We start from the raw sequence: 83,962 nt of genomic DNA, 5'->3' as shown, positions 1-83,962 counted from the left end.
CCGGAAGCTAAGCCCTCCAGCGCCGATGGTACTGCACTCGTGAGGGTGTGGGAGAGTAGGACGCCGCCGGACAATCTTTCAGAAAGGGCCACCCCTAGCGCGGGGTGGCCCTTTCTGCATGCCCCGATAACGTTGGTTGATCGGCTCGGTGTTCCGGAATGTTGGGGTGTTCGGGGACGGTGGATGCACCGGGTTCCCTGACACCGAGTCGATCAACCCGGCCCAGACGGCCGGTAGTGCGTCGGGCGCCGGTAACGGGCAGGTTCCAGGCGGACGCCGGGCGGGACGGCCGGCGGGTGGGCCAACCAGGCGGCGGGTGGGCCGGCTAGGCGGCGGGGCTCGGTGGGGCAGCTCAGTCTCGGGTCTGCATGCCGTTGCGGAGGTTGCGCAGGAGGCCGCCGGCGTCGCTGACCGACCGACCCGGGAACATCGCCATCACCACGCTGCCGTGGTCGGCCCAGCCGCACACCGCGAAGTCGCCACCCTCGCCACTGGTGCTGCCACACTTCAGCACGCCACCGAGGTCACCCGCGGGCACCTCGCGCAGACCGCTCACCGCGCCGGTCTCGTCGGACATGAGGCGGAAGAGGCTGTCCAAGTCCCGTTCCGGCTGCCAGAGCAGGGTGGTGCCGCCGAAGATGAGGACCGAACGCTTGTCGTCGGCCGGGTCGCGGTAGACCGTGCCGAAGCTGCGGTCCAGTTCGATGTTCGCCGCCAGGCCGCTGCGCAGGTAGTCGGCGGTGCTCTTCGCCCGCTCGCTGTCGTCGCGGGTCAGACCCGCCACCTGATCGGGCGAGGTCAGTTGGGTGTCCTTCTGCTGCGCCACCCGCCACCCAGCGACGCCGAGCACCCCGGCACCGGCCAGGCCGACCACCAGCGCGGCCGTCCAAGCGATCTTGCGTCGGCGGGACCAGCCGCCGGACCGCTCGTCGGGGTCGCCTCCGGAGTCCCGGGTGCTCAACTGGATCGGCTCTTCGGTCAGCTCGACCGGCTCGCGACCGCCGTCGAGCGACCGCTCGGTGAGATGTGCGTCGGACATAGCCGACACCGTACGCGAACGGCAGGTGGCGCACGTCAGGTCTGCGGAAGCCCTCCGTAGACTTGTCCGGTGACCGAGAGACTGGATGCCCGACGCCCCGACGCCCCGACCCTTGCCGGCCAGTATCAGCCCGGTGAGGTAGAGCAGCGACGGTACGAGCAGTGGGTAGCCGGCGGGCACTTCCGGGCCTCCGCCGACAGCGACAAGCCTCCCTTCACCATCGTCATCCCTCCGCCGAACGTCACCGGCTCACTGCACATGGGCCACGCGTTCGAGCACACCCTGATGGACGCGCTGACCCGGCGTAAGCGGATGCAGGGCTTCGAGGCGCTGTGGCTGCCCGGCATGGACCACGCCGGCATCGCCACCCAGAACCTGGTCGAGCGTCAGCTCGCCGCCGAGGGTCTTTCCCGACACGATCTCGGCCGGGAAAAGTTCGTCGAGCGGGTCTGGCAGTGGAAGGCCGAGTCCGGTGGGGCCATCCTCGGCCAGATGCGCCGTCTCGGCGACTCGGTCGACTGGGACCGCGAGCGCTTCACGATGGACGCGGGGTTGACCCGCGCCGTCCAGACGATCTTCAAGAAGCTCTTCGACGACGGCCTCATCTACCGGGCCAACCGGATCATCAACTGGTGTCCGCGCTGCCTCACCGCGCTCTCCGACATCGAGGTCGAGCACACCGACGACGACGGTGAGCTGATCTCGATCCGCTACAGCGACGAGGTCGTGGTGGCCACCACCCGGGCCGAGACGATGCTCGGCGACACCGCGGTGGCGGTGCACCCGGACGACGAGCGCTACCAGCACCTGATCGGCACCGAGGTCGAGCTGCCGCTGACCGGCCGCCGGATCCCGATCGTCGCCGACGCGCACGTCGACCCGTCCTTCGGCACCGGCATGGTCAAGGTGACGCCGGCGCACGACCCGAACGACTTCGAGATCGGCCAGCGGCACGACCTGCCCGCGCTGACCGTGATGGACGAGCGCGGGGTGATCACCGTGCCCGGCCCGTTCGAGGGGCTGGACCGGTTCGAGGCCCGGCCGGCGATCGTGGCCGCGCTGCGGGAGCAGGGCCTGATCGTCGCCGAGAAGCGCCCGTACGTGCACGCGGTCGGGCACTGCTCGCGGTGCAAGACCACCGTCGAGCCGCGGCTGTCGCTGCAGTGGTTCGTCAACACCGCCCCGCTGGCCCAGGCCGCCGGTGACGCGGTGCGCGACGGCCGGGTCCGCATCGAGCCGGCCGAGTTGGCCAAGCGCTACTTCGCCTGGGTCGACAACATGCATGACTGGTGCATCTCCCGCCAGCTGTGGTGGGGGCACCGCATCCCGGTCTGGTACGGCCCGGAGGGTGAGATCGTCTGCGTCGGCCCCGACGAGGCACCGCCGACCGGCGAGGGCTGGCACCAGGACGAGGACGTCCTGGACACCTGGTTCTCCAGCGGCCTGTGGCCGTTCTCCACCCTCGGCTGGCCCGAGCAGACTCCGGACCTGGCGAAGTTCTACCCGACCAGCGTGCTGGTCACCGGGTACGACATCCTGTTCTTCTGGGTCGCCCGGATGATGATGTTCGGTCTCTACGCGATGGACGGCCGGCCGCCGTTCGACGTGGTCGCGCTGCACGGCATGGTGCGCGACCAGTTCGGCAAGAAGATGTCGAAGTCGTTCGGCAACGTGGTCGACCCGCTGGACTGGATCGACCGGTACGGCGCCGACGCCACCCGGTTCACCCTGGCGCGGGGCGCGAACCCCGGGCAGGACGTCCCGGTCAGCGAGGAGTGGTGCCAGGGCTCGCGCAACTTCTGCAACAAGCTCTGGAACGCCACCCGCTTCGCCCTGATGAACGGCGCGCACACCACGGGCGACCTGCCCGCGGCCGAGCAGCTCTCCACCGTCGACCGGTGGATTCTGTCCCGGCTGGCGCACGTCACCGCCGAGGTCGACGAGCAGTTCGAGGCGTACGAGTTCGCCAAGGTGTGCGACCTGCTGTACCACTTCGCCTGGGACGACGTCTGCGACTGGTACGTCGAGCTGAGCAAGCCGGTGCTCGCCGAGGGCGGTGAGCGGGCGGAGGGCAGCCGGCGGGTGCTCGGGCACGTGCTCGACCAGCTGCTGCGGCTGCTGCACCCGGTCATCCCGTTCGTCACCGAGGAGTTGTGGCTCGCGCTGACCGGCGGCGAGACGGTGCAGGCCGCCGCCTGGCCGGTGGCCGACCGGTCGCTGGTCGACGACGCCGCCGAGGCCGAGCTGGTCGGGGTGCAGCGGGTGGTCACCGAGATCCGCCGGTTCCGTTCCGATCAGGGGCTGCGTCCGACGCAGCGGGTGGCCGCCCGCCTGGACGGGCTGGCCGGCGCGGGCATCGCGGCCCACGAGCCGCTGATCCGTTCGCTGGTCCGCCTGGATCCGGCCGGTGACGACTTCCAGGCCAGTGCCACGCTGGCCATGCCCGGCGCGGTCGGTGTCGCGTTGGACACCCGGGGGTCGATCGACGTGGCCGCCGAGCGGGCCCGGCTCACGAAGGACCGCGCGGCCGCCGAGAAGGAGGTCGCGCAGGCCCGGGCGAAGCTCGACAACCCTGCCTTCATCGGCAAGGCCCCCGAGCCGGTGGTCGCGAAGATCCGCGACCGGCTCGCCACCGCCGAGGCCGACCTGGTCCGGATCGACGCTGCTCTGGAGACACTGCCCTCGTGACCGACCGTACCGATTTCGCCGCCGTCGAGGCGGAGCTGAACGCCCGTGGTTTCACCCGCATGGTCTTCGAGCTGGACCGGATCGAGTCCCTGCTCGACCTGCTCGGCAGCCCACAGCGGGCGTACCCCGCGATCCACCTCACCGGCACCAACGGCAAGACCTCCACCGCGCGGATGATCGACTCGCTGCTGCGTGCGTTCGGGCTGCACACCGGCCGGTACACCAGCCCGCACCTGGAGACCGTCCGAGAGCGGATCAGCCTGGACGGGGAGCCGGTCAGCGAGGAACGGTTCACCGCGGTCTACCAGGAGATCAAACCGCTGGCCGAGCTGGTCGACGCGCGGTCGGCCGAGCCGCTGACCTACTTCGACATGACCACCGCGCTGGCGTTCGCCACGTTCGCCGACGCCCCGGTCGACATCGCGGTGGTCGAGGTCGGCCTCGGCGGCGCCGAGGACGCCACCAACGTCATCCAGGCCGGGGTCTGTGTGATCACCCCGATCGGGCTGGACCACACCGAGTGGCTCGGCGACACCCTCCAGGACATCGCTCTGGCCAAGGCCGGCATCATCCACCCGGGCGCCACCGTGATCGCCGCGGCGCAGGAGGAGGAGGCCGCGCGTCCCCTTCTCGAACGCTGCGCCGAGGTCGGGGCCACCATCGCCCGGGAGGGCGCCGAGTTCGGCGTGCTGGGTCGGGCGGTCGCGGTCGGCGGTCAAGTGCTCAGCCTTCAAGGGCTGGGTGGCGTGTACGACGACGTGTTCATTCCACTGCACGGCGCCCACCAGGCGCAGAACGCGGCGGTGGCGCTCGCCGCCGTGGAGGCGTTCCTCGGTGCCGGGGCTCGACGTCAGCTCGACATCGAGGCGGTTCGGGAGGGCTTCGCCTCGGCCAGCTCCCCGGGTCGGCTGGAGCGGGTCCGCAACGCCCCGACCGTCCTGCTGGACGGTGCGCACAACCCGCACGGCATGAAGGCCACCGTCACCGCGCTCCAGGAGGAGTTCGCGTTCAGCAAGCTGGTGGCCGTGATCGGCGTTCTCGCCGACAAGGATGCGGAAAGCCTGCTGGAGCTGCTGGAGCCGGTGGTCGACCACGTGGTGGTGACCCGCAACAGCTCGCCACGGGCGATGCCGACGCAGGAACTCGCCGCGCTGGCCGCCGAGATCTTCGGCGAGGAGCGGGTGGATTCGGCCGAGGAGATGCCGGACGCCATCGAGCTGGCGGTGGCGCTGGCCGAGGAGGACGTCCCAGGCGAGCTCAGCGGGGTCGGCGTGCTGGTCACGGGCTCAGTGGTGACGGTCGCCGACGCGCGCAGGCTGTTGAAGCGATGACCAGTCCGGAGCGGGACCCGCACACCACCGAGGACCCGACCGGTCCGACGGTCGAGCCGCCGCTGGGGGAGCAGCCCACGGCCGGACAGCCGCGGCGTTCCGGGTTGCGCAACCCGGAGCGGGCGGTACGCGGCCTCGGTGCGGGCACGCTCAGCCTGGAGGCGCTGGTGCTGCTGTTGGCGATCCAGCCGATCCGGGTGGTCGGCGGTGACCTCGGCGGCGCCGCGATCGGTGCGGTGGTGGCACTGGCGGTGGCCGCCGTCGTCCTCGCCGGCATGATGCGCCGCTCCTGGGCCTGGCACGCCGGCACCGTGCTTCAGGGCCTGCTGTTGCTGGGTGGTCTGCTGCACTGGTCGCTGCTCGGGCTGGGCATCATCTTCGCCCTGGTCTGGGCGTACGCGTTGCACGTGCGCCGCGTCATCCTGGGCTGACGCCGGACCCGATCGCCGGCACCGGGAGGTGGGAGCGGGCCGGGTCAGGCGTCGGCGCGTTCGCGCCACTGGGTGAGCGCGACGCCGTGGCCGTCCGGGTCGCGGAAGGCCGCCGCCCACACCTCCAGCTTGGTGCCCCGGTTGACCACCCGGGGCGCGTACGTGAAGCGGACGCCCGACTCGCGCAACCGCTCGTACGCCGCCTCGATGTCGTTCACCTCGAGGTTGACGTGCACCAGCCGGCGGCTGATGGGCGCGGCCCCGGTCACCTCACGCAGAACGAGCCGGGTCGTTCCGGAGGCGAGGACGGCGTTGTGGGCGCCCTGGTCCACCTCGCTGAAGCCGAGCATGTCGCGGTAGAAGCCGAGCGACCGGGACAGGTCGGTGACCAGCAGGGTGAGGCCCACGCCGCTGATCGGCCCGGCCGGATCCGCAGCCGAGCCGGCGTCGAATCCGAAGATCGCCTCGTCCAGCTCCTCGTCGGTCACGGTCTCGCGTGCCGCGCCGGCCGGGGCGGGATCGTCCAGCGGGAGGTCGAGTGGGTCCAGCGGGTCGGCCGCGCCGGGACCGGAGCGCTGCGCGGGCGGTGGGTCGAAGCGTGGCGCGCTGAGTGGGTCGGAGCGCTGCGCGCTGGGCACGTCGACGGGGTCGTCGGCGGGCCGGGCAGCGGCCGCAGGCTCCTCCGGCCGGTCGGGCCGGTCCGCGTCGGGCTCGTCGAAGCGCTCCTCGGCGGGCGGGCGTGGTGCCGGGGTGGCCCGGCGGGGCAGCCCACCGGACTGCGGTTCGACGACGACGCCCTCCAACACCACCGGGCCACCCGGGCTCTGGTGCATCACCACGGGTTCGCGCTCCTCGGGCAGCACGCCCGGGTCGTCACGCCGCAGGTCGCTGCGCACCGGGTCGGCGCGCAGCGGGTCACCGACCGGGTCCCGGAACGGATCGCCGACCGGGTCCCGGAAGTCGTCCCGGAAGTCTTCGTCCGGCGCGCGGTCGGCCCACGGTGGCGCGTCCTGCTGAATCAGCAGTTCGTCCACCGCGTCCGCGTCGGCGAACTCCGGCGGCAGGTCGGCGACGGCGGCGGCGGTCTCGGCGTGGGTCGGCACCTCGTCCCAGAGGACCTTCACGTGCCGCTGGTCGTCCAGGGCGACCCGGATCGGCAGGGTCTGGCCCAGCGACGGCCACTTGGAGACCGGCACCCGCGGCTCGATGATCTTCTTGGATCGCGGTGGCAGACCGGGAGCGTCGATCACCAGTTGCAGCTCGCAGCGGCCGAACGCGTACTGGGTGGGTGGTTCGGAGGCGCTGTGCACGTGCCCGACACCGACGACCCACGTGCGACCACCGCCGCGCACGGTCGCCAGCGCGATCGCCAGCACCAGCAGGGCGACCCCGAGAGCCACGATGGCCCAACTGGTCATGCCCAGCCCGAACAGGACGACGAACGTGGCCACGGTGCCGAGCACCGTGCCGATCAGCTTGCGTACCGGCGCGATGGGTCGGTTCCCGCCATTCGCCACAGTGGACCTCCCGGGGGTCAGGGCCAGGCTAGGCCGGATCGGCCACCGGGGGAAAGACCGGCCGCCGCGCCGGCGCCGGGACCGGGTCGCTAGGCTGACCGTACCGATCCCAAGCGTTCCGCGCGTACAGGAGGAACCCAGCGTGTCCAGCAACAGCCCGGATGAGCGCAGCCTCGTTCTGATCAAGCCCGACGCGGTCCGCCGCGGCCTGGTCGGCGAGGTCCTCTCCCGCTTCGAGCGCAAGGGGCTGCGGATCGACGCGATGGTGCACCGGACGATGGACGCCGCGCTCGCCGACGCGCACTACGCCGAGCACGTCGACAAGGCGTTCTACCCACCGCTGAAGGACTTCATGACCGGCGGTCCGCTGGTCGCCCTGGTGCTCTCCGGCGATCAGGTCATCGACGTGGTCCGTGGGCTGGTCGGCGCCACCGACGGGCGCAAGGCCGCCGCCGGCACCATCCGGGGTGACCTGTCGCTGTCCAACCGGGAGAACCTGGTGCACGCCTCGGACTCGACGGACAGCGCCAAGCGCGAGATCGCGCTCTGGTTCCCCGAGCTGGGCTGACCCGCACCGGCCGGGGCCGACCGACGCGCCCGGGTTCAGCCGATCGCCGGCACCTTCGCCGGATTGCCGACCACGTAGATCCCGGTGATCCGTCCGTCGGCTGCGGCGATGGTCAGCGTGTACCGGCTGCCGTTCGCGCGGGTGACCAGCACCGCGGGTTCCCCGTTGAGCTCGATCGGATCCATGGTCACCTGGTGCCGCGGACCGTAGACCCCGGCGTAGAACCGGGCGATCCGGTCCGCGCCGGTGACCGGGTTGAGGGCGGCCCGCACCCGGCCGCCGCCGTCGTTCCAGGCGGTGGCGTCGGCAGCGACCAGATCGGTGAGCGTCGCCAGGTCGCCGTCGCGCGCGGCGGCGAGGAACGCGTTCAGCAGCCGCTCCCGCTCCGGCCGGCTGGCGGTGAACCGACGCTGCTCCTGCCGTACCCGCTCGGTTGCCCGGTGGTACAGCTGCCGACAGTCGGCGGCCGACCGGTCCAGGATTTCGGCGATCTCCGCGTACGGCAGGTCGAAGGCCGTGTGCAGGACGTACACCGCCCGCTCCGGCGGGGTGAGCCGTTCCAGCACGTGCAGGAGCGCGGTGGAGAGCGAGTCGCGTAGCTCCACCCGGTCCAACGGCCCGAACGGCGAGGGCTCGGTCGGCACCGGCTCGGGCAGCCACGTCCCGACGTACGTCTCGCGGGCCGCCTGCCGGGCGCGCAGCCGATCCAGGGCCAACCGGGTAACCACCCGGGACAGGTACCGGCGCGGCTCGTCGACCCGTGCGCGGTCCACACCCAGCCACCGCAGGTACGCCTCCTGGAGCACGTCCTCCGCGTCGTGCCGGCTGCCGAGCAGGCGGTACGCGAGTCCAAGCAGCATCGGCCGGTGCGCCTCGAGCGCACCGGCCGCCTCTGCTGCCGCCTCGGTGGTCACACCTGGGCCGGGGGCTCCAGCCGCATCGTCACCCCGATCCGATTCCACACGTTGATTGTGGCAATCGCGATGACGAGGTCGGCCAGTTCCTTCTCCGACCAGACCTTCGCGGCGTCGTCCCACACCTCGTCCGGCACCCCGTGCTCACCGAGCCGGGTGACCGCGTCGGTGAGGGCCAGCGCGGCCCGCTCCCGCTCATCGAAGAAGGGTGCCTCCCGCCAGGTGGCGACGGCGAACAGCCGCCGGCTCGACTCGCCGCCGGCGAGTGCCTCCCGGCTGTGCATGTCCACGCAGTACGCGCACCCGTTGATCATTGACGCCCGCAGCTTCACCAGCTCCAGCACGGTGTGGTCGACGTTGGTCTGGACGTACTTCTCCAACCCCAGGACGGCCTTGTACGCCTGCGGTGCGACCTCGGTCGGGTTCATCCGTTGCACGACTACCTCCTGATCGATCCGACACCGTGACGACGGTTCGGCCGGGGTGAGTCGTGACAACCGTGGCTGTGACCCCGCTCATGCCGCCGGAGCGGACCGCGGCAGAGCTGTGGTCAGCCCCGCGCCGCCGGGGCGACGTCCTCCAGCACCTCGCGGGGCCGGGGGATCTGGACGTTCCCCACGACCGAAGCGGGCGGGGTGGGCGGGGTGGGCGTGGTGCCGTCGCCCTCGCGCGGGGCCGGCCGGCTCACCTGGGCGGCCAGCCGACGGCCCACCTCGATCATGGGTAGCTCGACCCACCGGTACATCAGGTCCGCGGCGAGCAGCGCCACCAGCGTCGTCGCCACGAAGAAGAGGGTGGTGCGGTGCCCGATCGCGGGCATCAGCCCGGCCGTGGCCCGCGACGCGATGGCCTGGATCAGATACAACGAGTACGAGCGTTCGCCGACGAAGACCAGTGGTCGCAACCCCAGCCCACGGGCGAGCACGCTGCGGGAGAGCAGGGCCGGCAGCAGCGCCGCCGTCGCGGCGGCGTAGCTGCCGATCAACGCCTCCTGGCCGAGGCGGGTGGGCCAGAACTGCGCGCACACCTGGACCACGACGAACGCCAGGATGGCGACGGTGCCGGTCACCGGGTGGGTCAGCGGTCGGACCAGGGCGAAGCCCCGGGGGTTGTGCATGATGATGGCGGTCAGGCAGCCGAGCAGGATCGCCACGTAGTGGATTGGCCAGCTCAGCCACGCGATGTCCGGCGGGATCATCGCGATGAAGAGCACGAGCAGGCCGAGCGTCACCACCAGACGGCGGCGGAAGACGGCGGCGACCGCCACGAAGGCGATGGCCGGCCAGAACAGGTAGAACTTCTGCTCGATGCCGATCGTCCAGGAGTGCAGGAACGGTGCGGCCGGCGACAGCTGCTCGTTGAGAAAGAGCAGGTAGTACTTCATCCCCCGCTCGATCGACTCGGCGTTGCCGTTGATCCGGGCCAGTCCCCAGTACAGGAAGAGCACCAGCAGGTAGACCGGCATGATCCGGAAGAACCGCCGCAGATAGAACGCGCGCAGCGAGACCTTGCCGTAGCGGTGCTCCTCGCGTAGCAGCAGCGTCGTGATCAGGAAGCCGGAGAGCACGAAGAACAGGTGTACGCCGATCCAGCCGGTCAGCCACGTCCAGGACGGGCCGCCGTAGTGGAATGCGATGACCATGACGGCGGCCAGTGCCCGCAGCCCGTCCAGGGCGGGGAATCGACGCATGGCCTGAAATTCTTGGTACTGAAGCGAACGCACCGGCGAAGTTTGCGCGAGCGCCTCGGCGCGGTCAAGCCGCGCCAGCCGCACCTCGTTCCGTCCGGACAACCGACGTTCCGGCTCGCGTCACCCGAGCCGGCGCCCACGGTCATCTCCGCCCGATAGACCCACCGGGTCAAGGTCAACCCATGATCGGGAGGAAGCATGACCGAGCTTGATCGACGTACCCTGCTGCGGGCTGGCCTGGTGGTCGGTGCCGGAGCCGCCGGCGGCGCCCTGCTGGGCGGTGCCGGCGCGAACGCTGCTCCGGCCTGGCGCCCGGCGGCGCGCCCGGTGCTCACGCACGGCGTGCAGAGCGGCGACGTGACCGCGGACTCGGCGCTGGTCTGGACGCGGGCCGACCGGCCGGGCCGGATGCTGGTCGAGGTGAGCCGTCGGCCGGACTTCCGGGGCGCGCGCAAGCTGCGCGGCCCGGTGCTCACCCCGGACGGCGACTTCACCGGAAAGGTCCGGCTGTGGGGTCTGCCGGACGCCGAGCGGCTGCACTACCGGGTGCGGGTGGAGAGCCTGGATCGGCACGGGGTGGTGAGTGAGCCACTGACCGGAACGCTGACCACCGCGCCGGGGCGGCACCGGCGACGCGACGTGAAGTTCGTCTGGACCGGCGACGTGGTCGGGCAGGGCTGGGGCATCGCCCCCGACTTCGGCGGCATGTCGATCTTCCGGGCGATGCGGCAGACCCGGCCGGACTTCTTCCTGTGCAGCGGCGACACGGTGTACGCCGACGGCCCGCTGGTCGACTCGGTGACGCTGCCCGACGGGCGGATCTGGCGCAACCTGGTGACCCCGGAGAAGAGCAAGGTGGCCGAGACGCTGGCCGAGTACCGCGGGCAGTTCGCGTACAACCTGCTCGACGAGCACCTGCGGGAGTTCGCGGCCGCGGTGCCACAGATCAACCAGTGGGACGACCACGAGGTCCTCAACAACTGGTACCCGGGTGAGATCCTGGACGACCCGCGTTACACCGAGCGGCGGGTGGACGTGCTCGCCGCCCGGGCCCGTCAGGCGTTCAACGAGTGGCTACCGGTGCCGGTCGACGGGCCGATGTACCGGCGGCTGTCGTACGGGCCGTCGCTGGACGTGTTCGTGCTCGACATGCGCACCCACAAGGACCCGAACGACGGCAACACGTACGCCGACCCGAAGCGCGGCCTGCTCGGCCGGGAGCAGCGGGAGTGGCTGATCCGGGAGCTGAAGCGTTCCACGGCGACCTGGAAGGTGATCGCCAACGACCTGCCGATCGGGGTGGTGGTGCCGGACGGTCCGGGTGCGCAGGAGGGTGTCGCGCAGGGCGACCCGGGCGCGCCGGCGGGCCGGGAGTTGGAGTTCGCCGAGGTGCTGCGGGCCACCCACCGGGCCGGGGTGACCGGCATGGTCTTCCTGACCGCCGACGTGCACTACTCCGCCGCGCACCACTACGACCCGTCCCGCGCGGCGGTCGGCGACTTCACCCCGTTCTGGGAGTTCGTCTCCGGCCCGGCGCACGCCGGTGCGTTCGGTCCGAACGCGTTGGACGGCACGTTCGGGCCGCAGGCGGCCTTCGTGCACGCGCCGCCGCAGGCCAACACGTCACCGGCGGAGGGTTTCCAGCACTTCGGCGAGGTCACCATCGACGGTGAGTCCGAGGCCCTGACGGTCCACCTGCGCGATCGCGACGGCGTTTCGCTCTGGTCGACCACCCTCCCGGCACCCTGACCGCACTATGTCGATCATGAGGTTGGCGGGCGGATCCGTGCTCCACCCTTCCGTCAACCTCATGATCAGCGGCGGCCACCGTCGCTGGCCAAGGCCGGCTCCGGATCTCCCGGCGTCCGAGCCTCGGGGATCGGCAGGCCGGGCACGGTCCGCTGGACGGGTGCGGCCGGCTGGTTGGGATCCACCGCGACCGTGGGCGGCACCCCCTTGCGGCTCTTGGCGAGGTGTCGCCCCACCCTGATCATCGGCTGCTCGACCCATCGGTACAGCAGATCGGCGCAGAGCAGCGCCACCACGGTCGCGGCGACGAACAAGCGGGTCCCGCGCGGTTCGTACGAGGGCACCAACCCGACGACCACCGCCACGGCGAGTTCCTGCACCAGGTAGAGCGAGTAGGAGCGTTCACCCACGAACACCAGGGGCCGCCAGGAGAGGAACTTCGTCGGCAGCCCACGCCCCAGCATGGCGGGGAGCAGCAGCGCCACCGCCACCGAGTAGGCGGCGATCTTCGCCTCCAGGCGAGGGTGCTCGTCCGCCGACCAGTACGGCAGCGACAGGTGCACGGCGACGAAGCCGACCGCCACGACGAGAGCCACCACGGGACGGGTCAGGGGCTGGAACAGCGCGTACCCCCGGGGGTGGTGCATGACGATCGCCAGCAGGCAGCCCAGCAGGATCGACACGTAGTGGATCGGCCAGTAGGGCCAGTCGGGCGTGAACGGAACGATCGCCGCCAGCGCGGCGACGGCCAGCAGCGTCGCCGTGAGCCGACGGCGGAAGGTGGCGGCGACCAACACGAAGGCGAAGAGGGGCCAGGCCAGGTAGAACTTCCACTCGATGGCGATCGTCCACGAGTGCAGGAAGGCCAGGGTCGGCGCGAACTCGTTGGCCATCAGCAGGTAGTGGGGCATCGACTCCCGGACCGTCGCGCCTCTGCCGTTGAGGTGCGCGAGCGCGTACGTCGCGGCGAGCACGACGAAGTAGACCGGCAGGATCCGGAAGATCCGCCGGATGTAGAAGGACCGCAGCGAGACGCGTCCCCGCCCCTCCTCCTCGCGCAGCAGCAACGTGGTGATGAGGAAGCCGGACAACACGAAGAACAGTTGCACGCCCGCCCAGCCGGAGGTCCAGGCCCAGCCCGGCCCGCCGAAGTGGAAGGCCACGACGATCACTGCGGCGAACGCGCGGAGTCCGTCAAGAGCGGGAAACCGACGCATTGCGCGGTATTCGGCGTAACTGATCTCGGTCACCCGGCGAATTCTGGTCATCCCCGGAAGATCCAGTCAAGCGGCGCGCACGACAGTGACCGTTCGGATATCCGCTGCGGTCGGCGGGCGGCGCGGGTGCCCGGGGCGTTACTCGGCGGCGGAGCGCGGGGCGCGTCGAGTATCGTTGAGCACCGTAAGGCGATGACCCGGCCATCACCGGTGAGCCTCCGGAAGAACAGCCGGGCAACCGGCCCAGTAGAACCGGACGGGTGCGGCCCGTCACAGCCGGCTAATGAGCGGGCGGTCGATCCTGACCGCCAAGCGGGGTGGTACCGCGGGCCACCCGGGAGCGCCGTTCCAGGCGTACCCCGGAAGGTTCGTCCTCGCAGACCCACGTTGCGTGAGCTGCATGAGGAGAGCGACCCCCGATGGCCTATCCGTTGCACGACCCGACCGCCGCCGGTGTGCCGGCGAGCCCGGACCTGCCCGCGGTCGAGCGCCGGGTGCTGGAGCACTGGACGGCCGACAAGACCTTCGAGGCGTCGGTCGAGGCAAGGCCGACCTCCGGTCGGCGACCGGAAACGACGGACTCCGCCGATGCCGGCGTCGCAGGCGACGCCGAGAACGAGTACGTCTTCTACGACGGCCCGCCGTTCGCCAACGGCCTGCCGCACTACGGTCACCTCTTCACCGGTTACGTCAAGGACGTGGTGCCGCGCTACCAGACCATGCGCGGCCGGCACGTCGAGCGGCGCTTCGGCTGGGACTGCCACGGCCTGCCCGCGGAGGTGGTGGCCGAGAAGCAGCTCGGCATCACCAGCAAGGCGGAGATCATCGACCTGGGCGTGGCCCGGTTCAACGAGGCCTGCCGCACCTCGGTGCTGGAGTTCACCCAGGACTGGGAGCGGTACATCAACCGGCAGGCCCGCTGGGTCGACTTCACCAACGACTACAAGACCCTCGACCTGGACTACATGGAAAGCGTCATGTGGGCCTTCAAGACCCTGCACGACAAGGGTCTGATCTACGAGGGCTTCCGGGTGCTGGCCTACTGCTGGCGCTGCGAGACGCCGCTGTCGAACACCGAGACCCGGATGGACGACGTCTACCGGGACCGGCACGACCCCACCCTGTCGGTGTGGTTCGGGCTGACCGCCGACGAGTCCGCACCGGAGCTGGTGCGCGGCCCGGTCAAGCTGGGCGTCTGGACCACCACGCCGTGGACCCTGCCGTCGAACCTGGCGCTCGCCGTCGGCCCGGACATCGAGTACGCGGTGCTGGAGCACCGGGGTTCCCCCGACAGCGAGCGCAGTGGCGAGCGGTACCTGGTCGGCGCGGCGCGCCTCGCCGCGTACGCCAAGGAGTTGGACGGGTACGAGCAGGTCGGCACGGTGTACGGCCGGGACCTGGTCGGGCGCCGCTACACGCCGCTGTTCGACTTCCTCGTCGAGCAGGCCGGGGAGAACGCCTACCAGGTGCTCGGCGCGGAGTTCGTCACGACCGAGGACGGCACCGGGATCGTGCACCTGGCCCCGGCCTTCGGTGAGGACGACCAGAACGTCTGCAACGCCGCCGGCATCCCCACCATCGTCACGGTGGACGACCACACCCGGTTCACCGCACTGGTCCCGCCGTACCAGGGTGAGCAGGTCTTCGACGTCAACAAGCCGGTGATCCGGGAGCTGAAGGAGCGGGGGGTGGTGCTCAAGCAGGACACCTACACCCACTCGTACCCGCACTGCTGGCGCTGCGACACCCCGCTGGTCTACAAGGCGGTGTCGTCGTGGTTCGTCGCCGTGACCCAGTTCCGGGACCGGATGGTCGAGCTGAACCAGGAGATCAACTGGACGCCCGGCCACATCAAGGACGGCTCGTTCGGCAAGTGGCTGGCCAACGCCCGCGACTGGTCGATCAGCCGGAACCGGTTCTGGGGCTCGCCGATCCCGGTGTGGAAGTCCGACGACCCGAACTACCCGCGCCTGGACGTCTACGGCTCGCTCGCGGAACTCGAGCGGGACTTCGGGGAGCTTGCGACCCGAAGCGGCGTGCTCAGCGGCGGACGGCTGACGGATCTTCACCGGCCGGTGGTGGACGAGCTGGTCCGCCCCAACCCGGACGACCCGACCGGCAAGTCGATGATGCGTCGGGTCCCGGAGGTGCTGGACTGCTGGTTCGAGTCCGGGTCGATGCCGTTCGCCCAGGTGCACTACCCGTTCGAGAACGCGGACTGGTTCGAGCACCACTACCCGGGTGACTTCATCGTCGAGTACATCGGGCAGACGCGTGGCTGGTTCTACACGATGCACGTGCTGGCCACCGCGCTGTTCGACCGGCCGGCGTTCCGCAACTGTCTGAGCCACGGCATCCTGCTCGGCTCGGACGGGCGCAAGATGTCCAAGAGCCTGCGCAACTACCCGGACGTCTACCACGTCTTCGACTCGTACGGCTCGGACGCGATGCGCTGGATGCTGATGTCCTCGCCGGTGCTGCGCGGTGGCGACATGGCGGTCACCGAGGCGGGCATCCGCGACGCTGTCCGGCAGGTGCTGCTGCCGCTGTGGAACGTGTGGTACTTCTTCACGCTCTACGCCAACGCCGACGGGTACCAGGCGCGGCGGCGCACCGACTCCACCCACCTGCTCGACCGGTACGTGCTGGCGAAGACGAACGAGCTGGTGTCGACGGTCGGCGCGCAGATGGACGCGTACGACATCTCCGGTGCCTGCGCCGCCGTCCGGTCCTACCTGGACGCGCTGACCAACTGGTACGTGCGCCGGTCGCGGGACCGGTTCTGGTCGGGTGACGCCAACGCCTTCGACACCCTGTCGACGGTGCTGGAGACGCTCTGCCGGGTGGTGGCGCCGCTCGCGCCGCTGACCGCGGAGGAGATCTGGCGTGGTCTGACCGGGGAGCGTTCGGTGCACCTGACCGACTGGCCGGAGGCGAGCGAATTCCCGGCCGACCACGACCTGGTCGCCGCGATGGACAACGTGCGGGCGGTCGCCTCGGCGGCGTTGTCGCTGCGCAAGGCCAAGGGGCTCCGGGTGCGGCTGCCGCTGGCCCGGTTGACCGTGGCCTCGCCGGTCGCGGAGCAGCTGCGGCCGTTCGCCGACCTGGTCGCCGACGAGGTCAACGTGAAGGCGGTGGAGTTCAGCGCGGAGCTGTCCGCGTACTGCGAGCAGGTGTTGACGGTGGTGCCCCGGGCGCTCGGGCCGCGGGTCGGCAAGCAGGTGCAGCAGGTGATCAAGGCAGTCAAGGCGGGCGAGTGGGAGCTGGTCGACGGCGCCCCGGTGGCCGCCGGCGTCACCCTCGCCGAGGGCGAGTACGAGCTGCGCCTGATCGCGGCCGACGCCGAGCACTCCGCGCCGCTGCCCGGCGGTGAGGGCGTGGTGGTGCTGGACACCGACGTCACCCCGGAGTTGGCCGCCGAGGGGCTGGCCCGCGACGTGGTGCGGGTGGTGCAGCAGGCCCGTCGGGACGCGGATCTGGACGTCTCGGACCGGATCGTGGTGTCGGTGTCGGCGTCCGACGAGGTCCGGGCCGCGGTGGCCGGGTTCGTCGACTTCGTCTCCGCCGAGGTGCTGGCCGATTCGGTGGACTTCGCGGAAGGGCTCGACGGCTTCGCCGGCGAGGTCGGCGAGGGTGAGCGGGTAACGGTGGTCGTCCGCCGGGTATAACGGACCATCGCCAGGGTGCGGGCGCCTCACCACCTCCGTCTGGGAGGTGTGGAGGCGTCCGCTACCGTGACACCGCCTGTTCGCACCTGATCTGCCGGAGGACCAGTGCCCCTGCTCTACACCATCGGCAAGCTCACCGTGGCGCCCACGCTGCGGTTGGCGTTCCGCCCGACCGTGGAGGGGCTGGAACACGTGCCGGAGATCGGCGGTGCGATCTTCGCCGGCAACCACCTCTCGGTGGCCGACGAGCTGTTCCTCGGCACGGTCGTGCCCCGGCACCTGGCGTTCTGGGCCAAGTCGGAGTATTTCAAGGGCACCGGCGTGAAGGGTGCGATCTCCAAGTTCGTCCTCACCGGCCTGGGCGCGATCCCCGTCGAACGGGCTGGCGGCCGGGCGGCACTGTCCGCGTTCGACGCGGCGATCCCGGCGCTCAAGGGCGGTGACCTGGTGGTGGTCTATCCCGAGGGCACCCGCTCGCCGGACGGCAAGCTCTACCGGGGGCGGACCGGCGCGGCGCGGCTGGCGATCTCGGCCGGTGTGCCGATCATTCCGGTCGGCATGATCGGCACGGACAAGGCGCAGCCGATCGGCGCCCGGGTGCCACGGCCGGGCACGGCCAAGATCACGGTCCGGTTCGGCAAGCCGCTGGACTTCACCGGCCGGCCGGACGACCGCGCCTCACTGCGGCAGATGACCGACGAGCTGATGAGTGAGATCCAGAAGCTCACCGGCCAGGAGTACGTGCCCCGCTACGCCCCGCCCCGCGCCCACCCAGACCCAACCCGCAACGCCTGAACGCCCCCCAGCGCGCGCCCCCCGGCGCGCGCCCCTGGCGCGCCCCCACCTGGCGTGCGGTGATCAAGAGGTTTGCGTCGTCGGCGAGGCCGATTCTGACCGAAACCTCTTGATCAACCTGGGGGTGAGGGTAGGGGTGGGGGTGGGGGTGGGGGGTGGGTCGGGGCTTAGGCCCGTTCGGGTTGGACGATCTGGGCGCGCAGGGTGGCCAGCAGGTCGGCACTGTCGGCGACGGAGAGCCGGGTGAACACACCGGTGGCGATGCTGCCGTGGTCGACCGACGTGCAGACCACCACGGCACTGCCGTCGGCGCTGCCGACAGCGCATCGTTCGTGCCGGCCCCGCACACCGGTGTCCACGCTCTCCGGGGTGCCCAGCTCGTACCGTTTGGTGAGCCGGCTGATCTCGGCGTCCGCGTCCGACTCCGGGCTCCACCGGAAACCGGTGCCGCCGAAGACGGTCACCCTCTTGCCGTTCGTCGTCGAGTAGACGCCGGCGAACGTGTCCTCGGCCAGCCAGTGCTCCTTGCGTACCTCGTTCTCCAGCTGTCGGGCGGTGTCGGCGCTACGGTCGTCCTGCCGCAGGTTGAGGTCTTCCACCTGGACGGGCAGCGCCGCGCGCGCCGGGTACTGGGCCGAGATCGGGAACCCGTAGTAGGCGGGGCAGCCACAGCAGCAGGCCAGCGTGAGCAGCAGCAGCCACGGCCAGCGGCGGCGGCGGCGAACCGGCACCGGCACGTACCCCTTGGGGGCCTGCCAGCCCGGCGGCGGCGTCGGCGCGGCGGGTCGTCGGCCGCGGCGCTGCTTCGGCACCTTCACCGGCGCGGGTGGCGACATCGGCCGGGCCGACGCCCTCGGTGCGACGGCCTGCGGTGCACTCGGCGCGGCCGGCGGCGACACCGGGTGCGGCCCGACCGGGGGAGCGGGCGGCCCGGACCACTGCCGGGTGTGCGGCGGCGTCGGGTACGGCATCGTCGGGGGCAGCGGGGGCAGCTCGGCGGAGGGCAGGTCCCAGCCGCCGGTGTCCACGCCGGCCCACGGGTCGACCGGCGTCTGGTGCTCCGGCGGCCCGACGGGAACGGGCGGGGGAGGGGTCGGCTCGGCCGACTCCCCCCAGACGGGCCGGCGTGGCAGCGGCGGCGGCACCGGGGCCGAGCCGCTCCACCTGGGCGCCGGCACCTCCTCGGTGGCGGCCGGTTCCGGCTGGTCCGGGGCTTCCGGCTGGTCCGAGGGGTCCGGCTGGTCCGAGGGTACGGGTGGGGAGGTCGGCTCGTCGGTGACCGCCGGGTCCCGCTCCGGCTCCGGGCCCGGGGTGCTCCCGTCGGCCGGCCGTGCTCCCGGCTGGGGCTCCGGCATCGCGGCAATCTCCTCTCGCGCCGGTCCGAGGTTAATACCGCGCCGCCACCACCGCCGATCGGGCGTGCGCGCGATGGCCGCCGGGCGAGCGCGTACCCTTGGGCATCATGAGTGCCCCGTCCACGACGCCGCGCGCGGCCGCGACCAACTCCGTGTGGTCCCAGCTTGAGCCGCTGTTGCCCCAGGTCTCCAAGCCCATCCAGTACGTCGGTGGCGAGCTGGGCGCGGTGACGAAGGACTGGGACGCGGCGACCGTGCGGTGGGCGCTGATGTATCCCGACGCGTACGAGGTGGGCCTGCCCAACCAGGGCGTGCAGATCCTCTACGAGGTGCTCAACGAGCTGCCCGACACCCTCGCCGAGCGGACGTACGCGGTCTGGCCGGACCTGGAGACGCTGATGCGCACGCACGGCGTGCCGCAGTTCACCGTCGACGCGCACCGGTCGGTGCGTGGCTTCGACGTGTTCGGCATCTCGTTCTCCACCGAGTTGGGCTACACCAACATGCTCACCGCGATCGACCTGGCCGGCATCCCGATGCTGGCCGCCGACCGCACCGACGCCGACCCGGTGATCGTGGCCGGCGGGCACGCCGCCTTCAACCCGGAGCCGATCGCCGACTTCATCGACGCCGCAGTGCTCGGTGACGGCGAGGAGGCGGTCCTGGAGATCACCGCGATCGTCCGGGAGTGGAAGGCCGAGGGTTCGCCGGGCGGCCGTGACGAGCTGCTGCTACGGCTGGCCCGCACCGAGAGCGTGTACGTGCCGCGCTTCTATGACGTCGACTACCTGCCGGACGGCCGGATCCAGCGGGTCGTGCCGAACCGGGCGGACGTGCCGTTCCGGGTGCACAAGCGCACGACGATGGACCTGGACGCCTGGCCGTACCCGAAGCGGCCCCTCGTCCCGCTGGCCGAGACGGTGCACGAGCGGTACGCGGTGGAGATCTTCCGGGGCTGCACCCGGGGTTGCCGGTTCTGCCAGGCCGGCATGATCACCCGGCCGGTGCGGGAGCGGTCGATCACCACGGTCGGGCAGATGGTCCGCGAGGGGCTGGAGTTCTCGGGCTTTTCCGAGGTGGGCCTGTTGTCGCTCTCCTCGGCGGACCACTCCGAGATCGGCGACATGTGCTCCGGCCTCGCCCAGCAGTACGAGGGCACGAACGTCTCGCTGTCGCTGCCGTCGACCCGGGTGGACGCCTTCAACATCGACCTCGCGCAGGAGTTGTCCCGTAACGGGCGGCGTACCGGCCTGACCTTCGCCCCGGAGGGCGGGTCGGAGCGGATCCGCAAGGTCATCAACAAGATGGTGTCGAAGGACGACCTGATCCGCACGGTCGTCACCGCGTACACCAACGGGTGGCGGCAGGTGAAGCTCTACTTCATGTGCGGTCTGCCCACCGAGACCGACGAGGACGTCCTCGAGATCGCCGAGATGGCCCACGAGGTGATCCGGGCCGGTCGGGCCGCCACCGGCTCCAAGGACATCCGCTGCACGGTTTCCATCGGCGGGTTCGTGCCGAAGCCGCACACCCCGTTCCAGTGGGCCGCGATGGACCGCCCGGAGGTCATCGACCACCGGCTCAAGATCCTCAAGCAGGCCATCAACGCGGACCGCTCGCTGGGCCGGGCCATCGGCTACCGCTACCACGACGGCGAGCCGTCGCTCATCGAAGGGCTGCTCTCCAGGGGTGACCGTCGGGTCGGCTCGGTGATTCGCAAGGTCTGGGAGAACGGCGGCCGGTTCGACGGGTGGAGCGAGCACTTCTCGTACCAGCGTTGGGTGGACGCGGCGGCCGAGACGCTGCCCGCGTTCGGGGTGGACCTCGACTGGTACACCACCCGCGAGCGCGACGAGCTGGAGGTCCTGCCCTGGGACCACCTCGACTCGGGCCTCGACAAGGACTGGCTCTGGCAGGACTGGCAGGACTCGGTCAGCGAGTTCGAGCAGGACGACTGCCGGTGGACGCCCTGCTTCGACTGCGGCGTCTGCCCATCGATGGACACCGAGATCCAGATCGGCCCCACCGGCAAGAAGCTGCTGCCGCTCACCCCGCTGGGCGGCAACGGCATGAAGGTCCCGGGCCACTCGCACGCCTGACCGGGCTGCCTTCGGGCGGCGCCGATTGGCGGCGCCCCCCACCCTCCACTTCGACATGTCGTCCAACGGGTCCGCGTCTCGCGGGCCCGTTGGCGCTGTTCGGGCTCCACGTCGGCCTGTCGCCCTCGCCGTCGCCTCGTTAGCATCGATTGTGGTCTGTGCGCGCTGATGGCGCTCGGGGCTGTCGGTGGGGCTGCCCCGGCTGGGCCGGACTCGATACGCTGCGTCTGACATGGACCGACCCGGCGGGTCGGGGACGGGGGAGGAAGCGCATGGGTAACATCCCGCCGCCGAGCATCGGCGATCTGCACGTCAGCGTCGAAGACCTGGACGCCGCCGCCACGTACGTCGAGCGGCTCCGGCAGTACATCGACGACACGCTCAAATACGAGATGGAGCGCATCAAGGAGCGGATGAAGGGCGACAGCAACAACGCCCAGACCGTCCCGAACGGCACTCCCTTCGGCGCGTACGAGGATGCCCGCATGCAGTGGCGCGCCCTGGAGACGTCCACGGCGAACATGGAAGCGCACCTCACGACGCTCGCCCAGAAGCTCGCCGCCCTCAAGGAGGGCACCGAGGAGATCGCCAAGGCGTTCCGCGACACCGAGGCGCGCAACGGCGCCAACGGCAAGGAGATCGAGCGACTACTGGAGTCGGCGGCGCCGCCGCCCACTGCCAGCGGCGCGCCCACCTACCCGTACACGGCCTGAGGGGGACGTCATGGCTGGAGGAACCTGGGAGCGGTGCGTCCGCGAGGTGACGCTCTCCGCGGACCCGGAGACGGTCGGATCGGTCGGAGCCGGCTGGAGCAACCTCTCCAGCGGCCTGCAACAGCTGCGGGACGCGCTCGTCGGTCGATCGTTCGTCGGCCCGATCGCGACCGGTCAGGAGCGCCCGAACGTCGGTGGTCTGCCCGGGATGCTCGCCGGTTGGAAGGGCAGCGGTGGTGACGCCTACCGTGAGCACCTGGGCAAGATCGGCACGCAGATCGAGGAACTGATCACCGACGCGACCAACGTCAGTGGCGCGTTGACGCGGATCGAGGGCGACATCCGCAAGTCGGTCTCGACGATCCCGATCCCGCTGATGGACGACTTCGGCATCAACGAGTGGAGCCTGCCCAACGGCACCGAGCTCGACGACGCCCGCGACGGCGAGAGCTCCTCGGGGTTCCTCGCCGCGCTGCGTCAGGACTACCAGAACAACCCCGCCTCGTACGCCGACGGCGCGTTCCGCGACAAGGCCGACGACCTGGAAGCGACCATGAAGGTCGACGGCCAGGCCGGCGACCAGAAGCGGGGCGGCTGGTGGGACACCAAGGCCCACCTGGACAACTGGTACCGGGACAACCAGCAGGCCGCGAACGCGGCGATGGCACCGCTGCCCCAGGCGGTGTACACCGAGCGTCCCAAGCTCACCGTGAACCGCCCGGACGGAGACATCAAGGACAACTTCGATCGCGACCCCCGGGTCCCGCCGACGGGTCGGCCCGACATCGGTGGCGGCGACTTCGGCGGGAAGCCCGACATCGGTGGTGGCGGCCCCACGATCGGCAGCCGGCCACCGGGCATCGGCGACACGGGCGGTCCGACCTCCACTGTCGACCCGTTCTCCCCGACCAAGCCCGGTGGGCTCGGCGATGGCTCCCCGACTGGTGGCACCGGTCAGCTGACATCCCCGCCGACCGGCTCCGGTTACCCGGGCTACCCCGACGGCGACGACGGCTACAGCAGCGGTCTGGCCGGCGCCAGCCCGGGTAGCGTCGGCGGCCTGGGCGGTGGCCTCGGCGGCGGCGGGGTCGGCAGCGCCGGGCTCGGTGGCGCCGGCGGTGGTTTCGGTGGTGGGGCCGGTGTCGGCTCGGCCGGCGGGATCGGCGCCGGTGGTGGCCTTGGTGCGGGCGGCATCGGCGTGGGCGGCATCCCCGGCATGGTGGGTGGTGGCAACGGAAAGCTGCCGCCGATGACGAGCGCGGCGAACGCGCTGCGTGCCGCCGCTGGCGCGGGCGGCGCCGGGATGGCGGGCGGCGCACGTGGCGCTGCCGGCGTCGGCGGCGCCGGGATGATGGGCGGCGGCATGATGGGCGGCGCGGGCGGCGCCGGACACGGCGGCAACAGCGGCTCCGAGCACTCGTCGTGGTTGACTGAGGACGACGATCCGTGGGGCCCTGGTGACGGCGCGTCCCCCGGTGTCCTGCGATGAGGATGGACGGATGAGGGTGAACGGTGCAGCGCTCCGGCGGGTGACCGCCTGCCTGCTGGCGGGGCTCCTGGTGGTGGGGGCCGCCCAACCGGCGTCCGCCGCGCCCCGGCGCGCCGAGCAGTGGTATCTGGACGAGCTCCGAATCGACCGGGCGCACGAGATCTCGACCGGGCGGGGCGTGGTCGTGGCCGTGCTCGACACCGGGGTCGAGGCCACCCACCCGGACCTGCGGGGTCAGGTGCTGGTCGGTGGCCGCAGCTACGGCGCCGCTGGGGACGGCCGGGCCGACGAGGATGGCCACGGCACGCACATGGCCGGCATCATCGCGGCGAAGGCCAGCCGGGACGGTGTGGACGGCATCGCGCCCGGGGCGAAGATCCTGCCCATCAAGGTGCGCCAGGGCGGCGGGGGCATCACCAGCGAGGCGATCGCCCGCGGCATCCGGATGGCCGTCGATGGCGGCGCCAAGGTGATCAACATTTCCCAGGGTAGCCCGGGCCTCTCCGACTCCGCGGAGGTGAGCGCGATCCAGTACGCGCTGGCCCGTAACGTCGTCGTGGTCGCCGCCGCCGGTAACACGGCCGATGGCGACAGCGCCGTCATCCAGCCGGCCAACACCCCTGGTGTGATCGCGGTGACCGGGACGACCAGGGGCGGGGCGTTCTGGTCCGGCTCCGTCCAGGGGCCGGAGGCGGTGGTCGCCGCTCCGGGCGACCGCATCTACAACGTCGCGAACGAGGGGGGCTACGGCTGGGGCGACGGGACCTCCGACGCCACCGCGATCGTCTCTGGTCTGGCCGCGCTGATCCGGGCGAAGTACCCGAACCTCGATGCCGCCAACGTGATCAACCGGATCATCCGGACCTCCCGGGATGCCGGCCCGCCCGGACGGGACCCGCAGTACGGCTTCGGGGCGATCGACCCAGTGAAGGCGCTGACCGCGAACGTGCCGCCGGTCACCGCCAACCCGCTGCTCGACCCCGCGGCGGCGACCGAAGAGGGCCCGGCCCGCACCGGGGGCGCGGATGAGGAGTTCGACGTCACCCAGCACGGTGATCGCGGTGGCCCCACCGACCAGCAGGTCATGGTGGTGGGCATCGGCATCGCCGCGGTGCTGGTGTTGTTGCTGGGGCTGGTGGTGTTCCTCGTCTGGAACCGCCGTCGGTACCGGCGGGAGGCCGCCCGGGCCGCCGACATCCCGGACGAGGCGCTGGACCAGGCGATCTCTGGCGCCTACCCGCCGCCGGGCGCGGGTTACGCGCCGCCGCCCGGCTATCCGGCACCACCCGGTTACGCCCCGCCCTCCGGGTATGCCCCGCCTCCCGGTCACGGCCCGCCCTCCGGGTATGCCCCGGCTCCCGGTTACGGACCGCCGGGTGCGGCGCCGCCCGCCCCGCCCCGGGAGCGGTAACCGGTCCTGATCGTGGTGGCCGGCTGGTGACCTTCCGGGTCACCGGCCGGCCATCGAGCTTTACCGGGCGGGTGGTCCCAACCTATGCGACCGGTTTGTACCCGTCTGCCGGGACGATTCGACCGCCCCGGCTGCGTGCCGTCACGAGCTCTGCGCCAGGATGGGCGGACACGCAGGTACACCCGAGGAGCCCCACGATCGCCAAGAAGCCTCAACCCGAGGGCGGCCAGGCACCGGTCGTCCAGCGCGTCCGCATCCGGTACGCCAAGCGCGGGCCGCTGCGATTCACCTCGCACCGGGACTTCGCCCGGGCGTTCGAGCGCGCGCTCCGCCGGGCCGCCGTGCCGGTCGCCTTCTCCCAGGGCTTCCACCCGCACCCGAAGATCTCCTACGCCAGCGCCGCGCCCACCGGCGTGGCGAGCGAGGCGGAGTACCTGGAGATCGCCCTCCAGGCGGCGGTCGACCCGGAGGAGTTGCGGGCCGCGTTGGACGCTGCGCTCTCGCCGGGGCTGGACATTCTGGACGCGGTGGTCGCCGAGGGGGGAAACCTGCCGGACCGGATCGAGGCGTCGCGCTGGCACATCGAGCTGCCCGAGGTCGACACGGCGGTGTTGCAAGCTGCGGTGGACGCTTTCGTCGCGGCCGAGGAGGTGCTGGTCGAGCGGATGACCAAGCAGGGTCGACGCACTTTCGATGCCCGCGCCGCCGTGATGTCGATCGATGTCCAGCCGCCGACGCCGACGCCTTCCGGGGCGCCGGCCGTACCGTGTGCGATACTCGAACTGGTCGTGCGGCAGGTCACCCCGTCCGTACGGCCCGATGACGTCCTTTCCGGCCTCCGCGTGGTGGCCGACCTGGAGCCGCCGGTTTCGCCGAGGGTGACCCGGCTGGCTCAGGGCACGTTGACCGCGCAGGGTGCGATCGTGGATCCGTTGGATGCGGATCGCGACGGGGCAGCCATCGTTGGGCACTGACCGACGGTCCGTGCTCTGGCAGGCAGACTTCGGCGGTCGCGCACCATGCGCGCCCGGCGGAAACACTTTTGCGGCGACCCTGCGTGGCAGCGCTCACCCGCGCCCGGGGTAGCCAGAACTGGAGAACGTCCATGCTCGAGAACGAGCCCGAGGGCGGCGAACGGACCGGTTCACAGCCGGCCAGTGAGACCGCCGACCAGAGCAGCACGGCCGACGGCACCGCCGTCGCGCCCCCCACCACCGCGGTCGGTTCGGCCTCGGTAGAGCCAACCGGCGCGGAGAGCGCTTCCACCGGAGAGGCCGTCGAGCCGGCCGCGCCGGCGCGGCGTACCCGGGCGACCCGTCGTCGGGCCGCCCCGCTCAACCAGCCGGAGCGGACCGACGCCCCGGTCGAGGCATCCACCGATGGGGCCGGCAGCGCCGAGTCGCCGCAGGCGGAGGTCTTCGCACCGGTCTCCGGCGACCTGGACGTCGCCCCGAAGACCCCCCGGCGTCGCCGTAAGGCCACCGCCGTCGAGACGACCGCCGAGGAGCCGCTGGTCGCCGCCGCCGCGGAGGCGGCCTCGGCCGAGGTGGTTCCGCCGGTCAAGGTGACCCGTACCCGGCGCAAGAAGGCAACCCCGGCCGCTGTCGAGGAGCCGCCCGCCACCGAGCAGCCGGCCGCCGTCGACGAGGTGCCCGCCGTTGCGGAGCCGGTCGTCGAGGAGCCGGTCGACGCCGAGGAGCCGGCGGAGTCCGACCTGCGCGAGGCCGAGGCCGAGTTGAACGATTCGGCGGCCATCCCGAGCACGCCCGCCGCCGAGCTGGCCTGGAGCAGTGGCGCTCAGGAGCGCTCCGGCGAGGTGTCGCCGGGTGCGGCGGTTCCCGGTGTGACCGATGAGCCGATCGAGCCCGCCGAGATCGAGCCGGAGCAGCCCCGTACCCGTCGTCGGCGGGCCGCGCTCTCCGCGCCCACCGTCCTGTTCATGGCACCTCAACCGGACGCGGTGCCGGTCAGCCGACCGGTGGAGCCCGCCCCGGTGGCCGAGGAGCCGGCTGTCGAGGAAGCCGCCGAGCCGTCCCGCCGCCGTCGACGTGGTCGCCGCGAGGCCGAGCCGGCGGAGCCGATCGAGGCGATCGAGGCCGAGGAGGAGCCGACCGAGGAGGCCGACGAGGCCGCCGAGGCGGATGAGGACGACGAGGACAGCGCCGCCGCGCGCCGTCGTCGCCGGCGTGGTCGCCGGGGCCGGGGCCGGGGCAAGGGCGGGGCCGACGACGCCGAGGACGAGGAGTCCGAGGAGGCGGCGCAGGCCGATGAGGAAGAGACCGCCGAGGCCGAGGCCGAGGGCGACGAGGACGAGGAGTCCGAGGGCGGGGACGGCCTGACCCGTCGTCGCCGTCGTCGCCGTCGCCGCGGTGCCGGTGACACCGAGGGTGCGGCCGACGACGGTGTGCCGACCGTGGTGAAGATCCGCGAGCCGCGCCGGACCGTCGACGAGGTGCAGGGTGTGTCCGGCTCGACCCGGCTGGAGGCCAAGCGCCAGCGCCGCCGGGACGGTCGGGAGCAGCGGCGTACCCGCCCGCCGATCCTCAGCGAGTCGGAGTTCCTGGCGCGCCGGGAGTCCGTCGACCGGGTGATGGCGGTCCGCCAGCGCGGTGACCGCACCCAGATCGCCGTCCTGGAGGACGGCGTGCTGGTCGAGCACTACGTCACCCGCAACTCCTCCGGGACGATGGCCGGCAACGTGTACCTGGGCAAGGTGCAGAACGTGCTGCCGAGCATGGAGGCGGCGTTCGTCGACGTCGGCCGGGGCCGCAACGCGGTGCTGTACGCCGGTGAGGTCAACTGGGACACCTCCGGGCTGGAGGGGCGGGCGCGCTCGATCGAGCAGGCGCTCCGCTCTGGCGACTCGGTGCTGGTCCAGGTCACCAAGGACCCGATCGGGCACAAGGGCGCTCGGCTGACCAGTCACATCGCGCTCTCCGGGCGGCACCTGGTCTACGTGCCCAACGGCAACGCCTCCGGGATCAGCCGTAAGTTGCCGGACAACGAGCGCAAGCGGCTGCGGGACGTACTCAAGAAGCTGGTCCCGGACGGCGCGGGCGTGATCGTCCGGACGGCCGCCGAGGGTGCCACCGAGGACGAGTTGGCCCGCGACGTCAAGCGGCTCCAGGCGCAGTGGGAGGACATCCAGGCCAAGGCCGCCGAGGGTGGCGCTCCGGTGCTGCTCTACGGGGAGCCCGACCTGGTCATCCGGGTGGTGCGGGACCTGTTCAACGAGGACTTCCGCGAGCTGGTGATCGAGGGCGAGCAGTCGTACGACATGGTCGAGTCGTACCTGTCGCACGTCTCCCCGGATCTGGTCGACCGGGTGCGCCGGCACGTCGGCACGAGCGACGTCTTCGCCGAGTACCGGATCGACGAGCAGATCATCAAGGGCCTGGACCGCAAGGTCTTCCTGCCCTCCGGTGGCTCGCTCGTGATCGACCGCACCGAGGCGATGACGGTCGTCGACGTCAACACCGGCAAGTACACCGGCTCCGGGGGCAACCTGGAGGAGACCGTCACCCGCAACAACCTGGAGGCGGCGGAGGAGATCGTCCGTCAGCTCCGGCTGCGCGACATCGGCGGCATCGTGGTGATCGACTTCATCGACATGGTGTTGGAGTCGAACCGTGAGCTGGTGCTGCGCCGACTCACCGAGTGCCTGGGCCGGGATCGCACCAAGCACCAGGTCACCGAGATCACCTCGCTCGGCCTGGTGCAGATGACCCGTAAGCGGATCGGCGCGGGCCTGCTGGAGGCGTTCAGCGAGACCTGCGAGTGCTGCAAGGGCCGGGGCGTCATCATCCACACCGAGCCGGTGCCGGAGAAGCCGCGTCCCGCCGGTGCGGGGGAGAAGGTCAAGGCGGTCGCCTCGTCGGTGGCTGCCGCTCCGGCCGCCGAGCAGGGCAGCACGTCGTCTCGTCGCCGGGCTCGGAAGACCGCCCCGGCCGAGCGGACCGTGGTTGAGGTCGTCGACACCGACGCCGCCGCCGAGTACCAGGACACCATGGGCTACGACCTGTCCCGCTACGAGTCGGACACCGCCGCCGCGCCGGCGATCTCCGACGCCCAGCAGGGCGAGTCGGCTCGGCTGGCCGCGGCGGACGACCCGGACGCGCTCGCCGACGGCGAGGGCGACGAGGAAACCACCGAGGGCGGCGGCGGTCGTCGCCGATCGCGCCGCGGTGGCGCCCGTCGGCGGACCCGCCCCTGAGAGCCTGACCGGCCACGTGTTTGACGAGGTCCCTTTCCCGGCAAAGTGACGGGGGAGGGACCTCGCCGTTGTGGTCACCCGGTCCAGGATCGGCCGTCCCGGTCAGGAGATGAAGATGCGCCGTCTGCTCGTCGTCACCGCGCTGGTCACGGTGCTCGTCGGTGCGGCCGGCTGCTCCACCGACCGGTCCGCCGGCGAGACCACCGGGGCCTCCGGCTCGGCGGCCGGTGGCAACTCCCCCGAGCCGACCGCGCCGCCGGCCGGCGGTGGTGTGGCGGGTGGCAACGCCAACCAGGTCTGCACCGCCGCGCAGGAGGCCAGCACCACCGCCGTACGGACGTACGTGGCGGAGCTGGGTCAGCTGGTCGCAGCGGTGGAGCCGTACGGCCGAGGCTGCCCGGGGACGGGCCGAGGCGGCGCTGGCCGGCTGGCGGACCGCGTTGCGGGAGCAGTCGGAGCGGGCCACCGACCCGCAGCTCAAGACTCTGCTCACCGACCTCGGCACCGAGGTCTCCGCGCTCGGTGCCGACGTCGAAGCGATCGACGAGACCGAACTCGACCGGCTCCAGCAGCGCCTCGACCAACTCTGCGCGCGCTGACCAGGGCGGGCCGGTTTGGGGTCCGGGCCAGCAATGGCGTACTCTTGCCTGCGGCGCACTTTTGGTGTGCCGAGTTCCCGTGTGCCCGCGCCGCCGTGCACTGCTACCCGGCGAGCCGCCGCGGGGACGACCGCCAGCAGCCTCAACGACAGGGAGTCCGCCTCCGATGTACGCGATCGTCAAGACCGGCGGCAAGCAGTACAAGGTCGCCGAGGGCGACGTGATCGAGGTCGAGAAGCTCACCGGCGCCCCCGGTGACGCGGTGAAGCTCACCGCGGTGCTCCTCGTCGACGGTGACGACCTGGTGACCGACGCGGCGAAGCTTGCCGAGGTCGCGGTGTCCGGCGAAATTGCCGCGCACACCAAGGGCCCGAAGATCCGGATCCACAAGTTCAAGAACAAGACCGGCTACCACAAGCGCCAGGGTCACCGCCAGCCGTTGACCCAGGTCAAGGTGACCGGCATCTCCAGCGGGAAGTAGGTCGTCCTCCAATGGCTCACAAAAAGGGTGCGTCCAGCTCGCGTAACGGTCGTGACTCCGCGGCCCAGCGACTCGGCGTGAAGCGCTTCGGTGGTCAGGTCGTCAGCGCCGGTGAGATCATCATCCGGCAGCGTGGCACCAAGTTCCACCCCGGTGACCTGGTCGGCCGTGGCGGCGACGACACGCTGTTCGCGCTGTCCGCCGGTGCGGTCCTGTTCGGCACCAAGCGCGGTCGCAAGACCGTCAGCATCGTTCCGCAGCAGTAGTTCTCTTCGCTAAGCGGGCCGCGGACCTCTGGGTCCCGGCCCGCTTAGCCTTTTTCGAAGTGCGGGGTTGGACCTCGCTGGAAGGATTGACGCCGTGGCAACGTTCGTTGACCGGGTCGTTCTGCATCTGCAGGCCGGCGATGGCGGGCACGGTTGTGTCTCGATCCACCGCGAGAAGTTCAAGCCCTTCGGCGGGCCGGACGGTGGTAACGGTGGGCATGGGGGCAGCGTGTCCCTGGTCGTCGACCCGCAGGTGACCACGCTGCTCGACTTCCACTTCCACCCGCACGTCAAGGCCGACAACGGCAAGGGCGGCGCCGGGTCGAACCGGGACGGGGCCAACGGCCGCAACCTGGTGCTCAAGGTGCCCAACGGCACCGTGGTGCAGAGCACCGATGGCACGGTGCTGGCCGACATGGTCGGTGCCGGCACCACCTTCGAGATCGCCCGCGGCGGGCGCGGCGGGCGGGGCAACGCCTCGCTGGCCAACGCCAAGCGCAAGGCTCCCGGCTTCGCCGAGCTGGGGGAGCCCGGCGACCAGTTGGACATCGTGTTGGAGCTGAAGAGCGTCGCCGACGTGGGCCTGGTGGGCTTCCCGTCCGCCGGCAAGTCGTCGCTGATCTCGGTGATCTCCGCCGCGAAGCCGAAGATCGCCGACTACCCGTTCACGACCCTGGTGCCCAACCTCGGTGTCGTCCGGATGGACAACCACACCTTCACCGTCGCCGACGTGCCCGGCCTGATCCCCGGCGCGGCCACCGGCAAGGGGCTGGGCCTGGAGTTCCTGCGGCACATCGAGCGCTGCGCGGTGCTGGTGCACGTCATCGACTCGGCGACCCTGGAGCCCGGCCGTGACCCGGTGGCGGACATCGACGCCATCGAGGCCGAGCTGAGCCAGTACGGCGGCCTGACCGACCGCCCCCGGCTGGTCGCCGTCAACAAGGTCGACGTGCCGGACGGCCGGGACCTGGCCGAGATCGTGCGCCCCGACCTGGAGGAGCGCGGCTACCGGGTGTTCGAGGTGTCCGCGGCCACCCGGGAAGGGCTCAAGGAGCTGACCTACGCGATGGCCGAGCTGGTCGAGGCGGAGCGTAAGGCCGCGCCGCCCGCCGAGCCGACCCGGATCGTGATCCGCCCGATGGCGGTGGACGACGACGGTTTCACCATCACCGCCGAGGCGGACGGCTCGTTCACCGTTCGCGGCGTCCGGCCGGAGCGCTGGGTCAAGCAGACCAACTTCGACAACGACGAGGCGGTCGGCTACCTGGCTGACCGGCTGGCCCGGCTCGGGGTGGAGGACAAGCTGGCCAAGGCCGGAGCGCAGCCCGGTGACCTGGTCCGGATCGGTGAGCGCGAGTTCGACTGGCAGCCGACGCTCTACGCCGGCGTCGACTTCGTACCCGGCAACCGGGGCACCGACGTCCGTCTGGAGGAGAAGTCGAATCGGGCCTCCGCGGCGGACCGGCTTGCGGCCCGGAAGGCTCGCCGGGTGCGATCGGCGGACGAGGTGGGCGCGGACGCGTCCGACGACCTCGACGACGAGGACGACGCCGAGTAGTTTCGTTGCGCTCCGTGACGGGGTTGAATTCCGGAAACCTTCGCGAAATCCACGCGTCCTAGCGTGGGGTGATGCTGATCGAGTCCCGGCCTGCCATCGATCCGGAGATCGCCGCCATGCTCATCGCCCAGCAGCGTGAGCTGCGCGAGGCCGATGGTGGGTTGGACGGGCAGGTCTTCGTCCCCCATGACGACGTCCGCTATCTGGCGGCGGTGGTGAACGGTCGGGCGGTCGCCTGCGGTGGGCTCCAGGCGATCGATGCCGAGACCGGCGAGATCAAGCGGATGTACGTCCGGCCCGCGTACCGGGGGCGGGGCATCGCCCGTCAGCTGCTCGCCGCGCTGGAGGAGTGCGCGTTCCGGCAGGGGCACTCGATGGTCTGCCTGGAGACGGGCACCTACCTGCCGGCCGCTATCGCGTTGTACACCTCCTGCGGCTACCAGCAGATCCCGGTCTACGGCGAGTACGTCGGTAACCCGTACAGCGTCTGTTTCGCCAAGCGGCTGCCGGTGGCGGCCTGACGGCCGCCGCGCCGCTGCCCGTCGCCGGGTCAGGCACTGGTGCTGGCGTGCGCGACGGTGACCGGCTTCGACTCCGGCGAACCGTGCTGGCGCAGGACGATGCTCAGCAGGATCAGCGCACCGACCGCCAGGAACTCGCTCTGCCAGTTCTGCATGGACTGGAACCAGAAGTCGCTGGTGCCGAGGAATTCCCACACCCCGATCGGCGGCGCCCCGCTCTGCAGCGCCTGCTCCTGGTTGTACGCGGCGGTGCCACCGATCAGGTGACCGATAAACGAACCGGCGAAGATCAGCAGTAGCGCGAGGGAGAGGCTGTTCCGGTAGATCACCAGCGGCAGACCGCCGACGCGTACCGGCCAGGGTGACTGCGGGGTTGCCCGGCGCTCGTCGTCCTCTGGCCGGTCGGTCTGGTCCATCGGCTTCGACTCGGCCGAGCCCCGCTGCACCAGATACGCGGTGAGCAGCACGTACCCGCCCATCTGGAGGAACTCCGACTCCCAGTTCTCGAAGACCGACTCGGCGAAGTGCCCGCTGGTCAGGTACGCCGGCCAGCTCAGCGGGGTGGCCCCGAACTCGGTCAGCTCCGCATTGTGGGTCTGCCAGCCGAACACGCTTTGCAACACCAGAAAGACCAGGAACGCACCCAGCATGGCGACGGCCAGGGCGTTGTCGCGGAGCCAACGAGGCATGATCGAACCTCCTTCGTAGGTCGATTACCCCTGCGGGCACGACCACGAAACCCAGTTCAGTGCCGGTCGGCGGGGCTGTCCAGGCGTCCGCCGGTGCCCGCCTGGTTCGACAGCAGCAGCCCGAGCGCGAGCATTCCGAAGCCGAGCGCGAGGTGCAGCCAGTTGTCGGCGTCGTTGACCGGCAGGATGTTCGCGCCGCCCTCCGGGTTGATCGCCTCGATCCCCAGGCCGTACAGCCAGAGGGCGAGGTAGATCGCGCCACCGGCGGCCAGGAACACCCGGGCGCCGGCGACACTGCGGGCCAGCACCAGGCCCGCCAGCCCGAAGATCAGGTGCACCGCGTTGTGCAGGATCGACACCTGGAACAGGCCGAGCAGCCGCGCGTCCGAGTGGTGCCCGCCGAACCTCAGCTCGCCGTAGTTGGTGGTGATGCCGGGGATGTAGCCGAGGACGCCGATCAGCAGGAAGACACCGGCCACCACCAACGCGGCCAGTTGGACCCGGGGTCGGTGGACGGCCGCTCGGCCGCCCCGCGCGTCTCGTGCCATCGCTGCCCCCTTCGTGGATCTGCCGGCCCTCGCGAACCTCACTGTCCGCAGCGGCGACGTGACGCAGCCCGACGATCCTCCATTTTGAAGTCCATCCAGTCGGGCCCGCAGAGAAATGCACGAAGAGGTATGGAGGCCAGAACGCAGGGTAGGTGAATGGTCAGCGGCTGCGGAGAACGCGACCGCATCCCCCGGCACAACCGCGACGACTTTCTGAGCGGAAGGGAAATCATGACTTACGATCTTTCACCCACGTCTTCCACGTACGGGCAGCAGTCGACCAATGGCGGCGGCGTCCGCGAGCAGGCGCGCCAGGTCGGCTCGGAGGCGGCGCAGGCTGGTGGCGCGGTCGCCCAGACCGCCAAGGAGCAGGGCACCGAGGTTGGCCGCGAGGCGGCCCGGCAGGCCCGCAACCTGTACGGCGAGGCGCGCAGCCAGCTCGCCAGCCAGACCGGTGAGCAGCAGCGCCGGGCCGCCGGTGGGCTGCGTTCACTGGCCGACGAGATGCGCTCGATGGCCGAGCAGGGTGGCCAGGCCGGCCCGGTGACCGAGCTGGCCCGCCAGGCCGCCGACCGGGTGCACGGCGTCGCCGGGTGGCTTGAGGAGCGCGAGCCCGGTGACCTGCTCACCGAGGTACGCGACTACGCACGGCGTAACCCGGGCACCTTCCTGGTCGGCGCGGCCGTCCTCGGTGTGCTGGCCGGCCGGCTGACCCGTGGCCTCTCCGCTGGGGGCGACGACTCCGGCAACGGATCCTCGACCTATCGGGGCGCCGGGGCGTACGACCCGGAGCGGACCGCCGTGATTCCGACGCCGCCGCCGGCGCCCCGCGCGGTGCCGGACGCCGTCCCGCCGGGCGGCTACCTCGACCCGACCCCCGGCACGCACACCCCGCCGACGTCCGGCGGTTACGCCGATCCGGCGCCCGGCAACTACGCCGACCCGGCTTCCGGCAACTACGCCGATCCGGCGTCCGGTGGCCACGCCGAGCCCGGCCGGGGCGACTACCCGGAGCACTCCGGTACCGGTCAGCCGCTGCCGCCGGTGACCCAGACCGACCCGCTGCCGGGCGTGCCGTCCAGCGGCAGCCCGCGCCCGTGAGCCGCCGAGTCATCCGAAGGGAGGCGACGGCATGAGCATGCCGACGCAGGGGTCCGGCGTGGACTCCGGTTACCACCCCGACGCGGGTGCTCCGCACACCGCCGCGGAGGTGAAGAACAGCTCGTTGGGTGACCTGATGCGGCAGGTCACCACCGACCTGTCGACGCTGATGCGTCAGGAGGTCGAGCTGGCCAAGGCCGAGATCCGCCAGGAGGGCAAGAAGGCCGGCAAGGCGGCGGGCCTCTTCGGCGGTGCCGGCTTCGGCGGCTACATGGTGGCGCTCTTCGTGTCCATCGCCGTGTGGCAGTTCCTGGACAACGTCATGGACTCCGGCCTGGCCGCGCTGATCGTGGCGGTGATCTGGGCCGTGGTCGCCGCGGTCCTCTACTCGATGGCCAAGAAGAACGCCCAGCACGTACGCGGGCTCAAGCAGACCAACGACAGCGTGCAGCGGATCCCCGACGCGCTCAAGCCGCACCCGGAGGGAGTCACCCGATGAGCACCGATCCCGATCAGATCCGCCGGGAGATCGAAGCCACCCGTAACAGCCTCAGCTCCGATGTGGACGCGCTGGCGTACAAGGTCAGCCCCGGCCGCATCGTCGACGACCGCAAGCAGCGGGCCCGCTCCGCTTTGCAGAATGTGAGGGACAAGGTCATGGGAACCGCGTCTGACCTCAGCCACGGCACCGACCACGCCGCCCACTCGGTGGGTGACCGCGCCTCGTCCGCGGCCTCCAGCGTCAGCGACGCTGCGCAGTCGGCGGCCACCACGGTCAGCGACGCCGCGCACAGCGCGCCGCGGGTGATCCGGCAGACGTCCCAGGGCAACCCTCTCGCCGCCGGTCTGATCGCCTTCGGGGTCGGCTGGCTGGCCTCGTCGCTGATCCCGGCTTCCCGCCGCGAGCAGCAGGCCGCCACCCAGGTGAAGGCGAAGGTCAGCGAGCACAGCGGCGCGGTGACGGAGAAGTTGAGCGCGGTGGCCAGCGAACTCAAGGAGGAGCTGCGCGAGCCGGCCCAGCACGCCGCCCAGTCGGTGAAGTCCACCGCTCAGGACGCCGTGCACGCGGTCAAGGACGACACGAAGTCCGCCGCCCACGACGTCAAGGACCAGGCCCAGCAGGCCAAGCAGCACGTCACCCCCTGATCCCACCCACCCACCAGCAACGACAGCTCGCGGCCACCCCAGTGCCCGCGAGCTGTCCCATGCCCACGCGGCGCCCCACTCACGCCTCGCGATCTTGCAGTTTCGGTCGACCGTTTGTCGTTTACCTAGCGCTTTGTCCCCACCGAAAGTGCAAGATCGCGCGGGTGTGTGGGGCGGGGTTGGCGGCTCGGCGAATGCGCGTGTTGTTGTAGCGGACGCCGCCGAACAGGAAGCGCTGGGCGAGCGCCAGCCAGCTGCAGGTGCCGCGTTCCAGCAGCCAGAGCGGGGCCGCCAGGGCCGTGGTCGGGGGGAACACCCGGGAGCCGCCGGCGCGGCGGCGACCCGTCTCGGCGAGAGCCACCACGCCGACCGCCGCGCCGAGCAGCAGCCGGGGCCGGCGCGACGCGACCGCCGCCGCCAGCGCCGGCAGGACCGCGAGCGCGGTCAGCAGGCGGACCGGCTGGGCCAGGTCGTCGTACGCCTGACGGACCCGCTGCCCCCGGAAGTGCGCGGCGTCCGGAGGCAGTCGGCGGACGTACAGCCAGGCCGGGGCCGCCTCGGTGCCGTGGTGCGCGCGCACGGTGCGAATCAGCTCCAGGTTCTCGAAGAGCACGTCCGGGTCGTACCCGCCCATGGCGAGGAAGGTGCTGCGCCGCACGGCGAGGGTGCCCGGGTAGTCCGTTCCGAGCGCCCGGTTGAGCAGCGTGCGGCCGGTGTCCCACCAGGCGTGCCAGGGCAGCGGGTCGAAGTAGTTCTGCGGTCGTACCAGGTCGGCCCGGTCCAGCAGCCGGTGCACCGCGGTCAGCGCGGCCTCGTCGTACCGGACGTCGTCGTCGGCGATCACCACCTGCTCGTGGCCGGCCGCGCGGACGCCGGTGCGTACGCCCAGCACCTTGCCGTTGAGGCCGCACTCGCTCGGATCCGGTGGAAGGTGCCGGACCAGCCCTCGCCACGCCTCGGCGTGCCGCGCGAAGAGGTCCGGAGGGGACCCGTCGACCATCAGCACGTCGACCCGGGCAGCCAGCCAGCGCAGGTAGTCGGTCAGTTCGGCCAGGCCGGCGTCGGTGTGCCAGCGCAGCGGCAGGACGTACGCCATCGGCAGCCGGGCGGTGCGGGCGCCCGCGTGTTCGACGTCCCACCGGGGCGTGGCACGCCGGGTGTCACCAGCAGGGCTGAACGAGGACATCACAACTCCGTGGCGGGACAGGGCTCGGCCGTCTTGAGCAGCATCTGCCCGCATTTCCGGCAATCAAACAGCCGGGTTGTTTCGACCGCCGGACCCCGGGTAGCGGTGCCCCGGGCCGACGTACGCGTACGACCGGGTGAAGCGCTCGGCGCGGCCATGAACAAGGCTCTGGTGCTGCGGATGGGGCAGATGCACGCGCAGCGCTACATCCCGATGCTGCTCGACCGGCTCGCCGCTGGCGAGATCGATCCCGGTTATCTGGCCACCCACCCGCTCTCGCTGGAGCAGGGCGCCCAGGGGTACGAGCTGTTCGAGAAGAAGGAAGATGGTTGTCTGCGTAGCGTTCTGCATCCCTGACGGATTGGCCGCACCGCCTCGCCGGTCACCGCGATCGGCGGGGCGGGGTCAGCCGGTGCGGGGGTCAGCCGGTGCGGCGGACGTTGCTCAGGGTCAGGCCCAGGGGTGGCAGCGCGGGCATCCGGTGCAGGTCCAGGGCTAGGTCCTGGACGGGAACGTCGTAGCGCATGGTGCGGGTCAGGTTGGTGACCGCCCGCCTCATCAGGTCGATGGTGATCCACTCCCCGGCGCAGCGGTGACCGGCCCAGTGGTCACCGCCGCCCTGCGGGATCAGCTCGAACGGGTCCACCTGGCGGCCGGCGAACCGCTCCGGGCGGAACAGTTCCGGTTGCGGCCAGAGCGCCGGGTGGTGGTTGGTGCCGTAGAGGTCGAGCAGCACCCGTCGTCCCTGGGGAAAGTGGTGGCCCTGCCAGTCGAAGGCTCGGCGGACCCGGGCCGCCGCGATCGGAAAGAACGGGTAGTAGCGGCGTACCTCCTGGACGAAGTGCCCGGTGGCCTCGTCGTCGTCGCGGACCCGTTCCCGCCAGGCCGGATGGTCGTGCAGGGCGAGCGCGGCGAAGGCGATGTACTGGTCGACGGCGACCACCGGGCGCAGCACGTTGAGCAGCTCCACCGCCGCGATCCGCCGGGGGAGGAGGTTGCCCCGCACGTCCCGGTGCTCGGCGATCACGGCCAGCGCGCTGCCGGCCGGCGCCGGAGCGAAGCCGACCCGGGTCCGTTCGATGAGGTCGGCGAGCCAGTGCTCGGCGCGGTACCGGGCGAGCCGTCCCCGCCAGTGCCGGGGGCCGATCACCGCCGGGGCCTCGATCATGGCGTGCAGCTCGACGGCGCGCCGCTCGACCTGCGACTCGGGCAGCGGCACCCCGGCCCAGGTGCAGACCACCCGGGTCAGCAGCCGTCCCAACTCGTCGTAGAGCGACACCGGGCCGGCGTGCTCCCAGGCGTCGATCCGGGTTCGCCACGCGTCGTCGAAGAGCTGGCCGAGCTGCCGGATCGCGGCCGGTGTCATGATCGACATGAACATGGCCTTGCGCTCGGAGTGCTCCGGCCCGTCCAGTCCCTGCACCCCACCCTGACCGGTCAGGGTCCGTTGCACCCGCAGCGGCATCGCGGTGGCACGGTGGAAGCGGTCATTGTCGTAGAACAGCTCCGCCGCCGGCCGGCCGCGCAGGCAGATGGTCGGGGCGAGCAGGATCCGGGTCCGGAAGATGTCGCTGCCGTACCGCTCGCAGCGTTCACCGATGAACCGGTAGCCGGAGCGGAGCAGTGCGAGCGTGCTGTCCGGGCTGCGGTCGGCCGGCATGGTCGCCATCGGGTCTCCTCACACGCAGGTCCGGCTGGTCGCTGTCGACCATCGCGCTTACCCCCGTCGGCGCCGCTGAACCCCGCGCGGCTGGCCCCTCCCAGGGGCGGCGGAACCTGCTTTGCTGCTGGTGGGGCAACCACGGGGAGGGCGGATGCGAGACAACAGATCGCCGCACTGGCGGCAACGGCGAGCGGCCGGGGCACTGGGCGGAGGCCGCGACGGGCGGTCACTGATCGGGCCGCCCCGGCGGCCCACTCGACCGCACCGGTTCTTCACCGTGCACCTGGGCTTCACCGCACCCGGCACGGCCGAGGCGCGCGAGCTGGCCGTGGCGTACGCGGAGGCGTTGAGCCTGCTCCGGCCGGAGGTGGCGCTGGGGGCGGCGGCCCTGTCGCCGGCGGATGCCTGGCAGCGGGCCGAGCGGCTGTTCTGCGGTGCGCTCGGCCCGGACGGCGAGCGGTGCGTCGATGTGGCCGACCATCCCGGCTTCCACCACGCCCCGGGCCCCGGTGGCCTCGGCTGGGGCGATGGCGACGGCCCCTCCGATGGGTGACCTGGAGCCCGGGGTGGCCGATCCGGGAGTGGATCGGCCACCCCGCGCGCGTCGCCGTGCCGGTGCCAGGGCCACGGGCACCGGCACGTCGACCCAGCACCGACGAGTCGGGCCCGATCAGTCCAGGTCGAATTCGCCGTCCTGCGCGCCGGCCACGAACGCGTCCCACTCGGCCTGGGTGAAGACCAGCACCGGCCCTTCCGGCTCGGCCGAGTTGCGCATCCCGATCAGGTCGTCGACGAAGGCGACCTCGACGGCGCTGTCGGAGGTGTCCCCCTCGGCTCGCTGCCAGACCGCCCGAGAGAGGTCGAAGTCGCCCTTGGGGTGCTGCGCCATGGTTCTTTCCTCCAGTGCCGAGGGTCGTGTGGTGACCGGGTGCCGATCCCCATCGGGCAGGATAAGCGGATGCCGAGCCTGACCCGTGTAGAGGCGACCGCGCGTGGCGCGGCGATTACTGTCGAGTCCTATCAAGTGGACCTCGACCTGACCGGTGACGCGGCCCTGTTCCGCTCCCGCGTCGAGATCCGCTTCCGGGCCACCACCGGCGCCGCGACCTTCGCCGAGGTCAAGCCCGCAAAACTGCTTGGCGTACGCCTCAACGACCGCGACCTCGATCCCGGCCTGCTCAGCGACAATCGGCTGCCGCTCGACGACCTCGCCGCGGACAACACGCTCGTCGTCGAGGCGGACATGGCGTACTCCCGGACGGGGGAGGGGATGCACCGCTTCGTCGATCCGGCCGACGGGGAGACCTACCTCTACGCCGAGTCCTTCCTCGACAACGTGCAGCGCATCTTCGCCGCCTTCGACCAGCCCGACCTCAAGGCCCCGTTCACCCTCTCGGTCACCGCGCCACCGCAGTGGATTGTCGTCGGCAACGCCGAGTTGGCCGCCAACCCGGCCCCCGGGCGCTGGGAGTTCGCCCCGAGCGCGCCCCTGGCCACGTACTTCTTCTCGCTGATCGCCGGGCCGTACCACGTCCGGCGGGCCGAGCACGACGGTGTGCCGCTGGGCATCTACTGCCGTCGGTCCCTCGCCGAGCACCTCGACGCCGACGCCGAGGAGATCTTCACCATCACCCGGCAGTGCCTGGACCGGTTCCACCAGCTCTTCACCGAGCGCTACCCGTTCGGCAAGTACGACCAGGCGTTCGTGCCCGAGTTCAACGGCGGCGCGATGGAAAACCCCGGCCTGGTCACCTTCCGCGACGACTACGTGTTCCGTTCGGCGGTCACCGACACGCAGCGCGAGCAGCGGGCCGGCACCATCGCCCACGAAATGGCCCACATGTGGTTCGGTGACCTGGTCACCATGCGCTGGTGGGACGACCTGTGGTTGAACGAGTCTTTCGCGGAATACCTCGGCACCCGGGTCACCGCCGAGGCGACCCACTTCCCGCAGGCCTGGACGACCTTCGCCATGCGACGCAAGGCCTGGGGTTACGCCGCCGACCAGCGGCCCTCCACCCACCCGATCGCACCGACGGAGGTGGCCGACGCCGAGCAGGGCCTGCTCAACTTCGACGGCATCTCGTACGCCAAGGGAGCCAGCGTGCTGCGGCAGTTGGTCGCGTGGCTCGGCGACGAGGCGTTCCTCGCCGGCCTGAACGCGCACTTCGCCGCGCACCGCTTCGGCAACGCGACCCTCGCCGACCTGCTGGCCAGCCTCTCCAGCGCGAGCGGGCGGGACCTGTCCGGCTGGGCCGAGCTGTGGCTGCGCCAACCGCAGGTCAACACGCTGCGGGCCGAGGTCGAGGTGGACGCCGACGGCCGCTACACCGAGGTGGCCGTGGTGCAGACCGCACCGGAGTCTCACCCGGTGCTGCGCCCACACCGGATCGGCGTGGGCCGCTACTCGGCGGACGGCACCGTGCGGCGCGACGAGGTGGACATCGACCCCGGCGCCGACGGTGGCCGGACGGTGCTCGGTGCGCTGGCCGGGGAGCCGGCGGCCCGGCTGCTGCTGCTCAACGACGGTGACCTCACGTTCGCCAAGGTGCGTCTCGACCCGGCGTCGGCGGACGCCGTCCCGCTGGTGTTGCCCGGCCTGGCCGACCCGCTCGCCCGGGCGGTGCTCTGGGGCGCGGCACTGGACGCGGCGACCGACGGGGAGCGGCCGGTCGCCGGCCTGGTCGATCTGATGGTCGCCGCGCTACCCGCCGAGACCGAGGTGATCATCGCGGAGGACGTGCTGACCCTCAGTCGGTCACTGGTCGACCGCTACCTCGACCCGCTGACCCGATCCGCCGCGCTGGCCCGGGTCGCGGGGGCGTGCCAGCGGCTGCTCGACGGCGCGCCGGCCGGGAAGTCGTTGCAACTCGCCGCCGCGCGGGCCTGGATCGCCTCGACCACCGATGCGGATCTGCTCGTCGGCTGGCTCGCCGGCCGCGACGTGCCCGGCGGGCTGACGGTCGACACCGAGCTGCGCTGGGCGGCGCTGCGCCGACTGGTGGTGCTCGGCGCCGCCGGCGAGGCGGAGATCGCCATCGAGGCAGCCGCCGACAACAGCTCCACAGGCGCGGAGCGGGCCGCCCTCTGCCGGGCGGCCCGGCCCGACCCGGCGGCGAAGCAGGCGGCCTGGGAGATCGTCGTGCGGGACACCGACCTGTCCAGCCGGCTGCTGGAGGCGACCGCCGAGGGGTTCTGGCAACCCGAACAGGCCGAGCTGACCGCCGAGTACGTCGATCGGTACTTCGCGGAGATGCCGGCCGCCGCGCACCGACGTACCCCCTGGACGGCCGACCGGGTGGCGGCCCTGGCGTTCCCCCGCTACGCCGTGGCGCAGCCCACCCGGGAGGCGGCCGCGGCGCTGCTGGCCCGCGACGACCTCACCCCCGGCCTACGCCGGGTGGTGACCGACGCCGACGACGACCTGCGCCGCGCGCTGGTCGCCCGGACGGCGGTGGCCGCCGCCTCCGCCTGACCGCTGGCCCGGCGCGGGGTGGCGGTGCTGGCCGCCCCGCGCCCGCAGCTCAGGTCAGCGCAGGGCCGGCTCCGCCGTGACCGGCGCGTCCCAGTCGATGACGTAACGCTGCTCGTCGGCGACGGTCTTCTCCGGGTCCAGCACGGTGCGCACCATCAGCGGCATCAGCAACGGCATCAGCGTCCGGGCGACCGGCCCGGGCGCCTTGGCGTGGTTGATCCGGGCCGCGCGGGCGGCGACCTTCTCCACCCGGGTGCGCCGCAACCGCACGTACGCGTCGAACGCCGCCCGGACGTCCGGCAGGTCGCGCAGACACCGGGCAAGCTGCACCGCGCTCTCGATGGCCAGCGACGCGCCCTGCCCCGAACTGTTCGACGGCGCGTGCGCCGCGTCGCCGACCAGCACCATCCGGCCCCGGTGCCAGTGCGGCACGGGCGGCATGATCTGCAACGACCCGACCACCTGGAGGTCGTCGGCGGTGCTGGTCGCCATCAGCTCCCGGCCCGGGTCGTCGTCACCGTAGCTGCCGCGCAGCGTGTCCAGCCACTGCTCCGCCGGCACCGCGCGGGCCTCGACCAGGCTCAACGGCCGCTGCTGCGGCAGGTTGGCCCCCCACCGGGTGCCGCCGCCGGGCTCCGGCCAGTACAGGTAGTAGCCGCGTCGCCCGAACGCGAACGTCATCGTGCCCGGCTCGGCGTCCACCTCGTGCCGGGCGACCGCCTCGAAACCGAGCAGCCCGGTGAACCGGGGGCCGGGCGCGGCCGGGTCGATGAGGCCGCGGACCGTGGAGCGGATCCCGTCCGCGCCGACGAGGACGTCGGCGGTCGCGGTGCTGCCGTCCTCGAAGTGCGCGGTCACGCCGTCGTCGGTCTGCTCGGCGTCGACCAGACGCTTGCCGTACGCGAACGGCACGCCCTCGGCGCTCGCCTGGTCGTGCAACAGCCGGTACAGCTCAGCCCGGTGCACCACGTGCAGTGGCGGCACCCCGGTCAGCGTGGGCAGCTCGATGCGGCGACGGCCGATGGCCAGCGCGCTGCGCTCGATCGGGGTGGCGATCGCCGTCACCGCCTCGTGCGCGCCGACCGTACGCAGGGCCGCCACGCCATTGGGCGCGAGGGCGAGGGTCCCGCCGATGCCGCTGGCCGTCGTGGGGTACGCCTCGTAGACGGTTGCGGTGATGCCGGCGCGGCGCAGCGCGAGCGCTGTCACCGGCCCGGCGATGCCGCCGCCGATGACGATCGCGGTTCGTACCGTGGTCATGTTCCTCCCTGGGGTGTGGTCGTTCGTGCGCGGGCGCACGGACCTGATGTGGTCCGTTGGTGCGCGGGCGCACGGACCTGGGAGGGAGCCCGGTTATCCTCGTGGTTGCCGCTTCGGGCCGGGTGCCTTCCCAGGCGTCGGTTCGGGGTCAGGGCCCCGGCGAGGTGTTGGCGCACCTCGCCGGGCCGCTCTTCAGCCGGCGCTGTCGGCTCTCCGGCTGCTGCTGTCGGGGCGTTCGGAGCTGTCGGTGCTTGCCTCCGGGGTGTGGGCGGTTGGCGTGTCGGGGTTGGCCTTCGGGGTGCTGCTTCTCTGGGCCAACTCGGTCAGCTCGGCCGGCATCTCGCCGGTCTCGTGGAAGGTCCGCCAGGTGTCCAACCCGGGGTAGCTCCCCGAGGTCAGCTCCGCTAGCAAGGCCCGCAGCCAGGTCGCCTCCGCGTCCCGCATGGCGAGGTCGTACTCCGACTCCACCAGGAACAGTCGCGGAATCTCCCGCAGGTGCGCGTCGAGCGCTTCGCGGTCCTGGCGGATCGCGTCCTGCAACAGGTCCAGCCGTTGCCGCAGCAGGTCGGTGGCCTCGTCGGGATGCAGAGCGGCGAGCACGGACAGCCCGGCCCGGAACCGGGGATGCTCCGGCATCGGGGTGGAGACCAGCTCGCGGGCCCAGTCGACCAGCTCCGCCCGCCCCGCGTCGGTGATCCGGTAGACGGTGCGTTCCGGGCGTCGGCCCTCGCGCACGCTCTCCACCGCCTCGATCAGGTGGTGCTTGTCCAGATTGCCGATCACCGTGTAGAAGGACCCCCACTTGAACTCCATGTCCTGGTCCTTGCCCCAGGCGCGCAGTGCGGTGGCGATCTCGTACGGGTGCATGGGCCGCTGGACCAGGGCGGACAGCACGGCCAGCGCCAGCAGATTGCCGACCTTGCGCCGCTTCGGCACGACGACCCCCTCGCTCGTCGACGGTTACTCGTCGACGAATATACGCCGACGAAAGGAACGCTGCGACCCCTGCGTGCGGCGCTCTGCGTGCGGTGCTCTGCGTGCGGTGCTCTGCGTGCGGCGCGCTCTGCGTGCGGCGCGCTCTGCGTGCGGCGCCTCTCCCTTGATCGACTCGGCTTTCATGAACTCGCGGTGTCCGGGTCTCCCGGAAGGGCCGACTTCCAGGAAGCCGAGTTGATCACCGCGCGGGGCCGAGTCGATCACCGCGCGGGGCCGAGTCGATCACCGCGCGGGGCCGAGTCGATCACCGTGCTGGGCCGAGTCGATCACCGCGGGGCGTCGGGTGGTCGCGGCGCGCGGGTTTGTGGCTCGGAGTGAGGTGACGTACGGCGGTGCCGGGCCGGGATGGTCGGCCACTTCGCTCGGCCTACGATCATTGGGTGGAGGAAGATATCCGGCGGATCGGGATCATGGGTGGCACCTTCGACCCGATCCACCACGGGCACCTTGTCGCCGCCAGTGAGGTGGCGGACCGGTTCGGCCTGGACGAGGTGGTCTTCGTTCCCACCGGGCAGCCGTGGCAGAAGGCCGACGAGCCGGTCAGCCCTGCCGAGGACCGGTACCTGATGACGGTGATCGCGACCGCCTCTAACCCCCGCTTCCAGGTCAGCCGGGTCGACATCGACCGCAGTGGGCCGACCTACACGGTCGACACCCTGCGCGACCTCCAGGCCGAGTACGGCCCGAAGGTGCAGCTGTTCTTCATCACCGGCGCGGACGCCCTGCAACGCATCCTGTCCTGGAAGGACCTCGACGAGATCTTCGAGCTGGCCCACTTCATCGGCGTGACCCGGCCCGGGTTCCCGTTGACCGACAAGCACCTCCCGGCGGACACCGTCAGCCTGATCCAGGTGCCCGCGATGTCGATCTCGTCGACCGACTGCCGTGCCCGGGTCGCCCGAGGTGAGCCGGTCTGGTATCTGGTGCCCGACGGTGTGGTGCAGTACATCGCCAAGCGGAGCCTCTATCAGCGCTGAGCACACCCGCTATGCCCCGCTTTGTGCACCTAACCGACCACAACTGGCCGATCGGGGTGCCGCCGGGTATGAGACGCTTGGAGGATCGCACGCTTGATCGAAGGAGAATGGTGACAGTTTCCGAACGCGCTCACGAGCTGGCTATCGCGGCCGCCCAGGCCGCCGCCGACAAGAAGGCGCAGGACATCGCGATCATCGACGTCGGCGACCAGCTCGCCATCACCGACGCGTTCGTGCTCGCCGCTGCCCCCAACGAGCGTCAGGTGCTGGCCATCGTCGACGCCATCGAGGAGAGCCTGCTGGAGCTGCCGGAGAAGGCGAAGCCGGTGCGGCGCGAGGGCGAGCGTGGTGGCCGCTGGGTGCTGCTCGACTACGTCGACATCGTGGTGCACGTCCAGCACACCGAGGAGCGCGAGTTCTACGGGCTCGACCGCCTCTGGAAGGACTGCCCCACCATCCCGTTTGTCGATCGCGACCTGGTCGAGGCCGACGCCAGCGGGTCCGCCGTCGCCGAATGACCCGCCTGATCGTCTGGCGGCACGGCAACACCGATTGGAACGCCGCCAACCGCGTCCAGGGGCAGACCGACGTACCCCTCAACGAGCTTGGCCGCGACCAGGCCCGCGCCGCAGCCCCGCTGCTCGCGGCACTGCGGCCCGACGCCATCGTGGCCAGCGACCTGAGCCGCGCCGCGGAGACCGCCGCCGCGCTCGCCGCGCTGACCGGGCTGCCGGTACGCACCGACGCCAGGCTGCGCGAGCGGCACTTCGGCCAGTGGCAGGGTCTGCACCTCACCGCGGTCGCCGAGCGCTTCCCCGAGGAGTACGCGCGCTGGCTGGCCGGCGACCCCGACCCGGGCACGGATCTGGAGCCCCTGAGCGACCTCGGCGAGCGGGTCGGCGCGGCGCTACAGGAGGCGGCCGACGCGGCGCGGGGCGGCACCGTGGTGATCGCCACTCACGGTGGCGGCTCCCGGCAGGGCATCGGACACTTGCTCGGCTGGGACACCGCCGTGCTGCGCACCATCGGCTCGCTGGCCAACTGCCACTGGACCGAGCTGCGCCACGACGACGTGCGGGGTTGGCAGTTGCGGGCGCACAACGTCGGCCTGATCACCGCCCCGGTCGCCGTCGACGCGGTCTGAGCACTCGCGTCTCGGCGTTCGCGGCCTCGATCGGCTAGCGTGCCGGGCATGCCCGTCGCGGTTGTCATCGACTCCACCGCCTACCTTCCGTCCGAGCTGGTGCAGGCGCACCGGCTGACCGTCGTCCCGTTGACCGTCGTCCTCAACGGCGCCGAAGGGCTGGAGGGGGTGGAGACCCAGCCGGCCGACGCCACCCTGGCACTGAGCGCCCGCCGGGTCACGGCGACCACCTCCCGACCGGCACCCGAGCAGTTCGCCCGGACGTACCGTCACCTGCTCGACGCCGGCGCCGACGGGATCGTCTCGGTGCACCTCTCCGCAGCGCTGTCCGGCACGGTGGAGGCCGCCCGACTGGCCGCCGCCGACCTGGACGGTCGGGTGGAGGTCGTGGACAGCCGCTCGGCGGGCATGGGGCTGGGCTTTCCGGCCATCGCGGCGGCCACCGTCGCCGCGGCCGGCGGCGACCGTGCCGAGGTACGCGACGCGGCGCTCGCCGCCGTCGCCCGCACCACCGTCTGGTTCTACGTCGACACGCTGGAGTTCCTCCGCCGGGGCGGCCGGATCAACGCGGCCGAGGCGCTGCTCGGCACCGCCCTGTCCGTCAAGCCGATCATGCACATGCCGGACGGCTCGATCGTGCTACGTGAGAAGGTCCGTACCGCCAGCCGGGGAGTGGCCCGTCTCGTGGACCTGGCCGTCGAGGCGGCCGGCGGCGACGACGTGGATCTCGGGGTACACCACCTGGCCGCACCGCAACGGGCCGAGGCGTTGCGCGCCGCGCTGACCGAGCGGTTCGGCGACCGGCTGCACGACACGTACGTCTCCGAGGCGGGTGCCGTCGTCGGCGCGCACGCCGGCCCGGGTCTGGCCTGCGTGGTCGTCCACCGCCGACCGGAGGGCTGAGTGGTGCCCACGTCGTGTGTGGTGACCGGAGGCGGTCGCGGTGTCGGCCGGGCCGTGGTGGAACGGCTGGTGGCGACCGGAATGACGGTGTGCGTGCTGGAGCGCGACGCGGACGCGGTCGACTGGTTGGCCGGCCACCCGGCCGCCGACCGGCTCGTCGCGGTGGTCGGTGACGCCGCCGACGAGCAGGTGGCCGAGCGCGCCGCCGAGCTGGCAGATCACGCCGCGCCACTCAGCGGTTGGGTGAACAACGCGGCGGTGTTCCGCGACGCCGCGCTGCACTCCGCGTCGCCCGACACGGTGCTGGACCTGATCGGGCTGAACCTGCGTCCAGCCGTGGTGGGCGCCGCGGTCGCCGTCCGCCGCTTCCTGGCCCGCGCCGCCGGCGGCGCGATCGTCAACGTCTCGTCGCACCAGGCCCGCCGGCCGGTGTCAGGTGCTCTGCCGTACGCGACGGCGAAGGCCGCCGTGGAGGGACTGACCCGGGCGCTGGCCGTCGAGTACGGCAGACACGGCATCCGCGCCAACGCGGTCGCGCTCGGCTCGATCGCCACCGACCGGCACACCGAATTCCTGGCCAGGCAGGATCCCAGTCAGGCCCGGTGGATCGACGCCGAGCTGACCCGGCTGCACCCGGTGGGCCGCATCGGGCAGGTCGAGGAGGTGGCCGAGGCGGTCGCGTACCTGCTGTCGCCCGCGGCGAGCTTCATCAACGGGGTGACGTTGCCGGTGGACGGCGGGCGGGCCGTGCTCGGCCTCGACCCAGAGGCCCGCTGACCCGTTCTCGCGGCACAGCTGCTCCGGCTCGCCACCCGGCCGTACCCACAGGGGCGGCTGCGTCGTTCGTTGATGACGGTGTCGGTTCTGGTGGTCTGTCCACCGGAGCCGACGTATCCCGGCCGAAGCCACGCTATTGCCTGCCGGGCCTAGTCTGCTGCCCATGAGGCCTCGTGGTCGTCGATTCGTCAACCGACTGGGGGCGTGGTATCTGCTGGTGTTCACCATCACCGGCGCGGTCGGTGCCCTGGCGGGAACGACCTGGATCCGAGCGGACAACGTGGCTGTGCTGGGCACCGTGGTGTGGTGCGTCGCCCTGCTGGTGGCCGGTCTGGTGGTGTCGCCGCCACCCCGGATGATCATGCTGTCGGTGGCTTGGCTGATCAGTCCCCTCCTCATGTTCGTGGCCACCGGGGTGTTCTGGTCGACAGTGCTCACGCAGCGCGGCGAACGGGTGGTGGCAACCGTGATCGATGTGCGCGACGGCAACGAGAAGGGCCGTCACCTCTACTACACCCTTGCCGACCAGTACGACCAACGCATTCCCGGTGAACTGGGGATGTGGCCAGGGAGCAGCATCGGCGCCTCGAACAACCCGGAAGGTTCGGTGGGGCAACGCGTCGTCGTGGTGCGGGACCCCGGGGGTCTGGTCGACCCGCGCCCGCCGGAGGAGGTCTCCACCGGCCAGGGCAACCTGATCCTCCTGCCGATCGTCTACCTCGTTCTCGCCGTGCTCTGCATGCTGGCCGGGCGGCCCCGGCCCGACGATGACACCCCGCAACCGTGGCGACCGGCCGGACGGGCCGATGTCCCGCCATGGACCAGCGCCGGTGACGCTGGCGGATGATCGGTTCAGACTCGGTCCACCCATAGCAGATCGCCCCTTGATCAGGGCGTTGTCCACAGTGGCGCTGGTTGTCCACAGGGCGGTGCCGCCGCACCCCAGCGTCCCGGCCGCCGCCATAGCGTCGCGCTGTGTCGCACGACGAGGAGACAGAGGTACGCCAGCGCCTGCGCCGGCTGACGGAGGCGGCCGTCGCACCACCGCCCCGGCCGGAGGCGCCGCTCGCGGGCGTACCCCCGTCGTCCCTGGTCGGCGCGCCGCCTGCGGACGTGCTGTCCTCCCAGCCCGCCGCGCCGGTCGCGGAGCCGGCGCTGGGCGGCCCTGCGGTCCCGCCCGGCTCGCGGTTGCCCGGTCCTGGGGCGTTCGACCCGGGGCGGCGGGGTGTGCGGGCGTTGGCGGTCGTCGCCGTGGTGGTGGTGTTGGGTGCGGCCGGTTGGGCCTGGCGATCCCGGCCGCAGTCGGAACCGGTCGCCCCGCTTGTCAGCGACGCCGCGTCGGCCGCACCGGCGGGGGACCCCAGCCCGTCCGGCTCCGGCGAGGTGGTGGTGGCGGTAGCGGGCAAGGTCCGCAAACCCGGTTTGGTACGCCTGCCGGCCGGGTCCCGTCTCGCCGACGCGGTGCAGGCGGCCGGCGGCGCGCTGCCGGGGGTGGACGTGGCGCTGCTCAATCCCGCCCGCAAGGTCACCGATGGCGAGTTGATCGTGGTTGGGGTGACGCCGCCGCCGGTGCCCGGTGGTGCGGCCGGGCCAGCCGGCGGCGAGGCTGCCCCAGCCGCTGGGCCGCTCAATCTCAACACCGCCACCCTGGCGCAGCTCGACGCGCTGCCCGGGGTCGGGCCGGTGCTCGCCCAACGGATCCTCACCCACCGGGACCAGCACGGCGGGTTCAAGTCCGTCGGTGACCTGCGCCAGGTCGACGGGATCGGCGACGCCCGTTACGAGCAGCTCAAAGACCTGGTGACGGTGTGAGCGGGTCCGCCGTCGCCGCTGACCCACCGGTCGGTGCGGCTGCCGAGCCGCCGGATCTGCGCCTGGCCGGGCTCGCCGTGGCGACCTGGCTCACCGCGCTCGCCGGCCTGCACCTCGGCAGCCGCACCGTCCTGCTGGTGACCGGCAGTGCGGCGGCTCTGACGGTGGTTGGGGCTGTGCACCTGCTCGGCCGCCTCGGGCGTCCCCGAGCCGTGGTGCGGCGCTGCGGATGGGTCGCCGTGGCGGTCGGTCTCGGCGTGGTCTGCGGCGGTGCGGCCACCGCCGCCCGGCTCACCGTTCGCGACGCGCCGGCGATCCAAGCCCTGGCCGAGCAGCGTGCTCCGGTCACCGCCGACCTGGTCGTCCGGGACGATCCGCGCCCGATCCGGAGCGCCGGGCGGCCGGGCACGTTGCTGGTGTCGACCGAACTGGTCCGGCTCACCGGCCCGGACGGCCGACGGCTGCACGCCTCGGTGCGGCTGCTCGTGCTGGCGACGGACCCGGCCTGGCGGGGCCTGCTGCCGGGGCAGCGCCTCACCGCCGACGGCCGGCTCGGCGTTCCGCGCGGCAGTGACCTCACCGCGGCGGTGCTCAGCACCAACGGCCCACCGGAGCGGCACGGCGCGTCGTCCTGGGCGCAGCGCGCCGCCGGGACGCTGCGTACCGGCCTGCAACGCGCCTGCGAGCCGCTGCCCGACGACCCCGGTGGGTTGCTGCCCGGCCTGGTGGTGGGCGACACCAGTCGGCTGCCACCCGCCGTCGAGGAGGATTTCCGGGCCACCGGGATGACCCATCTCAACGCGGTCTCCGGGTCCAACGTGGCGATCGTGGTGGGTGCGGTGTTGTTGCTGGCCCGGTGGTCGCGCGCTGGTCCGTGGCTCGCCGCCGGGCTGTGTGGGGTGGCACTGGTGGGGTTCGTCATCCTGGTCCGCCCCTCGCCGAGCGTCGTACGGGCCGCCACGATGGGAGCGATCGGCCTCGCTGCCCTGGCTGCCGGCCGCCCTCGGGCAGCGCTGCCCGCGTTGGCCGCCGCTGTGACCGTGCTGGTGCTGGTCGACCCGGAGTTGGCCGGCGACCCCGGGTTCGCCCTCTCCGTGCTGGCCACCGGTGGCCTGCTGCTGCTCGCGCCGCGCTGGCGGGACGGGTTGCGGCGGCGAGGCGTTCCGCCGGGGCTGGCCGAGGCGTTGGCCGTGCCGGCGGCCGCCCAACTCGCCTGCGGCCCGGTCGTCGCCGGGATCTCCGGCACGGTGAGCCTGGTGGCGGTGCCGGCCAACCTGCTGGCGGTGCCGGCCATCGCGCCAGCGACCGTGCTGGGCGTGCTGGCGGCCGTGCTGTCGCGGATCTGGTCGACCGGTGCCGAGTTCGTCGCATGGCTGGCCAGTTGGCCGGCCTGGTGGTTGGTGGTCATCGCCCGGCAGGGCGCTCGACTGCCGGGCGGCACCCTGCCATGGCCGGGCGGGGTGCCCGGTGCCCTGCTGCTGACCGGGCTGACCATCGCGCTGCTGATCGCGGTGCGCCGACCCCTCGTACGCCGGCTGGTGGCGGTGGGTGGCGTCGCCGCCGTGCTGGGTGCCCTGCCGGTTCGGCTGATGGCTGCCGGCTGGCCGCCGCCCGGCTGGGTGGTGGTGGCCTGCGCGGTGGGGCAGGGCGACGCCCTGGTGCTCCCGGTCGACCCCGGCCGGGCCGTGGTGGTGGATGCCGGGCCGGAACCGGGTGCGGTGGACGGGTGCCTGCGTCGGCTCGGCGTACGGGAGGTGCCGCTGTTGGTGATCAGCCACTTTCACGCCGACCACGTGGGCGGGGTGGCCGGGGTGTTCCGGGGGCGGCGGGTGGGTGCCGTGCTGACGCCGTCGACGACGGAGCCGGAGAGCGGCCGGGACCTGGTGCGGGCGGCGGCCGCCGGCGGACGGGCCGCCCTGCTGACCACCGTGGCCGGTGCGCGTCACCCCGTGGGCGGGGTCGACCTGCTGGTGCTCGGCCCGCCGTACCCGCTGGCCGGGACCAGGTCCGACCCGAACAACAACTCGCTGGTGCTGCGCGCCACGGTGGCCGGGGTCCGGATCCTGCTGGCCGGCGACGCGGAGACCGAGGAGCAGCACGCCATGGTGACGCGGGCGGCGCCCGGCCAGTTACGGGCGGATGTGTTGAAGGTCGCCCACCACGGTTCGGCGTATCAAGACCCGGGCTTCCTCGACGCGGTGCGGCCGGCAGTGGCGCTCGTTCCGGTGGGCACGGGCAACACCTATGGGCACCCGAGTCCGGGGCTGCTCGCCCAACTGGGCAGAGGCGGCGTGCGGGTGCTGCGTACCGACACGGACGGTGATGTGGCCGCGATCCGAACGAGCGACGGTCTGTCGGTGGCCAGGCGAGGCGTGCCCGCAGGCCGACAGCCCTGACCAGCGGGCCGTGGGTCGCGCGGGCCGTAGTTCGCGCGGGCCGTGAGTCGCGCGGGCCGTGGGTCGCGCGGGCCGTGGGTCGCGCGGGCCGTGGGTCGCGCGGGTCGTGGGTCGCGCGGGTCGTGGGTCGCGCGGGTCGTGGGTCGCGCGGGTCGTGGGTCGCGCGGGCCGTGGGTCGCGCGGGCCGTGGGTCGCGCAGGCCGGGAGTCGCCGGGCCGTGGGTCGCGCAGGCCGGGAGTCGCACGGGCCGTGGGTCGCGGGCCGGCAGCCTGGACCCGCGCTGGCCTCCCGGCCGCTGATCGACTCGGGGTTGCTGAACCCGGGGTATCACCGGCGGTCCGATACCGCGGTTTCCTTGAACCCGTGTGGATCAAGGAAGGAGGAGTGGGGGAATTATGGAATAAATGGGTAATTGAGATAGATGTCTGGATTTGCACTGAGTGCGGGCTGCGCCGACCAAGCAGCCAATGAGCAGGCACGATCCCGCCGCAGGCCGTGCGAATATGGGCGGCGTGACCCCCGCCAGCCTCGCCCCCATTCTGCTCGTCCTCGGTGACGAGGAACTGCTCGCCACGCGCGCGGTCACCGAAGCTGTCGCGAAGGTCCGCAGCATCGACCCCGAGGTGGACGTCCGCGAATACCAGGCCAGTGCGCTCACCGTCGGCGAGATCGCCGAGATGCTCAGCCCCTCGCTGTTCGGCGGGCGGCGGCTGCTGATCCTGCGTTCCGGCCAGGACGCCCGTAAGGACCTGGTCGCCGCGCTCCTGGCGTACGCGAAGAGTCCCGACCCGGACGTCCAACTGCTGGTGCTGCACCTGGGAGGTGCCAAGGGCAAGGCGTTCGCCGACGGGTTGCGGGCGGCCGGCGCGACGGTGGTCCCGGCCGCGAAGCTCAAGGGGCACCGCGACCGGGTGGCCTTCGTCCGCGACGAGATCCGTCGGGCCGGCGGAAAGTGCACGGACGACGCCGCCGAGGCGCTCATCGCGGCGGTCGGCAACGACCTGCGTGAACTGGCCGCGGCCTGCTCCCAACTGATCGCCGACACCGATGGGCGGATCAGCGCCGAGACGGTGTCCCGGTACTACCGGGGCCGGGTCGAGGTGACCGGCTTCACCGTGGCGGACGCCACCATGGTCGGCGACGTGCCGGCCGCGCTTGAGGCCCTGCGCTGGGCCCTGCACGTCGGGGTCGACCCGGTGCCCATCGCCGACGCCCTGGCCGACGGGGTGCGTACGGTGGCCCGGGTGGCATCGGCTGGACGGGGTAACCCGTACCAGCTCGCCAGCAGCCTCGGAATGCCGGCCTGGAAGATCGAGCGGGCGCAGCGGCAGGGGCGGGGCTGGACGCCGGAGGGTCTGGTCCGGGCGATGCAGGTCGCCGCCGAGTGCAACGCGGCCGTCAAGGGCGGGTCCGACGACCGGGCGTACGCCCTGGAGCGTGCGGTCTTCTCAGTCGCGGCGGCCCGGCAGGGCAGCGCCAGGTGACGGGAGCGAACCGCCCAGCGTGGGCCACCATTGGAGTGGACGAGGAGCGTTACCGACCGCTCTACGCCCGACTCCTCGGGTTGCGGTTCGTCAACCCCGGCGGCGTGTTGTGCTTCCTCTTCTTCGAGGGCGCTATCGCCCTGGCGGTGCTACTCGCCCTGGCCGAGCTGGTCAGCTGGTGGGCGGTGCTGGTGCTGCCGGTCGTGGTGGCGGCGATGGTCAAGCTCAACGACATGGTGGCCGCGGTGGTGGTCCGCTCCGCCGCGCTCGTGCCCGAGCAGGAACGGGACCGGTTTCGCCGGCAGATGGAGCCGGCGGTCGGCCGAGCCCGGGTGGAGTGGGTCTCGCACAGCGTTCCCGGCGTGGTGATCACCGCCGACCCGGTGCCACCACCCCGGCGTGCCGACCCGTCAGACTGAGCGCCGACCCCCGCTGGGGGGCTACGCGGAAGAACAGCCGACCCGCGTCAGACTGGCCGCCGGCCCCCGTCGGGGCCACGCACGGAACCGCCGGCCCGGAGAACACGGCGGCCTCTGGACACACGGAAGCCCCGGGCTGTGCCCGGGGCTTTCCGAATCAGTCTGACAGTGAAGTCGTCAGGCGGAGAGTGCCACCACGCGCTTGGCGATCGCGGACTTGCGGTTCGCGGCCTGGTTGGAGTGGATCACGCCCTTGCTGACGGCCTTGTCCAGCTTGCGCGAGGCGTCCAGCATGAGCGCGGTGGCCTTCTCGACGTCACCGGCCTCGGCAGCCTCGTGGAACTTCCGGACGGCGGTCTTCAGCGACGACTTGACCGACTTGTTGCGCAGCCGGGCCTTCTCGTTCTGCCGGTTGCGCTTGATCTGGGACTTGATGTTCGCCACGCGACAGCCTCGTCTTGATAGCTCGGGTTGGTCAGCTTATTGCGCGAGATGACGAACATGCGTCATCGCTGCGCGAAGAGCCAGGTTACCAGGTCGCCCGGGACGAGCCAAAACGGCTCGGCCTTCGCGCGGACGGACCCGGCCCGTCGGGGACCAGGTTACCCCTCGGCCACGGCGGCGGCTCACCGCGAGCCCCGACGCCAGCCCAGCGCGCGTCACCGCCAACCCCGACGCCAGCCCAGCCCGCGTCACCGCCAGCCCCGACGCCAGCCCAGCCCGCGTCACCGCCAGCCCCGGCGGCGGGCCAGCCAGTCGAGCGACTGCTCGCCACTGAAGCGTTGATGGGCGGGCAGGTGCGGCGAGGCCGTCGGCGGCGCCGCCGCGGCACCGGTGAGGTAGTAGCCGGCCAACGCGGCCAGGGTCGCGTCCAGCGCGTCCGGGGGCGCGCCGATGGTGGCCGGGTGCGCGGCGAAGAGCCGGTCCGCGTCCAGCCCGCTGGCGTACGCGGTGAGCAGCAAGCCGGCCAGGTCGAACCAGGCCGGCCCGGCACAGACCCAGGTCCAGTCGCAGAACCAGGCTCGGCCGTCCGCGCCGATCAGCACGTTGTCGACCCGCAGGTCGCCGTGGATCAGGCCGGTCGCATCGGCGGCGTATCGGGGCAGGAGCGCTTCCAACTCGACCAGTTCGGGGAGCCGGCCCAGGAGCGGCGCGGGCAGTGGTGGGGTCGGCTCGCGGCCGGCGACAACCTCCTCCCACCAGAGGATGTCCGACCGGGACAGGTCGGCCAGGTGCGGCAGGCCGAGCGCGGTCAGTTCGGCCGGCGGGTCGGCCAGGGCGGCGGCGACCTGCGCGTACCCGGCGAGGGTGGCGTCCAACTCGGCGGGCGCCCAGGGCAGGTGCGGGGTGTGCCCGTCGACGGCGTCGGTGCAGAGCACGAACCAGCCGGACGCGGCGAGGGTCCACCGGGGGCGGGGCGCCGGCAGGTCCACCGGCAGCCGGTCGAGGATCGCGGCCTCTCGGGCGTACCAGTCGACCAGATGCGGTTGCTCGGCGACGGGTGCCGCCTTGACGAAGGCCCGACCACCGTCGGCCGTGCCGAGCACGGCGGCGAACCCCCGGGTGAAACCCGCGCCCGCGACCCGGGCGGTGACCACCGGCGCGCCGAGCCGGTCCGCGACCGCGACCCGCAGCGCCGCCGGCAACGCCGACCACGACGGGCGCTGGGCGCTCGCGTGGTACGGCACCGGCGGCAGCGGGGGAGGGGACACCCCACCATGCTGCCCCGGGGTACGTGCGCGACGCACGGCGACACTGCCAGACTGCCAAGCCATGAGGACCGAGGACTTCTGGCAGCTGATCGACGAGGCTCGCGCCGGCGGCGGTGGTGAGCCCGGCCCGGTCGCCGCGCGGGCCGTCGCGCTGCTCGCCGCGCGCGACCCGGAGGACATCATCGGGTACGCGCGGCACCAGACGCGGGTGCTGGCCGCCTCGCACAAGGCGGATCTCTGGGGTGCGGCCTACCTGATCAACGGTGGTGCCTCGGCGGACGGCTTCGAACACTTCCGGGGCTGGTTGATGACCCAGGGTCGTGCCGTCTTCGCCCGCGCGGTCGCCGAACCGGACTCGCTGGCCGAACTGCCGCAGGTACGGGCGGCGTCGCTCAGCGGTGAGGAGTTCTCCGCCGAACTGATGCTCTCGGTGCCCTGGGACGCGTACCGCAAGGCCACCGCGACCGAACTGCCGGCGGATCGCGACCCGGTGCGCACGCCGGACCTCAACGACTTCTGGGACTTCGACGACGAGGACGAGGCGCGCCGGCGGCTGCCCCGGCTGGCCGCGCTCTTCGTCGAGCCGCCGATGGAGTGAGGGGTCCTCGGGCCGATCCATCGCCCGCGCAGCGGGCGCACCCCGGCGGCGTGGGAACATAGAGGGGGTCGGCGGCGCGCCGGCCTGTTCACGTCAGCCGACCAGAACGGACCGCTGTGCCACCGAAGCTCGATCCCGGCGCGAACGCCCCTGGTGCCACCGACCCCGGTCGCATCCGGAACTTCGGCATCATCGCCCACATCGACCACGGGAAGTCGACCCTGGCCGACCGGATGTTGCAGCTCACCGGCGTGGTCGACCCGCGGCAGATGCGCGCGCAGTACCTGGACCGGATGGACATCGAGCGCGAGCGCGGCATCACCATCAAGAGCCAGGCCGTCCGCATGCCGTGGACCATCCGCGAGGGTGAGCGGGCCGGTGAGCACGCGGTGCTCAACATGATCGACACCCCGGGGCACGTGGACTTCACCTACGAGGTGTCCCGGTCGCTGGCCGCCTGCGAGGGCGCCGTGCTGCTGGTCGACGCCGCGCAGGGGATCGAGGCGCAGACCCTGGCCAACCTCTACCTGGCTCTCGAGAACGACCTGCGCATCATCCCGGTGCTCAACAAGATCGACCTGCCGGCGGCGCAGCCGGAGAAGTACGCCGAGGAGCTGGCCCACCTCATCGGCGGCGACCCCGCCGACTGCATCCGGGTCTCCGGCAAGACCGGCGAGGGGGTCCCGCACCTGCTTGACGAGATCGTCCGGCAGTTCATCCCACCGGTCGGCGACGCCGCGGCGCCCGCCCGGGCGATGATCTTCGATTCGGTGTACGACGTCTATCGTGGCGTCGTCACGTACGTCCGGGTCATCGACGGCCGGATCAGCGCCCGCGACCGGATCAAGATGATGTCCACCGGCGCGGTGCACGAGCTGCTGGAGATCGGTGTCATCTCACCCGAGATGGTCAAGGCCGAGGCGCTCGGCGTCGGCGAGGTCGGCTACCTGATCACCGGTGTGAAGGACGTCCGGCAGTCCCGGGTCGGTGACACGGTGACCATCAACAGCCGGCCGGCGGCCGAGCCGTTGGGTGGCTACAAGGACCCGAAGCCGATGGTCTACTCCGGCCTCTACCCGATCGACGGGTCGGACTACCCGAACCTGCGCGAGGCACTGGACAAGCTCAAGCTCAACGACGCGGCCCTGGACTACGAGCCGGAGACCTCCGGCGCGCTCGGCTTCGGCTTCCGCTGCGGCTTCCTCGGCCTGCTTCACCTGGAGATCATCCGGGAGCGGCTGGAGCGCGAGTACAACCTCGACCTGATCTCCACCGCGCCCAACGTCGTCTACCGGGCGATCACGGACGACGGCGCGGAGATCGTCGTGACCAACCCGAGCGAGTACCCCACCGGTAAGATCGCCGAGGTGTATGAGCCGGTGGTCCGGGCCACCGTCCTGACCCCCAACGACTACGTCGGCGCGGTCATGGAGCTCTGCCAGGGCCGACGCGGCACCCTGCTCGGCATGGACTATCTCTCCGCCGACCGGGTGGAGCTGCGCTACACGCTGCCCCTCGCGGAGATCATCTACGACTTCTTCGACCAGTTGAAGAGCCGTACCAAGGGCTACGCCTCACTGGACTACGAGCCCTCCGGCGAGCAGGCGTCCGACCTGGTGAAGGTGGACATCCTGCTGCACGGCGAGCCGGTGGACGCGTTCAGCGCGATCGTGCACAAGGACAAGGCGTACAACTACGGCGTCACCATCGCCGCCAAGCTGCGTACCCTGATCCCGCGCCAGCAGTTCGAGGTGCCGATCCAGGCGGCCATCGGCAGCCGGGTCATCGCCCGGGAGACCATCCGGGCGATCCGCAAGGACGTTCTCGCCAAGTGCTACGGCGGTGACATCAGCCGTAAGCGCAAGCTGCTCGAGAAGCAGAAGGAAGGCAAGAAGCGGATGAAGATGGTCGGCCGGGTCGAGGTGCCCCAGGAGGCCTTCATCGCCGCCCTCTCCTCCGACTCCGGTGACGGCAAGGCCGCCGGAAAGAAGTAGGTAGCGACGCTTCACGCGCCCGGGTGCCGAACGCGCCCGGGCGCGTTCGCGTGTTTCGGGTGTCGGCTCAGTGCTGTGTTGCGGCGGACCTAACCGCCTGGTGCGGAAAAATTTTCCGTAGCTGTGGTGGGGTGGACGAGTCGACGAGATGGGCTCCTACCTGTGTGGACGCACTCCCGTGTCAACCGACGCACCGCCACGGCATTGACGCCTGACGTTGTCCTTTGAGGTGAGTCGGTTTGGGCTTCCGATGGGTCGGGCACTTAGCGGTCACGACAGGAAGCACACGCATCGTGTGTCAGACATTCTTTTGAAGGAGGGCGACCGTGGAGCTCACCGTGTGGGGCATCATCACTGCGATCGTTGTTGGTCTCATCGTCGGCGCGCTCGGCCGTCTGGTCGTCCCGGGCCGGCAGAACATGCCGATCTGGCTGCACATGCTGATCGGTATCGGCGCGGCCCTGCTGGGCACCGTGCTGGCGCGGGCCATCGGCATCGCGACCGAGACGAGCGGTGTCGACTGGGGCGAGCTGCTGGTGCAGGTCGTGGTGGCCGCGATCGCGGTCGCGCTGGTGGCCGGCGTGGGTGGCCGCCGCCGCGTGACTCGGTAACACCGACGCGCCAACCCGTACCACCGCGACACCTCCGATGGGGCGCCCGACCGACAGGCCGGGCGCCCCATCGGCGTTCCGCTTGTCGCGGCGTTCCGCCCATCGGCGTTCCGCTTGTCGCGGCGGTGATGTCGGGGTGTTCCGGTGGGATGCCGCGGTTTCGGTGATCTCGTGTTGATCTCGTGTTCCGGCGTCCTGGGGTCGGTCGTTTGTGCTTCGTCGGGTTGCTCTGGCGTGTGGGGTGGCGGTGATCGACTCGGGTTTGGTGATGTCGGCGTGTCCCGGTGGGTGTGATGCCGCGGATTCAATGACCTCGTGTTGATCATGGCGAGGCTGGCGGGCTTGGTCGGCAGCTTGGCCCCAGGTGCCCAGGTGCCCAGGTGCCCAGCTGCCCCAAGTGCCCAGCGGTCCCAGGTGTCCAGGTGTCCGAGTGCTCGGGTGGGCCTCGCGGTGGAACGTGTTCTTGTCGGCCAAGTCGTGATCGTTTGGTGAGCGAAGTCGGTTTGGATTTTGGGTGGGTCGGGCAATTAACGGTCACGACAGAAAACACACATCGTGTGTCAGACATTCATGAAGGAGGGTGGCCGTGGAGCTCACCGTGTGGGGCATCATCACTGCGATCGTTGTTGGTCTCATCGTCGGCGCGCTCGGCCGCTTGGTCGTCCCGGGCCGGCAGAATATGCCGATCTGGCTGCACCTGCTGATCGGTATCGGCGCCGCGCTGCTGGGCACCGTCCTGGCGCGGGCCATCGGCATCGCGACCGAGACGAGCGGTGTCGACTGGGGCGAGCTGCTGGTGCAGGTCGTGGTGGCCGCGATCGCGGTCGCGCTGGTGGCCGGCGTGGGTCGCCGCCGCAGCGTCACCCGATAACGACCCGGCATCATCTGGCGACACTGCCGCAGCGTCACCCGATAACGACCCGGCATCATCTGGCGACACCACAGCACTGGTAGGACAGCACGACGGAAAGGGCGCCCGGCCGAGAGTCGGGCGCTCTTTCGTGCTGAAGTGCCCGGCTTCGGCCCGGTGCCAGGGCGTCGCTCGTCGGGCCGCTGCGGTACGGTCGCGACGCTTCGGCCAGTCCCGCCCACTGTCGTAAAGGAATTCTCCGTACTAGGGTGCGGCGGAGAAGGTTAGTTCCAAGTGGCGCGAGGGGAGAAGTGGCGTGAACAGGTGGAAGCGGCTGGCCCCGGTCACCGCCATGGTGGCCTCGGCCGCGATGGTGCTGACCGGTTGTGGGGGCTCCGGCGACGACGCGGCCGACGACAGCAAGCTCACGGTCTGGATGATGGGCGAGGGCGGGGACGCGCAGAACTCCTTCCTCGACGGTGTCGAGGCCGAGTTCCGCCAGAAGCACCCCGACACCGACGTGGTCGTGCAGTACATCCCCTGGCTCGAGGCGCCGAAGAAGTTCCAGGCCGCGCTCGCCGGTGGTGAGGGACCGGACATCACCGAGCTGGGCAACACCGAGACCCAGGGCTGGGCCGCCCAGGAGGCGCTCGCCGACGTGACTGGTCGGATGGGTGGCTGGACCGACGGCAAGGACCTGCTGCCGGACCTGGTGCGCAACGCGCAGCTCGATGGCAAGCAGTACGGCGTGCCCTGGTACGCGGGTGTGCGGGCGATCTACTACCGCACCGACTGGTTCGCCGAGGCCGGCGTGCAGCCCCCGAAGACCTGGGATGACCTGGTCACCGTGGCCAAGGCCGTGCAGGCGAAGAAGAAGGGCACCTACGGCATTGCGTTGCCCGGCAATTCCGAACTGCCCTTCTACTCCTTCCTCTGGGGCGCGGGCGGCGAGATCGCCAGCAACGAGGGCGGCACCTGGAAGTCCGGCTACACCACCCCCGAGGCGCAGCGGGCCGTCAAGTTCTGGACGGATCTGGTGACCGTGCACAAGGTGGCCCCGCCGGCGGCGGCGGGCTGGAACGAGATCGACGCGCGTACCCAGTTCGCCACCGGCAAGGCCGCGATGGCCTTCGCCGGCAGCTGGCAGCAGGGCGCCATCAAGAAGGACAACCCCGAGATCGAGAAGGTCTGGGGTACGTTCCCGATCCCCGGCCCGGACGGCAAGGCGGCGCCCGGTTTCGCGGGTGGCTCGGACGTGGCGATCTGGAAGGACAGCGAGCGGCAGGACCTGGCCTGGGACTACCTGACCGTGCTGCTGAACAAGAAGAACGCGCAGACCTTCGCGAGCAGCCTCGGTTTCTTCCCGGTCTACCAGGACCTGGTCTCCGGTGGCACGTACGCCAACGACAAGGTGATGGCGGCGTTCGCCACCACCATGCAGAACACCAAGCTCACGCCGCTCACCCCGAAGTGGGTCGAGGTCAGCCGGACGAAGACGGTGACCCAGGCGATGAACAGCTCGGTCATGAAGGGTCAGAAGACGGTCGAGAAGGCTACCGCCGATGCGGCCGGTGAGATGGAAAGCATCCTCAACGCCAAGTGACCACGCTGACCGAGGTGCCGGGGACGGCCGCCGCGCGGGAGACCCCCGCGCGGCGGCGTCGCCGGGTGGACCGCCTGCCCTACCTGCTGCTCCTGCCCGCCCTGGTGATCATCGGGGTGCTGCTGCTCTGGCCGCTCGGCCAGGTGGTGGTGATGTCCTTCTACCGGTTGAACAGCGTCCGGCAACTGCGCGGCGACCGGGAGTGGCCGTGGGTGGGGCTCGGCAACTACACCCAGATCCTCTCCGACCCGTTCTTCCTGACCGTGCTGCGCAACACCGTGCTGTTCGCCGCGGCCAACGTGCTGCTCACGATGGTGCTCGGCACCCTGGTGGGGCTGCTGCTCAACCGGCTCGGTCGCAAGATGGCGACGTTCGTGGCCAGCTGCGTGATGCTCGCCTGGGCCACGCCGGCGCTGACCGGCACGATCGTCTGGAAGTGGATCTTCGACGACACGAGCGGCCTGGTCACGTGGCTGTTCAACGCGTTGCCGGACGGTCTCTCGACCAGCCTGTTCGGGCGCAGCGACTGGACCGGCTACGGCTGGTTCAACTCGCCGCTGCTCTTCTTCGCGATCCTCACCCTGGTGGTGGTCTGGCACTCGTTCCCGTTCATCGCGGTGAGCGTGCTGGCTGGTCTCAAGAGCGTGCCGAGTGAACTGCACGAGGCGGCCCGGGTGGACGGCGCCAGCCCGTGGCGGGTGTTCTGGAAGATCACCTTCCCGTTGCTGCGCCCGGTCTTCGGGATCCTGATCGTGCTCTCCACCATCTGGGACTTCAAGGTCTTCACCCAGCAGTTCGTGTTGGCCGGCGGCACCCAGGACCGGCCGACGTTCATGCTCGCCATCTACTCGTACGCCGAAGCCTTCTCTCCGCCGCCGAAGTACGGGCTCGGCGCGGCCATCGCGGTGATCCTCACGCTGATCCTGCTCGTGGTCACCGGCTTCTACGTACGGATGGTGCTCAGGCAGGAGGACGAGTCGTGAAGAAGATCGCCCTCAACGGCGCCGGGCTGCTGGTCGCGCTCTTCGCGGCGTTCCCGGTCTACTGGATGATCTCCACCTCGCTGAAGCCGAGCGACGAGATCTTCTCGGCCACCCCGCAGCCGGTGCCGACCCATCCGACGTTGGCGCACTACCGGGAGATCCTGACCGGCAACCTGATCCCCGGCGTCAGCTTCCTCGACTTCTTCCTCAACAGCGCGCTGGTCGCCGTCTCCACGGTGGTGCTCAGCGGTCTGGTGGCGTTGCTCGCCGCGACCGCGGTGGCCCGGTTCCGGTTCCGGCTGCGGACCAGCTTCCTGATCATGCTGCTGGTGGTGCAGATGATCCCGCTGGAGGCGCTGGTCATTCCACTGTTCCTGATGATCCAGCGGCTGGGGCTCTACAACACCCTGCCCAGTCTGATCCTCACCTACCTGGGCTTCTCGCTGCCGTTCGCGGTCTGGATGCTGCGCGGTTTCGTCGCCGCCGTGCCCAAGGAGTTGGAGGAGGCGGCGGCGATCGACGGGGCGAGCCGGGCCCAGACCTTCCGCCGGGTCCTCTTCCCGCTGGTCGCGCCCGGCCTGGTGGCCACCAGCATCTTCTCCTTCATCACCGCGTGGAACGAGCTGATCTTCGCGTTGACGTTCATCAACGACCAGGGGAGCTACACGCTGCCGGTGGCGATGACCTTCTTCTTCGGTCGGGACGACACCAACTGGGGGCCGGTGATGGCCGCGTCCACCCTGTTCACCCTGCCGGTCATCATCTTCTTCCTGCTGGTGCAGCGCCGGATGGTCTCCGGCCTGGTGGCCGGCGCCGTCAAGGGCTGACCCCGGCGCTGGCCGCGCGCCGCACGAGGGCTGGCCGCCGACCGCCACCAGAGCGTGTTTGCAAGTGCTGGCCGGCCTGCGCCGACCGACACTTCCAAAACACGCCCTAGGCTGACGGTCATGACGGGCAGGGTGGCAGCGGTGAACCTCGGCATCGTGACCGAGGCGGAGTGGGCCGGCGACGCGAGCGGTCGCAGTGGCATCGACAAGCGTCCAGTCGACGGGCCGGTGCCGCTGCTCACCGGCGGCCTGGCGGGTGACTTCATCGCCGAGCGGGCCCATCACGGTGGTCCTGACCAAGCGGTCTACGCCTACGCGGAGGAGGACGCCGCCTGGTGGACGGCCGAGCTGGGCCGGGCCGTAGCGCCCGGCGGTTTCGGTGAGAACCTGACCACCTACGCGATCGACGTGACGGGTGCGGTGATCGGCGAGCAGTGGCAGGTCGGTTCCGCCCTTCTCCAGGTCACCAAGCCGCGCACCCCCTGCACCACCTTCGCCGGGTTCTGGGGCGTACCGGATCTGATCAAGCGGTTCACGGTCCGGGCAGCGCCCGGGGCGTACCTGCGGGTGCTGCGCGAGGGGGAGGTCGGTGCGGGCGACCCGATCGAGGTGGTGGAGCGGCCGGCGCACGGTGTGACCATCGGCGAGGTGTTCCGGGCGACCAGCCTGGAGCCGGAGTTGCTGCCTCGGCTACTCGACGCCGAGGACCTGCCGGAGCCGATCCGGGAGAAGGCCCGCCGCCGACTCGCCTCCCGGGGCTGACCGGCCGACGGTAGCCGCCACGATCCCGCGACGGGAGTCCGGGCAGCACCGACGGGCACGGCACGGGATTCGGCCCGGAAGGATCCCGATGAGGGGCCCGCGGCGGCGGAGGGTCCGGGGGAGCGGACGTGCAACGGCCCCCTGCCAGCGCACAACGGTGGCAGGGGGCCGTCCTGCGAGCAGGGGTTCAGCGGAGCCAGGGGATGTTGCGGTCGAGCAGACCGCGCTCCTTGAGCTCCTTGCGCAACGGGATCTCGTCGTCGACGTACCCGTCCCAGTTGATGCCCCAGTAGTTGGCGGTGTGGGTGCCCTCACCGATCAGCTGGCGCTGCACCGGGGTCCGGTTGCGGTACCACTCGCCGTTCACGTCGGGGTGCAGCTCGTCCAGCGGACGGATCCACCGGTAGGTGTAGCCGACGAAGAGCATCTTGCGGGTGATGTTCGACAGGTTCGTCGACCGCGAGTGCCACTGCCGGCGGTCGAAGATGAAGGCGTCGCCCGGGTTCGCGGTGATCTCCACCGTGCCCTCCGGGTCCGGGTTGTGCACGCTGAGGTCCTTGGGCCGGTCCAGCGAGTTCCACAGGTGGCTGCCCGGGATGACCTTGGTGGCGCCGCGGCCGGTCTCGGAGAGGTCCGACAGCACGTACGCGACCTTCAGCGAGAACATCGGCCGGGGCAGGTTCGGGTCCATCGTCTCCGGGTCGGAGTTCTGCCGGTACCCGTCCTGGTGCCAGCCCCAGTAGGGCTTCTCCGGCTCGAGCGCCGGCGGCGTGACGTCCAGGTGGTTGTGGTGGGTGTAGATGTTCCAGCCGGCCAGCCCCCACATGTACGGGAAGGCGATCGGGTGGGTCAGCAGCTCACCGAAGAGCTCGTCGCGCTCCAGGAAGCCCAGCAGGTGCAGGGTGCCGTCCTTCTTGGTGGTGCCCTTCGCCTGCTCCTCCGCGTAGACGCGGTCGACCGCCGCCTCCAGCGCCGCCCGGTGGTCCTCCGTCAGGACGTTGCGCAGCAGGAGGAAACCCTGCTCGTGGAACTCCTTGCGGTCAGTGTCGCTGATCGGTTCGTAACCGGTCCGGTCGCCGTAATCGAACACCGCGTCGTACCCCTCCCCATGAGGTGAAACCTTTTCTGGCACAGGCCGCCGATCGTAACGCGATGGCCCAGGCATCGGGGAGGGTGTGTTGACGGATTGGGCGGCAGTGGGACCCCACGCAGCGGGGAAACAGCACAGAGTGAGATTTAGGCGATCAATGGAGCGCTCTAATGGGATTTGTCCGATTGTGCGGTGACCGCCGGTTAAGAGATCGGGGTCCGCTCAACCCTCGTTGAACACCTCGGCCACCACCTGGCCGACGGGGCCCTGCTGTCCGTCGACCCGACCCCAGGAGCCGGCCCGGGCGGTCCACTCCAGGTCGCCGAAGCGGACCCGCTTCACCCCGTGGTCCTGGGCGTGCGACACCAGCCAGTGCGCGTACCGCCAGCCGTCGCGCTGGTCGCCCGGGGTCACCGCCAACCCGGTCGGGTCCGTCGGGTCGGTGCCCTTCAACCCCCAGTCCAGCACCAGGTTGCGGGTCAGCTGCGCGGCCGCCGCCGCGCCGTGCATCGCCGGGGTACGCCCCACCGTGCAGGTGACCGCTCCGCTGGCGTCGCCGAGCAGGGCTCGGCTGAGCACCTCGGAGTCGTCGGCCCACTTCTGGTACGCCTCGGGGAAGGCCGAGCGCTGCACCCGCTGGGCGGCGTCGGTGACCCGCATCTCCTCCCAGCCGCGCACCTTCTTGAGGGCCGCGTAGAACCGGTTGGCCGCGTAGCGCGGATCGCGGATCTGGGCGGGGGTGCCCCAGCCCTGGCTCGGTCGCTGCTGGAACAGGCCGACCGAGTCGCGGTCGCCGTCGGCGAGGTTACGCAGCCCGGACTCCTGGTAGGCGGTGGCGAGCGCGACCACGACGGCCCGCTCGGGCATTCCGCGCTTCGTGCCGATCGCCGCGATGGTCGCCGCGTTGGCCATCTGGTCGGCGTCCAGCGCGACCCGGCCATCGGCCTGCACCGTGCACTTCCGGGCCACCAGGGGCAGCTGGAGGTTGTCGCCGACCTGCCGTACGACGAGCCAGATTGCGATCACGGCGACGAGGATGAGCACCACTCCACCCGCCACGGTTGCCCGAGTTCGCACCCACACCCCCAGATCGACAGTCAGCCAAGAGTACGTCCCCGAACGTGCACTCCGTGTCGTCCGAGCGGTTCCGGCCCCATCGTGGCTGGCTCGGCCGGTTCGAGGTCGGCTCCGCTGTCGCGTACCGGTCGGCGACCTTCCCGCTCTGGGCGCGATCTCACCTGCCCGTTCCTGTCACCCGCCCCGGAGGTCTGTCGCGCGCGTCACCGGGTAGCGCGTCACCGGGTAGGCGGAAACGCCTCAGCCGTCGAGAGCGGGCACCCAGCGCGCCGGTCGACGTTCGCGGAACGCGGTGACCCCCTCGCGTCCCTCGTCGGAGAGGAAGTAGCCGGTCGAGACGGCGGACAGCCGGGCCAGGTCGGCGCGCAATTCGGCGGTACCCGGACGGCGCAGCAACTCCTTCGCGCCGGCCAGCGCCCCGGGCGCGCCGCGCACCAGCGAGTCGCAGTAACCCCGTACCGCGTCGTCCAACCCGTCCGCCGGGACCGAGGCCGTGACCAGCCCGATGTCGGCGGCCCGGCGACCGTCGAAGGTGTCCCCGGTCAGGTACAGCTCCGCGGCGGCGCGGGGGTGCAGCCGCGGCAGCACGGTCGCCGAGATCACCGCCGGAATCACCCCGATGCGTACCTCGGTGAACGCGAACGTCGCCTCATCGGCGCAGACCGCCAGGTCGGCGGCGGCGATCAGGCCCAGCCCGCCGGCCCGCGCCGGCCCGCCGACCCGGGCCAACACCGGCTTCGGGCACTCCCAGAGCGCCGCGAGCACGTCGCCCAGCATGCCGGCCGGCACCGTGCCGCTGGCGTACGCCGCGGCGGTCTCCTTCAGGTCCGCGCCCGAGCAGAAGACCGGGCCGGTGTGGTCGAGCACGATCACTCGGACCACCTCGTCGGCGACCGCGTCCGCCAGCCCGGCCAGCAGTTGGGTCATCAGGCCGGTGGAGAGCGCGTTGCGGTTGTGCGGGCTGTCCAGGGTGAGGGTGGTCACCCCACGGGCCGTGGCGACCCGCACGAGGACGTCGGGAGAGGTCATGCCGGGCACACTAGTGGCCATGCCCGGCGTCCTTCCAGATGGTGAGACCGTCCCCGTCGACGGATCGTTGCCCGCCACCGCCACCGCGGCGGTCGGCGCGCGCGGCTTCGGCGTGTACGTGCACGTGCCGTTCTGCGCCAGCCGCTGCGGCTACTGCGACTTCAACACCTACACGGCAGCCGAGCTGGGCGGCGGTGCCAGCCGGGAGGGGTACGCCGACACCGTCCTGGCCGAGCTGGCGCTCGCCGCCCGGGTGCTCGGCGACAACCCGCCGCCCCGGGTCGATACCGTCTTCGTCGGCGGCGGCACTCCCACCCTGCTCCCCGCCGACGACCTGGCCCGCATCCTCGACGCCATCGACCGCACCTGGGGGCTGGCCGCCGACGCCGAGGTGACCACCGAGGCCAACCCTGAGTCGGTCACCCCGGAATCGTTGAAGCTGCTGCGGACCGCCGGCTACACCCGGATCTCGCTCGGCATGCAGTCCGCGTCCCCGGGAGTGCTGGCGATCCTGGACCGCAAACACAGCGCCGGCCGGGCCACCGCCGCCGCCCTGGAGGCGCGCGACGCCGGGTTCGAGCACGTCAACCTGGACCTGATCTACGGCACTCCGGGGGAGCGGGCCGAGGACTTCGCCGGCTCGCTGGAGCAGGTCGTGGCCGCCGGGGTGGATCACGTCAGCGCGTACGCCCTGATCGTCGAGGACGGCACCCGGCTCGCCGCGCGAATGCGACGCGGCGAGCTGGCGTACCCCAGTGACGACGTGGCCGCCGACCGCTACCTGGCCGCGGAGGCCGCGCTCGACGCGGCCGGCCTCTCCTGGTACGAGGTTTCCAACTGGGCCAGCACCGAGCAGGCCCGCTGCCGGCACAACCTGCTCTACTGGACCGGCGCGGACTGGTGGGGGCTGGGGCCGGGGGCGCACAGCCACGTCGGCGGGGTGCGCTGGTGGAACGTCAAACACCCCACGGCGTACGCCCAGCGGTTGGCCGCCGGCGCGTCGCCCGGACTGGCCCGCGAGGTGCTCACCGTCGACGAGGCGCACATGGAGGACGTGATGCTCCGGCTGCGGCTGGCCAGCGGCCTGCCGCTGGCGGTGCTCGACGCCACCGGCCGGGCCGGCGCCGAGCGGGCGCTGGCCGACGGTCTGCTGGCTGCCGACGAGTACGCGGCCGGTCGGGCCGTGCTCACCCTGCGCGGCCGGCTGCTCGCCGACGCGGTGGTGCGCGACCTGCTGCCCTGAGCAGGACCGCTGCCCCCGGGCGAGGGCAGCGGTGCTCCGGACCGGCCGGGAGAGCGGCCGGCCCGGGTCACTTGATGAAGTTCGCCGTCATCGGATAGCGGTACGGGGTGCCCTCGTTGGCCTTCATGCCGGCGATGATCCCGAACAGGATCTGGATCACCACGACGGCGATGCTGGGCAGGAAGAGCAGGCACCAGCTCACGAAGAGCAGCACGAACGCGATGATCGACCAGAGGATCTGGAAGTTCAGGGCGGCCAGGGCGTGCGCCCGGACGGTCGGCGACTGCTGGCCGCGGGCCAGGTAGGCGATGAGCGGGGCGACGAAGCCCAGCGGACCGAAGCTGACCAGCGCGCCGACGGCGCCGCCGAAGTGCGCGACCAGCGCCCAGGTCTTGTCCTCGTTGTTGGCGTAGCCGCCGCCGGGGCCGCCGTACGCCCCACCGGTCGGGTAGCCGCCGGCCGGGGGATAGCCCCCGGGCGGGGGATAGCCGCCTGCCGGAGGGTAGCCGCCTGACGGCGGTTGGTCACCGGTGGGCGGCGGATAGCCACCGGGCGGGGGATAGCCGGCCGGGCCGGGTGCCCCGGACAGTGGTGCGGTGGGCGGCTCGGCCGACGGGGATGGGCCCGGCGAGGTCGGCTCCGGCGGGTAGTTGCCGGGGTCACCCGAGCCGGGAGGGCGAGGAGGTTCAGTCATGGATGTCACGGTAGGGGCCGGTGGCAACGCCGCACCAGAGCGATACCGCCCGGCGATGCGGGCCGATCGGCCCAGCGGGGTGGCGCGGGCCGCACCGACGGGTGGCCGTTGATCATCGCGTCGGCGGGCCCGCCGACGTAGACTGGCACTCGTTACAGTCGAGTGCCAGGACGGTCTGGTCGGCCTACGGTGCCGGCGGCCGACGTGCGACAGGAGGTGCGGAGGATGGGTCTCGACGACCGGAAACTCGCCGTGCTCCGCGCCATCGTCGAGGACTACGTCTCCACCCAGGAGCCGGTCGGCAGCAAGGCGCTGGTCGAGCGGCACCAGCTCGGGGTCTCCCCGGCCACGGTCCGCAACGACATGGCCGTGCTGGAGGAGGAAGGCTACATCCGGCAGCCGCACACCAGCGCCGGCCGGGTGCCCACCGATCGCGGCTACCGCCTCTTCGTCGACCGGTTGTCCCGGGTCAAGCCGCTCAGCCCGGCCGAGCGCCGCGCCATCGAGCGCTTCCTGGTCGGCGCGGTCGACCTCGACGACGTGGTGCACCGCACGGTCCGGCTGCTCGCGCAGCTGACCCGGCAGGTCGCGGTCGTGCAGTACCCGAGCCTGGCCCGCTCCTCGGTGCGTCACCTGGAGCTGGTGCCGATCTCCACCACCCGGCTGATGCTCGTTATGATCGCCGACACCGGGCGGGTGGAGCAGCGGCTCGTGGAGCTGCCCGGGCCGGTGTCCGCCGACAACGTCACCGACCTGCGCCGACTGATCAACGAGAAGCTCGCCAACGCCCGATTGTCCGAGACGCCACCGCTGGTGCAGGCGCTGGTCGAGGAGGCGCCGCCCGAGCTGCGTCCGACCATGACCACGCTCGCCACCGTCCTGCTGGAGACGCTTGTCGAGCGGCACGAGGAGCGAATCGCCCTCGCCGGCACCGCGAACCTCACCCGGGGCGGCCTGCTCGACTTCCAAGGCTCGCTACGGCCGATCCTCGAGGCGCTGGAGGAGGAGGTCGTGCTGCTCAAGCTCATCGGTGAGACCGAGCCGAGCACGACCCGGGTGCTGATCGGCGACGAGAACGAGTTCGACAACCTGCGCGCCGCCTCGGTGGTCAGCACCGGCTACGGCCCGGGCGCCACCATCGTGGGCGGCCTGGGGGTGCTGGGGCCGACCCGGATGGACTACCCCGGCAACATCGCCACGGTGCGCGCCGTGGCACGCTACGTGGGCGAGTTGCTGGCCCAGAACTGATTGGTCAGGGCCGATGCGGCCGGCTGCGGCCGCCGACCGGCGCAACGCGAGACGAACATGAGGACACGGAACGCAGTGGCCAGGGACTACTACGGCATTCTCGGTGTGAGCCGGGAAGCCTCCGATGACGAGATCAAGCGCGCCTACCGCAAGCTGGCGCGCCAGTTCCACCCGGACGTCAATCCGGACCCGGAGGCTCAGGAGAAGTTCAAGGACATCAACGCCGCGTACGAGGTCCTCTCGGACGACCGGAAGCGGCAGATCGTCGACCTGGGTGGCGACCCGCTCGCCCCGGGTGGCGGTGGCGCCGGCGGGCCGGGGGGTCCCGGCGGGGCCGGGCCGTTCGTCGGCTTCCAGGACATCATGGACGCGTTCTTCGGCGGAGCGGGCGGTGGCGCCCGTGGCCCACGTCCGCGTACCCGGCCGGGCGCCGACGCGATCCTGCGTCTCGAGCTCGACCTGCACGAGACGGCGTTCGGCGTCGAGGCGCCGATCACGGTCGACACTGCGGTGCTCTGCACCACCTGCTCCGGTGCCGGCACGGCCGCCGGCACGCACCTGGCCACCTGCGAGGCGTGCGGCGGTCGGGGCGAGGTGCAGTCGGTGCAGCGCACCTTCCTCGGCCAGGTGGTCTCCGCCCGGCCGTGCACGGTGTGCCAGGGCTACGGCACCACCATCCCGCACCCCTGCCCCACCTGCGCCGGCGACGGCCGGGTGCGTACCCGCCGCTCGCTGACCGTCAAGATCCCAGCCGGCGTCGAGGACGGCATGCGGATCCGGCTGGCCCAGCAGGGTGAGGTCGGCCCGGGTGGCGGCACCGCCGGCGACCTCTACGTGGAGATCCACGAGCGCCCGCACGACGTGTACTCCCGCAAGGGCGACGACCTGCACTGCCGGGTCACCGTGCCGATGACGGCGGCGGCGCTGGGCACCCGCCTCACCATCAAGACGCTGGACAGCGAGGAGACGGTCGACGTCAAGGCCGGCACCCAGCCGGCCAGCACGCTGCGGCTGCGCGCCCGGGGTGTGCCGCACCTGCGCGGCACCGGCCGTGGCGACCTCTACGTGCACCTGGACGTGCGCACGCCGACCAAGCTCGACCCGGACCAGGAGAAGATGCTGCGCGACTTCGCCAAGACCCGCGGTGAGGAGGTCGCCGAGCTGTCCAAGCAGGGCGGCTTCTTCTCCCGGATGCGCGACGCGTTCAACGGGCACGCCTGAGGTGTCCGCGCCGCTGTTCCTGGTCGAGGCGCTGCCCACCGGCGACGCGCTGACCCTGGACGGCCCGGAGGGGCACCACGCCGCCACCGTGCAGCGGTTGCGCGTCGGCGAGGAGCTGCTGCTCGCCGACGGCCGGGGCGGCACGGCCGCCGCCGTGGTCACCGCCGTCGGCCGGGGCAGCCTGGAGGTCAGCATCACCTCCCGGGGGTACGCGGACGCGCCCGTACCCCGGATCGTCACCGTGCAGGGCATCGCCAAGGGTGATCGGGGCGAGTTGGCCGTGCAGGCGATGACCGAGGTCGGGGTGGACGAGATCGTGCCCTGGGCGGCATCGCGTTCGGTGACCCAGTGGCGCGGCGACCGGGGCGTACGGGCCCGGGAGAAGTGGGTGGCCACCGCCCGGGAGGCGGCCAAGCAGGCCCGCCGGCCGTGGCTGCCGGTGGTGGCCGGCGCGCCGGACGAGTCCACCGCCACGGTGGCCCGCCGGATCGCCGGTGCCGCCGCCGCCTTCGTGCTGCACGAGGAGGCGCAGGAGCGGCTGACCACCGCCGAGCTGCCGTCCGTTGGGGAGATCGTCCTGGTGGTCGGCCCGGAGGGTGGCATCGCCCCGGCCGAGCTGACCGCCTTCCAGGAGGCCGGTGGTCGACCCGTACGCCTCGGGCCGGCCGTGCTGCGCACCTCCACCGCCGGGGTGGCGGCCCTCGCGGTGCTCGCCACCCGACTGGGCCGCTGGTAGCGCGGCAACGCGCATCCTCAGCGAGATCTTGGAAGGAATGCGCCCCGGGAAGGGCCTTTTTCTTCCAAGATCTTGTCGGAACGGGCGGTCAGCTGCGTAGGTAGGAGGCGCCGTTGAGGTCGACGATCGTACCGGAGGCCCACTCGGCCTGCGGCGAGGCCAGCCAGTGCACGGCGGCGGCGATCTCCTCCGGTTTGCCCACCCGGTCGAACGGGCTCTGCGCCCGGATGGCCGCGCCCTCCTCACCGCGCAGGTACTCGGTGACCATGTCGGTCGCCACGAAGCCCGGTGCGACGGTGGCCACCGCGATGCCGTACGGCGCGAGTGCCACCGCGAGGGACTGGCCCAGCGCGTTCAGTCCCGCCTTGCTGGCGCCGTACGCCGGCTGGTGCGGCTCGCCACGGAACGCGCCCCGGGACGAGACGTTGACGATCCGCCCGCCGCGTTCCCGCATGTGCTGGGCGGCACACCAGATGACGTTGCCGGCGCCGGTCAGGTTGGTCTCCAGCACCTGCCGCCAGCGCTGCTGCCACTGTTCGTAGGAGGTGCCGAAGATCGGGTGCGGGTCGTCCCGGTCGCCGTACGTCCCGGCGTTGTTGACCAGCACGTCCAGCCCGCCGAGCAGCTCGGCGGCCCGGTCGACCATGTCCCGGACCGCGTCCGGGTCGGTGAGGTCGGCGCGGACCACCACGTGCCCGCTGCCAGGGAGCTTCTCGCGCACCTGCTCGGCCGCGTCGGCGGAGTCTCGGTGGTGAAGGGCGACCCGGTCGCCGCCGGCCGCGAACGCCTTCGCCACCGCCCGGCCGATCCCGCGCGAGGCCCCGGTCACGAGTACCGCCCGATTCGTCATGCCGGCCATCCTGCCTCAGCCGTACCTCCCGGGCGAACAGGCCGGCGGCGCATGCTGGGCCGGAGCGCCCCCGGCCCGTTACTCCTTACACTGCCCCGATGGGATCCGACTGCCTGTTCTGCCGCATCGCCGCCGGGGAGATCCCGGCCACCGTGGTCCGGGAGACCGACACCACGCTCGCCTTTCGCGACATCGACCCGAAGGCGCCGGTGCACGTCCTGGTCATTCCGAAGGAGCACTACGCCGACGTTGCCACGCTCGCCCAGGGTGACCCGGCGCTGGCCGCCGACGTGCTGGCGACGTCCGCCGCCGTGGCCGAGGACGAGGGCCTGCTCGGCGACGGCTTCCGGCTGATGTTCAACACCGGCGCGTACGGCGGGCAGGAGGTGTTCCACGTGCACGCGCATCTGCTCGGTGGCGCGCCGCTGGGCCCGATGCTCGCCCGGAACCTGGCGTGACCACGGGTCCGGCGCCCGACACCCGGGTGGCTGAGCACCTGGGCCGGTTGGTCCGGCGGGTACAGGCCGAGGCCCGGGTACCGGCGGTGTCGGTGGCGCTGCACCGGGCCGACCGGCCGCTCTGGAGCTGCACCGTCGGTGCGACCGGCACCGACAGCCCGCTGGGGTCGGACACCCAGTTCCGGATCGGCTCGGTCACCAAGACGTTCACCGCGGTGCTGGTCCTGCAGTGCCGCGACGACGGGTTGCTGGACCTGGACGACCCGGTGGGCCGGCACCTGGACCTCCCGGCACACGGCGAGCTGACCGTACGCCGGTTGCTGTCGCACACCGGTGGCCTGCAACGTGAGCCGTTCGGCGATGTCTGGGACAGCCTGCGCGCGCCGGACGCCGAGCAACTGGTCGCGGAGCTGGACCGGGCCGAGCGGGTGCTGCCGACCGGCCGCCGGTTCCACTACTCCAACCTGGGCCTGGCCGTCCTCGGTCAACTCGTCGCCCGGCTGCGGGGGGTGAGCTGGGCGCAGGCGCTCACCGAGCGGATCCTGACACCGCTGGGGCTGACCGACACCACCGTGACCCCCCGGCCGACGGCGGCCACCGGTTTCCTGGTCGACGCGTACTCCGACGAGGCGCACCCGGAACCGCCGACCGACTTCGGCGCGGTCGGTCCGGCCGCCCAGCTCTGGAGCACCGCGATCGACATGGCCCGCTGGGCGGCGTTCCTGGCCGACCCGGCGGCGTTGGACCCGGCCGGCGCGGTGCTCGCCCCGGCCACCCTCGACGAGATGCGCTGGCCGCTGACCACCACCGACGAGACGCTCTGGGGCGCGGGCTTCGGGCTCGGGCTGATCCTGATCCCGCAGGGGGAGCGGGTGATGCACGTGGGGCACGACGGGGCGATGCCCGGCTTCCTCGCCGGGGTGTACGGCCGCCGGGGCGGCGACGGCACGGCCGGCGCGATGGGCGCCGCGGTGCTCGGCTCGTCCGGCACGGCGACCGAGGTGTTCGACCTGCCGCACCGGCTGCTCGCCGCAGCGGTCGAGCACGACCCGGCCGAGATCGAGCCCTGGCGACCCGGCCCACCCGCGCCGGCGGCCCTGCGGGGTGCGCTCGGCCGCTGGTGGGGGGAAGGGTCCGAGTACGTCTTCTCCTGGCACGACGGCACCCTGCGGGCGCGCGGGGTCGCCGACCCGGCCGGACGACCTCCGGCGATCTTCACCCCACTGGCGGACCAGCCGGACGTGTTCCGCACGGTCTCCGGTCGGGAGGTCGGTGAGCTGCTGCGGCTGACCCGCGACGAGGCCGGCGCGGTGGTCCGAATGCACTGGGCGACCTACCGGTTCACCCGTCACCAGGAGACCTTCGACCGGTACGACTTCCGGGTCGGGAGTTGATCGCGGCCAGCGGAAATGGGCGCGATGCGGCCCGCGTTGAACCGATACGATGGGTGTAACGTCCGCACGCCAGGCCAGCAGGCCGGCGCCGAGATCGAGAGCAGGTGGCGCAGGGCCCTTCGGCCCGACCTATGACCGGCACCCCACCTCCCGGCCCGCCCCGGGTGCAGACCAGGATCACCGTGCCCGACCCGAAGATCATGGTCAATCTGCTCGGCGCAGGCGACGAGATCCTTCGACTCGTCGAACGCTCGGTCAACAGTGACGTGCACGTCCGCGGCAACGAGATCACCATCACCGGTGACCCCGCGGACAACGCCCTTGCCGAGCGGGTCTTCAGCGAGCTCCTCGAACTCATCGAGAAAGGCGAGACCCTGACCACTGACGCCGTCCGGCGTACCGTCGGCATGCTCGAGGAGGGCAGCGCCGAGCGGCCCGCCGAGGTCCTGACGCTCAACATCCTCTCCCGGCGCGGGCGCACCATCCGCCCCAAGACGCTCGGGCAGAAGAAGTACGTCGACGCGATCGACACCCACACCATCGTCTTCGGCATCGGCCCGGCCGGCACCGGAAAGACCTACCTGGCGATGGCGAAGGCCGTCCAGGCGTTGCAGGCCAAGCAGGTCAACCGGATCATCCTCACCCGGCCGGCGGTCGAGGCGGGCGAGCGGCTGGGCTTCCTGCCCGGCACGCTGAACGAGAAGATCGACCCGTACCTGCGCCCGCTCTACGACGCGCTGCATGAGATGCTCGACCCGGAGACGATCCCGAAGCTGATGGCCCAAGGGACGATCGAGGTCGCCCCGCTGGCCTACATGCGGGGCCGTACGCTCTCTGACGCGTTCATCATCCTGGACGAGGCGCAGAACACGACGCCCGAGCAGATGAAGATGTTCCTCACCCGACTCGGCTTCAATTCCAAGATCGTCGTGACCGGTGACATCACCCAGGTGGACCTTCCCGGCGGGACGAGCAGCGGCCTGCGCGTGGTTCGGGAGATCCTGGAAAACGTCGACGACGTGCACTTCTCCCAGTTGTCCAGCTCCGACGTGGTCCGCCACCGGCTGGTCGGGGAGATCGTCGACGCGTACGCCCGCTGGGACGCCGAGCGGGAGAATCAGCAGGCGCAGGGCGTTCACGCCGTGCCTGGGCGACCCGCCCAGGGCGGCCGGGCCGGCCGCCGCCGCTAAAGCAGAGGAAAGCAGTTGTCCATCGAGATCGCCAACGAGTCCGGTGTCGACGTCGACACCGACGCCGTGCTCGCCGTCGCCCGGCACGCCCTCGACGAGATGGGGGTCAACCCCCTCGCCGAGCTGTCCGTGCTGTTGGTCGACATCGACTACATGACCGAGCTGAACCACCGCTGGATGGGTGGCGACGGCCCGACCGACGTGCTCGCCTTCCCCATGGACGAGGGCAGTGTCGACCACGGCCCGGGTGAGTCCGCCCCGGCCGGCGGCGAGCCCGCCCTGCTCGGCGACATCGTGCTCTGCCCCGAGGTGGCGGCCAAGCAGGCGGCCACCGCCGGGCACGCGCCGGCCGACGAGCTGCACCTGCTGACCGTGCACGGGGTGCTGCACCTGCTCGGCTACGACCACGCCGAGCCGGAGGAGGAGCGGGAGATGTTCGCCCTCCAGGCTCGACTGCTGGCGAGCTGGCGGTCGACCCGCACCCAGTGATGTCCACTCCTCCGTTACTGGCGGCCGGCGCCACCGCCGGCCTTCCCGACTTCCAGCTGATCGTCTTCGCGGCCGGCCTGGTGGTGCTGGCTGGCCTGATCGCGATGACCGAGGCGGCACTCGCCGCGGTCTCGCCGGCCCGAGCCGCCGAGTTGGCCCGCGACGGCGTACGCGGCGCCCGTACCCTCCAGGTCGTGGCCGGCGACGTCGTCCGGCACCTCAACCTGCTCCTGCTGTTGCGGCTGCTCGCCGAGCTGACCGCCACCACCTTGGTGGCGCTCGTCGCGGTGGACAGCTTCGGCGCCGGCTGGCGGGCCGCCCTGGTGACCGCCGGCGCGATGACCGTGGTCAGCTTCGTGGTGGTCGGCGTCGCCCCGCGCACCATCGGCCGGCAGCACGCGTACGCCGTGGGTCGTGCGGTGGCGCCGCTGGTCCGTTGGCTGGGCCGGGCGCTCAACCCGCTCGCGTCGCTGCTGATCCTGATCGGCAACGCGGTCACCCCGGGGCGCGGCTTCCGGGAGGGCCCGTTCGCCACCCAGGTGGAGTTGCGGGAGCTGGTCGATCTGGCCGAGCAACGCGGCGTGGTCGAGCACGGTGAGCGCCAGATGATCCACTCCGTCTTCGCGCTCGGCGACACCATCGCCCGCGAGGTGATGGTGCCGCGTACGGAGATGGTGTGGATCGAGGAGGGCAAGACGCTCGCGCAGGCGCTGGCGCTCTTCCTGCGGTCCGGTTTCTCCCGCATCCCGGTGATCGGCGAGAGCGTCGACGACGTGCTGGGTGTGCTCTACCTCAAGGACCTGATCCGGCGCTCCCGGGGCGGGGACCCGAGGGCCGAGCAGTTGCCGGTGGCCGAGCTGATGCGCCCCGCGACCTTCGTGCCGGAGTCCAAGCCGGTCGACGACCTGCTGTCCGAGATGCAGGCGGCCCGCAACCACCTGGTCATCGTGGTCGACGAGTACGGCGGCACCGGCGGCCTGGTCACCATCGAGGACATCCTGGAGGAGATCGTCGGTGAAATCACCGACGAGTACGATGTCGAGCGCCCGCCCGTCGAACGCCTGGCGGACTCCTCGGTGCGGGTGACCGCTCGCCTGCCGGTGGAGAATCTGGGCGAGATGTTCGACACCGACCTGCCCACCGACGAGGTGGAGACGGTCGGCGGCCTGCTCGCCCAGTCGCTGGGGCGGGTGCCGCTTCCGGGGGCCGAGGCCGAGGTAGCCGGTCTCCGACTGGTCGCCGAGGGCACCACCGGCCGGCGCAACCGGATCGACACCGTGCTGGTCAGCCGGGTGGAGCCGGGCCATGAACAGGACAGTGCGGGGCGCGGCGAGCACGCTGGCCCCGGGGACGACACGGACAACTACCGAGACGACGAGAGGCAACCCGCCGATGCCTGACACACCCGCCGCGCCTGCCGCCCGGCCCGCCCCCACCGCGTCGGGCGCACTCAGCGCCGAGGACGGCAAGCTCGTCGTCCTGGCCCGGGGAGCCCGGGCGCGGGTCGGCGCCGTGGAGGGCGCCGCGGTCCGCGACCAGGACGGTCGCACGTACGCGGCGGCCAGTGTCGCGCTGCCCTCGCTGACGCTCACCGCGTTGCAGTTGGCGGTCGCCTCGGCGGTGGCGGCCGGGGCGAGCCGACTGGAGGCCGCGGTGGTGGTGACCGAGGCGTCGACGCTGGACGGTGCCGGGTACGCGGCGGTGCGGGACCTGGCGGCGGACGCACCGATCCACGTGGCCGCTCCGGACGGCACGGTCCTCGGCACGGTGAGCCAGTGAGCCCGGTGCAGGATCCGGAGGCGCGACCGTACCGGGCCGGGTTCGGCTGCTTCGTCGGCCGACCCAACGCCGGCAAGTCGACGCTGACCAACGCCATCGTCGGCACCAAGATCGCCATCACCTCGAACAAGCCGCAGACGACCCGACACGTCATCCGGGCGGTGCTGCACCGACCGGAGTCGCAGCTGGTCCTCGTCGACACCCCTGGCCTGCACCGCCCCCGTACGCTGCTCGGCGAACGCCTCAACGACCTGGTCCGGTCCACCTGGACCGAGGTCGACGTGATCGGCCTCTGCATCCCGGCCGACGAGCCGGTCGGGCGCGGTGACCGGTTCATCACCGGTGAGCTGGCCGAGTTGAAGGCGACCGTGCTGGCGGTGGTCACCAAGACCGACCTGGTGGACAAGCGTCGCCTGGCGGAGCAGCTGCTAGCGGTCAGCAAGATGGGGGAGTTCGCCGAGATCGTGCCGGTGAGCGCGGTGTCCGGGCACCAGGTGGACACGCTGGTCGACGTGATGACCAGCTACCTGCCGCCGTCGCCGCAGCTCTACCCGGACGACATGCTCACCGACGATCCCGAGCAGGTGCTGGTCGCGGAGCTGATCCGGGAGGCTGCCCTGGAGGGGGTCCGCGACGAGCTGCCGCACTCCATCGCCGTGGTGGTGGAGGAGATGATCCCCGAGGGTCAGGTCATGAAGATCTACGCCGACCTGTACGTGGAGCGGCCCAGCCAGAAGGCCATCGTGCTCGGCCACAAGGCGAGCCGGCTCAAGGAGGTCGGCACCACCGCCCGTAAGCAGATCGAGGAGTTGCTCGGCGGCCGGGTCTATCTCGACCTGCACGTGCGGGTCGCGAAGGATTGGCAGCGCGATCCGAGGCAGCTGCGCAGGTTGGGATTTTGACTCACCTCGCCGAGCGACGGCCGGGGTGGCGTCGTGGGCCTCGGAGTAAGGTGTTCATGCCCGGTTGGTTTGGTGGCCGTTTGGTGCGGGCAGCGTACGGGGTAGGGGAGTTGTACCCCGAGTTTTCGACCCTGGCAGGCTGATGCGCAACAGGTACCTCGACCTCCTCCGTTTCCTGGCCATCGTTCGAGTGGTGGTCTACCACGTCACCGGATGGGCGACCCTCACCCTCGTCTTCCCCGCCATGTCGGTGATGTTCGCGCTGGCGGGCTCGCTGATGGCCGCGTCGCTGACCCGCTCCGGGCCGGCGGCGGTCGGACGTCGGCTGCGTCGGCTGCTGCCGTCGTTGTGGGTGCTCGCGGTGGTCTTCGTGCCGGCCATGCTGTTCACCGGGCTGCCGCTGAGCCCTCGGGTGCTGCTGTGGTTGTTCCCGATCGCCGATCCACCGGCCAACCACTGGGGTGCGTTGGCACTGAGCATCATCTGGTACCTGCGCGACTACCTGTGGTTCGTGTTCGCCTCGCCGATCGCGTTCTGGCTGTTCCGGCGGGCCCCGCTGCCGACCCTGCTCGCCCCGTACCTGTTGCTGGTGACGATCGAGGTGGGGATCTACCCGGCGCCGCCGGTACTGCGCGAGTTCGGGCTCTACTTCGGAGCCTGGCTACTCGGCTTCGCCCACCACGCCGGGATGCTGCGCCGACTCTCCGGCTGGCTGCTGTACCCGTCGGCGCTCGCCCTCGCCGTGGCCGGCGGCGTCTGGATCGTCGGGCATCCGGGGCCGCGCGGGTACGACCTCAACGACAACCACCTGGGTAACGCCCTCTGGTCGGCCGCGTTCATCCTGATCGTGTTGGGTCGGGCGCCGGCCGGGATCGCCTGGTTGAGCCGGAGCCGACTGGCCGATCGGGCGGTGACAGTGCTCAACCGGCGGGCGCTCACCGTCTACCTCTGGCACATGCCGTTCGTGGTGGCGCTCACTCCGCTGGTCGACGTGGTGGGCTGGTCCCATCAGGACCCGGTGGGGTTGGCCATCCGGGTGCTGCTGGTCTTCGCGTTGGTCGGGCTGGTCACCCTGGCCGTCGGCTGGGTCGAGGACGTGGCGGCCCGCCGCCGCCCGGAGCTGATCCCCGGCGGCTCGACGGGGCCGGCTCGGGCGCCCGACGCCGCGGAGCCCTGCGTCGAGGCCGACGCGGGGTCGCCCGCCCGATCACGTGCCGGATCAGGCGGGCGGGTCACCGACCGGGCCGCGGTGCCGGCCCAGCGGGCGGCCGAGGAGCCGGCCAGCATCGACCTCAACGCTGGCTGATCGTCACGTTGCCGCTACCGGTCGAACCGTCGAGCACCAGGGACGCGGCCGGGTCGTCGGCGACGGTGACCCGCGCGTCACCGGAACCGGTGTGGGAACGCACCCGGTAGCTGCCCGCCGGCACCAGCATCGTCACATCGCCACTGGACGCGTGCGCCCGCGTCGCGGCGGGCTTGTCCAGCTCGATGGTGACATTGCCGGAGCCGGCCTCGGCGTCCGTCGTGCCGCCGAGCCGTCGCGCGGTGATGTCACCCGACCCGGCGCGCAGGCGGACGGCCCCGTTGATCTCACTGACCTCGATGTCGCCGGAGCCGGTCTCCACCTCGACCGCGCCGGTGGCGCCGCTGACCCGCACATCGCCCGAGCCCAGTCGAATGTCCACCGCGCCGACCTTGCTCAGCTCGACGTCACCAGAGCCGGACTCGCCCTGGAGCGTGACGCCCTCCGGGACGGTCACCTCGTAGGAGACGGAGCACCGGTCGCCACAGTCGGTGTCCAACACCAGTTCGGCGCCCTTGATCTCGTATCGGGCCCTGGGCTCGCCGCCCTGGTAGCGCACCACGCGCTTGATCCGCACCTCGCCCGCCGTGCCGCTGCCCCGGACGATCACGTCACCGGCACCCGGCAGCACCCGGATCGTGGTGATCTTCACCGGCTCGGTGTCGTCGTAGTCGAGCCGACGCATCGCCAGGTTGTCGCACCCGACGAGCACGATGAGGGTGGTGGCGAGCCCCAGCGCGACGGGAGCGGCGACGCGACGCCGACGGGGAGTGGTGGAGGTCAGGTGCAGTGCCATGAGCAGCACGCTACGGCCGGGCACGAGTCGGCCGCATCGGGGTTCATCCGCGCTTGCACCCCGAACCAACCCTGATTTCACACCCCGAGGGAGAATGGCCCGATGGCCGGGTATCGCCGACAGCTCTACCGCGACGACGCGGTGGTGCTGCGTGTGCAGAAGCTCGGCGAGTCCGACCGGATCATCACCCTGCTCACCCGCCGGCACGGTCGGCTGCGCGCGGTGGCCCGAGGGATCCGCCGCACCACCAGCAAGTTCGGCGCCCGGCTGGAGCCGTTCGGCCACGTCGACCTCCAACTCGCCGGTGATCCGAAGGGCAACCACGGCAGCTCACTGCACACCGTCAGCCAGGTCGAGGGCATCGACCTGTACGGCAAGCGGTTCCTGGGCGACTATCCGCGCTACACGGCGGCCAGCGCGATCGCCGAGACCGCCGAGCGGCTGACCCCGGTGGAGCGGGAGCCGTCGCTGCGGCTGTTCCAGCTCACCGTCGGCGCGCTGAAGGCGCTGTCCCGGGGCGAGCACGCCACCACCCTGGTGCTCGACGCGTACCTGCTGCGCGGGATGTCCCTCGCCGGCTGGGCGCCGGCGCTGGTCGCCTGCGCGGTCTGCGGCACACCCGGGCGGCACCGGGCGTTCTCCGTACCGGCCGGCGGCGCGGTCTGTCCGGATTGCCGGCCACCCGGGGCGGCTCATCCCGCGCCGGCCACCATCGACCTGATGTCCGCGCTGACCGCCGGCGACTGGGTGCTCGCCGATGCCACCGACGCCGCCGTACGCCGGGAGTGCAGTGGGCTGGTCGCGGCTCACCTGCAGTGGCACCTGGAGCGCGCGCTACGCTCGCTGCCGCTGGTCGACCGGGGTCCCTCGGCGGCCGGCGCGGCCTCACCGCCGGAAGGCGCCGGGGCCGTGGTGCTCCGGCCGCGCGGCGACGTCGAGGCCGGGGCGGACGGCGCGAACAGGGAGTGACCGAGTGATCCGATCGAAGAAGGCCGGCCGGCGCGAGCCGACGCCGCCGACCCCGCACCCGTCCGGCGCCCGGCCGCCGGCGCTGCCCACCGAGGCGGTGCCGAAGCACGTGGCGGTGGTGATGGACGGCAACGGTCGCTGGGCCAAGGACCGCGGGCTGCCTCGTACCAAGGGGCACGAGGCCGGGGAGCACAGCCTCTTCGACACCATCGAGGGCGCCATCGAGATGGGCATCCCGTACCTGTCGGCGTACGCGTTCTCCACCGAGAACTGGCGGCGCTCGCCGGACGAGGTCCGGTTCCTGATGGGGTTCAACCGGGACGTGATCCGTCGTCGCCGTGACCAGCTGGTCGACCTCGGCGTACGGGTGGTGTGGTCGGGTCGGCCCGGCCGGTTGTGGAAGAGCGTCATCTCCGAGCTGCAGACCGCCGAGGAGATGTCCCGTGACAACTCGACGCTGACCCTGCAGTTCTGCGTCAACTACGGCGGGCAGGCCGAGATCGGTGACGCCGCCGCCGCGATCGCCCGGGACGTGGCAGCCGGCCGACTGGATCCGGCGAAGGTCACCGAGAAGACCGTGGCGAAGTACCTCTACCACCCGGAGATCCCGGAGGTGGACCTGTTCCTGCGCCCCTCCGGCGAGGAGCGGATCTCCAACTTCCTGCTCTGGCAGACCGCGTACGCCGAGTTGGTCTTCCTGGACACGCTCTGGCCCGACTTCGACCGCCGCCACCTCTGGTACGCGTGCGAGTTGTACGCGCAGCGGGATCGACGCTTCGGCGGAGCGCTGCCCAACCCGGTCGCCCCGGTTATCTGAGCCGACGCGCTTACCCGCACGTCACTCTGGGTATCAGAGACGTCAGAAGCCACTGACGGAGGTGAACCCACATGATCCAGAAGCGCATTGCCCAGTGGGCGGTGATGGCGATCGCGGTGCCGCTGGCGGCTGCCGGTGCTCGCCGGCTCAGCCACACCCTGGAGGCCCGACGTGGTCCCTCCGGGGCGACCCGGTTGCTGACCAAGGGCGCGGACCTGATCCGTCCGCAGAAGGCCAAGCGCCGCCGCTTCTTCTGACGGACCCCCACCTACCCCCGGCGCCGCCCCCCCCCCCCCGGGGCGCGGCCCCCCCCCCCCCCCCCCCCCCCCCCCCCCCCCCCCCCCCCCCCCCCCACGACCACGCCGGCCACCACCACCGGTACCAGCCGGTTGCGCTGCGCCGGCGGCGCCCGGTGCACCGGCACCGGCAGCAGCCGCGACGGCGTG

General features: G+C 71.7%; 80 protein-coding genes. 57 read left to right on the top strand and 23 right to left on the bottom strand.

Annotated features, from left to right (window positions below; all coding sequences use genetic code 11):
• Nucleotides 1-352: 352 nt before the first annotated feature.
• Nucleotides 353-1,039 (bottom strand): hypothetical protein, encoded by a 687-nt coding sequence (locus ACIBF8_RS29815; RefSeq protein WP_396787246.1) that lies wholly within the window; start codon nucleotides 1,037-1,039, stop codon nucleotides 353-355.
• Nucleotides 1,040-1,108: 69 nt separating this feature from the next.
• Between ACIBF8_RS29815 and ACIBF8_RS29810 the strand changes: the two genes are divergently transcribed.
• From ACIBF8_RS29810 to ACIBF8_RS29800, 3 genes are read left to right on the top strand one after another with little or no spacing between them, the layout of a single operon-like run.
• Nucleotides 1,109-3,727: a valine--tRNA ligase gene (locus tag ACIBF8_RS29810; RefSeq protein WP_396787245.1), complete on the top strand. Its 2,619-nt coding sequence runs from the start codon at nucleotides 1,109-1,111 to the stop codon at nucleotides 3,725-3,727.
• Nucleotides 3,724-5,058 carry a bifunctional folylpolyglutamate synthase/dihydrofolate synthase gene (locus ACIBF8_RS29805; RefSeq protein WP_396787244.1) on the top strand — a complete coding sequence of 445 codons (1,335 nt, stop codon included), beginning with the start codon at nucleotides 3,724-3,726 and terminating at the stop codon, nucleotides 5,056-5,058. Before ACIBF8_RS29810 ends, ACIBF8_RS29805 begins: the two co-directional genes overlap by 4 nt.
• Nucleotides 5,055-5,489 carry a DUF4233 domain-containing protein gene (locus ACIBF8_RS29800; RefSeq protein ID WP_396787243.1) on the top strand — a complete coding sequence of 145 codons (435 nt, stop codon included), beginning with the start codon at nucleotides 5,055-5,057 and terminating at the stop codon, nucleotides 5,487-5,489. Before ACIBF8_RS29805 ends, ACIBF8_RS29800 begins: the two co-directional genes overlap by 4 nt.
• 44 nt (nucleotides 5,490-5,533) lie before the next feature.
• Here the strand turns inward: ACIBF8_RS29800 and ACIBF8_RS29795 are convergent, their stop codons facing one another.
• Nucleotides 5,534-7,006 carry a VOC family protein gene (locus ACIBF8_RS29795; RefSeq protein ID WP_396787242.1) on the bottom strand — a complete coding sequence of 491 codons (1,473 nt, stop codon included), beginning with the start codon at nucleotides 7,004-7,006 and terminating at the stop codon, nucleotides 5,534-5,536.
• Between the two features lie 142 nt (nucleotides 7,007-7,148).
• Between ACIBF8_RS29795 and ndk the strand changes: the two genes are divergently transcribed.
• Entirely contained in the window at nucleotides 7,149-7,574 is a 426-nt protein-coding gene (gene ndk / locus ACIBF8_RS29790) for a nucleoside-diphosphate kinase (RefSeq protein WP_363689346.1), read from the top strand.
• A 35-nt stretch (nucleotides 7,575-7,609) separates the two neighbouring features.
• On the opposite strand, the gene ACIBF8_RS29785 is transcribed toward ndk, so the two are convergent.
• The 3 genes from ACIBF8_RS29785 to ACIBF8_RS29775 form a co-directional block, all read right to left on the bottom strand.
• Nucleotides 7,610-8,488: an RNA polymerase sigma-70 factor gene (locus ACIBF8_RS29785; protein WP_396787241.1), complete on the bottom strand. Its 879-nt coding sequence runs from the start codon at nucleotides 8,486-8,488 to the stop codon at nucleotides 7,610-7,612.
• Nucleotides 8,485-8,916, bottom strand: coding sequence for a carboxymuconolactone decarboxylase family protein (locus ACIBF8_RS29780; protein WP_396787251.1), 432 nt, complete (start codon nucleotides 8,914-8,916; stop codon nucleotides 8,485-8,487). The genes ACIBF8_RS29785 and ACIBF8_RS29780 overlap by 4 nt, the downstream gene beginning before the upstream one ends.
• A gap of 122 nt (nucleotides 8,917-9,038) precedes the next feature.
• Nucleotides 9,039-10,178, bottom strand: a complete 1,140-nt coding sequence (locus ACIBF8_RS29775) for an acyltransferase family protein (RefSeq protein WP_396787240.1) — start codon at nucleotides 10,176-10,178, stop codon at nucleotides 9,039-9,041.
• A gap of 198 nt (nucleotides 10,179-10,376) precedes the next feature.
• On the opposite strand from ACIBF8_RS29775, the gene ACIBF8_RS29770 reads away from it, so the two are divergent.
• The gene (locus ACIBF8_RS29770; protein WP_396787239.1) at nucleotides 10,377-11,927 is read left to right on the top strand and encodes an alkaline phosphatase D family protein; all 1,551 of its coding nucleotides are present in this window, start codon (nucleotides 10,377-10,379) and stop codon (nucleotides 11,925-11,927) included.
• 65 nt (nucleotides 11,928-11,992) lie between these two features.
• On the opposite strand, the gene ACIBF8_RS29765 is transcribed toward ACIBF8_RS29770, so the two are convergent.
• On the bottom strand, nucleotides 11,993-13,177 hold the full coding sequence (locus ACIBF8_RS29765) for an acyltransferase family protein (protein ID WP_396787238.1): 1,185 nt from the start codon (nucleotides 13,175-13,177) through the stop codon (nucleotides 11,993-11,995).
• 386 nt (nucleotides 13,178-13,563) lie between these two features.
• Here ACIBF8_RS29765 and ileS point away from each other — a divergent pair, with 386 nt between their 5' ends.
• Both ileS and ACIBF8_RS29755 read left to right on the top strand, forming a co-directional pair.
• The gene (ileS, locus tag ACIBF8_RS29760; RefSeq protein ID WP_396787237.1) at nucleotides 13,564-16,812 is read left to right on the top strand and encodes an isoleucine--tRNA ligase; all 3,249 of its coding nucleotides are present in this window, start codon (nucleotides 13,564-13,566) and stop codon (nucleotides 16,810-16,812) included.
• Between the two features lie 105 nt (nucleotides 16,813-16,917).
• Complete coding sequence (locus tag ACIBF8_RS29755; RefSeq protein ID WP_396787236.1) at nucleotides 16,918-17,607, top strand: lysophospholipid acyltransferase family protein; 690 nt, start codon at nucleotides 16,918-16,920, stop codon at nucleotides 17,605-17,607.
• A gap of 167 nt (nucleotides 17,608-17,774) precedes the next feature.
• Here ACIBF8_RS29755 and ACIBF8_RS29750 read toward each other — a convergent pair whose 3' ends face one another.
• Nucleotides 17,775-18,962 (bottom strand): hypothetical protein, encoded by a 1,188-nt coding sequence (locus ACIBF8_RS29750; RefSeq protein ID WP_396787235.1) that lies wholly within the window; start codon nucleotides 18,960-18,962, stop codon nucleotides 17,775-17,777.
• Nucleotides 18,963-19,069: 107 nt separating this feature from the next.
• Here ACIBF8_RS29750 and ACIBF8_RS29745 point away from each other — a divergent pair, with 107 nt between their 5' ends.
• The 6 genes from ACIBF8_RS29745 to ACIBF8_RS29720 all read left to right on the top strand — a co-directional run bounded on the left by ACIBF8_RS29745 (nucleotide 19,070) and on the right by ACIBF8_RS29720 (nucleotide 28,887).
• Entirely contained in the window at nucleotides 19,070-21,061 is a 1,992-nt protein-coding gene (locus tag ACIBF8_RS29745) for a TIGR03960 family B12-binding radical SAM protein (RefSeq protein WP_396787234.1), read from the top strand.
• A gap of 272 nt (nucleotides 21,062-21,333) precedes the next feature.
• A complete protein-coding gene (locus ACIBF8_RS29740; protein ID WP_396787233.1) occupies nucleotides 21,334-21,774 on the top strand; it encodes a hypothetical protein in 441 nt (146 codons plus the stop codon).
• A gap of 10 nt (nucleotides 21,775-21,784) precedes the next feature.
• Complete coding sequence (locus tag ACIBF8_RS29735; RefSeq protein WP_396787232.1) at nucleotides 21,785-23,263, top strand: WXG100 family type VII secretion target; 1,479 nt, start codon at nucleotides 21,785-21,787, stop codon at nucleotides 23,261-23,263.
• Between the two features lie 10 nt (nucleotides 23,264-23,273).
• A complete protein-coding gene (gene mycP, locus ACIBF8_RS29730; protein WP_396787231.1) occupies nucleotides 23,274-24,674 on the top strand; it encodes a type VII secretion-associated serine protease mycosin in 1,401 nt (466 codons plus the stop codon).
• A gap of 254 nt (nucleotides 24,675-24,928) precedes the next feature.
• On the top strand, nucleotides 24,929-25,648 hold the full coding sequence (locus tag ACIBF8_RS29725) for a TIGR03936 family radical SAM-associated protein (protein ID WP_396787250.1): 720 nt from the start codon (nucleotides 24,929-24,931) through the stop codon (nucleotides 25,646-25,648).
• Between the two features lie 131 nt (nucleotides 25,649-25,779).
• Nucleotides 25,780-28,887: an Rne/Rng family ribonuclease gene (locus tag ACIBF8_RS29720; RefSeq protein WP_396787230.1), complete on the top strand. Its 3,108-nt coding sequence runs from the start codon at nucleotides 25,780-25,782 to the stop codon at nucleotides 28,885-28,887.
• A 102-nt stretch (nucleotides 28,888-28,989) separates the two neighbouring features.
• Here the strand turns inward: ACIBF8_RS29720 and ACIBF8_RS29715 are convergent, their stop codons facing one another.
• The gene (locus tag ACIBF8_RS29715; RefSeq protein ID WP_396787229.1) at nucleotides 28,990-29,178 is read right to left on the bottom strand and encodes a hypothetical protein; all 189 of its coding nucleotides are present in this window, start codon (nucleotides 29,176-29,178) and stop codon (nucleotides 28,990-28,992) included.
• Here ACIBF8_RS29715 and ACIBF8_RS29710 point away from each other — a divergent pair.
• The 5 genes from ACIBF8_RS29710 to ACIBF8_RS29690 all read left to right on the top strand — a co-directional run bounded on the left by ACIBF8_RS29710 (nucleotide 29,166) and on the right by ACIBF8_RS29690 (nucleotide 32,312).
• Nucleotides 29,166-29,486, top strand: coding sequence for a hypothetical protein (locus ACIBF8_RS29710; RefSeq protein ID WP_396787228.1), 321 nt, complete (start codon nucleotides 29,166-29,168; stop codon nucleotides 29,484-29,486). The two genes, ACIBF8_RS29715 and ACIBF8_RS29710, sit on opposite strands and share 13 nt — an antisense overlap.
• Nucleotides 29,487-29,652: 166 nt before the next feature.
• The gene (gene rplU, locus ACIBF8_RS29705; RefSeq protein ID WP_007464063.1) at nucleotides 29,653-29,967 is read left to right on the top strand and encodes a 50S ribosomal protein L21; all 315 of its coding nucleotides are present in this window, start codon (nucleotides 29,653-29,655) and stop codon (nucleotides 29,965-29,967) included.
• An 11-nt stretch (nucleotides 29,968-29,978) separates the two neighbouring features.
• A complete protein-coding gene (gene rpmA, locus ACIBF8_RS29700) occupies nucleotides 29,979-30,233 on the top strand; it encodes a 50S ribosomal protein L27 (RefSeq protein WP_007464062.1) in 255 nt (84 codons plus the stop codon).
• 94 nt (nucleotides 30,234-30,327) lie between these two features.
• Nucleotides 30,328-31,791, top strand: a complete 1,464-nt coding sequence (obgE, locus tag ACIBF8_RS29695) for a GTPase ObgE (RefSeq protein ID WP_396787227.1) — start codon at nucleotides 30,328-30,330, stop codon at nucleotides 31,789-31,791.
• A gap of 71 nt (nucleotides 31,792-31,862) precedes the next feature.
• Nucleotides 31,863-32,312, top strand: coding sequence for a GNAT family N-acetyltransferase (locus ACIBF8_RS29690; protein ID WP_396787226.1), 450 nt, complete (start codon nucleotides 31,863-31,865; stop codon nucleotides 32,310-32,312).
• Between the two features lie 29 nt (nucleotides 32,313-32,341).
• Here the strand turns inward: ACIBF8_RS29690 and ACIBF8_RS29685 are convergent, their stop codons facing one another.
• Nucleotides 32,342-33,001 (bottom strand): DUF6766 family protein, encoded by a 660-nt coding sequence (locus ACIBF8_RS29685; RefSeq protein ID WP_396787225.1) that lies wholly within the window; start codon nucleotides 32,999-33,001, stop codon nucleotides 32,342-32,344.
• A 56-nt stretch (nucleotides 33,002-33,057) separates the two neighbouring features.
• Complete coding sequence (locus tag ACIBF8_RS29680; protein ID WP_396787224.1) at nucleotides 33,058-33,549, bottom strand: DUF4383 domain-containing protein; 492 nt, start codon at nucleotides 33,547-33,549, stop codon at nucleotides 33,058-33,060.
• A 231-nt stretch (nucleotides 33,550-33,780) separates the two neighbouring features.
• On the opposite strand from ACIBF8_RS29680, the gene ACIBF8_RS29675 reads away from it, so the two are divergent.
• From ACIBF8_RS29675 to ACIBF8_RS29665, 3 genes are read left to right on the top strand one after another with little or no spacing between them, the layout of a single operon-like run.
• Nucleotides 33,781-34,650, top strand: a complete 870-nt coding sequence (locus tag ACIBF8_RS29675; protein WP_396787223.1) for a hypothetical protein — start codon at nucleotides 33,781-33,783, stop codon at nucleotides 34,648-34,650.
• Nucleotides 34,651-34,681: 31 nt separating this feature from the next.
• Entirely contained in the window at nucleotides 34,682-35,149 is a 468-nt protein-coding gene (locus ACIBF8_RS29670; RefSeq protein ID WP_396787222.1) for a phage holin family protein, read from the top strand.
• The gene (locus tag ACIBF8_RS29665; protein WP_396787221.1) at nucleotides 35,146-35,796 is read left to right on the top strand and encodes a DUF3618 domain-containing protein; all 651 of its coding nucleotides are present in this window, start codon (nucleotides 35,146-35,148) and stop codon (nucleotides 35,794-35,796) included. The genes ACIBF8_RS29670 and ACIBF8_RS29665 overlap by 4 nt, the downstream gene beginning before the upstream one ends.
• A gap of 121 nt (nucleotides 35,797-35,917) precedes the next feature.
• Here ACIBF8_RS29665 and ACIBF8_RS29660 read toward each other — a convergent pair whose 3' ends face one another.
• Complete coding sequence (locus tag ACIBF8_RS29660; RefSeq protein WP_396787220.1) at nucleotides 35,918-36,982, bottom strand: glycosyltransferase; 1,065 nt, start codon at nucleotides 36,980-36,982, stop codon at nucleotides 35,918-35,920.
• Between the two features lie 156 nt (nucleotides 36,983-37,138).
• Here ACIBF8_RS29660 and ACIBF8_RS29655 point away from each other — a divergent pair, with 156 nt between their 5' ends.
• The gene (locus ACIBF8_RS29655; RefSeq protein WP_396787219.1) at nucleotides 37,139-37,339 is read left to right on the top strand and encodes a hypothetical protein; all 201 of its coding nucleotides are present in this window, start codon (nucleotides 37,139-37,141) and stop codon (nucleotides 37,337-37,339) included.
• Nucleotides 37,340-37,403: 64 nt separating this feature from the next.
• Here the strand turns inward: ACIBF8_RS29655 and ACIBF8_RS29650 are convergent, their stop codons facing one another.
• Nucleotides 37,404-38,651 carry a cytochrome P450 gene (locus tag ACIBF8_RS29650; RefSeq protein WP_396787218.1) on the bottom strand — a complete coding sequence of 416 codons (1,248 nt, stop codon included), beginning with the start codon at nucleotides 38,649-38,651 and terminating at the stop codon, nucleotides 37,404-37,406.
• 145 nt (nucleotides 38,652-38,796) lie between these two features.
• Between ACIBF8_RS29650 and ACIBF8_RS29645 the strand changes: the two genes are divergently transcribed.
• Nucleotides 38,797-39,198: a hypothetical protein gene (locus ACIBF8_RS29645; protein WP_396787217.1), complete on the top strand. Its 402-nt coding sequence runs from the start codon at nucleotides 38,797-38,799 to the stop codon at nucleotides 39,196-39,198.
• Between the two features lie 117 nt (nucleotides 39,199-39,315).
• Here ACIBF8_RS29645 and ACIBF8_RS29640 read toward each other — a convergent pair whose 3' ends face one another.
• A complete protein-coding gene (locus tag ACIBF8_RS29640; protein WP_030491749.1) occupies nucleotides 39,316-39,534 on the bottom strand; it encodes a DUF397 domain-containing protein in 219 nt (72 codons plus the stop codon).
• 69 nt (nucleotides 39,535-39,603) lie between these two features.
• On the opposite strand from ACIBF8_RS29640, the gene pepN reads away from it, so the two are divergent.
• On the top strand, nucleotides 39,604-42,120 hold the full coding sequence (pepN, locus tag ACIBF8_RS29635; protein WP_396787216.1) for an aminopeptidase N: 2,517 nt from the start codon (nucleotides 39,604-39,606) through the stop codon (nucleotides 42,118-42,120).
• A 54-nt stretch (nucleotides 42,121-42,174) separates the two neighbouring features.
• On the opposite strand, the gene ACIBF8_RS29630 is transcribed toward pepN, so the two are convergent.
• Nucleotides 42,175-43,380, bottom strand: a complete 1,206-nt coding sequence (locus ACIBF8_RS29630; RefSeq protein ID WP_396787215.1) for an FAD-dependent oxidoreductase — start codon at nucleotides 43,378-43,380, stop codon at nucleotides 42,175-42,177.
• Between the two features lie 192 nt (nucleotides 43,381-43,572).
• Nucleotides 43,573-44,316, bottom strand: a complete 744-nt coding sequence (locus ACIBF8_RS29625; protein ID WP_396787214.1) for a PadR family transcriptional regulator — start codon at nucleotides 44,314-44,316, stop codon at nucleotides 43,573-43,575.
• Nucleotides 44,317-44,756: 440 nt separating this feature from the next.
• Between ACIBF8_RS29625 and nadD the strand changes: the two genes are divergently transcribed.
• The 10 genes from nadD to ACIBF8_RS29575 all read left to right on the top strand — a co-directional run bounded on the left by nadD (nucleotide 44,757) and on the right by ACIBF8_RS29575 (nucleotide 54,288).
• Nucleotides 44,757-45,353 (top strand): nicotinate-nucleotide adenylyltransferase, encoded by a 597-nt coding sequence (gene nadD / locus ACIBF8_RS29620; RefSeq protein ID WP_357244230.1) that lies wholly within the window; start codon nucleotides 44,757-44,759, stop codon nucleotides 45,351-45,353.
• 110 nt (nucleotides 45,354-45,463) lie between these two features.
• Nucleotides 45,464-45,871: a ribosome silencing factor gene (rsfS, locus tag ACIBF8_RS29615; protein WP_396787213.1), complete on the top strand. Its 408-nt coding sequence runs from the start codon at nucleotides 45,464-45,466 to the stop codon at nucleotides 45,869-45,871.
• A complete protein-coding gene (locus ACIBF8_RS29610; RefSeq protein ID WP_396787212.1) occupies nucleotides 45,868-46,497 on the top strand; it encodes a histidine phosphatase family protein in 630 nt (209 codons plus the stop codon). The genes rsfS and ACIBF8_RS29610 overlap by 4 nt, the downstream gene beginning before the upstream one ends.
• 48 nt (nucleotides 46,498-46,545) lie before the next feature.
• Nucleotides 46,546-47,400: a DegV family protein gene (locus ACIBF8_RS29605; protein WP_396787211.1), complete on the top strand. Its 855-nt coding sequence runs from the start codon at nucleotides 46,546-46,548 to the stop codon at nucleotides 47,398-47,400.
• Nucleotides 47,401-47,421: 21 nt separating this feature from the next.
• Nucleotides 47,422-48,177, top strand: a complete 756-nt coding sequence (locus tag ACIBF8_RS29600) for an SDR family NAD(P)-dependent oxidoreductase (RefSeq protein WP_396787210.1) — start codon at nucleotides 47,422-47,424, stop codon at nucleotides 48,175-48,177.
• 163 nt (nucleotides 48,178-48,340) lie between these two features.
• Nucleotides 48,341-49,024: a hypothetical protein gene (locus ACIBF8_RS29595; protein WP_396787209.1), complete on the top strand. Its 684-nt coding sequence runs from the start codon at nucleotides 48,341-48,343 to the stop codon at nucleotides 49,022-49,024.
• Between the two features lie 128 nt (nucleotides 49,025-49,152).
• A complete protein-coding gene (locus ACIBF8_RS29590; RefSeq protein ID WP_396787208.1) occupies nucleotides 49,153-49,989 on the top strand; it encodes a helix-hairpin-helix domain-containing protein in 837 nt (278 codons plus the stop codon).
• Nucleotides 49,986-52,385, top strand: coding sequence for a ComEC/Rec2 family competence protein (locus tag ACIBF8_RS29585; RefSeq protein WP_396787207.1), 2,400 nt, complete (start codon nucleotides 49,986-49,988; stop codon nucleotides 52,383-52,385). The genes ACIBF8_RS29590 and ACIBF8_RS29585 overlap by 4 nt, the downstream gene beginning before the upstream one ends.
• 503 nt (nucleotides 52,386-52,888) lie before the next feature.
• Entirely contained in the window at nucleotides 52,889-53,869 is a 981-nt protein-coding gene (gene holA, locus ACIBF8_RS29580; protein ID WP_396787206.1) for a DNA polymerase III subunit delta, read from the top strand.
• A complete protein-coding gene (locus tag ACIBF8_RS29575; RefSeq protein ID WP_396787205.1) occupies nucleotides 53,866-54,288 on the top strand; it encodes a hypothetical protein in 423 nt (140 codons plus the stop codon). The genes holA and ACIBF8_RS29575 overlap by 4 nt, the downstream gene beginning before the upstream one ends.
• 177 nt (nucleotides 54,289-54,465) lie before the next feature.
• Here ACIBF8_RS29575 and rpsT read toward each other — a convergent pair whose 3' ends face one another.
• Nucleotides 54,466-54,732 carry a 30S ribosomal protein S20 gene (gene rpsT / locus ACIBF8_RS29570; protein WP_030336508.1) on the bottom strand — a complete coding sequence of 89 codons (267 nt, stop codon included), beginning with the start codon at nucleotides 54,730-54,732 and terminating at the stop codon, nucleotides 54,466-54,468.
• Nucleotides 54,733-55,013: 281 nt separating this feature from the next.
• A complete protein-coding gene (locus tag ACIBF8_RS29565; protein WP_396787204.1) occupies nucleotides 55,014-56,000 on the bottom strand; it encodes a phosphotransferase family protein in 987 nt (328 codons plus the stop codon).
• A 61-nt stretch (nucleotides 56,001-56,061) separates the two neighbouring features.
• Here ACIBF8_RS29565 and ACIBF8_RS29560 point away from each other — a divergent pair, with 61 nt between their 5' ends.
• The 8 genes from ACIBF8_RS29560 (at nucleotide 56,062) to ACIBF8_RS29525 (ending at nucleotide 64,228) form a co-directional block, all read left to right on the top strand.
• Complete coding sequence (locus ACIBF8_RS29560; RefSeq protein ID WP_396787203.1) at nucleotides 56,062-56,598, top strand: DUF4240 domain-containing protein; 537 nt, start codon at nucleotides 56,062-56,064, stop codon at nucleotides 56,596-56,598.
• 116 nt (nucleotides 56,599-56,714) lie between these two features.
• A complete protein-coding gene (gene lepA / locus ACIBF8_RS29555) occupies nucleotides 56,715-58,592 on the top strand; it encodes a translation elongation factor 4 (protein ID WP_396787202.1) in 1,878 nt (625 codons plus the stop codon).
• 326 nt (nucleotides 58,593-58,918) lie between these two features.
• Complete coding sequence (locus tag ACIBF8_RS29550; protein WP_124774500.1) at nucleotides 58,919-59,203, top strand: GlsB/YeaQ/YmgE family stress response membrane protein; 285 nt, start codon at nucleotides 58,919-58,921, stop codon at nucleotides 59,201-59,203.
• Between the two features lie 586 nt (nucleotides 59,204-59,789).
• Nucleotides 59,790-60,074: a GlsB/YeaQ/YmgE family stress response membrane protein gene (locus ACIBF8_RS29545; RefSeq protein WP_396787201.1), complete on the top strand. Its 285-nt coding sequence runs from the start codon at nucleotides 59,790-59,792 to the stop codon at nucleotides 60,072-60,074.
• Between the two features lie 295 nt (nucleotides 60,075-60,369).
• Nucleotides 60,370-61,656: a sugar ABC transporter substrate-binding protein gene (locus tag ACIBF8_RS29540; RefSeq protein ID WP_396787200.1), complete on the top strand. Its 1,287-nt coding sequence runs from the start codon at nucleotides 60,370-60,372 to the stop codon at nucleotides 61,654-61,656.
• The gene (locus ACIBF8_RS29535) at nucleotides 61,653-62,639 is read left to right on the top strand and encodes a carbohydrate ABC transporter permease (RefSeq protein WP_396787199.1); all 987 of its coding nucleotides are present in this window, start codon (nucleotides 61,653-61,655) and stop codon (nucleotides 62,637-62,639) included. The genes ACIBF8_RS29540 and ACIBF8_RS29535 overlap by 4 nt, the downstream gene beginning before the upstream one ends.
• Complete coding sequence (locus tag ACIBF8_RS29530) at nucleotides 62,636-63,466, top strand: carbohydrate ABC transporter permease (RefSeq protein WP_396787198.1); 831 nt, start codon at nucleotides 62,636-62,638, stop codon at nucleotides 63,464-63,466. Before ACIBF8_RS29535 ends, ACIBF8_RS29530 begins: the two co-directional genes overlap by 4 nt.
• Before the next feature lie 120 nt (nucleotides 63,467-63,586).
• On the top strand, nucleotides 63,587-64,228 hold the full coding sequence (locus ACIBF8_RS29525) for an MOSC domain-containing protein (protein WP_396787197.1): 642 nt from the start codon (nucleotides 63,587-63,589) through the stop codon (nucleotides 64,226-64,228).
• 187 nt (nucleotides 64,229-64,415) lie between these two features.
• Here the strand turns inward: ACIBF8_RS29525 and ACIBF8_RS29520 are convergent, their stop codons facing one another.
• The 3 genes from ACIBF8_RS29520 to ACIBF8_RS29510 form a co-directional block, all read right to left on the bottom strand.
• The gene (locus ACIBF8_RS29520; protein WP_363617382.1) at nucleotides 64,416-65,318 is read right to left on the bottom strand and encodes a phytanoyl-CoA dioxygenase family protein; all 903 of its coding nucleotides are present in this window, start codon (nucleotides 65,316-65,318) and stop codon (nucleotides 64,416-64,418) included.
• Nucleotides 65,319-65,540: 222 nt separating this feature from the next.
• Nucleotides 65,541-66,401, bottom strand: coding sequence for a hypothetical protein (locus ACIBF8_RS29515; RefSeq protein WP_396787196.1), 861 nt, complete (start codon nucleotides 66,399-66,401; stop codon nucleotides 65,541-65,543).
• A 234-nt stretch (nucleotides 66,402-66,635) separates the two neighbouring features.
• Nucleotides 66,636-67,424, bottom strand: a complete 789-nt coding sequence (locus ACIBF8_RS29510; RefSeq protein ID WP_396787195.1) for an enoyl-CoA hydratase-related protein — start codon at nucleotides 67,422-67,424, stop codon at nucleotides 66,636-66,638.
• Between the two features lie 19 nt (nucleotides 67,425-67,443).
• Here ACIBF8_RS29510 and hemW point away from each other — a divergent pair, with 19 nt between their 5' ends.
• Nucleotides 67,444-68,667 carry a radical SAM family heme chaperone HemW gene (gene hemW / locus ACIBF8_RS29505; protein WP_396787249.1) on the top strand — a complete coding sequence of 408 codons (1,224 nt, stop codon included), beginning with the start codon at nucleotides 67,444-67,446 and terminating at the stop codon, nucleotides 68,665-68,667.
• 67 nt (nucleotides 68,668-68,734) lie between these two features.
• Here hemW and ACIBF8_RS29500 read toward each other — a convergent pair whose 3' ends face one another.
• A complete protein-coding gene (locus tag ACIBF8_RS29500; protein ID WP_396787194.1) occupies nucleotides 68,735-69,361 on the bottom strand; it encodes a DUF4870 domain-containing protein in 627 nt (208 codons plus the stop codon).
• Between the two features lie 225 nt (nucleotides 69,362-69,586).
• On the opposite strand from ACIBF8_RS29500, the gene hrcA reads away from it, so the two are divergent.
• The 3 genes from hrcA (at nucleotide 69,587) to ACIBF8_RS29485 (ending at nucleotide 72,566) form a co-directional block, all read left to right on the top strand.
• Nucleotides 69,587-70,609: a heat-inducible transcriptional repressor HrcA gene (gene hrcA, locus ACIBF8_RS29495; RefSeq protein ID WP_396787193.1), complete on the top strand. Its 1,023-nt coding sequence runs from the start codon at nucleotides 69,587-69,589 to the stop codon at nucleotides 70,607-70,609.
• 75 nt (nucleotides 70,610-70,684) lie between these two features.
• Complete coding sequence (dnaJ, locus tag ACIBF8_RS29490; RefSeq protein WP_181518639.1) at nucleotides 70,685-71,830, top strand: molecular chaperone DnaJ; 1,146 nt, start codon at nucleotides 70,685-70,687, stop codon at nucleotides 71,828-71,830.
• Between the two features lies 1 nt (nucleotide 71,831).
• Nucleotides 71,832-72,566 carry a 16S rRNA (uracil(1498)-N(3))-methyltransferase gene (locus tag ACIBF8_RS29485; RefSeq protein ID WP_396787192.1) on the top strand — a complete coding sequence of 245 codons (735 nt, stop codon included), beginning with the start codon at nucleotides 71,832-71,834 and terminating at the stop codon, nucleotides 72,564-72,566.
• Nucleotides 72,567-72,654: 88 nt separating this feature from the next.
• Here ACIBF8_RS29485 and ACIBF8_RS29480 read toward each other — a convergent pair whose 3' ends face one another.
• A complete protein-coding gene (locus ACIBF8_RS29480) occupies nucleotides 72,655-73,416 on the bottom strand; it encodes an SDR family NAD(P)-dependent oxidoreductase (protein ID WP_396787191.1) in 762 nt (253 codons plus the stop codon).
• Between the two features lie 98 nt (nucleotides 73,417-73,514).
• On the opposite strand from ACIBF8_RS29480, the gene ACIBF8_RS29475 reads away from it, so the two are divergent.
• The 8 genes from ACIBF8_RS29475 to ACIBF8_RS29440 all read left to right on the top strand — a co-directional run bounded on the left by ACIBF8_RS29475 (nucleotide 73,515) and on the right by ACIBF8_RS29440 (nucleotide 80,934).
• The gene (locus ACIBF8_RS29475; RefSeq protein WP_396787190.1) at nucleotides 73,515-73,874 is read left to right on the top strand and encodes a histidine triad nucleotide-binding protein; all 360 of its coding nucleotides are present in this window, start codon (nucleotides 73,515-73,517) and stop codon (nucleotides 73,872-73,874) included.
• Nucleotides 73,871-75,268 carry a serine hydrolase domain-containing protein gene (locus tag ACIBF8_RS29470; RefSeq protein WP_396787189.1) on the top strand — a complete coding sequence of 466 codons (1,398 nt, stop codon included), beginning with the start codon at nucleotides 73,871-73,873 and terminating at the stop codon, nucleotides 75,266-75,268. Before ACIBF8_RS29475 ends, ACIBF8_RS29470 begins: the two co-directional genes overlap by 4 nt.
• Before the next feature lie 131 nt (nucleotides 75,269-75,399).
• Nucleotides 75,400-76,458, top strand: a complete 1,059-nt coding sequence (locus ACIBF8_RS29465) for a PhoH family protein (protein ID WP_396787188.1) — start codon at nucleotides 75,400-75,402, stop codon at nucleotides 76,456-76,458.
• A 15-nt stretch (nucleotides 76,459-76,473) separates the two neighbouring features.
• A complete protein-coding gene (ybeY, locus tag ACIBF8_RS29460; protein ID WP_030491788.1) occupies nucleotides 76,474-76,947 on the top strand; it encodes an rRNA maturation RNase YbeY in 474 nt (157 codons plus the stop codon).
• Nucleotides 76,923-78,347, top strand: coding sequence for a hemolysin family protein (locus ACIBF8_RS29455; RefSeq protein ID WP_396787248.1), 1,425 nt, complete (start codon nucleotides 76,923-76,925; stop codon nucleotides 78,345-78,347). The genes ybeY and ACIBF8_RS29455 overlap by 25 nt, the downstream gene beginning before the upstream one ends.
• The gene (locus tag ACIBF8_RS29450; RefSeq protein WP_396787187.1) at nucleotides 78,340-78,726 is read left to right on the top strand and encodes a cytidine deaminase; all 387 of its coding nucleotides are present in this window, start codon (nucleotides 78,340-78,342) and stop codon (nucleotides 78,724-78,726) included. The genes ACIBF8_RS29455 and ACIBF8_RS29450 overlap by 8 nt, the downstream gene beginning before the upstream one ends.
• A gap of 5 nt (nucleotides 78,727-78,731) precedes the next feature.
• Entirely contained in the window at nucleotides 78,732-79,628 is an 897-nt protein-coding gene (gene era / locus ACIBF8_RS29445; protein ID WP_396787247.1) for a GTPase Era, read from the top strand.
• A 142-nt stretch (nucleotides 79,629-79,770) separates the two neighbouring features.
• Entirely contained in the window at nucleotides 79,771-80,934 is a 1,164-nt protein-coding gene (locus ACIBF8_RS29440) for an acyltransferase (protein WP_396787186.1), read from the top strand.
• On the opposite strand, the gene ACIBF8_RS29435 is transcribed toward ACIBF8_RS29440, so the two are convergent.
• A complete protein-coding gene (locus ACIBF8_RS29435) occupies nucleotides 80,921-81,730 on the bottom strand; it encodes a DUF4097 family beta strand repeat-containing protein (RefSeq protein WP_396787185.1) in 810 nt (269 codons plus the stop codon). The two genes, ACIBF8_RS29440 and ACIBF8_RS29435, sit on opposite strands and share 14 nt — an antisense overlap.
• 102 nt (nucleotides 81,731-81,832) lie before the next feature.
• Between ACIBF8_RS29435 and recO the strand changes: the two genes are divergently transcribed.
• The 3 genes from recO (at nucleotide 81,833) to ACIBF8_RS29420 (ending at nucleotide 83,773) form a co-directional block, all read left to right on the top strand.
• Nucleotides 81,833-82,699 carry a DNA repair protein RecO gene (gene recO, locus ACIBF8_RS29430; protein WP_396787184.1) on the top strand — a complete coding sequence of 289 codons (867 nt, stop codon included), beginning with the start codon at nucleotides 81,833-81,835 and terminating at the stop codon, nucleotides 82,697-82,699.
• 4 nt (nucleotides 82,700-82,703) lie between these two features.
• Complete coding sequence (locus tag ACIBF8_RS29425; protein ID WP_396787183.1) at nucleotides 82,704-83,516, top strand: isoprenyl transferase; 813 nt, start codon at nucleotides 82,704-82,706, stop codon at nucleotides 83,514-83,516.
• Between the two features lie 71 nt (nucleotides 83,517-83,587).
• Nucleotides 83,588-83,773 carry a hypothetical protein gene (locus ACIBF8_RS29420; RefSeq protein WP_030336441.1) on the top strand — a complete coding sequence of 62 codons (186 nt, stop codon included), beginning with the start codon at nucleotides 83,588-83,590 and terminating at the stop codon, nucleotides 83,771-83,773.
• The last annotated feature ends 189 nt before the right edge of the window (nucleotides 83,774-83,962 follow it).

The organism is Micromonospora sp. NPDC050276 (assembly GCF_044459545.1).
GTDB lineage: Bacteria > Actinomycetota > Actinomycetes > Mycobacteriales > Micromonosporaceae > Micromonospora.
The sequence above is the reverse complement of the archived record's forward strand: the minus strand, read 5'-3'. Positions and strand labels throughout refer to the sequence as shown.

Coding starts and splice junctions, on each gene's coding strand:
- ACIBF8_RS29815 (WP_396787246.1), bottom strand. CDS start 1,039: ATGTCCGACGCACATCTCACCGAGCGGTCGCTCGACGGCGGTCGCGAG.
- ACIBF8_RS29800 (WP_396787243.1), top strand. CDS start 5,055: ATGACCAGTCCGGAGCGGGACCCGCACACCACCGAGGACCCGACCGGT.
- ACIBF8_RS29780 (WP_396787251.1), bottom strand. CDS start 8,916: ATGAACCCGACCGAGGTCGCACCGCAGGCGTACAAGGCCGTCCTGGGG.
- ACIBF8_RS29775 (WP_396787240.1), bottom strand. CDS start 10,178: ATGCGTCGATTCCCCGCCCTGGACGGGCTGCGGGCACTGGCCGCCGTC.
- ACIBF8_RS29770 (WP_396787239.1), top strand. CDS start 10,377: ATGACCGAGCTTGATCGACGTACCCTGCTGCGGGCTGGCCTGGTGGTC.
- ileS (WP_396787237.1), top strand. CDS start 13,564: ATGGCCTATCCGTTGCACGACCCGACCGCCGCCGGTGTGCCGGCGAGC.
- ACIBF8_RS29750 (WP_396787235.1), bottom strand. CDS start 18,962: ATGCCGGAGCCCCAGCCGGGAGCACGGCCGGCCGACGGGAGCACCCCG.
- ACIBF8_RS29745 (WP_396787234.1), top strand. CDS start 19,070: ATGAGTGCCCCGTCCACGACGCCGCGCGCGGCCGCGACCAACTCCGTG.
- ACIBF8_RS29740 (WP_396787233.1), top strand. CDS start 21,334: ATGGGTAACATCCCGCCGCCGAGCATCGGCGATCTGCACGTCAGCGTC.
- ACIBF8_RS29735 (WP_396787232.1), top strand. CDS start 21,785: ATGGCTGGAGGAACCTGGGAGCGGTGCGTCCGCGAGGTGACGCTCTCC.
- mycP (WP_396787231.1), top strand. CDS start 23,274: ATGAGGGTGAACGGTGCAGCGCTCCGGCGGGTGACCGCCTGCCTGCTG.
- ACIBF8_RS29720 (WP_396787230.1), top strand. CDS start 25,780: ATGCTCGAGAACGAGCCCGAGGGCGGCGAACGGACCGGTTCACAGCCG.
- rplU (WP_007464063.1), top strand. CDS start 29,653: ATGTACGCGATCGTCAAGACCGGCGGCAAGCAGTACAAGGTCGCCGAG.
- rpmA (WP_007464062.1), top strand. CDS start 29,979: ATGGCTCACAAAAAGGGTGCGTCCAGCTCGCGTAACGGTCGTGACTCC.
- ACIBF8_RS29690 (WP_396787226.1), top strand. CDS start 31,863: ATGCTGATCGAGTCCCGGCCTGCCATCGATCCGGAGATCGCCGCCATG.
- ACIBF8_RS29685 (WP_396787225.1), bottom strand. CDS start 33,001: ATGCCTCGTTGGCTCCGCGACAACGCCCTGGCCGTCGCCATGCTGGGT.
- ACIBF8_RS29680 (WP_396787224.1), bottom strand. CDS start 33,549: ATGGCACGAGACGCGCGGGGCGGCCGAGCGGCCGTCCACCGACCCCGG.
- ACIBF8_RS29675 (WP_396787223.1), top strand. CDS start 33,781: ATGACTTACGATCTTTCACCCACGTCTTCCACGTACGGGCAGCAGTCG.
- ACIBF8_RS29670 (WP_396787222.1), top strand. CDS start 34,682: ATGAGCATGCCGACGCAGGGGTCCGGCGTGGACTCCGGTTACCACCCC.
- ACIBF8_RS29665 (WP_396787221.1), top strand. CDS start 35,146: ATGAGCACCGATCCCGATCAGATCCGCCGGGAGATCGAAGCCACCCGT.
- ACIBF8_RS29660 (WP_396787220.1), bottom strand. CDS start 36,982: ATGTCCTCGTTCAGCCCTGCTGGTGACACCCGGCGTGCCACGCCCCGG.
- ACIBF8_RS29655 (WP_396787219.1), top strand. CDS start 37,139: ATGAACAAGGCTCTGGTGCTGCGGATGGGGCAGATGCACGCGCAGCGC.
- ACIBF8_RS29650 (WP_396787218.1), bottom strand. CDS start 38,651: ATGGCGACCATGCCGGCCGACCGCAGCCCGGACAGCACGCTCGCACTG.
- ACIBF8_RS29645 (WP_396787217.1), top strand. CDS start 38,797: ATGCGAGACAACAGATCGCCGCACTGGCGGCAACGGCGAGCGGCCGGG.
- ACIBF8_RS29640 (WP_030491749.1), bottom strand. CDS start 39,534: ATGGCGCAGCACCCCAAGGGCGACTTCGACCTCTCTCGGGCGGTCTGG.
- pepN (WP_396787216.1), top strand. CDS start 39,604: ATGCCGAGCCTGACCCGTGTAGAGGCGACCGCGCGTGGCGCGGCGATT.
- ACIBF8_RS29630 (WP_396787215.1), bottom strand. CDS start 43,380: ATGACCACGGTACGAACCGCGATCGTCATCGGCGGCGGCATCGCCGGG.
- ACIBF8_RS29610 (WP_396787212.1), top strand. CDS start 45,868: ATGACCCGCCTGATCGTCTGGCGGCACGGCAACACCGATTGGAACGCC.
- ACIBF8_RS29605 (WP_396787211.1), top strand. CDS start 46,546: ATGCCCGTCGCGGTTGTCATCGACTCCACCGCCTACCTTCCGTCCGAG.
- ACIBF8_RS29595 (WP_396787209.1), top strand. CDS start 48,341: ATGAGGCCTCGTGGTCGTCGATTCGTCAACCGACTGGGGGCGTGGTAT.
- holA (WP_396787206.1), top strand. CDS start 52,889: ATGGGCGGCGTGACCCCCGCCAGCCTCGCCCCCATTCTGCTCGTCCTC.
- ACIBF8_RS29560 (WP_396787203.1), top strand. CDS start 56,062: ATGAGGACCGAGGACTTCTGGCAGCTGATCGACGAGGCTCGCGCCGGC.
- ACIBF8_RS29525 (WP_396787197.1), top strand. CDS start 63,587: ATGACGGGCAGGGTGGCAGCGGTGAACCTCGGCATCGTGACCGAGGCG.
- ACIBF8_RS29510 (WP_396787195.1), bottom strand. CDS start 67,424: ATGACCTCTCCCGACGTCCTCGTGCGGGTCGCCACGGCCCGTGGGGTG.
- hemW (WP_396787249.1), top strand. CDS start 67,444: ATGCCCGGCGTCCTTCCAGATGGTGAGACCGTCCCCGTCGACGGATCG.
- ACIBF8_RS29500 (WP_396787194.1), bottom strand. CDS start 69,361: ATGACTGAACCTCCTCGCCCTCCCGGCTCGGGTGACCCCGGCAACTAC.
- hrcA (WP_396787193.1), top strand. CDS start 69,587: ATGGGTCTCGACGACCGGAAACTCGCCGTGCTCCGCGCCATCGTCGAG.
- ACIBF8_RS29480 (WP_396787191.1), bottom strand. CDS start 73,416: ATGACGAATCGGGCGGTACTCGTGACCGGGGCCTCGCGCGGGATCGGC.
- ACIBF8_RS29475 (WP_396787190.1), top strand. CDS start 73,515: ATGGGATCCGACTGCCTGTTCTGCCGCATCGCCGCCGGGGAGATCCCG.
- ACIBF8_RS29465 (WP_396787188.1), top strand. CDS start 75,400: ATGACCGGCACCCCACCTCCCGGCCCGCCCCGGGTGCAGACCAGGATC.
- ACIBF8_RS29450 (WP_396787187.1), top strand. CDS start 78,340: ATGCCTGACACACCCGCCGCGCCTGCCGCCCGGCCCGCCCCCACCGCG.
- ACIBF8_RS29440 (WP_396787186.1), top strand. CDS start 79,771: ATGCGCAACAGGTACCTCGACCTCCTCCGTTTCCTGGCCATCGTTCGA.
- ACIBF8_RS29435 (WP_396787185.1), bottom strand. CDS start 81,730: ATGGCACTGCACCTGACCTCCACCACTCCCCGTCGGCGTCGCGTCGCC.
- recO (WP_396787184.1), top strand. CDS start 81,833: ATGGCCGGGTATCGCCGACAGCTCTACCGCGACGACGCGGTGGTGCTG.
- ACIBF8_RS29420 (WP_030336441.1), top strand. CDS start 83,588: ATGATCCAGAAGCGCATTGCCCAGTGGGCGGTGATGGCGATCGCGGTG.